The organism is Mesorhizobium sp. CA6, assembly GCF_020165035.1.
GTDB lineage: Bacteria > Pseudomonadota > Alphaproteobacteria > Rhizobiales > Rhizobiaceae > Mesorhizobium.
This window is the reverse complement of record NZ_JAIUHI010000006.1, coordinates 108,818-212,562: the sequence shown is the minus strand read 5'-3', so window position 1 is coordinate 212,562 and position 103,745 is coordinate 108,818. Positions and strand designations below refer to the sequence as shown.

Genomic DNA, 103,745 nt, shown 5'->3' with positions numbered 1-103,745 from the left:
GTAACTTCGCAAAAGTCTGGTCATCGTTGGGTCGTGGTGCCTGCTGTCGGCGCCGCCCTCGTGCTGTGGTCCGCCGCCACCTTGGCGGGGCTCCATTCGGTGAGCGCCTCGCTGACCGCCGCTTCCAACGGATTGCCGCAAGGCCTGCTTTCGCCGCGCAACATCGCGCTTGGCGACCAGCGCCGGCAGATCGCCAACGCCTGGGCGCCGCACCTTGCCGTCAATGGCGGCTACAACGCAGGCTCGCTCACCGGCGGCTGCGACTCCGGCTGCTTCAGCCTCGCGACAAGCTTCAGGCATGACGGCCAAGCTCCTGAAAAATTGAAGAAAGAAGGCCACGCCGGCAAGACGGCGCGCCTCAAGCTGCCGGCGCCGGATAGCGTCGCGCATGAAAACGTCGTGGTGGCTTCGGCCGCCGGGGCCGTCGACCGCTTCGACGGCGTTGTAAAGCGCGCCGCGCTTTCGCCGCAAAAGCTTGCCGATGCCTTTGCCCGCGCCGAGAAGGCGCCGTTCCTGCTGGCCAGCCTGCCTACGGCGAGCCGCTTCGGCGGCGCGCTGCCGGGAGCCCCGGCGGAAGCCCGCTTCGGTTCGCGGCCGGCCGAAATCGCCGGCGCTTCCGACTTGGCGCTGGCGCTTGCCAACATAGCGCCGGAGGACACGGCCGACCTTCCGACCGCCGTCGCGCTCGAAAACGCCGACGCGCCCGATGTCGCCGCCAAACCGGACAACGGCAAGGATGGCGCCTACCAGGTCGCCTCGCTGCCGCCGCAGGACGATCTGCCCGACACCATTGCCGTGCCCGGCCTTCGCCCGCGCGCCACGCTCGAACGCGCCACCGAAGCGCCCGAAGAAAACGCCGCCAGGACGCAGAAGCCCGAAGCCGCGAAGCCGCCGGTTGCCAAGGCCAAGCCGCGGCCGGCCGCTGCCGATATCGCGCAAGGCGCACCGACGGCGGTCTCGCCGAGGAACGGCGACCAGGCCCTGCCGGGCGTGACAGACTCGAAACCGCTCGTGACCGACTCCAAGCCAGGCAAGCGCAAGGCGCAGGCGTCCGAGATGCTCGCCTATGCCAAGCCGGACACGCCGGAGCGCGGAGGACTCGGCAGCGCGTTCCGCAACCTTTTCAATGGACCCACGACGGGCAATGGCGTTGCCGTCTACGATATTTCGGCGAGGACCGTTTACATGCCCGACGGCTCGAAACTGGAAGCGCATTCAGGGCTAGGCTCGATGGTCGACCAGCCGCGCTTCGTCAACCGCAAGAATGTCGGCCCGACGCCGCCCGACACCTACAATCTGTCGATGCGCGAGTCGCGCTTTCACGGGGTCGAGGCAATCAGGCTCACGCCGACCAGCGGCAACAACAAATACGGCCGCAACGGCCTGCTCGCGCACACCTATATGCTGCGCGGCGGCCGCGCGGAATCCAATGGCTGCGTCGTCTTCAAGGACTATCACCGCTTCCTTGCCGCCTACAAAAACGGCAAGATCAAGCGTCTCGTCGTCGTCCCGCGCCTCACAAGCTCCCCCACCCGGGTCGCCCAGGAAGGCCGCCAGGGTTAAACCCTATCCGGCCGGCGAGCCTGTCGCCGGCACTGGCCGATCCCCACTTGCCGATCCGAAGGGCTTCGCGCTGATCCGCGCGGATGCTTGGTATGTCGTCGCCGCTTCGAATAGCGACGCGACCGAGGACGCAGCAACGACCCTTCCCAGAAGGTAGATATGGCGCAGCCCGGGGCTTGCGGCAAGCCCCCGGCCATGGCGTATCAACGCTGCTCCGAAAAACGACACGGAGCATGGAATGCGTATCTTGTTATCGACTTACGGCTCGCGCGGCGACGTCGAGCCTTTGGCGGCGTTGGGCGCGGCTTTGCAGGCGCATGGCGTCGAGGCCAGGGTCAGCGCACCGGGCGACGAGGAGTTTGCCGCCCTTCTGGCCCGCGCCGGCGTGCCGCTGGCACCGGCCTTCGCGCCGGTGCGCGAATGGGCGAAGGAAATGGTCAATCGGTCGCGATCGGCCTCGCCCGAAGACCGGGCCCGGCTCATTTCCGGCCAGGCGGCCGAGATCGTCGCCAGGCAATATGAGGCGCTGAGCGCGGCCGCCGAAGGCTGCGATGCGGTGGTGGCGTTCGGCCTCTTCCCGTCCTGCGCCGCCGCGCGGCTGGTCGCGGAGCAGTGCGGCATGCGCTACATGTTGGGCACGTTCTGCCCTATCTGGCTGCCATCGCCGCACAACCGGCCGCATGAATATCCGGGCCATCCGCTGCCGGCCGGCGTGACCGACAACCGGCTGCTGTGGGAGCTGGACATCCGGACCAAGAACGCCCTCTTCGGCGAGGCGATCAACGGCCATCGCGCATCGCTCGGACTGCCCCCGATGGAAAATGTCCGGGACTATGTCTACGGCAATCCCGTCCTGCTCGCCTGCGACCCGACGCTGGGACCTTGGCCAGGCTCGGACCTGATCGACGCCGTGCAGACCGGCGCCTTCATCCTGCCGGACGAGCGGCCCCTCCCCGACCGGCTCAAAGCCTTCCTCGATGCCGGCCCGCGGCCGGTCTATGTCGGCTTCGGTTCCATATCGGTCGCGAGCGAAGCCGGCCCCGCCGCCATCGAGGCGATCCGCGCCAAGGGCCTCCGTACGGTGCTCGCGCATGGCTGGGCAGAGTTGGGCCCCGTCGACGATCGCGACGACTGCTTTGCCGTCGGCGAGGTCAACCAGCAGGCGCTGTTCGGCCGCGTCGCCGCCGTCATCCATCACGGCGGCGCCGGCACGACCGTCGCCGCCGCACGGGCGGGAGCGCCGCAGGTGATCGTGCCGCAGATCGGAGACCAGCCCTATTGGGCAAGACGGGCGGCCGAGCTGGGCATCGGGGCCGCGCATGACGGCCAGGTGCCGACGGCGCAGTCGCTGTCGGCGGCGCTGGAGACGGCGCTGGCGGCCGGCGCCCGCGCGAGCACTATCGCTGGCATGATCCGCACCGACGGCGCCAAGGCAGCGGCGAGACTGCTGGTCGAATTGCTCGGCCAGCCCGGCCGGTAAACTCATTGCGTCGTCAGTTCAGCCAGCGCCCGTTGCAGGGGCGCCGGCGAGACCTGGATCGGGCCTGAGAACGGGCTGTCCATGTCGACGATCAGATAGATCGCCGCGGCGGCCAGCGCCCCGGAAACGAGGCAGGTGAAGACGATGGTGCCGTTGCGCGGCGCCCGGAAGCCGAAGCTGGCGAAGATCAGCGTCAGCCAGGCGACGAGCAGAACGATCAGCGGCGCGGGTATGGCGCCCTCGGACTGTTCGGCCAGTATCCAGCGCTGCTCGATCAGCTTCTGCAGTTGCTGTGTCGCGGCCTGTTGTGCGGCGGTCTGCCTGGCATCCGCCGGCGTCAATCCCGCCAGAATGTCGCCGACCTGATTGAGCAGCAGTTCCGCCAGCCTGTTCGGGACGACGGTCGTGTCGCTGTCGGCGGCAGAGGTGTCGACGACGCGCTGGACGTATGCGGTCAGCGATTGCCGGGCGCTGTCCGCTTCCGGTCCGTAACGTCGAAGCGTACGATCAAGCAGGATGAGATCGGTGGCGAAGGTGTGGACGTTGCCGTTGATGGCCTCGAATGTGTTCTTGGCTGAATTGATCATCAGGCCGAGCATAAGCGACGACATCACCACGAACAGGTTCGCGGCAAGCCGCACCACTGCGCTGGTGTCGTCCTGAAGGTGGTGAGCAGGGAAACGCTCGTGCACCATCAGGCTGACCAGCGAGGCCCCGGCCAGACAAGCAAAGATCGCTGCGCCTACAAGCACTTCGCCCATGGCCAATATTGCGCACGGGAAGGGAAGCTTGCCAATCGGCCTCGCGAACTCATCATCCAGCGCGAAGCAAGGAGCGTGGCGGCGCAGACCACAGGATGATGACTCCGCCGGCATTCACCGCATTGCGAAAACCGCTTCCAATGCCGGGCGAAGGCGCTATCTATGGCGCGGGGCGGCTCCCAATCACTCACGAGGCAATCCATGACAATTCGCGCTGTCGTCTGGGGCGAGAACATCCATGAGCGGACCAATGAGGTGGTGGCCTCGATCTATCCGGAAGGCATGCACGCGACCATTGCCACGGCGTTGAACACCGACGCAGGCATATCAGCCTCGACCGCGACGCTGGAGCAGCCGGAGCACGGCCTGCCGGAATCCCGCCTCGCGGAAACCGACGTGCTGGTCTGGTGGGGCCACAAGGACCATGGCGCGGTGGCCGACGAAGTGGTCGAACGCGTTGCGAAGCGCGTCTTCCAAGGCATGGGGCTGATTATCCTCCATTCCGGCCATTTCTCGAAAATCTTCAAACGGCTGATGGGTACGCCCTGCACTTTGAAATGGCGCGAGGCCGGCGAGCGCGAGCGGCTCTGGGTGACGAGCCCCAGCCACCCCATCGCCGAAGGCGTCGGCGAGTTCTTCGAGCTCGAGAACGAGGAGATGTATGGCGAGCAGTTCGCCGTGCCCGAGCCGCTGGAAACCGTCTTCATCTCCTGGTTCCAGGGCGGCGAGGTGTTCCGCTCGGGCCTGACCTACCGGCGCGGCGCCGGCAATGTCTTCTACTTCCGCCCCGGACACGAAACCTATCCGTCCTATCACGACGCCACCGTGCAGAAGGTCCTGCGCAATGCGGTGAAGTGGGCGCACAACCCGCAAGGGGCGAAGCCCGCCATCCTCGACGCGCCGAACGTGCCGGTGGAAAAGGCGCTGGAGCCGATCGAGGAGCGCGGGCCCAGGCTGCATGCGCATGGCGAGGCCGGCTTCCGCTAAAAAGCGCCTCTCCGCTTCGTTTGGGATTGCGCCAAAACAGCGCCCGGGTCACATTCTCCCCCCGTTATTGAATCGAACCAAATCGCTCAAAGGGACAAAAAATGCGGCTTTTGATACTCGGCACCGGCTGGATGGCGCAGGAACATGCCCGCCGCTTCGGCGCGATCGAGGGCGTCGAGATCGTCGGCGCCGTCGATGTCGATGCGGCCCGCGTCGGCGAATATGCCGACGCCTACAAGATCCCGAAGCGCTTCACCTCGCTGGAGGCGGCGCTCGACTGGGGCGATTTCGACGCGGTCGCCAATGTCACGCCCGACCGCATCCATCATCCGACCACCATGGCGCTGGTCGCCGCCGGCAAGCCGGTACTGTGCGAGAAGCCGCTGGCGGAAAATTTCCGCAAAGCTAGCGAAATGGCCGATGCCGCAGAATCCGCCGGCATCGTCAACATGGTCAACCTCACCTATCGCAACGTCGCCGCGTTGCAGAAGGCGCGCCGGATGGTGCAGGCCGGCGAGATCGGCACGGTGCGCCATGTCGAGGCGTCCTACCTGCAGAGCTGGCTGGTGTCGAAATTCTGGGGCGACTGGCGCACCGATCCGAAATGGCTGTGGCGGCTGTCGCGCGGCCACGGCTCGAACGGCGTGCTCGGCGATGTCGGCATCCACATCCTCGATTTCGCCAGCTATGGCGCGGCGCTCGATATCGACCATGTCTTCTGCAGGCTGCGCGCCTTCGACAAGGCGCCAGGCAACCGCATCGGCGAGTACCAGCTCGACGCCAACGACAGTTTCGCCATGACGCTCGACTTCGCCAACGGCGCCTTCGGCGTGGTGCATGCCAGCCGCTGGGCCACCGGCCACATCAACGAGTTGCGCCTGCGCATCCATGGCGACAAGGGCGGGATCGAGGTGGTGCACAATCTCGACGGCTCGATGCTCAAGGCCTGCGTCGGCGACAATGTCGAGAACGCCAAATGGGAAGAGCTCGACGCCGGCACCGTCCCGACCAACTACCAGCGCTTTGTCGAGGCGGTGAAGAGCGGCGCGCAGACCGAGCCGACCTTCCGCCACGCGGCGGGTCTGCAGAAGGTGCTGGATCTTGCCGTTGTGTCGGATGAGAAGCGCGCCGAGTTGAGGGCCATCGCGGATACGCAGTAGCGCTTTCCTCGCCCCCGCCAAAGGCGGGGGAGAGGTGTCCGCGAAGCGGACGGAGAGGGGGTCTCCGTAGGGCGCTCCCCCTCTCCGTCTCGGCTTCGCCGAGCCACCTCTCCCCCACTTCGTGGAGGCGAGGAACAAGATCACCGAGCGCGGTAAATCGCCACCGCCGCAGCCACCAACGCGGCGTTGCCGTCCGCCACGCTTCCATCCGGCAATTCCTTGCCGTCCTCCAGCCCGACCCGCGTCGACAACTTCCGCGCGGCCGCCCTTTCCACGAATGGCCAAACCGTGGCGTTCTCGCCGTGCAGCAGGATGGAGCGGCGGATGTCGGCGCGTTCCAGCACAGTCTCGATGCCATCTGCCACGGCAAAGGCTTCATCCAGCGCCTGCTCGGAAATCTCGACCAACACGCGCAGCACCCGCCCGCCATGGTCGAGACCGACGAGACGCTCGGCGTCGGCAATGGAAGCGAGCCCGGCTTCGATGGCGATGCCGCGTTGGCGCAGGCTTTCCATGACGACGGGCGCCGCCGTCTCGCTGAGATTGACCGAGGCATAATCGGGCAGCTCGCGCCAGCCGGAAATGGCAACCAGCGTGCGCAAATCGTCCTTCTCGATCCAGGCGCCGGTGGAGACGCCGATCAGCGTGCCTGGACAGGCGCGGCGGAGTGCTGCGACCGTGCTGTCCATCGCCTGCGGCGCCAGGCTCTCCCGACCATCGGCGCTGCGCGCGTGCACGTGCAGCTCGGCTGCGCCCGCCGCGATCGAGGCGGCGGCGTCGCGCGCCATCGCCTCGGGATCGAGCGGCAATGCGGGGTGGAAGCCAGCGGCTCGGGCGCCGTTGATGCAGGCCTGGACGATCATCGTTGCGGCAATCCTGTTTCGGCTGGCCGGAGCCTAGCGTAGGGCCAGGATGATCGGAACGGATATGACGAAGTCTCCTGACAAGCCGGGACTGCAAAAGAAATATCTCCCTGGCCCGACCGGCCAGGGCGTAGGCGTTCCCCTTCTGGAATTTCGGAGCTTCGAAATCCGTTACGCCGGCACGCGCTTCAGCGCCTGCGCCATGCAGTGAATGCCGCCGCCGGTCTTGGAGATTTCGCTCATGTCGACAGCGGCGACCTCAAAGCCGCGCGCCTTCAGCTGGCCGATCAGCGTCTTGCTCGACGTCGGCGCGATCACCCTGTCCTTGCCGAGCGACATGAAGTTGCAGCCGAGCGCCATCGTGTCCTGGAAGGGCACGTCGATGATCTCGTGGCCCTTTCCCTTCAGCCAGTCGACAATGCCGGGCTCGGTGCAGGCGAGGCAGACGGCGGTGAGCTTCTCGGCAATCGGCACCACCATCAGGTCGATATGGACGTAATATTCGTCGATGAAGGCGAGCCGCGTCTCCCAGCCTTCCTTGTCGAACCAGGCCTGCACCTGACGCGCGCCTTCTTCCTGCGTGCGGGCGCCGCCGCAGCCGATCAGCACCACGCCCTCCTCGATTACGTTGAAATCGCCGCCCTCGAAGGTGCCGGCGGTCACCATGTCGTAGATCGGGATGCCGAGCTTCTCATACGTGCGGATGGCCGCATAGTTCTCGCCGCGCCGCCACCAATTGGCCATGGCGGTGATGAAGGCGCCGTAAGGAGTCATCACGCTGGAATCGCGCGAATAGACCTGCATCGGCAGTTCCGGCGTCGGCTCGTGCCAGTGGATGTTGACGCCGAAATGCTCATAGGCCGCGACAAGGTCCTTGTGCTGCGCCTGCGCGATCTGGATGTTGCAAGGCGCCTCGCGCAGATGCTTGCGCGACAGCGAGCTGGTCGACAGGTGACGCAGGAAGTTCGGCGAGCCGAGCAGCACGTCGGTCAGCACATCAGTCTCGTTGGCGAAGCCCCAGGCGGTCAGCGGCTTGGTGCCGCCATTGGGGTTGCGGCGCTGCAGCGAGAACGGCTCGGCGACGATGCGGTCATGGACGGTCATGGTGTTCTCCTCGGGATGGTTTGTTTCGTGTCATGAGATGGAGGCGGCCGGGATCCACCAGTCGCGCCCGCGCGGCGTGGTGACATATTCGGGCCAGCGGAAGTTGATCGGCGGTTCGTAGTCGCAGAGCGGCGCGATCCAGTTCGAGCCGCCGACGCCGCCGCCGGTTCGCTTGACGAATTCGTCCATCGCGGCGTCGCGCGCGGTCTTGTCCTCGAGCAAGCGCAGGGCGGTGAGCGCAACCGTCTTCGCGGCGCAGGTGACCATCGGGTCGATGGTCGCCGGAATGCCGCCCAGCGCGTTCATCACCCAGGCCGGATAAGCATGGCCCTTGGCCGCGCGCAGCGCCGGACGGGCGACATAGAAGCGCGATGTCGGCGCATGCCAGCTCATGTCGGTGTAATCGTCAGATGTGGAGTTCACCTGCGATGGCGGCAGGTCGCGGCGCAGGATCGCCTCGGCGTCCTGCGGCGAAATCAGCCGCTCCAATTCGTCGATGAACGGGTTCTCCGTCGCCTCGCCGCCGGCATTGACCTGGACCTCGCGGGCGATCGCCCTCGCCTCTTCGTTCCAGCGCGGCGCACCCACGGTCGAAAGCGCCTGATAGGTGATGCCGGCCATGGCGTGATTGGCCAATCCCGGGCGCGACTTCGACACCCAGCGGCGCTCATGGCGGCAGCCGCTCATATTTGCCGCGGCTTGCGCGTTGCGGTCGAGAACGGCAGTCACCTGCTCGGCCATGGCAATGGTCGGCACGCGGATCATGTACTGGATCTCGGCAAGGCCGGCCGGAAGGTTGTCAGCGGTCGCCTGCCCCGCGGTCAGGATTGCCTCGCTGATCGACCAGCCGCCCTGATGCGTCAGCATGGAATCGCGCAGCGCCTTGGACGCCATGTACATCATCATCAGCGCGTCGTTGGCGCCGGGCGCCCGGACCGCCGAATGCGCTTGCGGGATGGGTGCTGCGTCGCTGGCGCGAACCCAATTTTCCGGCTCGTCGCAGACGAAGCGGTAGATCATCGAATAGGCGGCGCCGCAATGCGTATCCCAGCGCGCGGTGTTGCAGAGCGGCAGCATGTAGAAGGGATGGAAGGAGATCATGCCGGCAAGGCCGTCATAATAGCCTTTGGCCGCATGGATCGGTTTCGACCCCCTCACCTTCTCGGCCGGCTCGCCGGTGAAGCGCAGCGTGCCCTTGATGCCGTGTTCCAGCATCGCCGCCTTGGTGGCCAAAAGCCCGCCGAGGCTGCCGATGCCGAGGCCCGAATGCGGATCGGTATGGCCACCCGCCTCCTGCCCAAGGCCCGGCCGCGCGCGTTTCACCGTCGCTGCGTCCTGGCAATTGCCGGGCACGGCGTCGTATTCGCCATACATGCCGATCACGGGGCCGTCGCCATTCGTCCAATGGGCGCAGAAGGCAGTGGGCATGCCGCCCGAGCCTTCCTCGATCGAAAAGCCTTCGCGCTTCAGCCGATCCACATACCAGGCCGCCGACTGGTACTCGCGCCAGGCGGTTTCGCCAAAGTCGAAGATGGTGCGCGTCCAGGCCGAGAGCAGCGGCTGGATGCTGTCGATGCAGGCTAAAGCGGTTTCTTGCGCCGAGGTCGTCACCGGTTTGTCCATGCCTAAAAGAAAGCAGTGAAGCCGCGCATCAAAAAGTGATATGTTTTCCCGGCTCGTGCAAATTCGGTTCACCTGAGGCCTCTTGCGAATACCATCCACGCAGGCGCTGCGCGCCCTCGACAGCTTCGCCCGTCACGGCAGCGTCTGGCGCGCCGCCGACGAACTCCACCTCACCCGCAGCGCCGTCTCGCATCAGTTGCGGCTGCTCGAGCGCGACCTCGGCTTCGATCTCCTGCAGCGCATCGGCAAGGGCGTGGCGCTGACGCCGCGCGGCCAGCGCTACGCGGCCGACGTCCGAAAGGCGCTGACCGTGCTTGGCGATGCGAGGACTCAGAACAGCGGCGCCGGCGTCGGCGGCTCCTTCGCTATCTCCTGCCCGCCGGGCTTCGCCTCAATGTTTTTGTGCACGCATATCGGCGAGTTCCAGCAGATGTACCCGGACGTGACGCTCTCGGTGCTCACGCCGCGGCGGCTCGACGATGTCAGCAATCCGGATGCCGACGCCTTCATCGCCTTCGGCGTCGGCAACTGGCCGAACCGGGCGGTGGAACTGCTGTGCGAGGTCTCCTTCACGCCGCTTTGCAGCCCGAGACTGCTCAACAAGGTCGGCGGTTTTTCCAAACCCGCCGACGTGCTGCGCGCCAACCTCCTGCATCTTTCCGACACCGAGGACTGGGCGCGCTGGCTGGCGCTGTCCAAGGTGGAAAATCCCGATACCGAAGGCGGCATCTTCTTTTCCGATATGAATCTGGTCTTTTCGGCGGCAATCGCCGGCCAGGGGATTGCGCTCGGCGACGAGCTGACCGGCCGCCAGGCGCTGAGCGAAGGCCGGCTGGTCAAGCCGTTCGAGGCGACCGTCCCGTCGCCGCGCTCCTATTTTCTGGTCTTCGAGCACGCCAAGGCGGGGCACCCGGTGCTCAATGCCTTCGGCGACTGGCTGAGGGCGAAGCTGTCGGAGAGCAGCCTGGCTAAGTATTGAGATCGGCGCTGCCGCGTCGCCGCTCCGCACCACGCGTGAATCAAATTTGCCGATCAGGCGAAAACTATTCGGTTGCGGTGAGCCGCAGCCGTGCCTACGATTTGGCTTGACGGTGAGGATAGAGGCAGGATGCAGCAACCCGGCCGGGCCGCAGAGATCAAGGCGAACGGGATCGGCAAGAGCTTCGGCTCGTTCCGGGCGCTGGATAATCTGACGCTCGATATCGGCCGCGGCGAATTCCTGACGCTGCTCGGACCATCCGGTTCCGGCAAGACCACCTTCCTGATGATCCTCGCCGGCTTCGTGCAGCCGAGCGAAGGCAAGCTTTTCAGCGACGGTGTCGACATCACCAACCGGCCGGCCGAGCAACGCGCCGCCGGCATGGTGTTCCAGGGCTATGCTTTGTTCCCGCATATGAGCGTGGAACAGAACATCGCCTTCCCGCTCAAGGTGCGCAAGAAATCCGCCGCAGAGATCAAAAGCCGTGTCGGCGAGATGATCGAACGCGTCGGACTGAAAGGCCATCAGAAGAAGCTGCCGGCGCAGCTTTCCGGCGGCCAGCAGCAGCGTGTGGCGCTGGCCCGCGCACTGGTGTTCGAGCCGGGCGTGCTCTTGCTCGACGAGCCGTTCTCGGCGCTGGACAAGAGCCTGCGCGGCCAGATGCAGGCCGAGATGAAGCGGCTGCACCAGGAGACCGGCACCACCTTCGTCTTCGTTACGCACGACCAGAGCGAGGCGCTGGCGCTGTCGTCGCGCGTCGCCATCTTCAACCACGGCAAGCTGTTGCAGGTCGGCAGGCCTGACGAGGTCTATAACCGGCCTACCAACCGCTTCGTCGCCGAGTTCCTGGGCGAGATCAACATGCTGCCGGTGAAGGGCGTGCGCCCCGCCGACAATGGCGCGACCGGGCTCTGCGAAGACCGCGCGGTCAACATGCGCTGCAAGGCCGAGGCGATCAAAGGCGACGCCATCCTCGCCATCCGCCCCGAGGACATGTCGATCGCGCCGGAAGCGTTCGCCAACCAAAACGGCATCGCGGCGACGGCCGTCGCCTCGACTTATCTCGGTGCCGCGACCAAGCTCGACCTCACCACGCGCCAGGGCGCCAAGGTCACCGTATCGGTGCCGAACGAGGTCGCAGCCGCGGCGCTGAGCAAAGGCAATTCCGTCTGGCTGACCTGGCCGGCGGAAAAGGGTTTCCTCCTTCCGGACGGAGGACAATAGAGAGCGCCGCCGCGGCCTTAATTCGCCGCCCGGCTTCCGGTTCAAAATCAACGACAACAAGGGGAACTGACATGACGAACGAAACCAAGAAACAGACGATCGAATCCCTCGCCGAGCGGACCAAGCGCGGCGAGATATCGCGCCGGCAGTTCGCGCAGCTTGCGGGCCTCGTGCTCGCCGGCACGCCGATGCTTTTGCGCTCGACCGGCGCTCAAGCCGAGACCAAAGGGCTGGTGCTGGTGAACTGGGGCGGCGACGCCATAACGGCTTACGATGCCGCTTACGGCCAGGCCTTCACCAAGGAAACAGGCATCCCGGTCAAGATGGACGGCTCCGGCCCGACCGAAGGTGCTATCGCCGCGCAGTACAAGAGCGGCGCGCCGACCTGGGACCTGGTCGACGTCGATCCGTTCTCGGCCATCACGCTCGGCGGCCAGGGCATGCTCGAGCCGATCGACTACAAGGTCGTCGACAAGAGCAAGATGCGGCCGGGCTTCGGCTGGGAATATGCCGCCTCGACCTACTTCTTCTCCTATGTGATCGCCTACGACTCACAAAAATTCGGCTCCAACGCGCCGACCGGAATGGCCGACTTCTTCGACGTCAAGAAATTCCCCGGCAAGCGCTCGCTTTACAAATGGGGCGTGTCGAGCTGGGAAGCGGCACTGCTGGCCGACGGTGTGGCACCCGCCTCGCTCTATCCGCTCGACCTGAAGCGCGCGCATGACAAGATCGCCGCCTTCAAGGAAAACGTCGTCTCCTATTGGGGCGGCGGCGCCGAAAGCCAGAGCGTGCTGCTCAACGGCGAGGCTTCGATGGCGATCGTATGGTCGACCCGCGCCTCGTTGATCGAGCAGGACTCCGGCGGCCAGATCAAGTTCATCTGGGACCAGGGCCTGATCTCGCCCGGCGCGCTGGCGGTGCTGAAGAACAATCCCGGCAGCAAGGACGCGGCGATGAAGTTCATCGCCAGCACCCAGGATCCGCAGAAGGAGCTGGTGATGTTCGACAAGCTCGGACAGGGCCCGGCCAATCCGGCGGCCGATGCGCTGATCCCGGCCGACAAGAAGCGCATCAACCCGGTCGATCCGGACAACATGAAGAAGCAGATCCCGCTCGACATGGAGTGGTACGCCAAGAATTACGGCGCCGCGCTCGACGAATACACCAAGATCATCTCGGCCTGATCAGGCCGAGATTTCTGACCGATGAGAGGCCCCCTCTCCGACAGGATGGGCGCGGCGCTGTTGATGGCGCCGCTGCTCCTGTTTTTGATCCTTGCCTATGCCTGGCCCTTCCTCGGCGTGGTGAAGTGGAGTTTTACCCTCCCAACGCCAGGCCTCGGCCAGTACCACGCTTTGCTCACCGACGACCTGGTGCAGTCGGTGTTCATCCGCACGCTGCGCATCGCGGCGATCGTCACCGTGGTCTCGGTCACCGCCGCCTATGCCATCACCGTGGTGTGGGTGCGCGGCAGTCCGGTGCAGCGTGTGCTGGCCGAGTTCTGCATCCTGGTGCCTTTCTGGATCTCGGTGCTGACGCGCGCCTTCGGCTGGGTCGCGCTGCTCTCCAACCGCGGCCTGATCAACACCTGGCTGCAATCGGTCGGCTTCATCTCGGAGCCGCTGACTTTGGTGCGCAACGAGTTCGGCGTCATCGTCGGCATGTCGCATTTTCTCATCCCTTTCGCGGTATTCCCGCTGGCATCCGCCATGCGTAGCCTGGACGAGCGCGTGCTGCTTGCGGCGCGTGGCCTTGGCTCCAGCCGCATGCGCACCTTCTGGACGGTGTTCGTGCCGATGACGCGCTCCGGCATCATCGGCTCGGCGCTGATCACCTTCGTCTTCTCGCTGGGCTTCTTCGTCACGCCGGCAATCCTCGGCGGCGGCCGCAGCGTGATGATCGCAGAGCTCATTTATCTGCGCATCTTCCAGAGCCCGGACTGGGGGCTGGGCGCGGCGATCAGCGTCGTGCTGGTGGTGTTCGTCGGCGCGCTGATGGCGCTGCTGTTCCGCTACGTCAAACCGAAGCAATTGGTGTAGCCAAGATGCCGACCTACCGCCCCGGCCCCGTCTCGCTGCTCCTCGCCGTGGTGGTGGCGCTGTTCCTGCTGATGCCGCTGCTTGCCGTCATCCCGGTGTCGCTGACGCCGAGCCGGATGCTGACCATGCCGACGGGTGAACTGTCGCTGCGCCACTACCGTTCGCTGATCGAGGATCCGCGCTGGTTGGACTCGATCCTGCTTTCGCTCAGGATCGGGATCGTCAGCAGCATCCTTTCCACCGCGCTTGCCCTCACCTTCAGCCTCGGCGTGTGGATGTTTCAGCCGCGCTTCACCGCCGCCCTTGTCGGCTTCGTGCTGTTGCCGATGGTGGTGCCGCCGGTGGTCTCGGCGGTGACGCTCTATTTCCTGCTCACCTCGGTTTCCGGCATCACCTCCTTCTTCGGGTATGATACCTGGCTGGGCGTCGCTATGGCGCATTCGGTGATGACCGTGCCTTTCGCCACGGTGCTCATCCTCGTGTCGCTCAGCCAGATCGACCGGCGCATCGACCTTGCCGCGCGCGGGCTCGGCGCCAGCGTGTGGGAGCGCGCGACGCGCGTCATCATGCCCAACGTCAAGTTCGGCATCGTCACCGCGGCGCTGCTCTCCTTCGTGCTCTCCTGGGAGGAGATCGGCGTGACGCTGTTCATCACCTCGGTCAACGCCATCACCCTGCCACGCCTGATGTGGATGGGCCTGCGCGACAACATCGACCCGGCGATCGCCGCGCTCTCGGTGATCCTGATCATTATCACCGTGCTGGTGCTCGCCCTGCGCAGCGTCATCACAAGGCAGCGCGGCGCACGCTAGAGCGCGGCGTCGGCGGGCGGCAAGGCACATCGTCGGCCCGAAACGAAAGAGGCCCGCCGGAGCGGCGAGCCTCTTACGGAGCCGAAGTGGAAGCTTGGCGCCGTCATGATCCGGGGGTGTGGATCGGCTCGAAATTTAGCCAACAGCGCCCGATCAGGCGACTTACAAATCTGTAATCTTCGGCTGAGCCAGACCCCGCTCATACACAAAATCATTTGCTGTCAGCGGCTTGCAGCGAAAATCGGACGTCCAAGCGTCGCCTCTCAAACAAACGTGATGAACCGCCCGGCGAGCGGTATGGCAGCAGCGGTTCAAGGAATGTGGGCGGGTCACGATGCGGCCGCTTGCACGCGCCATGGAAGTGCACGCCGGACGAAGGCCCCCCGGCCTCGTCCCTGCGTGCCAATCTGTTCAGGCGGCTTGCGGCCGCCGCATCCTTTCGACCAAGGCCTGCCTTGCCGGTCCGGCAAGCGGCTTGTCCGTCGTCAGCAGGCCATCGAGCAGTGTCAGAAGCTCGCGCGCTGCCGAAGACTTGCAGGAATAATAGACCATCTGACGATCGCGGCGGGTTTCGACAAGGCCAAACCTGCGCAGTTTGGCCAGGTGTTGCGACAGCGCCGACTGGCTGAGTTCGACCTTGTCGGCGAGCACGCCGACCGAGAGTTCGCCCTCAGCGAGGTAGTTCATGATGAGCAGACGCTTCTCGTTGCCCATCACCGCAAGAAAGGCTGCCGCGCTTTCTGCGTTGGCGGTAAGTTTCTTGGTGACCATCGATTTCCCCATGGTTCATGCTCTTCCGAAGGCCATGGGGGCAATGGCTTCGGAGTTCCAGAGCGTTGACGGGCCAGCCCCGATTTGGACGGGACCTGCCCTGCTTCTTTCGACCAGAACCCCTTCGTAACCCGGTTGCCACCACGTCGGGGTTGCTGGTCTCGGACAGAACGCACGGCGCTTTTCTCGACGCAAGTCAATGCAGACTCGGAAAAATTCCGTGCTGCTAATGCGTATCAGCGCAACGCTCATTCGGCAAGAATATAACGAGACCCGACAAAACAGCGGTCAGCCACAGCCGCGGAAGCAGGCCGGGCGAGGCGCCTGACCAAAGAGGCCTGCGGCTATGTACCGGCGACTCACTCCCGATCTTGAAGCATGCTAATATGTTAGCCGGGGCAGAGAGGGGCCGGGCTATTAGGAGGAAGCCATGACCGCGGTGCGCAACACATTCACCCCTGACGAGACGGCCATGCTTGGCCGTGTCTACGCGAACGGCAATGTCGAGGGCGAGACCGCCGAACAGAAGGAAGCGCGCGCTTCGCGCATCATCGCCAATTACATGGCGGGCATCACCGACGAGGCGGAATTGATGGAGCTTTCGCGGCGGCCGCTTGGCAGATGAACGGCGTGCGCCGCCTTCGTGAGACGGCTTCACGGTAAGTTGACGTTCCGGATCGGAACCACGCGGCAAAATTTCGTGTTCCGACATATTTCGGGAGAGCTTTCGCGATGATCCAGGGATGGTTTTCCAGGCCGGTCGAAGTCGCCGTCGGCGTTTCCGGCTCTATCCGGCATATATCCAACGCGGAGCAAGCCGTCGAACTGCTGACCGGCCAATGGCGCGATGCCGGCAGCGCGCTGCATGGCGCGGCGCTGCGCGCCTGCCGCCGGGCGATCCGCGGCGACATCGCGGCGGACAACGCCAGGGAGGCCTTTATCGTCGCCGCGCGCGAGGCGCATGTGCTGGTGGAATAGAGCGTTTTAAAGGCCCTTGGTCGCGCGATTTAGCGGCCCGGATCGCGCGCCATCCGGTGCCCATGAGCCGGTCCGAACGCGGCCTGTCGCCACGTTAAGATTCTTCGGAACCTAATGCGCGATGGTTGGTTAACGCGCGGGTTCCGCATCGCCTCGCGAACCTGCATCGGGCGCCCATCCGGCGCCGATTGCTTGCTCTAAAGACAATCACAAGAACGGAGGAAGTGATGAACGATGTCTGGTTTTCCGAACCAGTCGTGATCGATTTCCAGCCAAACGGCCAGCGCAAGGTATCAAGCTGTTTCGAGGCGATGGAATGCCTCGACCAGCGCTGGCCGGGGCCGGCGCGCGGCGGCGCCTGGCGCTCGGCAAGCCGTGTCTGCCGCGATGCGCTCGATGGCCTGCGCAGCCCGGTGGAAGCCCGCAAGACACTGCGCAAGGCGGCCAAGGTCGCCGGCCTGCTGGCGTAGCCCTCGATTTTCCAATGGCGTCCCATCAGAGGCGTCGCCAAGCCCGTCACGGTTTCCCATTGCCGCGGCGGGCTTTGTTTTCAATGAGGGCGAAGCGACGCCTGATCAGGCGAAATCGCCAAGCACTTCGGGAAACTGGACCGCCATTGCTCCTTCATCCGCCTGCCGGGCGTAGAGCCGATGCATCTTCGTGCCGTCATATCTGGCCCGGCGGCGCTGCACGTCCTTGCCGAAAAGACCGGCAACAGCATCGAAGCGCCGGAAGAAGCGCTTCATCACGCCGCGCTCGAAGGGTATGCGCTGCTCGAACGGCTTGCCCCAAGGCGTGTCCTTTGCCAGGTCGCGCCATATCCTGAGAGCTTCGAGTTCGACGCCGACCTGATTGCCCCACGGCTTACCGCCCGCGAAATGCCTGGCCCAGGCTTGCGAGAAACGAAAATCTCTCGTTCCGAGCGATTGCAAATTCCAGTTGGGGTGCATCGTCTGCCACTTGCCCTCGAAGACGACGTTCAGGGCATTTTGATCATTCATCTGGCCATGAATGGCGGCCTTGCGCGTCTGCTCCAGCAGGGCGCTCTCCCGGACAGCGTTCATGTCGAAGACGACGACACCGGAATTGAAATACGGCGCGCCGGGCGCCAGCTTGAGCTTTTGCCGGTATGAAGGCCTGAAATACATGTAGTCGTCATGCGCGGCGAGCAGCGGTGCGTGCAGCCGCTGGCCGGCCAAGTCATTGATATCTCTGTTGAAGAGAACATCGCAATCCGTGTATGCGATGCGATCGTACGGCTCGAAAACCGGAAACTGATCGGCGAAAAGCCGAACGTAAGCGGCAATGCTGTATGTTCCAAAGCGAAAGCCGAAATTCGTCATGAAATCCGTGACATCGACCAGCTCGACCTTGGCTTTCAGCAGATGGCGGGCGACTTCAAGGTCCGTTGCGCTTGCACCGGTGTAGAGCAGAAAGCCGTCGATGGGCGTGGAGACATCAATTATCCGGCGCGCCGCCAGGCAGGCATACGGAAAGTAGTTGGCATCGGTCGCCAGGAAGAAACACGACTTCATTTTCCGCTAACCGCTAACCGTCACCTCGTTGTGGTGACTGACACAAAATGCTTTTCGGTGAAAGTCTCGATCGGGCCGGTAAGCGTGTCCGCCTCGGCTTTTATCTTCTTGTCGTCCCAATGCCACCATTGGATGGCGAGCAGCTTTGCGATGATGTCCTGCGAGAAGCGATACCGGATCAGCGCCGCCGGAGACCCGCCGACAATGGCGTAAGGCGGCACGTTCTTCGTGACCACAGCCCCTGCCCCGACGACAGCGCCATCGCCGATCTCGACGCCCGGCAAAATAATGGCGCCGTGGCCGATCCAGACATCATTGCCGATGGTGATGCCGCCCGGTCTGCCGCCATTAGCGATCGGCTCGCGCTGCTTCAGCAATCGGCTATGGATCGGAAACGAAGTTGCCCTGTCGGTCGGATGCTGGCCAGAGCACATGAAAAGCACCTGGCCGGCGACCGAGCAGAAGGCACCGATCTCCAGCGGAGCATCCTTCGAGGGAAAAAGCACCTTCCGCCACGTCACGCCGTAAGTGTGGCGGCCGATCGTGACGTGCTCCGGCAATTTGGAGCGCACATCCCTCAGCCATTTGGAAAGCGCCGACATTCAATATCTCCCCAACGCTCCCGCGACATAGCCTCGGATCGGCCGAACCATCAACAAAGAAACGTGCGAACAGGTGCAAGGAACCGATCCATCGAGGAACTTTTGAGTGGATTGCACAAGCGCGTGTGGTAGTGGGAGGACTTCAGACACTTCTCCCATTTCAGGTCGAATGGACGACGTTTTTGGTTATATCGCGTATGGCGATAACGAGGTTTATCACTTTGGCGCACTGCTCAGCGCGCTTAAGCTTTTGCACAATTGCCCAAGCGCCAAAATAATCGTCGCAACCGACAGACCCGAACTCTTTCGTCAATACCCCGTAGGGACGATCGCTATAACCGCCGACCAGAAAGAGCTGATGTCTTTCGGCTGGCGCTATCATTTTGGTATCAAGGCGGCGTCCTTGATCGAGATTCTGAAGCACGCGGACCGCCTCATCTTCATGGACTCCGACCATTACCCTTATGTCGATCCATCCAGAGGGTTTCGCCAGATTTCTCCGACCCGTTCTTTCATGCGCAAGTGTGAGGGCGAGCATCGGCTTTACCCGGTTCTCACAGGCAAAGGCGTCAAGATCGGAGACTATACCCTGACTGGGCACGAGCCGATGTGGCAAAGCGGAATCCTTGGCATTCATAGAGCCAATGCCAGTGCATTGACGGAGGCCTATTCCGCGATGTTGGCCGTACGCGAATTGACCAACACAGACGCACCGGAGCAGTTTTGCATCGGCGTCGCGCTCTCTCGAAATGGCTTGGCTCTGAGCCGACACCGTCTTCCGGTCAGCGACTACAACACACGCGGCAAAAAGGCTTTCGCCAGTCCGCGCGTGCTGCAGTTCTTCAAGATGTACAGCGACGCTCCAATTGCCGAGCAAATAAGAAGAGCCGGCTGGTATCGCTTGTGGCGAACTCCCATGGACCTGTGGCGCCAGCGGGACAGGTGGTCGCTCTAAGTTGGCTATGAGAGCTCAGGGCAGAAGAAGAATGTCTCGCTGATCGAACACATCGCGAATATTCATTTCCTTTTCGGTTTTGCCACCGAAGACAATACATCGCCTGTAGTGGCTGGAGAGATATTCGGCCATTTCCTCAGTTTTTGCCGGTCCATACCGCCAAGGGCCGTATTCCATGAGAATGGGCACTCGAAGCCGCACCAGTTCAGCCATGGATTTCAGCGCTTCGGGCTCGGCGCCTTCGATATCCATCCATACCAGGCCAACATCCTCAAGGTTGACCTCGGCATCAGCCAGGATGCCGTCCACGCGACGAAGCTGCACCCGAATCGATCGTGAATGGCCATTTGGCTTAACTACGCTGCTCGCGCCAAAATTGTCATCGCCGAAATAGAGATCGATAGAGCCCTCTCTGTCGCCAGCGGCGCATTCAAAGACAGTCACCAGGCTCGAAAGCTCATTGAGCGATAAATTGTGCTTCAGTAGCTTGAGGTTACGTGGATCCGGCTCCACCGAGACTGCTCGATCGAACTTGCCGCTGCGCATTAAATAAACGGTGTGCGTGCCTATATTCGCGCCGAGTTCCAGCAACACCCTTCCCTTCGGAACGCCGACAAGGTCAAGAACCCGATTGGCCAAATCGCGTTGGTAGTGCCCCTTCCGGAACAGGTCCTTGCCGATGGTTTCTCGAGGCGAGAATGTTAGAATGTGATCGTCAAACTGTTTCGTAACGAGAATGACGTCGTCCTTGAGAGCCAGCAGGCTGATAGTCTGAAACCAGTCGAAAGATCTGAGTTTTGCGAACAAACTGTCGCGCAGATGACGGATCGCTTCTTCCACTGGCACGAAAATCTTCATGCAGCCGCTTATGGCTGCAATTTCCCCGTTTGCAAGCGTTCAAGCGAAGCGGCTGTGCTTCAAGCCGTCACTAAGGCCGGGGCATGAAGGGATTTGAAGGACGGACTTCCCTTCCACTTGGCGTCAAGTTATGCACGCCAAATGGGCCTGAAGATTGTCGATATCATAACCAGAGCGCCGGCAGTCATCGCGGCGAAGGAAGCCAGAAATGGCTTAGTGTACAAGGCTTTCGAGCACAGGGGCCGAGCTGCCGGACGCAGTTTTGCAGACCGCCTGAAAGCCACTGGTGCATCGCGTGTCTGTTTTACGGTGGCGTTCAATACACCCTGGGTCATAGATGCGCTGGCCAAGGCATGGGAAATGCACCCGCCGAGAATGACCCTGGCCGTTGTCGACAATTCGACCGATCAGGCGTCGAGACAGGCAATAGAAAGCATCTGCAAACTGAGAGGCGTTCCTTATTTGGCGCTTCCGATGCGGGTGGAAAAACATCTGTCCAGATCGCACGGAACCGCGATAAGCTGGACTTATCATAACATCATACGGCACTTGGAGCCTGAGTTATTCGGCTTCATTGATCATGACTGTTTTCCGGTAATGCCGTTTGACATTCCGGCCAAGATGGAAGGCAAGGCTGTCTACGGCAAGCTGTTCCTTCCAGGTCGAAATCATATCCACGAGCCGAGGCCGACCGATCGACACTGGAATCTATGGGCAGGCTTCTGCTTCTATCGCTTCTCCGCCACGGCGGGACGAAAACTGAATTTCGAACCCCGCTTGAAGATGGGGCTTGATACTGGCGGCGCAAACTGGAACGTCCTTTACTCGCATTTGGACAGGACAAGTGACGTCGCGGTAGCCATCGCTCGGGAAAATCCGATGACGATGGCGGGCGCGGTCGGACACCATGAGATCATCGAGGAAGCATTCTTCCATGTTGCCGGCGTATCCTACCCTGACCGTCCCAGTTATCACCGCAGAACAACCGAGCATCGAAAGCTGATCCGCGACTACGTCTGGAACACATATCTTGGTGGCGCGAGCGGCAGGGTAGCCGAAGACTTTTAAGCGCTGACCAGATCTTCGGGCTTGTCCGCCCGAAAACGCAAGCCAAGCGACACGTCCATGAGTCGGTCCCGCAGAAATACCCCGATCGTCGGCATGACCACAGCCGACAGCGACAAGGCATTCAAGCAAGCCGAGCATCGGCGCGAGCGGCGGGCTGTGAAGGTGCGGCTCGAGTTTGACGAGGAACCGTTGCCCACCAAGGCCTTCGGCAATCCGTGGGCCAGTGAGAAAGACGGCAAGCAATGGCTGACCGAGCCCTCTCCTAAGCTGATGCGGAAGTAAGTCCGCGCAAAACGGCGCCAAAAATGGCGATCCCGGCAGGATTCGAACCTGCGACCATCGGCTTAGAAGGCCGGTGCTCTATCCAGCTGAGCTACGGGACCGTCGGCCGGCCGGGCCGGCTGAGGCGGGTTACGCCAGGCGACGCAAGACCGGGAGTCAGTGCGTCCAGGGCGTCCTGCGGTCATAGCGGAAATTGTCCGAATAGGAAATCTGCCGGCGCTTGGCTTCCTTCGGCTCTTCCACGCGATAGGCGATCTTTTGCTTCTCGGCATAAGCCACAGCCTCTTCCTTCGTCTCGAAGGTGAGCTTCACCTGGCTCAGCATGTCGCCCGAGGTGGTGTAGCCCATCAGCGGATCGATCTTCTTGCGCTGGGCGGGGTCGAATTCCAACACCCAATGTCCTGTCTTGGCCTTGCCGGACTGCATCGCGGTTTTGGCTGGACTGAAAATACGCGCGGACATGACCACCTCTTTGCCGCCCGAAGACCGGGCACCTTTGTTCGGCGCAATATCCGAGACCCTGCAGGATGCCTGAAATCTCGCGCCAATCCGTCATTACTGTGCAATGGCCGCGGCGGCAAGGCCGCAAGCGGCCAGGGGCCCGCCATGACGTAGGGAACCTCACTGGGCTGGCGACATTATCGAAAGGTCGGGCGGCCGGCCCGAGCCGGTCCTACCCTGTGAGGCAAATCAGAACCGGACGTTTCGCCATGACCAATGCAACCGAACACGCCGTCCTGCAGCTTGCTGTCCTTGTCGGCAGCCTGCGCGCCCAGTCCTTCAGCCGCAAGATCGCCAAGGCGCTCGCCGCCCGCGCGCCGGATTCGGTGCGCTGCCGCTTCATCGAGATCGGCGACCTGCCGCTTTACAACGAAGATCTGGATGGCGACAGCCCGCCTGCGGCGTGGTCGGCTTTTCGTGCGGCGATACGCGAATGCGACGCGGTGCTGTTCGTCACCCCGGAATATAACCGCTCGATCCCGGGCTGCCTGAAAAACGCGCTCGATGTCGGCTCGCGTCCGCCGGGCAAGAGCGTGTTCAAGGACCTGCCCGCCGGAGTCGTCAGCGTCAGCCCGAGCAAGATCGGCGCCTTCGGCTCCAACCAGGCGCTTCGGCAGACCTTCGTCTTCCTCGACATGCCCGTGATGCAGCAGCCGGAGGCCTATATCGGCAATGTCGCGGAGCTGCTCGACGATAAGGGCGCCGTCACCAATGCCGACACCGCCGCCTTCCTCGAGAATTTCATGGCCGGCCTGGAAAGCTGGATCAGGAGGGTGCACCCCGGCGGCTCGTCCTTCGATGCCTTCATGAAGCAGCGCGAGAAGATCGCCGAGGACTATGTCAATGGCGATGCCACCTCGCTGAAGGCGATCGTCACCCACGCCGGACCGGCGACGTTTTTCTCGCCGCGCGGCGACCATCTCGAAGGCGCCGAAGCGGTCGCCGGCCGCTACGAACGCGACGCTGCAAGCTTCCACAAGGGCGGCAACACCGACCTTGAGGTGCTGCAGGCTTCGGCAAGCGGCGATTTGGCCTTCTGGAGCGGCTTGCAGCACGCCAAGGCGCGCATCGGCAAGAACGGCGAGGCGACCGAGATGACCCTGCGGGTGACGGAAGTGTTCCGGCTGGAGGATGGCGCGTTCAAGCTGGTGCATCGCCACGCCGACCCGGCTCATTAGCCGGCGCTTGTAAAAATCCGCGACACAATGCCGGACGTCTCGCAACATCCGCCTATTCCTTTTGGCACGTGAGCGGCATATGTCAGATACATGGCCGTGCCAGTTGAAGGCATGATGGCGACGATAAAGACACCAATGGACGCGGAAGCGAAAGTCTTGCCGTCGGGGGTCGGCGAACCAGCGATACTGGAAGGCGCGATGGTCATCGGCGCGGGCGCCGCCGGGCTTGCCGCCGCTTATGCGCTGGCCAAGGCCGATGTGACGGTGCAGGTCCTGGAACGCGAGCAACGGCTGGCCGAGCCCTGGCATCGCCGCCACGACAACCTGCACCTCAACACGCATCGCGACCTTTCCTCGCTGCCGGGCGTATCCTTTCCGGCAGGAACGCCGGCCTTCCCGCACCGCAGCGCCGTCATCGGCCATCTCAACGATTTCGCCGAGAGGCACCGGCTGCCGATAGCCTTCGGCGTCAAGGTCGATGAGATCGAATTTCGTGGCGACCGCTGGCTGCTGCGGACAAGCGCGGGCTTGAAGGCGGCGCGCTATGTGGTGATCGCCACCGGGCGCGACCGGCAACCCTTCATCCCGGCCTGGAAAGGCATGGAGGATTTTTCGGGATCGATCATCCACTCGGCCGATTTCGGCAGGGCGAGCGATTATGCCGGCAAGACGGTGCTGGTGATCGGCGCCGGCAATTCCGGCTTCGACGCGCTCAATCATCTTTCCCGCGTCGAGACGGGCCAGATGTGGCTTTCGGCGCGCAACGGACCTTCGCTGCTGCCCAAGCGTATCGGCAAGATCGCCGTGCACCGCATATCGCCGCTCATGGCGAGCCTACCGACAAGGCTCGCGGACGCGGTGATGGCGGCAACGCAGCGCCTGGTGTTCGGCGACCTTACCAAACACGGCCTGCCCCCCGCCCCGGCGGGCGGCGCAAGCCGGCTCGGCTCCGACTATACGGCGATCGCCGCCGACGACGGCGCGGTCGATGCCATCAAGGCCGGACGCATCATCGTGGTGCCGCAATTGCGCGAATTCAGGCGCGACGGCGTCGTGCTGGACAATGGCCAGACGATCGCGCCCGACATCGTCATTGCCGCCACCGGCTACCGCACGGGGCTGGAGACGATGCTGGGCCGGCTCGGCGTGCTCGACGCCAAGGGCGTGCCGTTGTTCAACGGCGCCGCGAACGACCCGAAGCTGCCCGGACTCTGGTTCACCGGCATGCGGCCGAGCATTCGCGGCTGCTTTGCCAATGCAAGGATCCAGGGCGCTGCGATCGCCAAGAAGATCGCCGGCCAGCAACGCTGAGCCGAACGGTCGCTTTTTGACCTCCGTTTTTGTGTTGCCTTCCGGGCGTGCGCCCCCTATACGCCGCGAGACGTCGGAGTGTAGCGCAGCCTGGTAGCGCACCTGATTTGGGATCAGGGGGTCGCGTGTTCGAATCACGCCACTCCGACCATCATTTCCTTCCCGGAAAGAACCAAGCCGGTCCCGCCCCGGCATCTGGCCAGAGGGGGCTCTCATTTGGCAGCCGTGGTCGTGGCGATCCTCGACAGGGACAATTGGGACGCCAACACAGACATCATCGTCGTCGTGGATGGCGCCAGGCGGCGGCTGACATGGGTGCCGCGCGACTTGTGGTCTCCCCTCATACGCGACCGCATCAACGCGGCGTTCGCCATCGGTGGCGGAAGCTTGCTGCTCGACGCGCTGGCGGAGTTGGGATTTGCGGCCGATAGCGCAATCTGCCTCAGGCGCGGCGCAAGCGAGGCCGCGCTTGCCGGAGCCAGCGTCAGAGTGCCGATCCCCGCGCCGCTCGATTTCTGGTATCCGCTGACACCGACAAGCCGCATCGAAGACGGGCGCCAACAGGTCTCCTTCCGCCCGCCCGCCGAAACGCTAAGGGGCGCCCGTCTTCATCAGTGGATCGGCGCCCGCAGCATGGTCAACGGACAGGGAAGCGACTTCCACCGCATGCGGCGCCAGATCGTGTTCCTGCGCGCGCTCATCGCCCAGGATTTCGATTTCCGCCTTTTGCTGAAGGATCCCGAACTGGTGCGGATCAGCGGCGGCGATCCGCTCCCCCTGCTTGCCCGCGTTTCGACCAGCTGGCGCATGCTGGTGCATGACTGGGTGGACGACGCCGTCATCGACGGCAAGATGGTCCTGGTCCCGCGCAAGCCGAAACCATGGTGGCGGCGGCAACTGCGCCGGCTACGGGACAGGCTCAAGGGAAAGCCGACCTAGCCCATTTCCGGTCGCTCAAATCGCGCCTTCGACATCCGTCTTGGAGAAATCCTCGCCGACATAGAGCAGCCGGCAAGCGCGGTCCTTCGCCACCTCATAAGCGAAGCAGTCGCCGAAGTTGAGCGCCGCGGGGTGGATGCCTTTGCCCCATCGTGCGTAAGCCTCGGCAACACGCCGAGCCGCGCCTTCCGTGACTGGCGCAATCTCGAAGCCGAGCCCGTCGAGCAGGGATTGCACTTCCTCGGCCACGCCGCGTCGTGCGGCAACAGTCAGGAGCTCGGCTACGGTTCCGGCCGATATCAGAAGTTCGTCTTCCGTTTCAAGCGCAGCGATACAGGCGTCCGCCGCCGGCTCGTCGAGGACGATGGCGATCAAGGCCGAGGTATCGACCGCGATCATTCCGGCAGGCCGTCATCGCCATAGAGGAAATCCTGGCTGCGCGCCGCAGGCGGGCCGGCACTGGCTTTCGCAGCGCCGGAGGCCCGGACGGTCTGCAGCAGGCTCCGGCGGTGCTTCCGGTCCGGCGCGGACCGTACCGGGACGAGACGCACGGCCGCGTGACCATGGCGGGTCAGGATAATCTCATCTCCAGCCTCGGCGCGCCTCACCAGTTCGGTCAGTTGCCCCTTGGCGTCTGTCACGGATATCTGCATGACAACCCCATATGGACCATGATTTGGTCCATTAAATAGACCATTTGATAGTCTAGCTCAAGGCCGCAGTTCGGAGGAACGGTAAACCCGCCGGGCGAGAACCCCAACACCTCGAGCCCGGCGAGCCTACAACCCGATCAGGAACGCGACCGGGACCGGGATCAACCGGCATTGTCTGCCTTGCAAGAGCGATGCCGGAAAGACTGTTCCGAAATGGGACAACTAGGCCGCGGGCTCCACGGGTTGATCACGGACACACCGGCTGTGGTTTGAATAATCCCTCGCTTCCAACTTTGTCGCCGGTCTAAGCTTTGAACAAAAGGGGGATTTCCCATGCCTGTTGTCGAGGCGGTGCTGTCGCTGATCGGCCCGGCCTATTTAGCCTATTACGGCTTTGCCTTTCCGGTCATGGTGGTCTGGGCAATTCTGTGCGCTGCGCTCTGGGTTTGGAACAACCGGCCGAGCAAGAGACCGGGTGGCGTCGCGCGGTCGCGGTCCACCAGCCTGATGTTTTTCGTCCTTGTCGCCGCCTGTTACATCGCGGCGCACACAGGCGTGTATCTTCTGGCCCAGCATCTGGCCGGGCTATGGGCGTAACCGCCGGGCGCTATCGGTGGCTAAATATCGAACTCGCCCTGCCCTTCGTCCATGGCGCTCACGGTCTCGGCGGCCAAGGCACGGGTGATCGGCGTCTTGCGTTCGAGTGCGGCGCGGTCGAGGCGTTCGACGACGCGCATGGCGGTCGCGAGCGAGCGCTCGATGCGACGCACCAGATATTGCACCACATGCGGTTCGACCTCGACCTGGCGGTCGGCGAAGAGCTTGGTGATGACGCCGGCAAGCAAAAGGTCATCGGGCTCGTGGATCTCGACCGTCGACGCCGCCTTCAGCCGCGAGATGAGATCGGGCAGCGCGACGCGCCAGGCGGAGGGGAAACGCCGCGCCGTCAAAAGCAGCGTCGAGCCCGCGCCGCGCACGGCGTTGATCAGGTGGAACAGGCCCTGCTCGTCGACCGCCGCCTTGTCGACGTCGTCGATGAGCGCCGGCCTGCTGTCGAGCCCGGCAATGTGCTCGCCGATCCGGCCGGGATCGATGGCGACGGCATGCGTCCGATCCTGCCAGATCCGGGCGAGGTGCGTCTTGCCCGAGCCGGGCGGCCCGGCGAGCACGACCACCGGCGACGGCCAGTCCGGCCAGCGGTCGATCAGCGATGCCGCTTGCGCATTGGTGCCCGAGACGATGAGCTCGTCGCGCGAATAGCCGGTGCCGTGGCCGAGATCGAGCGGCAGCTGGCGCGGCGGGTCGGCTGGCTGAGCAGTCATTTCAGCCCCGCGTCGAGCGATGGCCGCCGCCGCGGTCGGCCGGCAATTGCGGCGCGGGCTGTGTGCCGTTGCCCTTGTAAAGCGGCGATTCCAGATAACGGGCGATGGCGAAGCGCACCAGCACGGCAATCGCCGCCGAGGCCGGCACGGCAATCAAAAGGCCGACGAAGCCGAACAGCGCGCCGAAGGCAAACAGCGCGAACATTAGCCACACCGGATGCAGGCCTACGCTCTTTCCGACCAGCCGCGGCTGCAGGATGTTGCCCTCGATGAACTGGCCGACGAAGAACACGCAGGCCACGGCGACCACCATGGTCCAGTCCGGCCAGAACTGGACGAAGGCGACGCCGACGGCGAGCACCAGCCCGGTCAAAGAGCCGACATAGGGGATGAAGGAGATCAGCCCGGCGAAGAAGCCGATGAGGATGGCGAAGTTCAGGCCGGTCAGCGTCAGGCCCGTGGCATACATGGCGCCGAGCACCAGGCAAAGCGTGCCCTGCCCGCGCACGAAGCCGGCAGTGGCGGTGTTGATGTCGCGGGCAAGCGCACGCACCGTCTCGACATGATCGCGCGGCACCCAGCCGTCGACCTCGGCCACCATGCGGTCCCAGTCGAGCAGCATGTAGAAGGCGACGACCGGGGTGACGACGAACAGGCTCACCACCGAGACCAGCGCCACGCCGGAGCTCCAGATCGAGGTGAAGACGGTGGTGAGCAGGCTGAAGCCGGAGGTGAGCAGCGAATTCAGCCCGTCGCGCAGGCCGGCGGCGTTGACGCCGAAACGCTGCTCCAGCCATTTCGGGTCGAAACTGGTGATCAGCGATTGCAGGCGGGTGAGATATTCCGGCAGCTTGCGGGCGAAATCGGCCATCTGGGTGGCCAGCACCGGCACCAGGATGACCAAGGCCAGCACCACCACGACGATGAAGGCAATCAGGATCACCACGGTCGCCATCAGGCGCGAGAGGCCGAGCCGCTGCAGCCAGTCGGCGACCGGGTCGAGGAAATAGGCGAGCACCATGCCGGCGACGAAAGGCAGGAGGATGCCCGAGAAAATGTAGAGGAACAGCGCCAGCAGGACCGCCGTCGCCAGCCAGAAGAAGACCTGGCGGCGAAGCCCGCCCGAGCTGTCGTCGGCCTCAATCACCGCGGCTTCGCTGTCAGGCGCCCGTGTTGGAGCCGCCCGATTTGCCGATGCCCGACTTGATGTCGCCGGTTTGGGAGTTGCTCGTTCGGGAGCCTTCGCCATAGCCGCTCATATGCCTTAGCCAGGCCACGAGATAGGCTGCGGCCGAAGCCACGGTCAAGACCCCGGTCAGCAATATGAGCGCGGTCCGCAACGGGTCCAAGTGCGTGGAAAAGGCAAGTTCGCCCAGCACAAGCGCCGCCAGCACGATCTGCGCGGCGGTGTTGGCCTTCGACACGAAGAGCGGCTTGACCTCGACCGGATGGCTCATCACGCTGGACAAGAGCACGGCGCAGACGATGAGCCCGTCACGCGAGACCACGGTCACCACCAGCCAAAGCGGCAGTTCGCCGGCGAAACCCATGACGACGAAGACCGAGACCAGCAGAAGCTTGTCCGCGATCGGATCGAGATAGGCGCCGAGGCTGGACGACTGGTTCCAGCGACGCGCGATGAAGCCATCGACGCCGTCGGAGATGCCGGCAACGAGGAATCCGGCAAAGGCCCAGTCCCAATGCGCCTGCAGCATGGCGAGCACCACTGCGGGCACGAGCAGCAGCCGCATGATCGTGATCATGTTGGGAAGGGTCACGTGATGTCCCGTTGCGATTTTTATTGGAGAATAGATGATGGAGATAAGTAAATTGGGCAAGGGAGGAGCGGCGCTGAACCTGCCGATCTCCCCCTTGCGGTCCCCTTGCTGTCCCTCGGCATATCGGAGTTCTTCTTTCGTCGTGTCGGCAGAACCACTATCGACGCTGGTATTCCTTCACACCCCCCTCTGTCCTGCCGGACATCTTTCCCGCAAGGGGGGAGATTGGCCATCTCGGCCTTCGCCAATCGCCTATGTCGGTGCTCACTTTCCACGCTTTTGTCGGCGGAAACGACGGCCATCCTTGCTCCCCGAAACCATTCATGCGAAGAGCCGGCAATGGAAACGAGGACGAGCCGACGATGAGCAAGGGCGACAAGGCCGAGCGCAAAAACGGGCTCACCTACGCCGAGGCTGGCGTCGACATCGATGCCGGCAATTTGATGGTCGAGAAGATCAAGCCACTGGTGCGCGCCACGCGCCGGCCGGGCGCCGATGGCGAGATCGGCGGCTTCGGCGGACTGTTCGACCTGAAGGCCGCCGGCTTCACCGATCCGGTGCTGGTCGCGGCCAATGACGGCGTGGGCACCAAGCTCAAGATCGCCATCGATGCCGGCAAGCACGACACGATCGGCATCGATCTCGTCGCCATGTGCGTCAACGACATCGTCGTGCAGGGCGCCGAGCCGCTGTTCTTCCTCGACTATTTCGCCACCGGCAAGCTCGACCCGGACCAGGGCGCTTCAATCGTCGGCGGCATCGCGCAAGGTTGCCGCCAGGCCGGGTGCGCGCTGATCGGGGGCGAGACCGCCGAAATGCCGGGAATGTATCACGACAAGGATTACGACCTTGCTGGCTTCGCCGTGGGCGCCGCCGAGCGCGGCCAGCTGCTGCCGACCGACGACATCGTCGAAGGCGACGTGCTGCTCGGCCTTGCCTCGTCCGGCCTGCACTCCAACGGCTTTTCGCTGGTGCGTCGGATCGTTGCCGCGAGCGGGCTCGGCTGGAGCGATCCGGCGCCATTCAACGAAGAGCTCAGCCTCGCCGAGGCGCTGCTCGAGCCGACGCGCATCTATGTGAAGTCGATCCTCAAGGCGATCCGCAACACGCATGGCATCAAGGCGCTGGCCCACATCACCGGCGGCGGTTTCCCGGAAAACATTCCGCGCGTTTTGCCCAAGGATTTTTCCGCCGAGCTCGACCTCGAAGCGATCGACGTGCCGCCGGTGTTCTCGTGGCTGGCCAAGACCGGCGGCGTCGCGCCGGAAGAGATGATGCGCACCTTCAATTGCGGCATCGGCATGATCCTCGCGGTCGCCTCCGGCCAGGCGGCGCAGGTCGCGGCGGTGCTGCAGGAAGCCGGCGAGACGGTGACGCCGATTGGCCGCATCGTCCCGCGCCGCGACGCCGGCGTCATCTATCGGGGCTCGATCGGCCTATGAGCAGGAAACGCACGGTCGTCCTGATCTCGGGACGCGGCTCCAACATGACGGCGCTGATCGCGGCCGCCGCCGATCCAAACTATCCGGCGGAAATCGTCGGCGTCATTTCCGACCGCGCCAACGCGGCCGGCCTCGGCATCGCCCAGTCGCGCGGCATCGCCACCAAGGTCATCCAGCGCGCCGACCATCCGAGCAAGGATGCCTATGACGCCGCGCTCGACGCCGCGCTTGTCGGCTTCGGCGCCGACATCGTAGCCCTTGCCGGCTATATGCGGATCCTCGGCCGCGGCCTGGTCGACAAATGGCAGGGGCGCATGGTCAACATCCACCCTGCCCTGCTGCCGGCCTTCAAGGGGCTGGACACGCATGCGCGTGCATTGCGCGCGGGCGTGCGCATCCATGGCTGCTCGGTGCATTTCGTCACGCCCGAGATGGATGACGGCCCGATCATCGCGCAGGCCGCCGTGCCGGTGATGGTCGGCGACAATGAGGACACGCTTGCCGCGCGCGTGCTGAAGGTGGAGCACCGGCTCTATCCGCTGGCGCTGGGTCTGGTCGCCGAAGGCAAGGCGCGCATGGAAAAGGGCCACACCGTGCTTGCCCATTTCGCCGACGACGCCGACAACGCCACCTCGGTGGTGATGGCGCCCGACCCGCTGCGCGAGGAGACCGACCTCGAGCAGCTGGCGCGGATCACGCCGTAACCTTGTGGATGGTAGCAATAATTGCTACCATCCTATGAGGAGATAGTTTCCATGGCAGCGGTCGAAAAAGTCAGCGTGGCGCTTTCACCAGAATTGCTTGAGATGGTCAAAGATGCCGTCGAGAGCGGGCGGTACGGCTCGGCGAGCGAGGTGATCCGCGAGGCGCTGCGTGAGTGGCGCTTGCGGCAACCTCTCCGGGAAGCCGAGGTGGAGCGACTGCGCAAAGCCTGGACCGAGGGGCTGGAAAGCGGTCCATTCGTTCCTTTCGATATAGACGATATCAAACGGAAGGCTCGGGATCGTCTTATCGATGCCGCCAAGAAGTAATCCGTGGCAGGTCTGCCGATCGTCCGCAGCCCGGCGGTTGAAAATGACTTGACCGATATCTGGCTTTCCATTGCCAAGGATAGCCCGCGCGCCGCCGATCATTTTCTCGATGCAATCGCAGAACGCATTCTACAGCTCGCGGCCTTCCCCGAATCCGGACCGCGAAGACCCGATATCGGGGCCGACACGCGTGCGCTAACCATCGGCAACTATGTCATTCTCTACAGGCTCGCAGCGGAACGGATCGATATCGTGCGTGTCGTGCATGGGCGGGATATCTCAACGCTGCTCTAGGAACTGGGCTTTGGACGTTTTCGACAGCGCGGTCCGCACCAAAGGCGATCTTGCAGGCGTCTTCGAGTACAAAGAAGAGGACGGACCGCAAAGCGACACGGCCTATTTCTACCTGTATGAACCTGATGGCTCAATTATCAGCGCGATCCACGTTCGATCCGGAGTCTGGTCGATCACCGAGGCCGACATTGCCGTCAAATGGGACAGGGATGAGCGGCACGTGGGCCTCTTCGTTTTTGGCGTGCTGACGGCTGCTTTCGATACCGAGACGGGAGCGAGATACGGTGGTAGGCATGGGCAGGATTTCAACGTCGAGGTTCCCTGGTCCTGATCGATGCCCCTGAAACAACTGCTCATATTGCGCCACGCCAAGTCGAGCCGGGACGATCCCGAGCTCGAGGATTTCGACCGGCCGCTAGCCGCGCGCGGGTTGAAGACGGCGCCGCTGATGGGGCGGGAGCTTGCGCGACGCGGCTGGCTGCCGGATCTGGCGCTGGTGTCGCCGGCGCTGCGCACGCGCGACACCTGGCGGCTGGTCGCGGCCGAACTGCCGAAGAACGTGCCGGCGCAATTCGCCGACGAACTCTACGAGGCGGCTGCCGGTGCGATCCTGGCGCGCGTGCGGCAGGCCAAGGCGGCTAGCCTGATGGTGATCGGCCACAATCCCGGCCTGCAGCATTTTGTGTTGCGGCTGGCCGGCCCCGGAACGGATGAGAGCGTTTTCAAGAAGATCGAAGCGAAGTTTCCGACGGCAGCTCTTGCCCGGTTCACGCTGGACGAGGATTGGGCCGATCTCGACTTCCGTGGCGCCCGGCTGACGCATTTTGTTCGGCCGAAGGATTTGACGTAGCCCGAAAGCCTGGCGGCCCATAAGCAAGGCGGCGGGCAAGCCCGCCGCATTCAATATTTCAAGACGAGCTCAATTGCCCCAGTTGTCCGATGGCGGACCTGGCCAATCCGCAGCGCCGGTCGCGCCAGTCTTCATCTCGGTATCGACCTTCGGGGCCGGCTTGACTGTGTTGTGCTTCGGGATCGAAGCCGTGACGCTGGTGTCGGAGCCAACGGTGGCTGCCTGGTTGACGCCATCGGCGCCGTAGTGGTCGCTGCCGGCGAAGGCGGAGCCCATCGCGAGAAGCATTGCGACAGTGGTGAGAGCGATCCTGGTCATTTCGGTTTTCCTTGTCCGTTTGGTTTCGTCGGGCGATGGCCTTGGGAGGATGGCCCCGCTGCCGAAAAGACCCGCGGCGGCCTGGGTTTATTCCCGGCGCGTTCGCTTTTCAGCGGCCATGGCAGTGTCGGATCGGACTTCGCTCAGAAAAAAACGATTACAAATGCTTGCAATGACAAATACTTGTGATGCGACTCAAACCGGCGTTAGCCGGCTGCAGAAAAACAGAGCGGCGGGACAAGCCCGCCGCCTGCTTTTTTCCGGGCGCGGATCAGTGGTTGCCGAACAGGTTGTGATCGGTGCCCTGCACCACCGGCCGTTGGACATCCGCGTCCGACTTCGCGATCGAGGTCGTCACAGTCCGGTCGATGGTTACAGCCGGCTGTTTGGCATTGGCCGCGCCGTAGTTGTCCGAGCTGGCGAAAGCGGCGCCCGTGGCGACAAGCAGGGCGACGGCGGTAAGAGCGATCTTGGTCATTTCAAATACTCCTGGTTTCGGGTTGCGCTGTTTGGTCGGGCGCGATTGACGATCCGATGACCTGGTGGATCGGCACAGGACAGCCTCGGACATCGCCCGGGTGCCGCCCGCTCGCTCCACTCACTTGAATTTCCTGGCATCGGCCCCGTTTATCGGCCCTTGCTCCCACTTCGGAGACGCCCAAGACGTCGTTACAGGCATCACCGCTTCGTGATGAATGCTTGATCAATCACCATGAAAGCCGGCCCACCGGCCAGCCGGAGGCATAAAAGCAAAGCGGCGGGACAAGCCCGCCGCTTTGAGGTCTGTCGAGGACAGAACCGTTTAGTGGTTGCCGAACAGGTCGTGATTGGCACTCTGGACGACCGGCTTCCGGGCATCCGCATCCGACTTCTTGACCGAAGCGGTGAGCGAGGTGTCGACCGAAGCGGCCGGCTGGTTGGCATTGGCCGAACCGTAGTTGTCAGAGCCGGCGAAGGCGGCACCAGTGGCAACGAGAAGGGCAGCGGCGGTAAGAGCGATCTTGGTCATTTGAGTTACTCCAAATTCAAGTTTGTTGGTTCGAAGGTTCGCCACGCGAACCAATTAGCGGTTGCCGAACAAGTTATGGTTAGCGCCCGTGACGACCGGCTTCTGTGCGCCCGCGTCCGAGTTGTTCGTGGAAGCGGTGATCGAGGTGTCGACCGAAGCGGCCGACTGGTTGGCTTCGTTGGGGTTATAGTGGTCGGACCCAGCGAAAGCGGCGCCAGTGGCAACAAGCAGGGCGGCGGCGGTAAGAGCGATCTTGGTCATTTGAGTTACTCCAGATTTGAAGGTTGTTGGTTCAAGCGGGTTAGGAGGCGCGCCGGTTAGCGGCCCCAGATGCCTTGGCCCGACTGCGGCTGGTTCTGATCAGGCGTGATGTGGAACTCGCGCTGCTCGAACTTGTCGAGCTTGCGGATCGAACCGGTGACGGTATTGTCGACGTTGCCCGCAGGGGCCGTTACGGCCGGCTGGTTGACGTTGTCGGAACCGTAGTGGTCGCTGCCAGCGAAAGCGCTGCCCGTGGCAATGAGGAAAGCAGCGGCGGCAAAAGCAATCTTGTTCATTTCAGATACTCCAGATTTCAAAAGTCGTGTCCGTCTAGTGGCGTGCCGTAATGGAAATTCGCGTCGCTCGGACCACCCCGAAATGGGTCGGCCCTGTTGCCATTTCCAATCACGAAAAGTTGTGAACCGAACCGTTCGGTTCGATCTTGAAATTGAGTGAACGACTGAGCGGCCACATTCTTGTTATTTAATATCAATCGGTTACGGGGATCATCGCGCGATGCGGCACCTGGATAACGGGAGCCAGTGTTCACCCCGGCTATACGAACCGTCAACATTAATTGAACCGAACGGTTCGGTTTTATCACGTGCACGACCGAACAGGCGGCTCGGCAGGCACCATGACCGGGGTGGCGGTCGCCGAGAAACCGCGTTTGCCTTGCGCGCGGATCGATACTATCGGTTGCCTCGGGACCAATTTGGACGCCGCCTGCCGCCCCTTTGGCTAAGGTCGACGCCGTTGGGAGGAACAGCGACGAACGATGCGGCTACTGCTTGTCGAGGACAATCGCGAACTGGCCGATTGGCTGAGCAAGACGCTGCGCCAGGCGAGCTATGTCGTCGACGTCGTGCATGACGGCGAGGATGTCGAGCATGCTTTAGCCGCCGGGGATCACGCTTTGATCATCCTCGACCTTGCCCTGCCCCGCATGGGCGGCATGGAGGTGCTGAAAAGGCTGCGCGCACGCGGCAACCCGGTGCCGGTTATCGTGCTTACCGCCAATGCCAGCCTCGACGGCCGGGTCAAGGGCCTCAACGAAGGTGCCGACGATTATCTGGCGAAACCATTTCAGATCGAGGAGCTGGAAGCGCGCATCCGCGTGCAGCTGCGCCGTGCCAACGACCGCACCGCGCCGGTCGTTTCCTGCGGCGATCTCACCTTCGACACCAACACCAGGCTGTTCTCGCTTGCCGGCGCAACGCTGTCGCTGACGCCGCGCGAGCACGCGGTGTTGGAACAGCTCGTCGTCAAGGCCGGTCGCACGGTGAGCAAGGCGGCGCTCTCGACCGCGATCTACGACTTCGACACCGACGCCGACCCCAGCGCCATCGAGATCTATGTGCACAGGCTGCGCAAGAAGCTCGAGGGATCGCGCGTCCAGATCGCCACCTTGCGCGGCCTGGGCTATCTGTTGCGCCACGACGATCCGGCGCCATGAAAATCGACAGGCTCCGGTTCGGCAGCCTTCGCCTGCAGTTGCTGGCCTGGGTGGTGCTGCCGCTGGCTGGGCTCGCCGCTATCAATCTGTGGACCAGCCAGCGCAACGCGCTGGCGACGGCGGACCTCGTCACCGATCGCATGCTGGTCGGCTCGGCACGCGCCATCGCCGAGCAGGTGGCGATGGCCGACGGCGCGCTCGACGCCACCGTGCCGCCGGCGGCGATCGAGATGTTCGACACCGGCGACCGCGACAGCGTCTATTATCGCGTCGAGACCGCCGGCGGGCGGCTGCTGAGCGGCTATCCGGACCTGCCCGAGGCGCCGGATCGCGGCAGCGTCGAGGCTGCCTACCGCGATCACCCGCTGCGCCTGGCAACGCTCAGCCATGCCGTGATCGGCGCCGGCAACGATTCGCCGATCAAGGTCACGGTCGGCGTCACGCTCGCCGGACATGACGCCATGGTCAAGCGCCTGTGGCTCAGCGCCTTCGCCCAGCAGCTTGCCTTGGTGGCCATTGCCGGCGTGTTCGTGCTGCTTGGCCTGCGCCGCGGCCTGGCGCCGCTGATCCGGCTGCGCGATGCCGTGCGCTCGCGAAGCCGCAGCGATCTCGATCCGGTCGAGGTCCCGGGCGCGCAGAGCGAGATCCGGCCGCTGATCGAGGCGCTCAATGCCTATATGGAGCGCGTGCGGGCGCAAATGGCGGCGCAGCGACGCTTCATCGCCAATGCCGCGCACCAGTTGCGCACGCCGCTGGCACTGTTGTCGACGCAGGCAAGCTATGCCTTGCGGGAAACCATGTCCGATCGGCGCCAGGAGGCGCTGGTCGCGTTGCAAGCGAGTTCCGGCAGGCTGGCGCGGCTCGCTGAACAATTGCTCACGCTCTCGCGCGCCGAGCCCGGCAGCCGGCGGCCACGCGCCGACCGCATCGACCTCACCGAAGCCGCCCGCCATGTGCTGGAATCGCAGGCGCCGGTGGCGATCAAGCGCGACATCGACCTCGGCCTCGAGGAGAACGGACCGGTGGCGGTGATCGGCGACGGCACGATGCTGCGCGAGATGATCGTCAACCTGGTCGACAACGCGCTGCGCTACACGCCGGCTGGCGGCGCGGTGACTGTCAGGCTGGCGATGGTCGATCGCGAGGGCGTGCTGACGGTGGCCGATACCGGCCCCGGCATTCCGGCCGAGGAACGGGAGCATGTCTTCGAACGTTTCTACCGCCTCGCCGGCTCGGCAGAGGAAGGCAGCGGGCTCGGCCTGGCGATCGTGCGCGAGGTGGTCGAGAATGCCGGCGGCAGCGTCACTCTGGGCGACGCCGCCGCGGGCGGGCTCAAAGTCGAGGTCCGGCTGCCGCTGGCCTAAGGCCTACCTCAATGTTCGGACTCTTCGTCCGGCAATTCGAGCGTACGACCCGAATAAAGAATCCGGAGGATGACCACTTTGTCATCCACGATTTCGAACGCGATCGTTGCGCGTCGGCGCCATCCTACCGTGCGCAAACCCGGTGCGATTTCGTCATGACGCGTGCCCCGCTCCGGAAAAGTTTCAAAGTCGAGACAATAGTCGACAATGCGCCCGACGAAACGCAAAGCGGTTGCCACGCCAGCCTTTGGCGCGAGCTCGCTCAGCAACTCGGCAATGTCCCGCTCGGCGGCAGCATGGAACCTGACCTGATATTTCATGCACCGGAGCGCGGTTTGGCGGCGATCGCGTTGATGTGCTCAGAGAGATTGCGGCGCAGCTGTTCGGCCGTCAAAAGCTTCTCAGGATGGGCGCGCGCATCCTGCATCGTCGGCACGACTGCCTCGCGCAGCCAGCGTTCAATCGCCGCGTCACGGGCAGCCAACGTACGCAGGCCATCACGGATGACTTCGCTCTCGGTGGCGTATTCGCCTGAGGCAACTTTATTTTTCACCATCTGCGCCATCTCGAGCGGCAGTGTGATCGTCAGGGGCTGGGAGTTTCGCATGGCTCGTCTCCTCGATACCCCTCAGTATAGCACAAGGCGCGTGACTTTGTCATACACTAGGTGAAGCCGCACACCAGACATGATGATGTGCGGCGATTGCTCAGGTCCCCTGCTCGTTGAACGGCGCCGGGCGCCACTTCACCACATAGTTCTCGAAGCGGGTGATGATGAACTCCACCACCAGCGCCATCACCGCCAGGATGATCATGGCGGCGAAGACGCCATTGGCGTTGAAGGCGCCCTGCGCGGTGGAGATCAAAAGGCCCATGCCCTGCTTGGCGCCGAGGAACTCGCCGACGACGGCGCCGACAAGGGCGAAGCCGAAGCTGACATGCAGACTGGCGAGGATCCAGCTCATCGCCGAAGGGATGATGACCGAGCGGGTGATCTGGAACGGCGAGGCGCCGAGGATCTGGGCGTTGGCAATCATCGCCCTGTCAGCCTCGCGCACGCCCTGGAAGGCGTTGGCGAAGACGACGAAGAACACCATGACGACGGCCAGCGCCACTTTGGAAGCCATGCCCAACCCGAGCGCGATGATGAACACCGAGCCGAGCACCACGCGCGGCACGGAGTTCGCGATCTTGATGTAGATCGAGAACACATCGGCCAGCAGCTTGTTGCGACCAAGGATGATGCCCGCCACGATGCCGCCGACGGCGCCGATAGCGAAGCCGAGGAAGGTTTCCTCCAGCGTCACATAGATCTGCAGCCAGAGCGGCCCCTGCGAGGTGCCCTCGGTGATCCAGGACCAGATCTGTTCCCAGATGCCCGACGGGCTGGAGAAGAAGAACGGGTCGATGATATTGTAGTCGGCGCAGAGTTCCCAAAGGCCGAGGAAGACGACGAGGATCGCGAGGCGCAGGCCGATGACCAGAGCATGGCGTTTGCGCAACCGTGCCCTCGCCTGCGCTTCCGCGGCGACGATCGAGGTGGCGCGGGCGGCGGCCTGATCGGTTGGAGAGATGGCGGTCATGGCAAGTCTCCTTTCAATGGCTCGCCTGCAAGCCACGGCTTTGGCCGAGCTGCACTTCCTCGCGCAGATCGTTCCAGATCACTTTGGCAATCTCGATGAATTTCGGGTCGTAACGAATGTCGGACATGACGCGCGGGCGCGGCAGGTCGATGCGGTAGACGCTCTTCACCGTGCCCGGGCCTGCGGTGAGCACATAGACCTTGTCGGCCAACGCCACCGCTTCCTCAAGATCATGCGTGACGAAAACGACGGATGATTTCAGCCCCGACCAGAGGTCCAGCAATTCGTCCTGCATTGCCGTGCGGGTTTGCATGTCGAGCGCGCTGAAGGGCTCGTCCATCAACAGGATCTTGGGCTGGTTGATGAAGGTCTGGGCAAGCGCCGCGCGCTTGCGCATGCCGCCCGAAAGCTGGTGCGGATAGTGCTTCTCGAACCGCGAAAGGCCGACCCGGCCGATCCAGTCGCGCGCCTTCTCATAGGCTTCTTTCTTCGGCGTGCCGCGGAAGAGCGGACCGGCGGCGACATTGTCGAGGACGCTGCGCCACGGAAACAGCGCGTCGGCCTGGAAGACGAATCCGATGTCCCGGCTGATGTCGGTGACCGGATTGCCCATGACCCGGACATTGCCGGTGGTCGGACGCAACAGGCCGGTGACGAGGTTGAGCGTCGTCGACTTGCCGCAGCCGGTCGGGCCGACGACGCAGGCGAACTCGCCGCGCGCCACCGTCATGGTGAAATCGCGGATCGCCGTCATCATGTGGCCGTCGGGCGTGACGAAGCGCAGCGTCACATCGTCGATGGCTATCGCGGCGTCAACCGGCGGCGCGGCGGGAGACAGTTTCTCCGCCGCCATGGTCTGCGATTGCATGGCACACTCCTGTTGTGGTGGTGCGGGATGGCGCGATCCGGGCCCGCGGGCCTGCTCGCCGGAATCCGGAAACATGGCCGCCGAATTGATTCAGGCGGCCGACGCAAGCTCTTGCTTTTCAAGGGCGGACGGGGTCCGTCCGCCCTCGCCTGCCGGCGCTTACTTCGCCGCGTCGACGAACTCGGTCGTGTAGGTCTTCGATAGGTCGATCTGCTTGCCCTGCAGGCTCTTCGAGAAGGTCGACAGAACCTTCAGCACGGTCTGCGGTCCGTCGGCCGGCATGCGGCCATCCGGCGTGAACATCGCCTTGCCGCCTGCCAGGCCCTGAACATAGAGGTCCTTGTTGCCGGCGTAATAGTCCTTCGGCATCTTGTCGGCGATCTCCTCGGCCGAATGGCCGGCGATGAACTTCATCGTCTTGACGAAGGCGTTGGCGAGCTTCTGCGCCTCGTCCTTGTGACCTTCGAGCCAGCTCGACTGGACGTAGAACGAGGCAGCCGGGTAGTCGCCGCCGAGCGCCGCCTTGGTCTTTTCGGGCGTGCGCATGTCGACCAGGACCTTGGCCTCGCCGGTCTGGAGCAGCTTAGCGATGGTCGGCTCGGTGGTCATGCCGGCCTGGATCTGGTCCTGCTTGACGGCGGCGATGAAAGTGTTGCCGGCGCCGACGGGAAGCAGCGTGTAGTCGCCCGGCTTCAGGCCGCTGCGAACCGCGAGATACTGCGTCAGGAAATCGGTCGAGGAGCCGAGGCCGGTGACACCGAGCGTCGCGCCCTTGAAGTCGGCCGGCGACTTGATTTCCGGGTGCTTGGCCGAGACCAACTCGACCTCGCCCGGCGCCTGGCTGAACTGCACGATCGACTGGATGTACTTGCCCTTCGACTGCAGATCGACGGTGTGGTCGTAGAAGCCGACGACGCCCTGCACGGCGCCGGCCAGCAACTCATTCTCGGCCTCGACGCCCGCGCGGGAGTTCACCAACTCCACGTCCAGCCCCTCGTCCTTGAAGTAGCCGAGCTGCTGGGTGAGCACGGCCGGCAGATAGATCTGTTTTTCCATGCCGCCGACGATGATGGTGATCTTGTCGGCAGCCGATGCCGTCGATGTGCCAGCGCCAATCATGGCAAGCGTCAGCGCCACTGAACGCAGGGCGCGTTTAGAGATGAAACGGGTCACTAATCTTCCTCCACTGGGCGGCGCGCCGCGCCGCATTCCTCCTGTCGGCCGCTCCCAGGCCGTTCATGTGGCGACCGCCACAAAACTGTCATGGCATGGCCAAGCTTTCAGCTGGCTTTCAGCCGTTTTAGAGGCCGCGGAATGGAGTCCGGCGGGGTTACCGGTCACGAGGCAGTGAAGCCCAGCACATCGCGCATGTCGTATTCGCCGGGCGGCCGTCCGGCGACCCAGAGCGCAGCCGCGATGGCGCCGCGGGCGAACATCGAGCGGTCGCCGGCGGCATGCGAAAGCGTGAGCCTCTCGCCGTCGCTCAGGAAGCTGACGCTGTGCTCGCCGACGATGCTGCCGCCGCGCATAACGGCAAAGCCGATCTCACCGGCATTGCGCGGACCAACGAGGCCATCGCGGGCGCGTCTCGCCACATCGTCCAGCACGACGCCACGTCCTCGCGCGGCCGCCTCGCCCAGCATCAGCGCCGTGCCCGACGGCGCATCGACCTTCATGCGATGATGCGCTTCAAAAATTTCGATGTCGCAGTCGTCGGCGGCAAGCGCCCTTGCCGCCTGCTCGGCCAGGCCGGTCAGCATGTTGAGCCCGAGCGAGTAGCTGCCGGAGCGCATGATGGCGACTTTCTTCGCGGCGTCGGCAATCGCCGCCAGTTCCGAGGCGCTGAAGCCGGTCGAACCGATGACCAGCGCCGGACCGCCGCGCGCCGCGCAGGCCTTGGCCAGTTCGGCGGAAGCTGCGGGCGTGGTGAAGTCGACGACCACATCGGCAAGCGCCAGCGCTTCATCGCGCTCGACCAGCCCCTCGCCCATGCTGCCCGGTCGATGGAAGCGCGCGACGAGCTGCAGCCGCGGATCGGCCGCGACGGCTTCCGCCATCTGCCGGCCCATGCGGCCGAGCGCGCCGGCGATGGCTATCCTGAGCGGCTGCGGCATGGCGATCCTGTCGAAAACTGAGTCGGAACAATCCTCTAGCACGCCGCCTTGGCAAATTGATTCAAACGACTGCAGGCCACGGCAAACGGGGCGAGACGAGAGCGAACTGTACACGAATGTGAAGGCGGCCGCGGACGAGATCAAGACGCTGGACGCGCAGGCGGCGAAGTAGCAAGGCTACGGGCCGCGACGGCGCTATTGCGCCTTGTCAACATGATCGAGGATCGCGCGATAGCGCCCGCATATGGCGGCATCCTGGTAGAAATCCACTTCGGTATCGATGATCTGGTCGAGGCTTAGTCCGCGATAATGCGCCTTTACCTTTGCCAGGACGTCTTGCGCTTGCCTGATTTCGCCGAGTTCGGAATGGCAGATGACAAGACGAATGAGCGACCACGGTGTTACAGTCGCTATTTTCGCGTAGCAGGCGACTGCCTCGCGATATCGTCCGGCCGTCGTCAGAAGGACGCCACGGAAGTCGTCATACCATCCCACGGCGTATGGGTCGCGGCGCTGGGCTTCGGCTATCTCATCAAGCCCCTCCTCCGGCCTGCCCGTGTGATTGAGGAAAATAGCGCGGATACTAAGAATGAATGGATCGTTCGGATTGAGCGCGACGGCCCGGTCAAGGCTGAATTCAGCCTGTTTGAACTGGCGCAGGTACAAGTGAGCGAAGCCGGTGGCGAGATGCCCATAGGCCTCGTCGGGATCAAGGTCCAACGCCGTTCTTGCGATCGCCAGTCCGGAATGCAAATGGCCGGGATTGTTGTAGTCCCAATAGTACTTGATCGACTCCACAAAGCTGAGCATGGCGTGGGCGGCAGCAAACTGCGGATCGAGCTTTGCCGCCTGGCGCAGAAATGGTTCCGCTTCGAGCACAGTGTCATAGACCGCGGCCAGTTGCAGCGCCCGCAGATAAAACTCATAGGCCGACATGTTGTTGGTCGGGCGGCCTCTGGCGCGCGACGAAATCGCGGTTCTGGCCTGCCGAGCCAGACGCGCCGCGATCATCCGGGTGATTTCATCCTGGATGGCGAAAATGTCGTCGAGTTCCCGGTCGTAGTGTTCGCCCCAGATATGAGCCATCGACGACGCATCGGTTAGCTGCACGGCGATCCGCACCCTGTTGCCGATCTTCCGCACGCTGCCTTCGACGACGTATTGGACGCCAAGCTTGCTCGCCACCTCCGCCGGATCATGCGCCTTGCCGCGGAACTGGAAGGAGGAGTTCCGCGCGATGACCAGAAACTCCTTATACTTGCCAAGCTCGGCGATGATGTCCTCGGTGATGCCGTCGCTGAAATAATCCTGCTCCGGATCGCCGCTCATATTGTCGAAAGGAAGTATGGCGATGGACGGTCTGAACGACCGCGTAACATCCGCCTTAACCGCGAAGGGCCTGGGGCCTGCATATTTATAGCCGCGACCGTGCACGGTTGCGATAATCTCGGCAGACAGCAATTTTCGCAGCGCCGAAATGTGGACCTGCAGCGTATTCTCCTCCACCACCACGCCGGACCAGACCGCATCTAGAAGTTCGGTCTTGCCGATCACCTCGTCGGGTCTGTCGAGCAACATGGCGAGGATGTCGAAGGAACGCGCCGAAAGCTCCACCGGCCCTTTCGGGCCTAGCAACTGCCGTTCGGCTCGTCTCAAACGATAGTTCCCAAACTCCAAGTCCATTGGCCACCACCCTCGCGGGGAGGATAGTCCAAGATAACCCTGAAGGCGAACTTCAGGGCCGTTCGGGATTCTTCGCTTCAGGCAAATTCAGAGCCGTTCAGGTCTCTTCAGGTTCAAGCCAAGGACCTGCGTGGGAGGCAGCGCCATTGTCGCCGTTACAGGAGGACATCATGGCTGACATCCTCACCACAAGCCCGATCATAGTCCGACGCCTTAAACTGCTGCGGCGAGGCTTTCCGAGGCTCGGCGCATCGCTCAATGCCATGTCCGGTTTGGTAGGCGACGCACTCAAGATGGCTTACGTGGATCCCTACGCCAGCCTTGGGCGCCAATCGCAGGTCGTCCCGGACGATGATCTCGAAGGCCGAGATCCCACTTGGTGAGCCGCCAAGCGATGGCAGACCGCGAAGTGGGTCAAAGTGCCCTGAGCCACACCTTGTTGTCATGGACGGCGGCGCCGCCATAGGGCGCGGGCGCATCGGCGCCGGTCAGCACGTTGATGCCTTCGCCGCGCTCGTGCGCGCTGTTCGGCCAGATGCCTTCGGCGATCACCACACCGCGCTTCACGCCGTCGAAAAATTTTGCGTGCAGCACCACGTCGCCGCGCCGGTTGCCCACCTCGACGCGGCCGCCATCCTCGATGCCGAGCGCCGCGGCATCTTCGGGATGAAGCAACAATTCGGGCCGGCCTTCCCTGGCCTTCGACACTGGCGTCTCGGCAAAAGTCGAGTTCAAAAAATTGCGCGCCGGCGAGGTCGCCAGCCGGAACGGATGCTCCTCGTCCGCGACCTCGATCAGCTCGACATGATCGGGGAATTCCGGCAGCCGTCCCACCGGGCCGAACAGACCCATGCTTTTCGGCGGCCGGTTGGGCGCCGACTGCCCGGTCCAGTTGGGCCGGAAGTGGAATTTCTTGTCGGCATGGCCAAAGCCGTTGATGAAATGCGCGTCGTCGAAGCCGGGCTGCAGGTCGATCCACTTCTCAGCCTTCAGGCTGTCGAAGCTGCCGAGCCCGCGCTTGCCGAGGATGATGTCGATATGCTCGCGCTCGGTCAGGCCGAAGCCCGGGCGGTCGCCGACGCCGAGCCGCTTGGCGAGCTCCTCATTGACATAGTGGTCGGTTCGCGGCCCCTCCGGCGGCTCGATCAGCTTGGGGCCCAGCGTGATGTGCTGATTGCCGCCGCCCTTGTAGATGTCGTCATGCTCCAGAAACATCGTCGCCGGCAGCACGACGTCGGCGAGCTTGGCCGTGTCGGTCATGAACTGCTCATGCACGCAGGTGAACAGATCCTCGCGCAGAAAACCCTTTCTCACCAGCCGCTGCTCCGGGGCGACATTGGCCGGATTGGTGTTCTGGATCAGCATCGCCGTCACCGGGGGACCGCCATAGAGCGCGTCGGCCGCGCCCGTCAGCACCGGGCCGATGCGCGAATGGTCGAGATAGCGCACCTTCGGGTCGCGCATCGCGGTGCCTTCCAGCACGTCCTGGTTCAGCTGGAAGATGCCGGAGTTGGAGTGGAAGGCGCCGCCGCCCTCATACTGCCAGGCGCCAGTGACGGCGGCGATGCAGGAGACGGCATGCATGTTGACGGAGCCGTTGCGCTGGCGGGCAAAGCCGTAGCCGAGCCGGAAGTAGGTCTTCTTGGTGTTGCCGACGAGATGGGCGAATGCCTCGATCTCGGCGACGGATAGCCCGGTTATGGCGGCCGCCCATTCGGGTGTGCGCGTCCGCAAATGTTCTTCCAGCCCACGCGGATCATCGGTGTATTTCTCGAGATAGGCGCGGTCGGCCAGCCCATCGCGGAACAGCACATGCATGACCGCGCAGGCGAGCGCGCCGTCGGTGCCGGGCTTCAGCATCAGGCCGAGATCGGCCTGCTTCATCGTGGCGTTGTCGTAGATGTCGATGACGACGATCTTGGCCCCACGCTCCTTGCGCGCCCTGGTCGCATGGGTCATCACGTTGACTTGGGTGACCACGGCATTGGTGCCCCAGATCACCACGCAGTCGGATTTTGCCATCTCGCGCGGATCGGGACCGCGCAGCGCGCCCGCCCCCATCATCCAGCCGGTCCAGGCGAGATTGGTGCAGATCGAGCCGAAAAAGCCCGAGTATTTCTTGGCGTGGCGCAGCCGCTGGATGCCGTCACGCTGCACCAGCCCCATCGTGCCGGCGTAGAAATAAGGCCAGACCGTCTCCGAGCCGTATTTTTCTTCGGCTTCGATGAATTTTTCCGCCACGAGATCGAGGGCTGCTTCCCAGCTGGCTTCCTTCCAGGCGCCCTCGCCCTTGGCCCCGGCGCGCACCAGCGGCTTCAGCAGCCGGTCGGGATGGTGGACGCGGTCGGCATAGCGCGCGACCTTGGCGCAGACGACACCCGCCGTGTAGCTGTTCGCCTTGGCGCCGTGGACGCGGCCGATGCGGTTGTCTTCGAGCAACTCGACTTCGAGGGCGCAGGTGGAGGGGCAATCATGCGGGCAGGCCGAATGGCCGATCCGGAGCTTGGCGTGCTGGTTCATGCGGGGTGTGTAGCGGGTTTTAGGGACGAGTTGTAGGGCCAGATGGGCTCCCCCTTCTCCCCCTGCGGGAGAAGGTGGATCGGCGCATAGCGCCGAGACGGAAGAGGGGTGTTCCAGCGGAGTGAGGCGTCGGCTTTCCCTGGAGCACCCCTCATCCGGCCGCTTCGCGGCCACCTTCTCCCACAAGGGGAGAAGGGAAATCGCGCTAGTCCGCGATCCCTTCCTCATACTCCGCCGACATCGTCAGCCACTTGTCCTCGTTTTGCGCCAGCGTCTGCGCCAGTTGCGAGCGCTCCTTGGCGAGCTGCGTCGCGGTCGAGGGGTCCTTTTCGTAGACCGCCGGATTGGCAAGCTCGTCCTCGATCAGGTCGATGCGCTTGCGGATGCGGTCCATGAGGGCCTCGGTGGCGCGGATTTCCTTGGCTAAAGGCTCCAGTGCCGCGCGGCGCTGGGCCGCCTCGCGGCGGCGATCGGCCTTGGACGCCTTGTCCGCCTCCTTCTGCTCACGGCGGTTGGCGGAAACGCCGGTGACCAGCGTCTTATAATCCTCCAGGTCGCCGTCATAGGGATTGACCGCGCCGTCCTTGACCAGCCACAGGCGGTCGGCCGTCGCCTCAAGCAGATGCCGATCGTGCGAGATCAGGATCACGGCGCCCGGAAAATCGTTCAGCGCATGGATCAGCGATTCACGGCTGTCGATGTCGAGGTGATTGGTGGGCTCGTCGAGGATGAACAGGTTCGGCCCCTCGAAGGCCGACAGCCCCATCAACAGCCGCGCCTTCTCGCCGCCGGACAGATCCTTGGCGGCGGTGTTCATCTTCTCGGTGGTAAGCCCAAACTGGGCGACACGGCCGCGCACCTTCGATTCCGGCGCCTCCGGCATCAGCCTGCGAACATGCTCGTAGGCGTTTTCCTCAGGCCTGAGATCGTCGAGCTGGTGCTGGGCAAAGATCGCCACCTTCAGCCCAGGCGCTACCGTCATCGTGCCGGCCTCCTGCTTCAGCCGGCCGGACAAAAGCTTGGCGAAGGTCGACTTGCCGTTGCCGTTGGCGCCGAGCAACGCGATGCGGTCATCGGCATCGATGCGCAAGGTCATCTTCTTCAGGATCGGCTCACCAGGCGTATAACCGACACTCACGTTGTTGAGTGCAACGATCGGCGAAGCGACCGTCTTCACCGGCTCGGGAAAGGAAAACGGCCGCACCGTGTCGTTCACGATCGCCGCGATCGGCTTCATCTTTTCCAGCGCCTTGATGCGCGACTGCGCCTGCCTGGCCTTGGAGGCCTTGGCGCGGAAGCGCTCGACGAAGGATTCCATATGCTTGCGGGCGGCTTCCTGCTTGATGCGGCCCTTCTCCTGCTGTTCCTTTTGCTCGGTGTACTGGCGCTCGAACTGGTCGTAGCCGCCGCGCCACAAGGTCAGCTTCTTCTGATCGAGGTGGACGATGGAATTGACGGCGCGATTGAGCAGGTCACGGTCGTGGGAGATCAGCAGAACCGTGTGCGGATATTTCGAGACGTAATTCTCGAGCCAGAGCGTGCCTTCGAGGTCGAGATAGTTGGTCGGCTCGTCGAGCAGCAGAAGGTCAGGCTCGGAAAACAGCACTGCGGCCAAAGCCACGCGCATGCGCCAGCCGCCCGAGAAGGAGGAGGCCGGGCGGCGCTGCGCCGCGTCGTCGAAGCCGAGGCCGGCAAGGATGGTGGCCGCGCGGGACTCGGCCGAGTGGGCGTCGATGTCGGCCAGCCGCATGTGGATGTCGGCAATGCGGTGCGCGTCGGTCGCCGTCTTTTCCTCTTCGAGCAGCGCGGTGCGCTCAATATCGGCCTTGAGCACGATGTCGATCAGCGGCTCCTCGGTGCCGGGCGCTTCCTGCGCCACCTGGCCGATGCGGGTGCTTTTCGGCAGGCTGATCGAACCGGTCTCAGAAGGGAAATCGCCGGTGATCGCCTTGAACAGCGTCGTCTTGCCGGTGCCGTTGCGGCCGACAAGGCCGGCCTTGGTGCCGGCCGGCAAGGTCAATGAAGCATGATCGAGAAGCAGCCGCCCCGCCATGCGCAGCGTAAGGTCGTTGATGATAAGCATGGCCGGCTTTTGCACGGGAGATCGGCGCTTCGCAAGAGCCAGGCCCGGGATGAGACCCCCGCTCGCTGTCTTTGGCCGTTCAGCAAAAAACTCGAAGGACTGGAACCAGTTGCCGGCCGAAGCGTTTGGACGCCCGTGATCCGCTATCTCGCCCTGGCTTTCATCTTCTTCCAGGTCGCCACGACAACCGCGCTGGCGACGCAGGTGGTTCTGTTCGAAGACGAGACCGCTCACATTGCTCTCGCCGCTGAACCCGCGAGCGGGCTGCAGGGCCAACCAATCTCGCCCCAAGCGGCCAAGATTGCGAACCGGCTGGAGACGCGGGAGCCGAAACACCTGTTGATCCAAATCGACTCCGGAAAAGCATCCTAAGGCTTCGCCTTATGATTGACGAAGAGGCTGGCGGACACGCCCTTCTATCCTGCCGGAATGTCTCCCCTCAAGGAAGGATTGTTCGTTCCTCTGCTTTCGCCCGGTCACACTTTGCTTGCCACGTCACAGGTTTGGCGTTGATCGCCGCGGTTGTCTCAACCTATGCTGGCGCGAGCGGCGGGTTCGGCTCAAGCAGAGGACAGATCAGATGTCAGCCAAGACCTCGCTCCTTTCGGCCTCGCTGGCGGTCGCGATTTTCGCAGTCGTCGCCGGCCTGACCATGCTTCCCACCACTCCCGCCGCCCGTGCGGCAACCATCGACTGCGCGGCAGCGAAGACGCAGGCCGACCTTGCGACCTGCACGGCCGCGAATGCCGCTTCGGCGGACGCGGGGCTCAATGCAGTCTACAAGGAGCTGGCGGGACGTCTGGCTCCCACCGACCTGAAGCGCCTGCGCGAGGCGCAGCGCGCCTGGATCCCCTTCCGCGACAAGGAATGCGCCTTCCGCACCCAGCCCTATGCCGGTGGCTCGGTATATGCGACCCTCGTCGAGACCTGCAAGCAGGACTTGACCAAGGCGCGGCTGGCGCAGTTACAGCACCAGTTGCAATGCCCCGAAGGCGACCTCTCCTGCGTGCCGCAAAGCGGCGGCAGCGCCGCGCCCGCGACGGCTGGCACGGCGTCTGCGAAACCCGCCCCTGCACAGGTAAGCCGGAACGACACGCGGCCATGCGTGCAATCCGCGGGAAAGGCGAAGTCGGACGAGTATGTCTCGCAATGCGTCCAGGTTTCGCCGGCGACCAATCCGCCCTGCAACGGGCAGAACGCGTGCAACGTGATGATCGATGAGATCAAGCGCGGCTGCGCCATGATCGGCAATGACAACCCGCCCGGCTTTTGTTCCGCCTACAAGAACTAAGCCGCACCCGACGTCGCTCCTGACTGCCACGGCGATCAACATTCCCGGAGAAAGATCAACCCGTCGCAAGCAGACAACCGCAAGTTTGCCTCGTGCTCAATATTGATGCAGCAAGAGACGATACCACCAAAAAGGCAGCGAAATCTTCTGACCCAAGCATGATGCTTATCAAAAATTGATTTCAGTTTTTATCGCAAACCTGCGATCTTGCCGATGCGCCGTGAGTCGTGAGTTGGCGCCAACGATAACTTGATCCAAGAAAACTTGGCTCTGGCATTCAGGAGCTCACGATGGGCGCGGCGATCAACGATCCACGCACGTTGCGATATGTCGCGGAAATCACGCGCAAGCTGGCGAAGATGCTCTCGCGCACGCGCTACAACATGCTCGTCTACCTTCTTGAGATGACGGCTGTCGAGGCGGAGAGCCTGGCCAACGAGCAGGCCCCCAAGCAGGTCCGGCCGGCGGAGCCGCCTCAGGTCCTCGGCTGAGCGCTCGCCATAAGGCGGTCCAGAGCGTTTCACCGTTTCGAGGAAACGGTAAATCGCTCTATCCCCCTGTTTTGACGCAGTTCCGGGCGGAAAGGCTACGCCGAAGTCGCCGAGCCTAACCGCTCACACTTTTCCTGGAATTGCTCAAGGACGGCGAGACATTGCAGCCTGTGCGCCTCGATTACCGGCGGAGCGTCGCATTCGATGATGGCGCGCTCGAACCGGTCGAGCGCGTCCAGCGCCGCAAGCAGGTCGCCGGACGGACTGCCCAGCGAAAACAGGATGCGCCGCGCCTTGACGCCGTGAGCCGCACTCACTGAGCACTGCGCGGCGACCCCGCGGCGCAACGCGGCAAGGTCGGCCAGATGGTCGCGCAATGGCCATGGCGCGACATCATCCGCTGCGGGCAACATGCCTCAGGCCTTGGCCTTACGCTTGCCCTTGCTCCTGGCCGCGTCGCCGCCGGCCGGCTTGCGGCCGAGGCCGGAGGATTTGGCCAACGCCGAGCGGGTGGCCGAGTAGCTCGGCGCCACCATCGGATAATCGGCGGGCAGGCCCCATTTCGCACGATATTCGTCCGGCGTCAGGTTATGATCGGTCGCGAGGTGACGCTTCAACGACTTGAACTTCTTTCCGTCCTCCAGGCACACGATGTGGTCGGGGAAAACCGAGCGCTTCGGGTTGACCGCAGGCGTCTGCGCCACCGCCTCCTTGACAACGCTGCCGGTGGCGAGTCTGCGCACCGACGCGCTGACGCTGGCGATCAGATCGGGCAGGCCGGAGGCAGGGAGCGGATTGTTGCCGACATAGGCCGAGACAATGTCGGCGGTCAGTTCGATTGCAGTCTTGTCGTCGATGTTGGACAATTTTTTCACCTTCTGCTGGCCCTCAAATCGCCAGCTCTTTTTTTAAGACTTTCGTCGGTGTATCGAATTGGACCTGTCCCCCAACGGACCGTCCAGAGTCAGTAAAGCTACCAGACTCAATACCGGGCGATGTTTCTACACGGACTGGAAACGCGCAAGTTAGGAATTCTAATAGCTATAGCGCACGCTTTATAGCACCGGCCGCCTGCCTGGATAGGTAAAAGGGGCTACAGCACTTCAACCTACGGTAGGAGTTGCTGAAAAATCGAAGTTCAGGCCAAGTTCCAGCACGGCAACGGCAATCCGCCAGCCGAATGCTCGACCATGCGCGATTCGGCGGCCCAATGGCAAATCGCTCATCCGGCGGCGACACCGCGCCTGAGCTCGGCAGGCGGCCTCTCCGCGAGGATCTCCAGCACGCGCTTCCAGCGCGCGCAGCGACTAAAGTCCTTCTGCTCGATGGCCTTTTCGGCCTTCATGGCCGCATAGAGCGGCGCCTCCGCGCCAAACTCTCTGACCAGCCAGTGCGCCTCCTGCCTGGCGCGGCGTTCGTCCTCGTCAACGGCCATTTTGGACATTGTGCCTGCTCTCCGTACCTTCGATGCCGACCGCAAGGCAGCTGCCAATAACGAGGACGGCGCCGGCAACAGCCGTCATCGACAAGCTTTCGCCCGAGAGCGTCAGCAGAAACGTGGAAGCTATCGGCGTCAGATAGGCGACGACCGCTATCCTGCCGCCGTGGTCGAGCTTTGCCGCGCGCGACCAGAAATAATAGCCGAGCCCCATCGGGCCGGCGCCGAGATAGAGGCCGAGCAGAAGATGCGCGCCGCTCGGGCGCACGACGCCATCATGCAGGCACCAGGCAAAGGTGAGCGCGACACCGATCAGCGCCGAAGGCAGGAGCAGCCGCTCGGGCGACACGGCGAGGCGGCCGACAGCGAACGAGTAGAAGGCCATGCAGAGCGCGGAGCCGAAAGCGGCGAGATAGCCGACAAGGCTGCCGCCTTGGAACCATGCCCTGTTGGACCAAAAATGCGCGCGGCCGCCGGAGATCACCAGCGCCACGCCGACGAAACCAATCGCCGCCGCCAGCCCGAGCAACAGCGGACGCCGCGGCCTGCCAAGCAGGATGACCGCCGCGGCAGTCATCAGCGGCCAAGTATAGGCGACAAGATTCGCCTCGATGACCGGCGCCGAGGCGAAGCCGATATATTGCAGGACCATGGTGCCGACCAGGCCGAGGAAGCCAACGAGATAGGCGAGCGCGGCATTTCCCTTCTCCCCTTGTGGGGTCCGAAGGACGGGGCGAGACCCGTGGCTCGCCCCCGGGCGGTGGCCTCGCGTAGCGAGGACGGATGAGGGGTGTTCCAGGGAATGCCAGCGTCTCACTCCGCTGGAACACCCCTCATCCGTCTCGGCGCTGCGCGCCGATCCACCTTCCCCCACAAGGGGGGAAGGAAAGAGCCGGATCAGCGCGAAAACCAGGGTCGCGCCGCAAAATTGCAGGAACTGCACCTGCGACACCGGATAGACGGCAAGCAACGTCTTGCCGACCAGGGCGTTGGTCGCCCACAGCGCTACGGCACCGAGGGCGAAGGCAAGCGCCGCGCCGCGGGCGCCGGAACGGCTTTGGCTTTCCGGCCCGACCGGCCCGAGGCTCAGCGACACTGAAGGCGGCTGACACTCGACCGGATCGTCGGTCATTACCAAGACTCCCTCGCCCCGCCGGAAACCGCTTCCGCCGTCGGCTGCGGCACAGGATGTTCCTCGGCATGGCGGCGGTAGGCGGGCAGCTGGTTGGTCCAGACATCCTCGGCCAGCTCGTTCACCCAGGCACGGTCATGGTCGTTGTCGGCGGCGAGGTAGAACATGCGGTTGTCGTCGACATAGGGTTTTGCCGCCGAGCGCTGGTTGAGCACCAGCGTGACGCGCTCGCCGAGCTGGATCGGCGCGGTGCGGTGGAGCACACCGAGGAACTGGCCGAGCGTGGCGTAGTTCATCTTGTGGTCGATGCGCATGATCTTGTTGCGCGGCAGCTCGCGGCCGGATTCCAGAATCGAGCGGCCGGTCTCGGAATCGTCGCAGTAGATTTCCAGATGACCGCCGATGAGAGGATCGCTGATCGACAGCGGAATGAGCTCCGTCACCGGAACGCCGTCGCAATGCCATTCGACCGCGCCATCCCTTGGATTCATGAAGGTGACGGTCGAGCCGACGATCGACAGCGGATAGGGCTCGAGCTTGGTTCCCATCATGTCGGACAATCTTTCCAGGCGCAGCTTGTCGTGCAAGAGCTCCTTGATCTCGGGAATATAGCGGTCGGCACCAGTGATGAAGGTGAGGTCGAGGTGCTTGTGCACGGCATGGCTGGCCTTCAATTTGAGCGCCGCTTCTTCGATGGCGGCAAGCAGAGCCGGGTCGTAACCGTGACGATACTGGGCGACGCCGAAACCCGACACTTTCCAGGAGGTCTCATGACCAATGATGGCCTCGCGGCTCATTGCACAGCGCAGTTCGGGAATTGTATGGGCGTTCATTCTATTTTCTCCAAGATGGGGGCAACACTTGGTTAACAGTCATTTAAACGCCTACCCCTGTAAATTTAGGAATGCTGGTGGTAGCGTAAGCCCAGCTTAAGGTCGAAAACCCCGTGCGACTGCTCAGTCAGGTCAACCTCAACTCACTGAAAATCGTGGAGAGCGCCGCGAGGCACAGGAATTTCACGCGCGCCGGCGAAGAGCAATTCATCACCGCTTCCGCCGTCAGCCAGCGCGTGAAGAGCCTGGAGGATCAGCTGCGCTTCAAGATCTTCGAGCGTGGCGGCAACGCGGTGTCGCTGACGCCGGAGGGCGAGACCTATGTGGCGCGCGTGCGCGAGGCGCTGGAGCGGATAGTGGCGGCCAGCATGGAGGCAACCGGCCAGTCGCAGGCGCATGTGTTGCGGATCTGCGTGCTGCCGACCTTTGCGGCGCGCTGGCTGTTTCCGCGGCTTTCGGCCTTCCAGCATCAATATTCCGATATTGAGATGCGGGTGTCGACCTCTTACGCCACGCATGAATTCTCGACTTCCGAATACGACCTCGAAATCCGTTATGGCGACGGCAATTTCCCCGGTCTCACGTCGGAGCTGCTGTTCAAGGAAGATCTGACGCCGGTGTGCAGCCGCAAACTCTTCCATGAGGTGCTGGGCGACAAACCGCTGTCGAAGGTGGTGCCGGAGGATCTGCGCTACTTCACGCTGCTACACTCTGACACGTGCACGCAGAACTGGCAGTCGTGGCTGGGCTTTGCCGGCGCAAGCTTCGTGCTTGGCGAAACGAGGAGCGTCTATTTCGATAGCTGCATGATGTCCTACGAAGCGGCCAATGCCGGCATGGGCTTTGCCGTCGCCAACCGCGCCTATATGGCAAGCGACATCCGCGCCGAACGGCTGGTGGCCCCCTTCGCGGTCCACCATCCCAACACGGCGGGTTGGTATTTCGTCAGCCCCATCAAGGCGGTCGGCGCCCGCAAGGTCGAGCTGTTCAAGCGGTGGATCATGGCCGAAGCGGCGCTGACGCAGCGCCAGTTGGACATCGAGATCGCCAACGTGCCGGTACGGCGCGTGGCGATGGCGTGAAGGCCAGTCTTCCACGGATGCTCATTTGAGCGAATGCCGCACCATCGGAGGCCTCGCAATGACGGGCTCTGCAGAATTTCGTAATTTTCCGGTGGCTCCATAGCCGGCTACCGCGATCGCACCATGACGCGAAGCGGAGACTCAGCTATCTTGTGTTGTGCGGCGGGCCTGATTTTCCCGCTTGGCCGGCGCTACCGAGCTTCCTCCCAAGCAGCGCCGGCCTTCTTCGTTTCGGCCCGACGATAATCTGGGCAAGCCCGGCCTTGGCGCTATTGCTTCGGCGGCGTGCCCGGCTGGTCTCCGCCGGTGGTCGATTTCGGCACAGGGTTCTTGTCGACCTGAGGGTTCTGGTTGACTTCATCGCCCGGCGCCTTGGTGGGCGGCACGCTGTTGTCGCAGGCGGCGAGCACGAGCCCTGCCGCAAGAGCCAGCAGCACAGGAAGCTTCTTCATGACGACCTCCTCTCGTTCGCTCCTTGGGGCAAACGGGGCGGTGGCGGTTTGGTTGCGTTGACCGGCGGGAACCAACCGATCCGAGTCCGGTTGGAATCCCGAGCCAATCGAACGCAACGAGGAAACTGATCATGGTCCGCCTTCTGCTTGCCGGGCTTTTTGCCTACACCGCCTATCGCGTTGCCGTGAGGATCATCGACGAAGTGCCTGGAGACGTCGCGCCGCTGGATATGCCGGGCGACGAAAGGCGCAATTTGCGGCGCCAGTCGGCGGCGATGGGGGTCGAGCCGAAGCGGTAGCGGCTCTTTCGATTGGGAATAGCCCCTTCCGGTGAAGCGTGGATGCCGGCGCAGCCCCTCTCCGGCCGCTTCGCGGCCACCTCTTCCCGCTCGCGGGGCGAGGAAATTATTGCGAACAAAGCGGAAACGATGCTTGATGGGCGATGAACATCGCCGCTCGTGATTCGTCCTTCGAGGCGCCCGCCTATCTTGGCCGGCTGAACGACGCGCAGCGGCTGGCGGTGATGCATGGCGACGGCAAGGTGGCGGCGCCGCTGCTGGTGATCGCCGGCGCCGGCTCCGGCAAGACCAACACGCTGGCGCATCGCGTCGCCCATCTGATCGTCAAGGGCGCCGATCCGCGCCGCATTCTGTTGATGACCTTCTCGCGCCGCGCGGCGGCCGAGATGGCCAAGCGCGTCGAGCGCATTGCCGGCGAGGTGCTGGGGCGCGACGCGGCAATCATCGCCGACGCGCTGGCCTGGGCCGGCACTTTCCACGGCATCGGCGCGCGACTGCTGCGCGACTATGCCGAACAGATCGGCCTCGACCCGGCCTTCACCATCCATGACCGCGAGGATTCCGCTGACCTGATGAACCTTGCGCGGCACGAGCTGGGATTCTCGAAGACCGAAAGCCGCTTTCCTACCAAAGGCACCTGTCTGCAGATCTATTCGCGGGCGGTGAATGCGCAGGCGCCGCTGGGAGAAGTGCTTGGGTCGGCCTTCCCTTGGTGCTCAGGATGGGCCGAACAGCTGAAAGAGCTGTTCGCGGCCTATGTCGAGGCCAAGCAGGCGCAGAATGTTCTCGATTACGACGACCTGCTGCTCTACTGGGCGCAGATGGCGGCCGAGCCGGAGATCGCGGCGCATCTCGGCGGTCGCTTCGATCATGTGCTGGTCGACGAATACCAGGACACCAACCGGCTGCAGGCCTCGATCCTTCTGGCGCTGAAGCCGGACGGCGCCGGGCTGACCGTGGTGGGCGACGACGCGCAGTCGATCTATTCCTTCCGCGCTGCCGAAGTGCGCAACATCCTCGATTTCCCAAAGCAGTTCGTGCAAGCAGCCGCGGTGATCATGCTGGAGCGCAATTACCGCTCGACCGAGACGATCCTGGCCGCCGCCAACAAGGTGATCGGCGAGGCCAGCGAGCGCTTCACCAAGAATCTGTGGACAGAGCGCCGGTCCTCGCACAAGCCGCAACTGGTCAGCGTGCGCGACGAGGCCGAGCAGGCCAACTATGTATGCCAGGCGATCCTGGCCGAGCGCGAGACGGGCACGGCGCTGAAGGCACAGGCGGTGCTGTTCCGCACCTCGAGCCATAGCGGGCCGCTGGAGGTGGAGCTGACGCGCCGCAACATTCCCTTCGTCAAGTTCGGCGGGCTGAAATTCCTCGATGCCGCGCATGTCAAGGACATGCTGGCGATGCTGCGTTTTGCCGAGAACCCGCGCGACCGCGTCGCCGGTTTTCGCGTGCTGCAGCTCATGCCGGGCATCGGCCCGTCCGCCGCCTCGCAGATCGTCGACGCCATGGCGACGTCGCTGGACGAGACGCTAGGCCTCGCACGGTTCCGGCCGCCGCAGCGCGCAGCGCAGGACTGGCCGGTCTTCCTCGACATCTATGGCGGCTTACGCGCCGGCGCGAAATGGCCGGCCGACCTCGAGCGGATCAGGCTGTGGTACGAGCCGCATCTGGAGCGCATCCATGAGGATGCGATCACGCGCCGGGCCGATCTCCTCCAGCTTGAGCAGATCGCATCGACCTATCCGTCGCGCGAGCGCTTCCTGACCGAGCTCACCCTCGACCCGCCCGACGCCACAAGCGACCAGGCCGGGCCGCCGCATCGCGACGAGGATTATCTCATCCTGTCGACCATCCATTCGGCCAAGGGCCAGGAATGGAAGAACGTTTTCGTGCTCAACACCGTTGACGGCTGCATCCCGGCCGATCTCGGCGTCGGCACCAAGGAGGACATCGAGGAGGAGCGGCGCCTGCTCTATGTGGCGATGACCCGTGCCAAGGACAGCCTGCATCTCGTCGTGCCGCAGCGCTTTTATCCGCACAACCAGGCGGCGCGCGGCGACCGCCACGTCTATGCCTCGCGCACGCGCTTCATCCCGGCCTCGATGCTTTCGGCCTTCGAGCAGTCGTCCTGGGCGAGCGGCGCGCTCAAGGACGACCCGCGCCAGCGGCCGGGCGTCAAGGTCGACCTCGGCGCCCGCATGCGCGGCATGTGGAAATAGGCTGCCTGGCCGTTCCAGCGACTGCAAGGCAAAGAGCCCGATTTGTCTCCGCGCCAGCGGGGGGCACGCCATCCTTGAGAAAACAGCGGCATGCGTGGAACCTCCCGCCGCAAGCCGCGTTGTGTGGCGTCCTTCCCCAGCCAGGGAGGCTCGCCGCCTCCGCAGCCAACTGACGAGGTCCGAATGCACGACAGGACGTTCTTCACACCGGTCGCCCTCAGCGTCGGCGCCGGCCACAAGCGCATGATCGCCTCGCTGTTCGACATGCATGATTTCCTGACCGAGTTCCCGCCGTCGCGCCGCCGCCTCAGCTATGGCGCCGCGGTGAAGGCCTGCGAGGCCGCGCGGAATGGAGAAATCCCGGTCGAGGCCGCGCGCGATGCGCTGATCACCTTCGCGGTGACGGCAGGCGTCTTGTGGCCTTCGGAGCAGCCGGTCGTCTCGGTCAAGCCGGTGGCGCGCGGCTATGGCGGCTTCGCTGCCTGAATTTTACACCAGAGGACCACTCTGTCGGAAGCCCGCCCTCAGTGGCGGGTTTTTCCGTGACGTCATTCCGGCTTGGCGGCCGCCGGTAACGTTTCTGCGATCGGCGCGACCGGCTCGGCCGTGGTCACGAAGGGATAGACGAGCTGCTGGTGATAGAGCTGCGGCACCGGCTCGTCGATGCCGTATTTTTCCGGCATATGTTGCGGCATGAACAAGGTGCCGCCGATCAGATCGAGGACGGGCAACTGTCCGGCGAAGTTCTTGTCATAGGCCTGGCGTTCGTTGGCATGGTGCCAGTGATGAAACTGCGGCAAGGCAATCAGCCATCTCAGCGGCCCGAACTTGATGCGGGTGTTGGAGTGGATGAACACCGACTGCCAATGATAGATCAGCACATAGATGAGAACCGCTTCCCCGGAAAAACCCAGGGCGAAGAGCGGCAGGAACGAAGCCGACTTGGTCAGGATCTGATCCACCGGGTGCACGCGGTGGCCGGCCAGCCAGTCCATCTCCTCGATCGAGTGATGAATGGCGTGAAAACGCCACAGGAACGGCACCGCGTGAAAGGCGCGATGGGCAAAGTAGAAGCCTATATCGGCGATGAGCAGGGCCTCGATCGTCTGCAGCCATAAAGGCTGCGACCGGACGGCGGCCGAAAGCGCCTCGGGAACGACGCGCGGAACCACCAGCATCGCAGCGCCGATCACCAGCAACAGGCCGAACTTGATGACGATGCCGTTGAAGAGCAGATAGAAGACGTCGTTCAGCCAATGCCGGCGCGCGGCCGATTGCTCGGCATGCAGCGGCAGGAGCTGCTCGAGCGGAATAAAGATGAGGGCGATGACCAGCACCGCCTTGTAGTCGATGAGATCGAACACGGTCGCTCGCGGATCGGCTGAGGCCAGTCTCCGACACTAGCCGCCAAAGAATGAACGGACCGTTGCTGGCATACGCGGCGCTGCGAAATCGCGTGAAAACTTTCGACGGCTGCGTGAAACACCACACGGACGGTTGCCGTTCACCATGTCAGTTGCGGACGCGCTTTAAGTCTTTGTTTTGATGCATGTCGTTGTCCCGGAACCGTTGCACACCTCCGGGCGACATGCATCGGGAGGGCGGATGTTTCTCGATCGCGAGCGTTTCAAGCCGGCGGCCGAAATGCGGCTTGGCCCGGACAAGTCGTCGATCCGAGCGACGATAACCGATCCGAAGGCCTGCGAACTCGGCGAAGCCGTCTATGCCTGGGTCACCGCCGACGGCAAGGCGGTCAGGATCGGCACCTGCGGCGCCTCGGCGGGCAAGCGCCTGCTTTCCTATCCCGGCTACATCAATCGCAGCCTCACGGGCCGCGGCGGCGCGACGCCTAAATGGGAAGCGCTGAAGTGGCTGAACCTGCTCGCCGAACACGGCATGCTGATGGCGGTGGTGCATCAGCCGGGGTCGACCCCGACCGCGGCGGGCCCGATCAGGCCTATCTCGATGTCGAGCGCCAGTTGATCCGCCAGCAGAGGCCGCTGCTCAACCGCAGGCACCGTTGTCCTCGGATTCAGTGGACCGTGCCGGCGGCATCACCCGCCGGCACGCCGCGCGGAATCTCGAAGCTCACCTGGTCGCGGCCATTGGACTTGGCCTTGTAGAGATGGCGGTCGGCGACCTGGAACATGTCATGGTAGGTGGTCGGGCCGCTGAAGGCGGTGCCGCCGATGCTCACGGAAAGCGGCCAAGGCCGCCCGCCGGGCGCAAACTCGGCCTCGCGGATGCGGCGCCTGATGGATTCGGCGACCAGAAACGAGCGTGCGGCGTCGGCGCCGGGCAGGAAGACCGCGAATTCCTCGCCGCCGATGCGTCCGACAATGTCGGCGCCGTGCAGTTGCCCCTTGATCGTCGCGGCGATCAACCTCAGCGCCTGGTCGCCGCAATCGTGACCGAGGCGGTCGTTGATCGATTTGAAGTGATCCGCATCGACGATCAGCAGCGCGCCGGTGTCGGCGACCGTTTGGTCGCGCGCCCGCTCGAGATAGGCTTCGACCAGCATCGAGAAGGCACCGCGATTGAAGACCGCCGTCAGGCTGTCGGTCGCGGCAATGACGCCGAGTTCCTTCTGCGTGATGGCCAGCTGGCGCATCTTCCACATCAGGAAGAACAGGAAGGAGCCGCCAAGGATAAGCGGCAGGAAAAGGTCCGTGAATTGCGCCCAAAGCAGCGCCTGCGGCGACAGCGAGGGGAAATTGAAGGAATCGACGAAGAAAGCGGCGGCAATGAAAAAGGCGGTACCGGCGGCGGTGACCACCACGACCCTGCCCCAACTTGTCGGGGACAAATCGATGCGCATGCCCTTTGCTCCCACTGCAACACGCTTATTGTGGAGCGCGAGCGCAAAAGAAGTCCTAACATATTAGCTTCAATGCAAGTGTGGTTAATACGCCGTCGGCACCGCCTGCCGTGGTAGGCAATCAGAAAGCCCACCACGGATGCGGAAGGCTCTCCGACTGGTCGGAGGCCTCGTCAGGCACCGCCGGCCGCAGCCGGCAATGCGGCAGGCGTGCCGCGGAGCCTCACGGCCGGTCCGATGCTCCCGGTTGGCCGTTGGCTGCATGGTATTGCCCCGCTGCAACCGGTCGATTGTCCAGCGGGAGAACAATATCGGCTTCAATGCAAGCTCGGTGCGCGCAGCAATAACGCGAAGTAACCGGCAGGCCCGTCTCCACGGCGGCGGGCTCTGCCTTTCCTTTTAGTGGGCTGTCGAGCGGCCCGAACCACCCACGGTGCCACCGATGCCACCGGTCGAGATATTGCCGGAACCTATGGTGGAGCCGGCGGCCGAGCCGCCGATACCGGCGTTGAAGCCGCCGGAGCCGCCCACCGTGCCGGTGCCGCCGACGCCGCCCGTCGCGCCAAACGAGGTACCAGTATTGGGGATGATTGTGCCTGTGGCACCACCAATCGAGCCGCTTGTGCCGGCGTTCAAGCCGCTAGCGCCGCCACGCACGGAGCCGGTACCGACGACGCCACCGGTCGCACCGAACGAGGTGCCGGTGGTTGTATCCGCGGCACCGCCAATCGAGCCGCTGGTGCCGGCGTTCAAACCACCGCCGCCTACTGTGCCGACGCCGCCGATGCTGCCCGTCGCACCGAATGGGATGCCGGTGGTCGTGCCCATGGCACCGCCAATCGAGCCGCTGGTGCCTGCGTTTAAGCCGCCGCCCGCCATGCCCGTGCCGATGCCGCCGGTCGCACCGAACGAGGTGCCTGTCCCGGTAGTCGTGCCCGCGACGCCGCCGATCGAGCCAGTAGTGCCGGCGTTGAAGCCGCCGGTGCCGCCCACGCCGACGCCGCCGATGCTGCTGCCAAAGCCAGTGCCGAGACCGGTTGATCCGCCCATCGAGGAGCCCGTGCCGGTGCCCGCGCCGCCCGGGTTACCCGCCGCGACGCCAGTGTTGCCGATACCAAAGCCGATGTCGAGACCAGCGGCATTCGCCGGCACGGCGAGAATGGCGATGCCGCCGATCAATGTGCCGGCGATTTTTTCTACGATACCATTCATGGCATTCTCCTTCGTTGCCACTTTTTTCGCACTGCATCGCCGGACTGCCGAGTCCGTGCGCATGCCTGTGCGAGAGGGAATGAAGGGAATACGAACGGGCTCGGTCAGGGTTCCATTTTTTCAAGGTAAAATTCGCTGAGTACGCGTCTTCCTTGATGGTTGAGTTTGATCGACAATCGACTCGCGGAAAAGCCTGGACCATGCAGCGCTCAGGCGTAGGCGCGACCTTCCTCGGAGCGCTGGAACAGTGCCAGGTCGAGCGACACCGAAGGCCGGCCGAGCACCGTGAGCACCATATGCGCCTGGCCGCGATGGTGGGTCTGGTGGTTGAAGAAATGGCCGAGCGCCGGCGAAAGGCGCTGCGAGACGGTGCGCATGTCGACGGTCATGTAGGAGAAACGGCCGGCGAGCGCCTTGTCGCCGATCCCGCCCATCCAGTCGACGATCCTTCTGTCCTCGGCCTCGCGCGCCAGCCTCAGGGCCGGCAAAGCGTCGTAGAGCATGGCGGCGGTGTTCGAAGGCGCGTCGCCCTCGCCGGTGAAGCGCTTCATCCAGACGCGGTCGACGGCGAGCAGATGGTTGAGCGTGCCGAGCATCGAGCCGAAGACGGCGCCGACGTCGCGACCGAGCTCGTCTTCGGCAAGATCGGCGGCGGCATCGTAGAGACGGCCATTGGCCCATTGATTGTAGGCCGCAAACATCATGAAATGCTGCTTCATTCTTCCCACCCGGCTTGACCCGAATCCGGGCCCTTCGTAACCCGCAGCAACGGACCCGCCAATGACCATTCTGCTCTATGACCTCGTCGGCCATGACGTCGCCCGCCCGTTCAGCCCGCATTGCTGGAAGACCAAGATGGCACTGGCGCATAAGGGACTTGCCGCCACCGACGTGCCGACGCGCTTCCTGGAGGTGCCGAAAGTCGAAGGCGGCGTGTCGAAGACGGTGCCGGTGATCCGCGACGGCGAGCGGGTTGTCGCCGATTCCTTCGCCATCGCGCTCTATCTCGACGAAGCCTATCCGGAACGGCCGACGCTGTTTTCCGGCGAAGGCGGCAAGGCGATGGCACGCTTCATCGAGCGCTGGTCGCAGCTCACCATACACCCCTACATCGCGACGGTGGCGCTGACCGATCTGCATGCGATGCAGGACGAACCGAACGCTGCCTATTTCCGCGAGAATCGCGAGCAGCGCTATGGCAAGCGCCTGGAAGACGTCGTGGCCAACCGCGATGCCGGGCTCCCGGCCTTCCGCGCCGCGCTGGAGCCGCTGCGCTCGACACTCGCCTACCAGCCTTTCATCGGCGGCGAGGCGCCGCTGTTTGCCGATTACATCGTGTTCGGGGCGCTGCAATGGGGCCGCATCGCCTCGCCTTTCCGGTTGCTCGACGACGGCGACAGCATCGCCCGCTGGTTCGAGCGCTGTCTCGACCTGCATGGCGGGATCGGCCGGCAGGTCGCGGCGGCGGCGTGAAGACCGCGAGTGTTGGGGGCTGGCATGTTGCGCTATGAGATGCGGGCCGAGATTTGGGTCTACCCCGGCAAGGGCGGCTGGCATTTCGTGACACTACCGTTGGAGTTCGCGGCACGGATCAAGGCGGCGATGACGGGGCTGGCGCGCCCTTGGGGCTCGCTCGGCATCACGGCGGCGATCGGCAAGACCAGGTGGCAAACATCACTCTTTCCCGACAAGGCGTCCGGCAGCCTTCTGTTGCCGGTCAAGGCCTCGGTGCGCCAGCGCGAAGGTCTCAAGGCAGGGGATTCGCCGAAGCTGACCATCGAGGTCGAGCTTTAGACTGAAGCCGACCGGTCAAAATCCCTGTGCAGTGCCATTCGCGTCTATTTTGACGCGTCCTTGTCGCGCGCGTCCCCGTTCGGCGCATTGCCGTCGGCCAGCCTCACGCAGATCGGATCGCCCTGTTCCATGCGCACGCACTGCCATTCCGGGCCGAAGCCGAAATTCTGCTCTGCGCGCTGCGGGAAGAACAGCAGGGCGAAGACAGCCAAGGCAAGAACCACGGCCACTAAGACAATGCCCGCCATGTCGCCGCGACTGAGATAGGGCCAGTTCATCGCCTCGGCTCCAAGCTGCGTCCAGCGCGTTCGCAGCCGTCCAATTATCCCGCAAAGCGCTCGCCTTGACCAGAAGCCGCCTCCCCTTGGCAAGCCGCCGGGCGGCTTGTATAGAGCCCGCCACTCCAATTTCCATTCCCACAACAAGGACGACCCTATGGCGATCGAACGCACCTTCTCCATGATCAAGCCGGACGCGACCAGGCGCAACCTGACGGGCGCCATCACCAAAATGCTGGAAGACGCCGGCCTGCGCGTCATCGCATCGCGCCGCGTGTGGATGAGCCGCCGCGAGGCGGAAGGGTTCTACGCCGTCCACAAGGATCGCCCGTTCTTCGGCGAGCTGGTGGAATTCATGTCGTCGGCGCCGACCATCGTGCAGGTGCTGGAGGGCGAGAACGCCATCGCCAAGAACCGCGAAGTGATGGGCGCCACCAATCCGGCGAACGCCGCCGAGGGCACCATCCGCAAGGTCCATGCACTGTCGATCGGCGAGAATTCGGTGCATGGCTCGGACGCGCCCGAAACCGCCGCGCAGGAGATCAAGTACTGGTTCTCGGACACTGAGATCGTCGGCTGAGGCGCAAGCTCGAGTTTCACGGAACGGCCCGCTCCAGCGGGCCGTTTTTGTTTGCAACGGGTGGTCACATCCGCCGCCTGCCCTAGGTTCAGCGAAATTGGCAAAAGTAGCGCTGGGCGTCGACGGCTGTGAGCCGCGCTTCCGCCGAACCGAGGGAGGGAGGCATGATCAAGCCTCATGTTTCTGAAAGTGGCCTTGCCTATCCGGATGACCTCGCCCTGTTGAAGCGTATTTATGACGAGGTCTGCGAGGAGCGCGGCATCGTCTTAGGCAGTCCCGAGGCGTCGGACTTGGCGATAGAGGCGATGAGACTGTTTTCCGCCGGTGTCTTCGATGAAGCGGCCATCGGCCGCCATCTCCGAGGCGGTGACGGGGAGATCGGGGGAGTTCAGTCCCCGTCGCCGTAGCGGATGACTTCCACCTTCTCCCGGGTGATCAGGCAGCTCTTCGTCCTGGTCAGTGCCTTGATCTCGGGGATCAGCGCCTCGATCTTCTCCGGCGCGTCGACGATCTCGACGACGATGGGCAAATCCTGCGACAGGCGCAGAATCTTGGCGGTGTGGAGCACGCTGGAGCGGCCGAAGCCGAGTGGCCCCCTCAGCACCGTGGCGCCGGCCATGCCGGTCTCGCGCGCCTTGATGACGATCGCTTCATGCAGCGGCTTGCCGTCGGCCGCCCTGTCGTCCTCGCCGAAGAATATCCTGAGCAGCGCGCATTGCGCGGGAAGTTCCATGTTCTCTTCTCCCTGATCACCTGTGTGGTCCATCACCTATTGGCCGACTGCCTGTCGACCGGCAGGCGATTGAGCCTGGACGCCATGAGATAGCCCAACCACGCGGCGGCGAGCGACAGGCCGACCACACTGATGAGATAGGTCGCGGCCAGCGGCAAGTCGCCCTCGAACAGCAGAGTGAAGGTGTCGAGGCTCATCGCTGAAAAGGTGGTGAGGCCGCCGCAGAAGCCCACCATGACGAAATTGCGACTGGCGGGACCGACCATCATGCGGCCGTCCGGCCCGGTCAGCGTGGCGAAGACCATGATGACCCAGGAGCCGACGACATTGACGAAAGCGGTCGACCACAGCGCATTCAGGCCGAGCAGCGAGACGATGACATAGCCCGACAGGAAGCGAGCCAGCGAACCGGTCGCCGCGCCGCAGCCGACCGCCAGATAAAGCCGCATTGCCATCTGTCTGTCCACCATCGCTCAGCCCGCAGCCCCGATGGATGAACCAAACACCCACACCACCGCCCAGAAGCCAAGGGCGACGAACAGCACGCACAGAGCCGACGACGCGACGACATTGAAGGCGGCCAGCCGCCCCTCGCCTTCGAGCGCCAGGTTGAGCGTCTGCAGGCAGAAGGACGACACCGTGGTGTAGCCGCCGAACAGGCCGACGACGATCAGGTCGCGCACGAGATCGCTGGCGAAGACGCCGCCGACCGAGCGTGCCGCGCCGGCGAAGGCGCCGATGGCCAGGGCGCCGGAAACATTGACCAACAACGTGCCCCAGGGAAAGGTCTCGCCGATGGAACGGCCGACCACGCCGGAGAGGAAAAAGCGGGAAATGCCGCCGAAGAAACCGCCGATCAGGACCAGGGCGCAAGCCGCAAGGGTCATCGCTTCAATGCCTTTCCAAACGCGATCCCAAACCGGAATCACCTCACAAGAACAGGCACGAAGCGGAGCGGAAAAACAAATCCTGCCGCGCGAGAGCACGCCTGGCAGGAGTCATCAGCCCATAAGGGCGGTTTCGGGGGAACCCCATCCCCATTTTCGACGGAAGCTAGGCGGTTGCAACAGCGTGGTCAATTGCGGCGTGCTTAAATGATGGACAGAGCCGTTGAGACGGTCAGGCCAGCCGGAGCATGATGCCGAAAAGCGGAGCGGTTTTCGGACGACATCATGCTCTGTTGTTTTCGATGCAATTCCGGACGGAAAACGCGCCCCGTTTTTCCCGGAATTGCTCATAAAACCCGCCGGCCCCCGGCGGGCAGACGTCATTTGGCTTGACGGTCTTTCACATTCGCATGGGCGTTCGCTGCCTCGGTATCGGTAGACGGCGTCTTCGTCTCCTCACCGGTGAACGGACTGCCCTGTCCAGGCGCAAGGTCGCCGCTGTGGCCGGCCTTGTTGGTCTGGAACGGCTGGCTGTCAGGGCTGAGGCCATGCTGCTCGGCATTGAACAGATGGTCGTCCGCCCGGGCAACGCCGGCAAAGGCAATCAGCGATACACCCGCGGCTGCGAGGATGAGCGTGCGCTTTTTCATGTCTGGTCTCCTTTGAGTGGCCAGATCGAGCCCGCGCATTCGGTCTGGCGGCTTAAGTGAAGGGACATTGTCCCTTTGCCTGCCCGCCATCTGCATAGGTGAACGCCCGGCGTTGCCGGTTTATTCCGCAGAAAACGGTGTCCAGGCACAAAAGTTGCGCGGTCGGGCTCGGCGCGCGACGTCAGCGCGCCATTTTCAGCAGAACCGTCTGAGGCTTGCCCGCCAGCGGATCGACCTGATGACTTGCACCGGTAACGAACATCAGCCGTTCGCCAACGGTGATGCGCGCCTGCAGCGTATAGGTCCGGCCGTTCTGGATCGCCTTGGGATCGAAACCGATGTCGAACCTGATCGGCACCTGGCCGGTGGGCGCTATCCTGCGCCTAGCGACCACGGTTGCCGGTGCATCGGCCAGCGAGACATCGGCAAGCTCGACCACGAGCACGGCGTCGGGCGGCAGCGCGATGCGCTCGCGGTAGGTCACCTCGCCCGCGATCGTCCTTTCGCCGGCGTTGGTCGCTTCCGGCACGGCAAGCACGCCGACCACCAGCGGCACCAGCCCGAAGATGAAGAATTCCGCGATGCGGTCCAGCATGAGATTGCTCCCGCCAAGCAAATCAAACCACCCGGCAGGCTTGGGAAGGATTGCGGTCGTTCGATGGCCGAACGGGAGTTTTTTCTGATGCATGTCGTTGCCCAGAACCGCTGCACAGTTCTGGGCGACATGCATTATTCGCCCTGTTTCTTCCAACGGTCCGCAGCTTGATCGTCAGCCTCCTTGGCCTCGACCCAGCCGCCCTCGGAGCCGTCGGCGCGGTGTTCCTTCTTCCAGAAGGGCGCACGCGATTTCAGGTAGTCCATCAGGAAATTCGCCGCCTCGAAGGCGGCCTGGCGGTGCGACGAGGCCGCGACCACCAGCACGATATTCTCGCCCGGCGCTATCTTGCCGTGGCGGTGGATGACGGTGAGCCCCTGCAGGGGCCAGCGCCCGGCGGCCTCGGCGGCGATGCGGCCGATCTCGGCCTCCGCCATGCCGGGATAGTGCTCGAGCTCGAGCGCCGAGAGCGCGCCCTGTTCGTCACGGCAAAGGCCGGAAAAAGTGACCACGGCGCCGATATCGGTCCGGCCTTTGGCCAGGCCGGCGATCTCGGCGGCGACGTCGAAGTCCTCGCGCTGGATGCGGATGGCAGGCACGACCGCGCCGGCCATATCAGCCCCCGGTCATCGGCGGGAACAGGGCGATCTCGCGCGCGCCTTCGATCTTCTCGCGATGGCCGACATGCTCCTGGTTGATGGCGACGCGGATGACGTCAGGGTATTGCAGCGCGTTCTCATACTCCTCGCCGCGCGACTTCAGCCAGCGCAGCAGATCGGCGACCGTCTCGATGCCGGCAGGCAAGTCGACGTCCTCTTCCGGCTTGCCGATCCGCTCGCGCACCCAGGCGAAATAGATGAGTTTCGTCGACATCCGCGCTTCCTACTCGTCCATGATGTGCTTGAGGCCGGCGCGGAAATAGTCGTAGCCGGTGTAGAGCGTGACAAGTGCCGCGACCCACAGCAGCACGAGGCCGATCTGCGTGGTCAGCGGAAAGATCTTGTCGCCGGCCGGGCCGACCAGCAGGAAGGCGATGGCGACCATCTGTATGGTGGTCTTCCATTTGGCGAGCTGGGTCACCGGCACCGACACTTTCAAGGCGGCCAGATATTCGCGCAGGCCCGAAACCAGGATCTCGCGGCACAGGATGATGATTGCCGCCCATAGCGACCAGCCGGCGATGCCGCCATGGCGGTCGGTGTCGGCGGCAAGCAGGAGCAGGCAGGTGGCGACCAGCAATTTGTCGGCTATCGGGTCAAGCATCTTGCCGATGTTGGAAGTCTGCTGCCAGGCGCGCGCGAAATAGCCGTCAAAGTAATCGGTGATCGAGGCAAGCAGGAAAATGACCAGCGCCGACCAGCGGGCGAAGTCGGACGACTTCAGGTGGCCTTCAAGAAAAAAGCACAGCACGACCAGCGGCACCGCGATGATGCGGGCATAGGTTAGGATGTTCGGCAGGTTGAACGCGCGCTGTGCCATGTCGTCTCGGGAAATCTCCACCGCCAGACGTACTCAAATCAGAAGCCAATGTAGGGGGTCAACAGCCGAGATTCGATTGACCAGGGAAAAATGGCGTGAAGGTCGGCGTGAAGCACCCGCTCTGGTCTGGGCATTCCACGTCAGAGGCAGAGATTGGCAACTTCGATGTATACTATTCTTGCAACGTTGGGATTGGCGAAGCCTAAGCAACTTCGTCATCCACGGGCGGAGCGGGAGCGAAGCGGACGCGCAGACCCGAGGATCCATTCCGTGACCTCGCGCGGACTGCAACGGAGCAGAACGGAGGTTTTCTGAACCGCTGCAACGCGTAGAGGTAACGGAATGGATTCCAGGGTCTGCGCCGCGTCGCTGCGCTCCCGCTCCGCCCGTGGATGACGACGTGGTGGGGGTATGAGCTAATCGCTAAGGTGCAACATCCCTCACCACCCCGACGCCTTGGTCAACCTTCCATGCTCGCGACCAGCCCTCAGCTCTCGTGGAAGTGATTGTAGACCAGCTTCGCCACGTGCTCCGAAATGCCGTCGACCTTGACAAGGTCCTCGACCGCGGCGCGGCTGACCGCTTTGGCGGTGCCGAAGGCGTGGAGCAGCGCGCGCTTGCGGCCGGGGCCGATGCCGGCGATCTCGTCGAGCGGGCTTTTGACCATCTCCTTCTTGCGGCGGGCGCGGTGGGAGCCGATGGCGAAACGGTGCACCTCGTCGCGCAGGCGTTGGACGAAATAGAGCACCGGATCGCGCACCGGCAGCATGAAAGAGTCCCTGCCCTTGACGAAGAAGCGCTCGCGGCCGGCGTCGCGGTCCGGACCCTTGGCGATACCGATGGCCACCACCCTGTCCTCGACGCCGAGATCGGCAAGAATCTGGCGCACGGCCGTCATCTGGCCCTGGCCGCCGTCGATCAGGATAACATCCGGCCAGGCCGGGAAGCCGCCATTGCCGGCGACCAGATCCTCCTCGCCGGCTTCGTCCTCGACGGCCGAGCCGGGCTGGACGTCCCCATGCTCCTTGAGCAGCCGCGAAAAGCGCCGCTGCATCACTTCGCGCATCATGCCGAAATCGTCGCCCGGCGTGATCTCGGTGGAGCGGATGTTGAATTTCCGGTACTGGTTCTTCACGAAACCTTCCGGTCCGGCGACGACCATGGCGCCGACCGCGTTGGTACCCATAATGTGCGAGTTGTCGTAGACCTCGATGCGCACCGGCGGCTTTGCCAGGCCGAAGGTCTCGGCGAAGCCGGCGAGCAGCCGCGCCTGCGTCGAGGTCTCGGCCAACCTGCGGCCAAGCGCCTCGCGCGCGTTCTGCAGCGCGTGGTCTGTCAGTTCCTTCTTCTCGCCGCGCTGCGGCACCGAAATCGTAATCTTGCGGCCGGCATGTGTGGAGAGCGCCTCGGCGAGCAGTTCCTGTTCCTGCGCGGCCTGGGAAAGCAGCAGCGTGCGCGCCGGCAGCTTGTCGTCATAGAATTGCGCCAGGAACGAGCCCAGCACCTCCGCCGGCTCCAGCGCCGGATCGGCCTTGGGGAAATAGGCGCGGTTGCCCCAGTTCTGACCGGTGCGGAAGAAGAATACCTGGATACAGGTCTGGCCGCCCTCCTGGTGGATGGCGAAGACGTCGGCCTCCTCGACCGTCTGCGGGTTGATGCCCTGATGTGCCTGGACATGCGAGAGCGCCGCAAGACGGTCGCGGTAAATGGCGGCGCGCTCGAAATCGAGCTCTTCGGAGGCCTGCTGCATGGCGGCCGAGATTTCGGTCTTTACCTTCTGGCTGCGGCCGGAGAGGAAGTCCTTGGCCTCGGCGACCAGCTCGGCATAGCCCTGATGCGAGATCTCGCCGGTGCAAGGCCCGGCGCAGCGCTTGATCTGATAGAGCAGGCACGGCCTTGTGCGGTTCTCGTAGAAAGAGTTGGTGCAGCTTCGAAGCAGGAAGGCGCGCTGCAGCGAATTGATGGTGCGCCCGACGGCGCCGGCGGAAGCGAAGGGGCCGAAATAGTCGCCTTTTCGCGAGCGCGCGCCGCGATGCTTGTAGATGCCCGGCGAGACATGGTCGCCGGTGAGCAGGATGTAGGGGAAGGACTTGTCGTCCCGCATCAGCACGTTGAAACGGGGCCGCAGCCGCTTGATGAGGTTGGCCTCGAGCAGCAGCGCCTCGATCTCGGTGCGGGTGACGACGAATTCCATCGTCGCCGTCTCGCGCACCATGCGGCCGATGCGGGCGGTGTGGAAGCGCCCCTGCGCGTAATTGGTGACGCGCTTCTTCAGGCTGCGCGCCTTGCCGACATAGAGAACGTCGCCGGCGGCGTTCATCATGCGATAGACGCCGGGCTGGTTGGGCAACCGCTTGACCAGGGTCTGGATCACCTCGGCGCCGACCATCCCGTCGGCGTCGCCGGCATGCGGCGTCCAGTCGATGGCCGTGAAAGCGACCTCGGGACCGGACGGCAAAGGCTCAGCCTCGACGATCTCCTCCGCCGCCTCGTCCTCAACGTCCATATCGGGGTCGATATCGGGCGGCAGATCGTCGGCGGCGCCGTTTCGTTTGTCTCTTTGGGCTACGGGACTCATTCCACCATGCCTGTCACATCGGGCGTCTGCCACGCAAGATGCTGGCCGCCATCGAGCGCGATCATCTGGCCGGTCACCGAGCGTGCCTGCCACAGATAGCGGATCGTGGCGCCGAATTCGGGCAATTGCGGGCCGCGCTTCAGGATCAGGCCCTCGATCTGGCTCTCGAAATCATCGTCATCCTGGCGCTTGTTCTTCAGTGTCGGGCCGGGGCCTATGGCGTTGACGCGGATGCGCGGTCCGAGCGCCTGTGCAAGCATTTGCGTTTGCGTCCACAGAGCCGATTTCGACAGCGCATAGGAGAAATAACGCGGCGTCGGCCGCCAGACGCGCTGGTCGATGATGTTGACGATCAGCCCCTCCTCGCCTTGCGGCAGCGCGCGTGCAAAGGTCTGCGCCAAAAGCGCCGGCGCCTTCACATGGATGGCGAAGTGGCGATCCCAGGCCTGCCAGTCGAAATCCTCGACGCGATCGTCGACGAACAAGGAAGCGTTGTTGACCAGCAGCGTGACGGGTCCGAGCGCCGCCTGCGCGCGACCGACAAGATCACCCACGGCATCCATGTCGGTGAGATCGGCGGCGACAACGGCGGCGCGGCCGCCACCGGCCACGATCGTCTTCGCCAGCGCCTCGGCCTCGTCGCCGGAGCGATTGGCGTGGATGGCGACCGCAAAGCCATTGGCGGCCAGATCCTCGACGATCGCCTTGCCGATCCGCCTTGCTCCACCCGTCACCAGCGCGACGGTCGTGGCTTGTCTCATGGTGTCAATCCTCAATCGGCTTCACGATTCCGGGAAGCCGGCACAATGTGACGGGCCAAGCGTTAAATGCCATTTCCACCTGGGGCAGGAATGTGGCGAAGCGGCCCGGACGCGCCTCCGCCCCATCGGATTCGGGGCGCCGTTCCCGGCAATATATGTCGCCGGACCCCTTGAACCAAGCGGTCTGCGGCGCAACATGATTAGCCTGCTGACATTCGCTGTTGCGAAGATGCAACGTCAACTTTCGGCCTTATTCGCGCCGGGGAATGACCCAAGTTCAGGTTCGCTTCAGCCGCATTTCAGCACGACATTCGGAACCGTTGAGCGCCAAGCCCGTTTATCCCCCCGGACGGGCCGGGGCGTTTCATGAACAAAAAAGCCTAAGTGTCTTGTGGCTTAAGGAGAGTATAACAATGAAGACCAATCTCAAATTCGCGCCGCTTGCCGCTGCGCTCGGGCTGTTCGCCTTTGCTGGCACCGCCTTTGCGGCCGACGTCGTTTCCGAAGAGCCGCCGGCTCCCGCCCCGGTTGCGGAGCTTCCGGTCGCTTCCTGGGCCGGTCCCTATGCCGGTATCAGCCTGGGCTACGGCTTCGGCGGGCATGCCGACTTCCGCTCCGGCGGTCCGGATGTCAAGACCAAGGGCTTCGTCGGCGGCGTGTTCGGCGGCTACAACTGGCAGCAGGATAACTTCGTCTACGGTGCTGAAGCCGATCTCGGCTACAACGGCGTCAAGGGCGACAGCGCCGGCATCCGCGCCAAGGGCGGTGTCGACGGTTCGCTGCGCGCCCGCCTCGGCTATGCAGTGACCCCGGAAATCCTGCTCTATGGCACTGGCGGTCTCGCTGCCAAGAACCAGAAGGTGGAAGCTCCCGGAGTTAGCGACAGCAAGGCCATGCTCGGCTGGACGGCCGGCGTCGGCACCGACATCAAGATCACGGACAACGTGTTCGGCCGCGTCGAGTACCGCTACACCGATTACGGCGACAAGGACTTTGACGGCTTCGGCAATGTCAAGTCGAAGGACAACCGCGTCACCTTCGGCGTCGGTATGAAGTTCTAAGTCGTAGAAGCCACGACACGAAAAAGCCGGGCCTTGAGCCCGGCTTTTTTTGTGTTTGTAATCCTGTCCTTCTGCCCTTGCCGGTTTCGAGAACCTTGTACGAGCAGGCAACAAACTGCACGCGAGCCGTATCGCCCTGACTTCAGGGAGTCGGCGTCGACGGCGCCTGCTGGAAATCCTCATGGACTGGAATCGACTGCAGCCGGTCGAGCCATTTTGCTCTTGAGCGCATCATGACTTGCGCATCCGCACGGTACTCGCCCGGGTCGTCCAGCGTGGCGGCGTGGACATGGATCTCGGCAGGCCATCGGTCGGAGCGGAAGTAGAGCCTCGCGCCGCAGGACGGGCAGAAACCGCGAAAAGTATTCGGGCTGCTTTCATAGTGCCTGATGTCGCCACTCCAGCTCAGCTTGTCCGGCCTCATTCCCAGAAAGGCCGTGAAGGGGGCGGATGTCGCCCGCTGACAATCGGTACAGTGACAGACCAGGTTGCGCGTGATCTCGCCTGAATAGGTCCAGGCCACAGCACCGCACATGCAATGCCCATTGAGTGCCATTGCTTCCTCCCCTGGCCGTTCGTTCCTCGAGGCCAGCTTAACAACACTGACCCATCGCGGTCCGCAAGGCCGATGCGACGAGCGGCTTACGCGCGTTTCTTTGCGACCTTGGCGGGTTTCGGCGGCAAAGTTTCGACGAATGCCAGCGCAAGGCCGAGCCAGCCACGGAGATCCGCCTCCGTGGCTGTGCCTTCCGGCGCGACATGGACATACCCTTCCATCGAGCGCCCGCCCATTTCCATCGGGCTTGCATGGGGCCGCGCGACTGCGGCCGCATGCGCGGCCTTGCCGACACGCACTAGCAAGCCGCGCTTCGACGTGCCAATCAGCATGTTGCCGTCGATCATGAAGCAGGTGCCGCCGAACATTTTCTGCTCGGTGAAGGCGCGCCGGTCGAGCGCCGCACGCAGACGCTCGACCATAGGGTCGGGCGCGAGGCTGGTTGAGGGCTTTGCCATGTCACCACTCCGACTTGGGCGGTGTCAGGCAAGCATGGAAACGGACGGGGTTCAAGGCGGTCTTCCCCTTCTCCCCTTGTGGGAGAAGGTGGCCGAGCGAAGCTCGGACGGATGAGGGGTGCTCCAGCTTGACGCATTCATCAGCGATGGACGGCACCGGGTTCGCCAGAGTCCCACTCCGTCCAACACCCCTCATCCGTCTCGGCGCTGCGCGCCGATCCACCTTCTCCCACAAGGGGAGAAGGAGGCGCCGCCGTCACCCCGGCACGCTGCCCTTCAGCTCCGGAAACTTCTCATCAAACCTCGCGGCCCAGCGCACGAGCCGGCTGCGGCCCTTCTCCCATTGGCCGGGAAAGCGCAGCGCCAGATAGCCGAGGCAGGCTCGCAGCGCCATATGGCCGGCGGTGATCTTCTTCGGCAGCTTCGGCGGGTTGGCGTTGATGAGGTCGAGCGCGGCGGTGATCTTCGCCCACTGGCGATCGAGCCAGGGCTGGTGGACCATCGCTTCCGGACGCGTGCGTCGTTCATAGACCATCGACAGCGCGCAGTCGCAGATGCCGTCGGCCAGTGCCTCGAGAACTTCCGCTTCGAGCCGCTTGTCGGGATTGCGAGGGAACAGCGCATTCTTCGACAGCCGGTTGAGATGTTGCGTGATGGCGCGGCTGTCATGGACCGACCGGCCGTCCTCCAGCACCAGCACCGGGATCTTGCCGAGCGGATTGGCCGAGATCAGCTCGGCCGGCCTGTCCTCCGTCTTGACCGGCACGAGATCGATGGCGATCCCGGCATGGAGGGCCGCCATGCGGACCTTCGAACTATAAGGAGACGTGGGCGCGTAAAGCAGCTTCGGCATGATCGGCTTTCCAGTTTATCTGCGGCACTGTTGACCGAATGGGTCTCCAGGGCAACGGCCCAGCAAGGCCGATCCAGCTTGGCCAATACATTTTTGACGCCCGGGCGCGGCAACAAAAAAAGCTCCCGGAAGTTTTGCCTGGCAGCAAAATTACCGAGAGCTTTAGGAGGAGCGTGCGCTCCGACTCCGCTCGCCGTGACACCGAATTGGCGAGAGGGGTGCCTGAGTGGCACCCGCCCTCACCTGTTGCGGTTCGCGAGCGAAGCTACGCGATTACTTCTTGGCGGCCGGCTTCTTGGCCGGAGCTGCCTTCTTCACGGCTGCCGGTGCCTTGGCGGCGGCGGCCTTCATCGGAGCCTTGGCGGCGGGCTTGGCCGCGGCCTTCGCTGCCGGCTTCTTGGCGGCGGGCTTGGCCGCCGGCTTTGCCGCTGCCTTGACGGCGGGCTTGGCCGCGGCCTTCGCTGCCGGCTTCTTGGCGGCGGGCTTAGCCGCAGCCTTCGCTGCCGGCTTCGCTGCTGCCTTGGCCGGGGCCTTGGCGGCTGCCTTCGGTGCGGCTGCCTTCTTCACTGCTGCAGGTTTCGCGGCAGCCTTAGCTGCCGGCTTCTTTGCCGGCGCTTTCGCCGCCGGCGCCTTGGTTGTCGTCTTTGCCATGCGATGCCCCTTGCGTTTTGCCAATGGTCGTGAGTGACCCGGCGTGTCTATGCATATCTGACTCGCGACTGTCTAGCCAGCGAAGCAACACAATGATTTTCAGTTATTGAATTTTGGTTACACGAAACGCTTTAAGATGCATCTCATGGAAAAATTGTGAGCGAATCTATCACTTTCGAAGTGACGGCCTGGCGCACAGATTTTCGCGCGGCTTCTATCGCCCGATCCTCCATCGACCAGCGGCATAACCTTGCATCACAATGTGAGCAGAGTGCTCATAATAGACAAGAGGCCGTCGAGCGTCGACTTCATCTTGTCCAGCAGAAACATCTACAGACGAACCGGCCAGATGCGACGACCAAAGCTTGAGCGCTTTAAAGTGAGCTTAAAGCTCATATTCACGCGCCGCATTCAAACGCCCGCCGGGTGGCGTCCGCGCCGCAGGCGGCGCGCCGGCTCGGCCTGGTGCAGATGGACGGCGTAGGTGTCCCAGGGCGGCGAGAGCGCGATGGCGGCCAGCATGCGGCCGATTTCGCCGCGATGGTAGCTGCCGTGCAATACGATATGGATCAGCATCTCCTGCCTCGTCATGCAGCCCCTGTCGCCGTCAGTGAAGGTGAAAGCGACAGGATCGGCAAGCCTTTGCTCCGAAACGGCTTCGAGATAGTCGAGATACCAGCCGTCGATCTCGGCCAAGGCGGCGCGCAACGCGCGCGGCTCGGGCGTGTCCGGCGTATTGTCGCTCGCATAGCCATGGGCGACGCCCTTCAGATGCGCGGCAAAAATCCGCGCCACGACATGGATATGGTTCATCAGGCGGATCGCGGCGTGGCGTTCCCCGGCGTCGCGAGACGGATCCATCCCGGCAAGCTTCTCCACCAGCTCGTCGTTCGCCCGCGCCTGGTAGGCGAGCATGCCCTTCAGCAAGGTCTTGGCACTCATCTTTACCGCCCCATTTGCGTTGGTGAATTGAATGTGAGTATCCTGTCTATATTCTCGGGAGACGGGCCAGCATGTCTACTCGCGTTGCAAAGCCGGCCGCACGCATGCGCAAGCAGCCGCGCCAGGCGCGTTCGATCGCCACCGTCGAGGCGATCATCGAAGCCGGTGCTCACGTTTTGAGCGAGCTCGGCTGGGCAGGCTTTTCCACCAACAAGGTGGCAGAGGCCGCGGGCGTCAGCATCGGCTCGCTCTATCAATATTTCCCCGACAAGCTCGCCCTGGTCGAAGCGATCCGGCGCCGCCACTTCGATCATGTGCTGTCGGTGATTCGCGAAGCGGCGGCCGACGAGAAGCCGCTCAGGCAATTCGCGCGCGAGCTGGTGCGCGGCATGATCGGCGCGCACTCGATCCATCCGACGCTGCACCAGGTGCTGCTGGACGAGGCGCCCGGCGACCGCGGCTCACGCGCCGCGCATGCCTCGTTCCAGGCGCGCTATCTCGAACATTATGCGGCTGCCGTCGCGCAGTATCGCAAGCGCCGCAAGGATACCGAGACGATGGCGCGCGTGCTCTCATCGGCTGTCGAAGGCGTGATCCACAACGCGGCACGGCGCAACATGCTCGACGCGCCGGAGCTGCAGAAGCAGCTCGTCGAGCTGATCCAGGTTTACATATCGGGCGGCAGGGCCGCGTGAGATTGTCGGCTTGGCGTCGGTTCAGCGGGCAGCGACGATGGCGACACCAGCACCGACCATCACGCCACCTGCCGCACGGTTCACCCGGCGCACGACCTTCGGCGTGCGCAGCAGCTTTCGGGCGCGATCTGCGAGGACGACATGGCCGCCGATTACGACAGTCTCGACAGCCAGGATCACCAGCATCAGCGCGCCGAGACGCTCAGCGTCCAGCGATGCGCCGACGACGTTCGGCAGCAGCGCCAGATAGAACAAAGGCATCTTCGGATTGCCGAGATTGAGCGCGACGCCAGTGGCGAAAGTCGCAAGCAGCCCGCGCCGCCCGGATACGGGCTGCAGGTCCGGCACGATGGGCGCTGCTGTCCATAGCCTGACGCCCATCCAGATCAGATAAGCCGCGCCGCCATAGCGAAGCACGGCCATGACGACCGCCATCTTGGCGGCTACGACCGACAGACCGAAGGCGGCGAGGACCAGGAAGATGAGGATACCGGCCACCGTTCCGGCGCCATAGGCGATGCCCGATGCGGCGCCGCCGGAGATTGTGCGGGCGACGATGGTCATGTTGTCGGGGCCTGGGCTGGCTGCGAACACGAAGAAGGCCGCCGCAAATGCAAGGAGGGTAGCAGTATCCATGAAGGTCCCCGAGGAAGTCGTTGCTCTCGGGAGTTCAGACTAACTGATTTGCATTCCGGCGAAAGCCGGAAGGCACAACATTCGCGGCGAGACCTATTCAGCGCGCAAAAGGATGCGGTCCCTCTGACCGCAGGCGCGCGGCGGAAGCGACAAACCTAGCGCAGCACGCGGCAGCGGCCGTTGTAGACCAGCCAGCGGTCGAAGCCCAAGACGCAGAATTCGACATTGTCGCCGATCGAGGCAAAGCCCTGGCCTTCCTCGATCAGGTAGAAGATCGAACGGTCGCGGCCGTCCGTCAGGTTGACGGTGGCGCGGCAATAATGGCGGCCGATCGGCCATTCATCGCTCGCCGGCTCATAACGATGCTGGCGGATGTTGCGGAAATCAGTGATCGCGACGTCCGGCAGATGCGGCACGTGATGCACCTGATAAGAGAAGCGGTCGGTGATCTTGTTCAGCACCCAGGCCTCGCCGCAGACGCTGCCGTCATCCTCGGTGTAGATGGACAGGTCGGCGGCATGCGCTGCCTGGCTGAAGCCAAGCGGAGCGGCAAAGGGAGTGGACAGGGCAACCAGCGCGGCAAGGGCGGAATGGGCGAAGCGAGTCATGACAGCCTCTCAAGGTCGGTTCCGCGCACTGTGCGGGAGCACTTGGCGGCGGTCAAGCGGTTGCGAAAACAATGGTTTCCGTAAAACTTCGTTCCAGACTTCACCGGCTAATCGGGTTGCATGAGGATTCAGGTCAGCCGGCCTGACCTGAAACCCCATCCAAACTAAAGCGCTCCGGAAAGCAGCAGCCCGCCGATGACGGCGATGTTGATCAGGAACGCGTTGCGCAGCACCTGCCTCTCCGGCTCCTCCAGAGCCCAGAAGCGCAGCAGCATGACGTTCGTCGCCAGCGTGAAGACGACCAGCGCGCCGGCGGCGAAGGGTCGGGCCATGCCAATGGCAAGCAGGAACCCCGCAATGATCTCGACCGCCGAACCGGCGGCCACCATCAAGGCCGGGGCCGGAAATTTCTGGGCGGCCAGATAGTCGCTCATCGCTCCGAATTTCAGGAAATGTTCGATGCCAGCGAAGACGAACACGCCGCCGATGAGGAGAGCGCCAAGCGCTTGAATGGATTGAACGGGCATGGCGGCCTCCTCTCTCGACGACGCGCTTCGCTTTGCTCAATCCAGCGGAATGAAGGCCGGGTTGTAGACGACCTCCCACAGATGATCGTCGGGATCCTGGAAATAGCCGGCATAGCCGCCCCAGAAAGTCTTTTGCGCCGGCTTGACCACGCGTGCGCCGGCCTTGACGGCCTCGGCCATCACGGCATCGACCTCGGCCTCGCTGCCGACATTGTGGCCGATGGTGAGCTCGGTCGGGCTGCGGCCGCTCTGCGGCACCGTCGCGTCATGGGCGATGCTGGACCGTTCGAAGATGGCGAACTTCAAGCCGCCGGCGAGTTCGAAGAAAGCGACGGCGCCATGCTCGAATTCCCGGCCGACGATGCCTTCCGTCGGCAGCCCAAGGCCGTCGCGATAGAATTTGAGCGACGCTTCCAGATCGTCGACGCCGAGCGTCAATACGGTGATGCGAGCTTTCATTTCTCTCACTCCTTTCTATATTCGTGACCACAGCCGCAAACGGATGCGGTCTGATGCGAGCGCGTGAAGCGCGGTGAAGTTGCGTCCGTTTTGCCATGGATGACGTGGCCGGCCTTGAAGATTTCGGCCAAAATGACCGTCACACGATCCGGCAACTCCCGCTGGAGCAGATCGGAGAGAGAATGGAACCGGTCCTGGCGCAGACCACCGGCTTCTTTCGCGAGCGGCCCGTCGCTGGCGGCTTGGCAGATGCCTTCTGCGCGGTCTGGGTCCACCGCATGGACGACCGCGCCGTTCCGCCCATCGTCATCACGCCGGACGCGACGATCGACCTGCAATGGATCGACGGCCGCTTCCGCGTGGCCGGACCCGACAAGGAGCCGCAGATCGAGACGCCGCCGGCCGGCGCGGTGATCGTCGGCTTCCGTTTCCGGCCCGGCGCGGCCGCCCGTTGGCTGGGCGTGCCGGCCAGCGAAATCGTCGGCGGGCGGCTCGATCTCCAGGAATTATGGGGTACGCGTGCCCGCGAACTATCGGATCGCATCAAGGCTGCGACCGATCTGCCGGCCATGCTGCGGCAGTTGGAAGAGACGGTCGGCATGCGCACCGAAGGCCGCGATGCGCTCGACCCGCAGATGGGCCGGGCCTTCGACGTCATCCACAAAGGTTTGCCGCCGGAAACGCCGCTGGTTCCCTTCCTGCAGCGCCAGCTGCATATGAGCGAACGGACGCTGCGACGCCGCTTCGAGGACGCCTTCGGTTATGGCCCGAAGACGCTCGACCGCATCCTGCGCCTCCATCGGTACCGGCGCTTGCAACGACAGCAAGGCGACGCCTCGACCGCGCTGCTCGCAATCGAGGCCGGCTATGCCGACCAGGCGCATCTGATCCGCGAAAGCCGGCGGCTGACCGGTGTTACGCCCACGGCGCTGGTTTAGGCGATGCGGTCGCCTTACTCGCCCACCAGCCACTCGAGCGACCAGCGCGACGGTTGCCGGAGGGCGAGCGCTTTGTGCAGGGCCGGCAACAGGACCTTCAATTCGCTCTCCAGCGTGTAGGGCGGATTGACCACCACCAGCCCGCTGCCGTCGAGGCTGGGCTCGTTCGAGGCGGGCCGGATCTCGAAGGCGATGTCGAGCAGCTTCGGAATGCCGGTCTCCGTCAACGCCGTGCGGAAAGCGGTGACCGCCTTGCGGTCCTTGATCGGGTACCAGAGCGCGTAGATGCCGCCCGGCCAGCGCCGATGCGCCTTCTGCAGGCCTTCGACGAGCCTGGAGAACTCGCCCTCCTCCTCGAAGGGCGGATCGATGAGGACGAGGCCGCGCTTTTCCTTCGGCGGCAGTTGCGCGCCGAGCGCCAGCCAGCCGTCGAGCTCGATGACCCTTGTCTGGAAATCGCCGGCAAAGACCGATTTCAGCCGCGCGGCATCCTCGGGATGCAGCTCGATCGCCGTCAGCCGGTCCTGGCTGCGCAGGAGATGGCGCACGATCAGCGGCGAGCCGGGATAATGCTTGAGGCCGCCGTCGGGATTTCGCGCGCGTACCGCTTCCAGATAGGGCTGAAGCAGCGCCGCCGCTTGCGGCTCGAGCGCGGACTCGACCAGCCGGCCGATGCCGGTCTGCCATTCGCCGGTCTTGCCGGCCTCGACCGAGGCAAGATTGTAGCGGCCGATCCCGGCATGGGTGTCGATGACGCGAAAAGCCTTGTCCTTCTGCTTGAGATATTCGACGAGGCGCGCGAGCACGGCATGCTTGACGACATCGGCGAAATTGCCGGCGTGGTAGGCGTGGCGATAGTTCATGCGCGCTTACCTTCAGAGAGCATGATGTCGAGCGAGAACCGCTTCACACTTTTCGGCATCATGCTCGTGGCGAACCGTTGCGGCCCCAGCGCGGCGGTGGCGGCTGCGAATTGGGATTTTGCGGGCCGCCGCCGCGGCGCCCGAAGACCAGCGAAACCGCCAGTCCGGCAAGGCCAACGCCCATCAGCGTATAGCCGGCCGGCCGCGCGCGTTCGTCGATCGAGCCGGTGTCCGCGCGCAGGATGAGATCGACCGCGCGCATGGCGATGCCGTCGGCATCGCCGGATCCGACGGTGAAGAGGTAAGGACCGGGCGCGACCTTATCGATGACGCCGGCCTCGTCGCGAAAGATCTTGTCGGGCAGTTGCGGGCTGGCCTGGCGCGGATTGTCCGTGTGGTTGAAGGAGAGCGCCGAGGCCAGCACCGTGCGGCCGCCATGCGCTGCGGTCAGCGTCAGCACCGTTCGCTGCTGGCCCGCGACGCGCTCGGCCCGCGCGGTCAGGTCGACCAGCACCCTTACCGGAGCGTCGCCTGCGGCAAGTTGCACGGTGGCGGGCCGGAAGCGGCCGCCCTCATAGACGCGATACGTGCCGATGGGGTGGCCGGAAAAATTGCTCATCGCCCAGGGATAGAAGATGCCGATGGCGGCACCGGCGATGAGGAGAAGGACACACAGGAAGCGCATTCAGAGCCTTGGTTTCTGAGCGAGATCGCTGCTATTTTTGGCGGGTTCGTTTCGCGCAGCTTCGCGGACCCGCTCCATCTCGTCCAGAAACATCTCCAGGCCAAGCTCGAAAGTCTTGTCGAAGCCGGCGGCGCCGAAATAGGCGCCGGCCTTCACGACGCTCGGATAGTCGCGCGCCAGCTCCTCGTCGCTGACGGTGGTGACCGCCGAAGGCCCCTTGGCATAGCCGGCCGTCTCGTCGAGGATCGCGCCCATCAGATAGTAGCCGGCGGCGCGGAACAGGCGGGCGCTGAGCTCGGGGCCGAAGCCGCCATCCTCGAACAGGCCGATGATGGCGTTGAGCTTGGCGAGGCACGGCGGCGAGTTCATGCGGTAGACGACGATGAACGGCGCAAAGGCCGGGTGCTCGGTGGCGACGCGCCGGAATTCCTGCATCCCGATGCGGGCCCGCTCGCGCCAGGGCAGCCTGTCGTCGGGGATTACAAGCCCGCTCATCTGGCGGTCAACCAGCGCCTCGTAGAGATGCGCCTGCGAGGGGAAGTGGTGATAGATGCTCATCGCTTCGCAGCCGAGCCTGGCGGCGAGCTTGCGCATCGAAAAGCCGGAAAGCCCTTCCCGCTCGATCACCTCGAAGGCGGCGTCCTCGATCATCTCGCGGGAGAGTTTTCCGCGGGGTCGCTTTTTTCTGCTCGGTGCATCCATGGCGCTTGACAACTTACACTGTAAGGTTCATCTTCCACACACCTTACATCGTAAGGCTAACAAAAACCAGAGGAGAATATCATGTCAGTCATTCGCACCATCTCAACCGCGCATTCCTGCCTTCGCTTCGCCTCGCTGATCGCCGCGGCGGGCGTATCTGCCGCATTGCTCGCCTCCGCGCCGGCCCGCGCCGATGACTATGACGCGGCGCTGAAGGACATCCAGTCGACCATGGGCGGTGTGCCGAGCTTCATCAAACAGTTCCCCAAGGCCGGTCTGCCCGGCGCCTGGGCCGAGGTCAAGGCCATCGAGCTCAGCGACAAGACGGCGCTGACGCCGAAGGAGAAGTCGCTGATCTCGCTGGCGGTCGCGGCGCAGATCCCCTGCAGCTACTGCATCTGGTCGGACACCCAGAACGCCAAGCACGCCGGCGCTACCGACGAGGAGATCCAGGAGGCCGTCACCATGGCGGCGCTGACGCGCCATTGGAGCACCATCTTCAACGGCATGCAGGTCGATTTCGATCAGTTCAAGAAAGAGATGGGCGGAGAGTAAGGCTTATCACGGCAAAGCGGGCGGGCGCGACGTTCGCCCGCTCTTCGCCGTGCCGATTCGAGGCTCCAACCAAGCTTGTGGATTCGCCGCCGCCGCTGCGCCAGAGCGTTTCACCGTTTCACGGAAACGGCGAACCGCTCTACCTCTTTGTTTTGACGCAATTCCGGACGGAAAACCGCTCACACTTTTCCTGGAATTGCTCTATAGGAACAGCGCCTTGAAAAAGCCGGCACGGATCCGATATCGGACCGGCGCCGGCCGGGCCGACACTCGAGAGCGCCCCTTTGCAGGCCCTCGAATGACGCTTCCGCCCCGACCGGGCGGCCCCGTTGGAGACCTGTTTGAAGCGAGCGATATCGATAATCGTCACTCTGGCGCTGCTGGCATGGCTTGCCAGCGACCAGCGCTGGAAGATGGTCGGCGATGCCTTCGCCTCCATCACGCCGGGCGCCTTTGCAGCGGTCGCGGCGGCGCTGTTCGTCACCTATGTGCTCAGGGCGCTGCGTGTCTGCGACGAGTTCCGCGGCGACGTGAACGGCCGCTTCGGCGCCGTGCTTCGCGTCATCCTGATCCACAATGCGATGATCAACATCGTGCCGTTCCGCGGCGGCGAGACGGCGTTTCCGATCCTTTTGCGCCAGGTGTTCGGCGTGCCGATCGTGCGCGCCAGCGCTTCGCTACTGTGGTTCAGACTGCAGGACGCCTTCGTCGTCGGCGTGCTGGCATGCCTGGTTTGGCCAGGCCTGCATCCGGCGCTGCGGGCCGCCGGCATCGCGGCGCTGATCGCCGCCGCATGGTACCTGCCGCGCTGGGCGCGCTCGCCGCACAACTGGACGGCGGGCGGCAGGATCGTCTCGACACTCGGCAAATTGCGCGACATCTTCACCGAAGCGACGGGACGCTCGCGCTACGGCTGGTGGTGGACGATGGCCAACTGGGCGCTGAAGCTCGGCGTGCAGGGCTGGCTGCTCGCCATGCTGCTTGACACCTCGTTCCAGACCGCCTTTCCCGGCGCGGTCGGGGCCGAGGCGGCCGCCATCCTGCCGGTGCAGGGTGTCGCCGGCTTCGGCACCTATGAAGCGGGCGCGGCCGCCGCACTGCTCTATTCCGGCATTGCCATGAAGGACGGCCTGCAGGCCGCGCTCGCGCTGCATCTCTTCATCCTGTGCTCGGCGGTCGCAACCGGTGCGATCGCCTGGCTGTTCCCCTCGAAATCGACGCTGCCGGAAACCCCGGCGGCGGGGCCGGCAAGGAAATGAGCGCCATGAACGTACTTCCCATTCCGGCTTCCGGATTGCCCGAGGGCGCCGTCATGCCCGAGCACAAGCTCTCCATCGTCGTCCCGATGTACAACGAAGCCGACAATGTCGAGCCGCTGCTGGTCCGCATCCACCAGGCGATGGAGAGCTACAGCCAGCCCTGGGAAGTGGTGCTGGTCGACGACGGCAGCACCGACGCCACGCCCGCCGAGATCCGCCGGCTGGCGGCCCAATACGGGCCGCATGTGCATGGCGTGGAACTGGTGCGCAACTACAAGCAGACCGCCGCCATGCAGGCCGGCCTCGACGCCGCGCGCGGCGACGTCATCGCGACACTCGACGGCGACCTGCAGAACGACCCGTTCGACATTCCACGCATGGTCTACCGCCTGCTGACCGAGGATCTCGACCTCGTCGCCGGCTGGCGCAAGGACCGCAAGGAAGGTTTCTGGATGCGCCGCTTGCCCTCGCGCATCGCCAACAGGCTGATCGCCCGCGTCACCGGCGTGCGGCTCAAGGACTATGGCTGCAGCCTGAAAGTGTTCCGCGGCAGCGTCATCCGCAGCGTGCGGCTCTATGGCGAGATGCATCGCTTCATCCCGGCCTGGCTCGCGACGGTGACGACGCCGCGCCGCATCGCCGAGGAGGTGGTGACGCATCACGCCCGCATCCACGGCCAGTCGAAATACGGCATCTCGCGCACCTTCCGCGTGGTGCTGGACCTCGTCTTCATGTTCTTCTTCCTGCGCTACCGCACGCGGCCCGGCCATTTCTTCGGCGGCATCGGCATCGTGTTCGGCGTGCTCGGCTCGCTGATCCTTGCCTATCTCCTCGCGATCAAGGTTTTCTGGGGGCAGGATATCGGCACGCGACCGATGCTGATCACCGGCTTCTTCCTGGTGATCGCCGGGCTGCAGGCGGTGACGTCGGGCGTGCTCGCCGAGATGCTGTCGCGCGTCTATCTCGAGGCCAATGGCGCGCTGGCCTATGTGGCGCGGCCGCAGGCCGCGCATGGCGAGGGCGAAGGCTGGCATTGGCCGAGCAAGCCGGCGATCGAGAAGGCGAAGCCGCGTAAGAAATGATCTTGCCGCTCCGGCATCGATCGCTGCCCGCGTTGCCAACCAGGCCGATTTCGCGCAACGATTTTTCGCGACGTGAACGACCGCGAATGAGCGATGCCGGGGGCTGACGGATCCATCCTGATTACCGGGGCGCGGGCGCCGGTTGCGCTGCATCTGGCGCGCCTTTTCCATGACGCGGGCCATAGGGTGATCCTGGCCGACACGCCGGCACGGCCGATCGCGGCGGCGAGCAAAGCCTGCGCGCGTTATCATCGATTGCCGCCGCCGCGCTTCGAGCCGCGGGCCTATGCCGATGCGGTTGAGGAGCTGATCCGGGCCGAGGGCATCGGCCTCGTCGTCCCGACCTGCGAGGAGGTCTTTCACCTTGCGCTTGCCTGGCGCGGCAGGAGCATGCCGGCGCTTCTGTTCGCACCCGATATCGAGCTGCTGGCGGAGGTCCACAACAAGCACAGCTTCATCCGGCTCGCCGAACGGCTCGGGCTGGAGGTGCCGGAAACGACGCTGCTCAGCTCGCGTAGCGATATGGAGGTCGTGCGCGGCCGCTCTCGCGAGCTGGCGTTCAAGCCGGTCTGGTCGCGCTTTGCCAGCCATGTGCTGCTGCGTCCGCCGCCTGAAGCGCTCGATGCGATCGCGCCCTCGGCCGCCATGCCCTGGGTGGCGCAGCGTTTTGTCGAGGGCGAGGAGATCAGCGCCTATGCGGTGGCGCGCCAGGGCAGGCTCAAGGCGCTCGCGCTCTACCGCTCGCTCTATCGTGCCGGAAAGGGAGCAGGCATCTTCTTCGAGCGGGTCGGGGACGAGGCCGCGCGCGAGCTGGTCGAGCGGATCGTGGCCGGCACCACGTGGACCGGACAGATTTCCTTCGACCTGATGCGGGAGCCGGGCGGCCGTCTGCTGCCGCTCGAATGCAATCCGCGCGCGGTGAGCGGCCTGCATTTCTTTCGCGGCTCCGCGCGCTTCGTGGATGCCGTGCTCGGCGACGGTCAGGAAGTCGCGCCCGACGTCACCGCCCCGCAAACGGTGCGGCTTGCGATGTGGATTTACGGATTGCCGGCGGCGCTGCGTTCGGGAGGGTTTGGCGGATTCCGAAAGGCGATGCGCGAGGGCAAGGAATTGCTCAATTGGACGGAAGATTCAGCGCCGGTTAAGGCGCAATGGCCGGCGCTGGCGGAGATTGCTGGGGTGGCATTGCGCGAACGCATCAGCCTGCAGGCGGCATCAACGCGCGATATCGAATGGAATGGGCCTGCTGGAAGCGCTTCAAGCCCCGAGTGAGCCCGGGCCGACAGGCTTGACCTCAAGTTGCAAACCCAGCGCCCTAGTGACGCCCAGCAGAGTGCTGAGGCGCGGGTCGCCCTTCTCGCTCAGTGCTTTGTAAAGCGCCTCGCGCGTAACGCCAGCCTCTCTCGCCACGGCCGTCATGCCTATGGAGCGCGCTACGTCGCCAAGCGCGTGCGTAATGAGCGCGGGATCACCATCCTCGAAGGCAGCTTCGATGTAGGCCAAGCGATCCTCCGGAGTTTTCAGGTGGTCGAGAATGTCGAAGCGGGTGGTTTCGAGAGGCATAGTCATATCTCCTTTGCCATCTGTTTCGCCTTGGCGATGTCGCGCCTTTGGCTGGACTTGTCGCCGCCACAGAGCAGTATGATCACGGCGTTTCCAATCTTCACAAAGTAGAGCCGGTAGCCCGGGCCATGGTCGATCCGAAGCTCGCCGATGCCATCGAAGTATTTGACATCACCGATGTTGCCGATCTCGACCCGACGGATGCGGGCGACGACGCGCTGTCGAGCCGCGGTGTCGCGAAGCGCGTCCAGCCAGTTGGTGAAATCGGCGGTCTGCCGGACCTCGATCATGCGTGAACTATAATTCACGAAAGCATTCAAATCAAGGTATGTGCACTATAATTCACAGTTCGATATAATGCACCCTTGTCTCACTCGCAGCCGCTGGCATCTTCCCATCCATGATCGCGGCGATGTCGCGGCGCAGGAAATCGAGCGGGCCGATCACCGGCAGAGCTTGGGGCGGTAGCCGGGCATTGTCGCTGGCCGATTTCAGCACCCGGCGATCTTGGTGCAGCGCGATGTTGAAAAGCGGCTTGAAGGCCAGTGCCTTCAGCTCGCCGAGCAGGCCTTGGCGCCGGCCGATCAGCCAGCCGACGCCCTCGACAGTGCGCTCGTCGGCCTGGCGCAGATGGAAGGTGGTGGCTAAGACCAGCCCGTCCCTGCCCCAATATTCGAGCTCGGCGATGCCGGGATGGCGGAAGCGGCCGATGGTCTTCGCACGCTCGCCTTCCAAGAGCCGACTGATCAGGCCCTGCTGACGGTCCTCGCCGGTGTAGCAGGCCTCGACCCAGCCGTCGCCGCCGGTCACCTCGACCCGAACCAAATGGCGCTTCGAGGTCAGGCCGCGCAGCAGGCCTTTATGGGTGAAATGGGTATGGGTGGCATCGAGGATGTTTTCCGCCGCATCGATGACCGTCGACTGCGTCGACGAGCGCACCCGCCGCACGATGACATCCTTGCCCTGCATGCAGTGCAGGTAAGGCTCGCTCGTCGGCGAGCCGGAAGAAATGAAGACGACGCCGTCGCGCTCGATCGCGGCGTAGCGGCGGACCCGGTAATGCGGCATGGCGCCGACATGGCCGGGGATCGCGATGCAGCGTCCCTCGCCGTCATAGCGCCAGCCATGATAGGGGCATTCGATCTCCCCGCCGACGATCCTGCCGGTCGACAGCTCGACCAACCGGTGCGGGCAACGATCAAAGTGCCGCAATGCCTTGCGCCGAGCGGAACAGCACCACGGGCGCGCCGTCGAACAGGACGCGCTTCGGCCGCCTGCCGATGTCGGTCGACAACGCCACCGCCTGCCAATGGGCTTCCCCGCCGCGCTCGCTCACAGTTCGAACCTCCTGAGCAGGGGAATGCCTACCGATCCCAGCACGGCCTCCATGACGCGGATCGCCATGCGTCGGCGAAGCGCAAGATGCCCGGCATAGACAGCGTTGTATTCGATCGCCGCGACCGCGCCGCGCCGGCGTTTGAAATCGGCGGCGCCCGCGCTCATGTTGAAGAACAGGCCGCGCGAAGTCGCGTGGTCCTGCGCCACCGCCATCATCATGCGATAAAGCCCGTCGGCGACCGGCAGGCTGGTATCATAGCCGACGATGGGCTGGGTCAGCGTGCCGCCGTTCTCGAACAGGCCGGTGACGGCGACCAGCTCGCCGCGCGGCCGGCGCAACCCCGCCAGGCTCATGATGCCGCGCCGGTGCATTTCGGCGATGTAGCGGGCGGTGTAGTGCGGATTGAGCGGCGTGTATTTGTCGAGATAGAGCATGGTGTAGAGCTGCTCGGCGCGCGCATAATCGGCCTCGGTGAAATCGCCATTGCCCACTCGCTCGAACGGCGTTGTGCGCAGGCAGGCGCGATCGCGTTTCATGTCGCGCGTCATTGCGGGCGCGGCGCTGCGATCGGCGAAGATGTATATCTGGCGCGCCGCCAGCATGCGGAACCCCTCGGCCTTCAAGGCAGCAATGGTCGCTGGATCGGCAATATCGTTCAACGAGCGGATGACGATGGCGCGATCGGGGAAACGCGCGATCAAGGCCGCGCGCAGCGACGCGATCGCCGGCCGGTCGAGCAGCGGCACCGGATTGGTCGAATAGAGCCAATTGTTGACCTGCGCCTGACGGTCGAGGCCGCTTGCCCTGACCAGCGGCGCGCAGGCGCCGATCAGTGCGTTGAGCGCGCGCCGCAGCAGCGGGCGACCGGCGAAGTTGCGCGTCTCATCCATCGCGTAGTCGATATAGGCGCTGGTCGGGCAGCAGATATAGCAATTGTGCGCCTCACTCCCGTCGTTCAACGTCAGCGGAAAAATGCCTCCGGCGATTTCGAGCGTCTCGACTTTCGTGTCCAGATTGGCGATGAGATGGCGCACCGGCATCTCGTTGAAAAGCCTTACAAAAGCCTCGACCTTTGCCGGCTTGTTCTCGACCCGGTCGGCCTGCTGCACAAGCCTTTGCGCCATCGCCGCGCCGCTCATTGCGCCCGCTCCAGGCGGGCTTCGACGCGACGCAGCTTGCGGCCTGTCTCCAGCGGCAGCGGCGCGCGGACAAGCGTGACGGTGGCGACCGCCTTTCGCGCATCCAGCAACGCTTGCACCGCCTGATGCGCGGCCGCCGCCGCATCATCCGCGAACGTTGGCGGAAGGCTGAGCTCGACCCTGTCCGACCCGGTCTGGACAAGACGAAAATCGTCGATGCGGCGATCGGCCTTGAGCACGGCGTTGCGCAGCACATCCGGCGTGACGAGCACCGGGCCGTCCGGCGACATGAGCCGGAACACATCATCCATGCGGCCGACGATCTCGTCGACGCAGCGCAGCGGCGAACCACATCGGCAAGGTGCTTTGGACAAGCGCAACAGGTCGTTCATCCTGTAGCGCGCCATGATCTGTGTCCGGCGGCGAAAGGTTGTCACTAACGGCATCACCAGCCCCTCGCCCGCCGGCTCGAATTCGAAGAATACGGAGTCTTCTGCGAGATGCAGTCCGCCCCGGCGGCAGGTGACCGCGAACAAGCCTTCGGTCGCCATGTAGATCTGATCGAGCGGCAGCCAGAAGAAATCCTCTATAACCGGACGGTCAACCGGATCCAGCGTTTCAGCCGCCGAGAAGACACGCTTCGGACGCAGACGGAAACCCTCGCTTGCGAAATGCCGCAGCATCTTCGGCGGCGCGATAATGATCGTCGGGTCGAAGGCTTCGAGCGCGCCGCGCCAGCTTTCCGGCCCCAAGGTCAGGTCGAAGAAGGCGAGCCTTATCAGCCGCGATTTGCGGGCGCTGTCGTAAAGCCCGGTGTTCTGCGGCAGGATGACGGCGACGCGCATGCCGCGCCAGAGAAGATCGGGCGCCGCCTTGGCCAGGATCGCGCCCAGCCAGCGGTATTTTTCGGCCTCGGAAATCACGAACAGGCCGCGATTGCCCGATGTTCCGGTGCTGGCGCCGATAGTGAGCGGTCCAGCGCGGCCCTCGCCCGCCAGGGCCGCCCAGGCTTGCGCGGCGGTGAGACGGTGGATATTGAATTCGTCGAAGCGCGCCATCAGCAGCGCCTTTTCGGTGACCGGCAGATCGATGAGGCGCGCCGGCGCCTTGCCGTAAAACGGCGCGCGCGGCAGGTCGCGATCGAGGAAGCGCCGCAAGGCGGCCGCCTGCCAGCGCTCGAAATCCGCGCGGCTCTTCCGCGAGACCCAGCGCGTCAGCGCGAAAGAGCCAGCCGCTTCCGCCAGCCCGTTCATGCGGCCTCCGGCGCGAGGTCGTATGACGTCGGAGCGGGATCATGGCAGAGCATCACTTCGCCGCCGGAAGCGATGAAGCGGCGCAGCATGGCGCTGGTCGGCTCGATCGCCGCGGCATCCTCGGCGATCAACGTGGCCGGGAAACCTGGCGTGCGGCTCTCGGTCAATGCAGCGAGCAGCCATTGCGCATCGACGGCGTAGAGCAGCGGCCGGGCCGGCCCCGTAAACAGCAGGCCGAACTGGCCGTCGGCATGTCCAGGAAGATCGACCGCGATGACGCTGCCGTCGCCGAAGAGATCGGCGCCGCCTGGCGCGCCTTCGCGCGCCTCGACTCGCCGCTTCGCGGACAACGCCTCCAGCCGCGCCTCGAAATCCGGAGGGAAGAGTTCGGTGAAGACGCCGTGGCGCAGATTCTGCCCCGGGCCTCGCGCCTTGACCCGCGCCCAAGCGGCATCGCTGGCGATGAAGCGAGCGTTGCGGAACAGCGACAGGCCCGAAATGTGGTCAGCATGAAAGTGGGTGACGATGATTGTGCGGATGTCGTCAGGCGACAGACCGAAACGCCGCAGCACCGGCAGGACCTGCTCGTCGGCGTTGAGCTCGGGTTTCAGCAGCGCACCGTAGAGCCGAAGCGTGCGGCTACGCTGCTCACCGCTCAGCGCCTCAGATGTGTAGCCGGTGTCGATGAGCACAGGCCCGGCAGTTGGGTGAAAGGACAGCCCATAGCGGACTCGCAGCCTGACGCTTTGCCAGTTGCCGCCGCGCAGGATCAGCCGTTCGGCGGCGCTCACCCAGGCGCTGTTGGCGAAGACGATCCTCATGCCTGCGCCCCACCGGAAAACGTGCGGTCAAGCCCTTGCTCGAACGAGATTTTCGGTGCCCAGCCAAGCATCCGCTTGGCCTTGGAAATATCGAGGCTTTGCGCATAAGCGAAGAGGCCGAGCCCATAGCGGGTGACCGGCGGCTCGAGGCGGCCAGGCAACCGGAGCGCCACCGCTTCCATCAGGCCCGCGGCCAGCATCGCCGGCATGAGCGGCGTCGGCCGCCAGCGCGCCTCGAGACCGGCGCGGGCGCAGGCCTCGTCGGCAATGCGGCGGACCGGCAGCACCTCGCCGCCGGAGATGTTGAAGATTTGGCACTCCGCCTCCCCGGGCGCGGTAAGCGCCGCCATCACCGCGTCGACGACATCGTCGACATAAGTGAGGTCGATGGCCGCCCGGCCATTGCGAAACAGCGGCAGCGGCCGGCTTTTGGCCGCCTTGATCAGGCGCGGCAGCAGCGCGTGGTCGCCTTTGCCGTAGATGCCGCGCGGCCGCAGCGCCAACGGATGGATGGCCGGCTGGCCGAGCACGATCTTTTCGGCCTCGCGCTTGGTGCGGGCATAGTGATTGACGGGCTCCGGCAAGGCCACGTCCTCGCTGAGCCCAAGCTGGTCGCGGAAGGCAAAGCAGACGGACGGGGTGGAGATGTGGACGAAGCGGCTGACGCCTTGCCGCTGCGCGAAATCGACAAGGTTGCGCGTTGCCGTGACGTTGGCCGCCTCGAAATCAGCGAGGCGTCCGAAAGGCGAAGAGAGCGCCGCGCAATGGATGATCCGTTCGACCCTGCCAAGCCTCGGATCGAGCGCGGCGTCGAGCGGCTGCGCGAGATCGTGGCGGACGATGCGATGGCCGGCGGCCTCCAGCGCGGCGCAGCACGCTTCATCGCGGCCGAGCCCGAGCGCCAGCGTGCCGGAGGCAGCCAGCCGCTCTAGCACATGCGAGCCCAAGAAACCGCTGGCCCCGGTGACGAGCACGGCCATTCCTCAGACCTCCAGCGCCATGCCGCCGAAGGAGACGCCGGCCGACGTGCCGAGGATGAGCAGCTTCATGCCCGGCGCTACGCGGCCCTCGCGGCGCGCGACGTCCAGCGCGAAGGGAATGGACGCCGCGATCTGGTTGCCGAAGCGGGCGGAAATGTCGACGAGCTTTTCCGGCGCAAAGCCGGTCTGGCGCGCCATATGGGCAAGCGCGAACGGGCTTGCCTGGTGCGGCACGATGAGATCGACATCGCCATGCCGCCAGCCGGCGCGCTCAAGCAGAGCGGCGACGAAGCCGTTGAAATGGCGCGCGGTGAGCCTGAACAATTCCTTGCCGTCCATGTGGAACAGGCTGTGCGCGGCGAACGCTTCCTGCTCCTTGCGGAAATCGAAGCGCGTGCCGCCCGAACCGATGCCGCAGGCTTCCCAGCCCGACGGATAAGTGCGCATCAGGCTGGCCGCCACCCTGCCCTCGCCTTGGCCGCCTTTGCGCAGCACGGCGGCCGCGGCGCCGTCGCCGAAGAGCGCGGCGATCTCGGGCGCATCCTGCCACGGCAAGGCGCGCGAGGCGATCTCGGAGGAAAACACCAGCGCCGTCTCGCATTGCCCGGCCTCGATCATGCGGCCCGCGGTCTCGAAGGCGGTGAGGAAGCCCAGGCATGTGCTGTTGACGTCGAAGGCGGCAGCCGAGCCGTCGGCCAGCCCAAGGCGCTGCATGACCAAGGGCGCGGTCGCCGGCAGCGGCTGATAAGGCACGCCGCAGCCGCCGATAATCAGGTCGACGGCGCCGGGAACGAGGCCGGCATCCTCAAGCGCCAGCGTCGCCGCGGCGCAAGCTAGATCGATTTGCGATTCGCCCTCGCAGACATAGCGCTCGACGACGCCGGTCGCGGTTTCTAGCGCGCCCTCGCCGAGGCCAAGCCTGTCCTCCAGCACACGCGTGGTAACTCGCTCAGCCGGTACCGCCCTGCCGGTTCCGACGATCCTGATCCGCATTATCCCCCCGCCGCATGAGCTTGGCCCTTATCTAGCGCAAAAAGCGATCGATAGCGACGTTTCCAAGCTCATGCGGCACTGCCAGATCATCGCTTCCGAAGGAAGCCCGTCACCGCTTCCATGAACTCCGCCGGACGCTCGACATTGAGCAGGTGGACGCCGGGCAAAAGCAGGAGTTCCGCGCCGGGGATCGCCGCCGCGATCGCCTCGCTGTGGCTTGCCAGCGTCACCTTGTCGCCCTCGCCGCCGATGACCAGCGTCGGCGCAGCGATGAGGGAAATCGGGCGGCGCAGATCGGCGTCGCGGACCGCGGCGAAGCATCCCGCCAGGCCTTGCGGCGACATGGCGAGGATCGCGGCATGGAATTTGTCGACGGTCTCGTTTTGACCGGCAAGCATGGCGGCCGGGAACCAGTTGCGCATGAACATGTCCGCCGTCGCCGACAGGCCGTCGGCCGCAAGCACGTTGCGTATCTGCTCGTCGAAATAGGATGCCGGCCCGAGATGCGGCGAGGTGTTGGAGAGGATCAGGCGCTCGATGCGCTCCGGCGCATGGATGCCCAGCCACTGGCCCACGAAACCGCCCAGCGACAGGCCGAGGAAATGCACGCGGGCAAGCCCGAGGAAATCGAGCAGTTCCAGCACGTCGCGGCCGAGACGGTCGAGCGAATAGGCGCCGGCCGGCGCGTCGGAGCCGCCATGGCCGCGAAAATCATAGCGCAGCACGCGGAAGGATTTGGCGAGTTCCGGAACCTGGCCGTCCCACATGTGGAACGTCGTGGCGATGGAGTTGGAGAGCATCAGCACCGGACGGTCTTCCGGACCGTCCAGCCTATAGCCGATGCGGGCGCCATCGCCCGCAGTGAAGTGCAGCGTGTCGGTCATTTTGGATCCTCATCCTTTCGGCGCTTTTGGAAGGCTTTCGATGAGGCAAAGTAGGCATCGCAACTATCGAAGAAAATTACTATGATGCGACAATCTTTGTAGGATATGTGGACCATGGATGGCGTGAAACTTCACGATCTCAGATGTTTCGACGCGGTCGCCCGCCGAGGCAGCTTCCAGGCCGCGGCCCAGGCCTTGCACCGGACTCATCCCTCGGTATTCGCGGCCGTCGCCCGGCTCGAAGAGCAACTTGGACTGACGCTGCTGGACCGCAGCGGTTACCGGGTGAGCTTGACCGACGAGGGCCGCCTGTTCCATGCGCGGGCGCAACTGACGATCCGCGAGTTCGAGCATCTTCGGACCTATGCCGGCCAGCTGGCGAGCGGCGAGGAAACCATGCTGCGCGTCATCATGGGCGACGTCTGCCCTCGGCCCAGAATACTCGGCCTGCTCAGCCGCTTCTTCGCCGAGCGGCCGCGCACGCGCCTGCATCTCGACTACGAAGCAATCGGCGGGCCGTTCGAGCGATTGATGGACGGCGAAGCGGACCTCGTCTTCCACCGCGCCAACCCGTCCGATCCGCATCTCGAGAGAATCAACCTGTGCGAAGTCGCCTTCGTGCCGGTGGTGGCGCCTGGCTTCCTGCCGTTCGACCCGAGGAATGACGTCACGCCAGAAGCGATGCGGCCCTTCACCCAATGCGTGATCCGAGACACGGCGCGGCGCCCCTCATCCGAAAACTTCTTCGTCATCGACGGCGCGCATTCCTGCTCGGTGCCCGACCATATGATGAAGAAGGAGCTGATCCTGCACGGGCTTGCCTGGGGCCACCTGCCCGACTGGTTGATCGAGGACGACTTGCGCGAGGGACGGCTGATCTCGATTGCCGGCCGGCACATCCCCGGCCGCAGCGAAACCGTCGCCGCGGTGCGGCGACGCGACAAGCCGCACGGACCTGTGGCCGAGGCGCTGTGGCGACATCTTCAGGATAGTGCCGGACTTGCGAGCTAAGCCTTGCGTTCCCAGCGTCGGTCCTGGGTCTGCTGCCAGTAGGTCACGGCGTGGCCGGCTTCCTTCATCGTCTTCCAATGGCCGCGGGCGGCTTCCAGCTGCGCCGCGTCATGGCCGTCGAACAGGAAGACGGCGCGCTCGTAGCCGGACAAGTCGGGAGGCGTCGCGCCGTCGACCAGAAAACGGATCTGCGCGGCATTCTGGTTGCCCTCGCCCGTGGTGAGCAGGATCGGCTGCTCGGCCGGATAGGCTTCGCGGTCGGTGGCATGCGCCAGGAAGGAATCGTCGCGAAAAATCCACAGATGCTGGTCGAGCGCGTCGCGGCGATCTTCCGTGCCGGTCTGCACCACCGCGCGCCATCCGCGCTCGACGCTGCGTTCGAGCAGGCCCGGCAGCGCCTCCTCGAGCGTCGATTCGGTCAAATGGTAGAACAGGATGTCGGTCATCCCGGAAACCTAACCCTCATAGTGATCGCGGACCAGGCGGTCGAGCAAGCGCACGCCAAAGCCCGAGCCCCAGGACTGGTTTATCTCGCTCGACGGCGCGCCCATCGCGGTGCCGGCGATGTCGAGATGCGCCCAGGGCGTGTCCTTGACAAAGCGCTGCAGGAACTGCGCGGCGATGATGGCGCCGCCATAGCGGCCGCCGATGTTCTTCATGTCGGCGTTCTTGGAATCGATCAGCTTGTCGTATTCAGGCCCGAGCGGCATGCGCCACAGCCGCTCCTGCGATGCCTGCCCGGCGCCGAAAAGCCGGCCGGCAAGCTCGTCATTGTTGGAGAAAAGGCCGGCATAGTGCTGGCCTAGCGCCACCATGACGGCGCCGGTAAGCGTCGCCAGGTTGATCATGAATTTCGGCTTGAAACGGTCGTTGGCATACCAGAGCGCATCGGCCAGAACGAGGCGGCCTTCCGCATCGGTGTTGAGCACCTCGATCGTCTGGCCCGACATCGAGGTGACGATGTCGCCGGGACGCTGGGCATGGCCGTCGACGGCGTTCTCGACAAGGCCGATGACGCCGACCACATTGGCCTTCGCCTTGCGCGCAGCGAGCGCACGCATAAGGCCGGTGACGGCGGCGGCGCCACCCATGTCGCCCTTCATGTCCTCCATGCCCGAGGCCGGCTTCATCGAATTGCCGCCGGTGTCGAAGGTGACACCCTTGCCGATGAAGGCGAGCGGCGCGTCCTTGGCCTTGCCGCCGTTCCAGCGCATCACCGCCAGGCGCGCGCCGCGCGGCGAGCCTTGCGCGACGCCGAGCAGCGAGCCCATGCCGAGCTTCTTCATCTCCTTTTCGGCAAGGATCTCGACCTCGACGCCGAGCTGTTCCAGCGCCTTGACGCGCTCGGCGAATTCGACGGGCCCAAGCGCATTGGCCGGCTCGTTGACCAGATCGCGCGCAAGCAGCACGCCGTCGACCACCGCTTCCTCGCCGGCGAAAGCCTTTTTCGCGGCAGCGGGATCGGCGCAGTGAACGGTTACCCTGGCGGGCTTGCCCGACTTCGTGTCGGATTGGCCGTCTTCCTTGTCTTTCCTGGTCTTGTATTTGTCGAAGGAATAGCTGCGCAGCAGGATGCCGGCGGCAAGGCTCGCCGCCTGGCGACCGTCGGGCTGATACTCCGGCAGATCGAGGATGACGGCCACCTCGGTCGCTTTGCGCAGCGAAGCGGCAACGGCGCCACCGAGCTTCAGCCAGGCATAGTCGTCGAGGCTCGAGACCTTGCCGGCGCCGACCGCCACCAGCCGGTCGACCGGCGTTCCTTCCGGGGCCAGCACCTCGGCCGAGCTTGCGAATTTGCCGGAGAAATCGGCGACCGGAAAGGCGCGAGCCAATGCACCAGCCGGATCGCAGGCCTTCGCCGCCTCGCCGAGCCCGCCATCATCGGCCGCGAAGACGAAGACGCTGCCCTTTTTGGGCGCGGCGAATTTGGCGAAGGAAATGGATGGTCTCGACGTCATCAGGTCCTGCTTTCGGGGATGGCCGTAGGGTGCCGGCAAAGGTAATTTTCAACGGGCGAGAGGTTTGGCAAGAGTGCGCGACATTTGGTCGTTTTCCGCCATTTGGCAAGACTTTGGCCGAAATCGCGGTCTATATCGGCGCCACCATAGACAAAGGATTCGCCTCGGCACGGCCTTAGCTTGCTGCCGCAACCTGCTGTTAACCATCGATGTTTTGCATTTCTTATTCATTGGCGCGGAGACTCCGCCACGCCGGGGCACGTGGCGTGGGGCGACAAACCGGAGCGAGCCGCCCATGACGCAGTTGTGCGGGCGCCGCCGGATCACTACCTTGTCGGCGGGCATGATGCCGTTCGGCAAAATCGAGAAAAGCCTTCATGAAGGTCGTTGAACGCTACATCATGCGCCGCGCGCTGACGATGTTCCTCGCGGCGCTGGTCTGGACGCTGGCGATCGTGTGGACCACGCAGGTGCTGGCCAAGATCGACCTTGTCACCGACAATGGCCAGTCGGCGCTGACTTTCTTCGAAGTCGCGGCACTCATCATCCCCTCGATCATCCCGATCGTGGTGCCGTTCGCCCTGGTGGTGGCGGTGGCGCAGACGCTGAGCGCCATGAACACCGATTCGGAACTCGCCGTGCTCGGCGCCGCCGGCGCCTCACGCTGGACGATCGCGCGGCCGATCCTGCTGCTCGCGATAGCGGCTTGCGCGTTTTCCTTCATCGTCGACAACGCCATCGATCCCTATGCCAGGCAGAAGAACCGCCAGCTGGTGGCAGCATCGCGCGCCGACCTTCTGTCGCTGATCATCCAGGAAGGCACGTTCCGCAAGATCGACGAAGGCCTGTTCCTGCAGGTTGGCGAGCGGCTTCCCGGCAACCGGCTCGGCGGCATCTTCGTGGCCGATTCACGCGAGGAAGGCGCCAGCCTGACCTACTACGCCAAGACCGGCAGCATCGTCGAAAAGGGCGACGAGAAGGTGCTGATGATGAATGACGGCGTCATCAACCGCAAATCGGTGACCGGCGACCTCTCCGTCATCCGCTTCACCTCCTATGCCTTCGACATGTCGGCGTTCATGTCGGCGGCGAACGACATCACGCTTTTGCCCAAGGACCGCACGACGCAATATCTGCTCAGCCCGGATCCCAACGACAAGATGTTCCAGCGAGAACCGGGCAGCTACCGGGCGGAGCTCAATCAGCGTCTCGCCGAATGGTCCTATTCGCTGGTGTTCGCGCTGATCGCGCTTGCCGTTGCGGGCGACGCGCGCTCGCACCGGGAGGCGCGCATCAATCCGCTGATCACGGCAATCGCGATCGCGCTTTTCGTGCGATGGCTGGGCTTCTTCGCCGCAGGCAAGGCCGACAGGGTCTGGTACTATGTCTACCTGCTCTACGCTATACCGCTCATCGCCTCCGCGGTTTCGATCTGGTTCATCGTATCGTCGCGCACCATGGAATTGCCGGTCAGTTGGGCAGACTGGCTGACGGGCCTCGCCAAGCGAGCCGGCGACAACTGGACAACATTCAAGCTCTGGCTCGTCCGGCGCACTTCCGGCCAGGGAGCCTGACCATGGGCTGGACGCTGGGCCGCTATTTCTTTTTCCGTTACGTCTCGATCACCTTCTGGTTCTTCCTCGGCCTGCTGGCGCTGGTGTTCCTGATCGACTTTACCGAGCTTTCCGGCCGCACGACCGGGCTGCCCGGCTTCACCTACGGCACAGCCTTCGCCATTTCGGCGCTCAGGATGCCGATGATCATGCTGCAGACGGTGCCGTTCGTCGGACTGTTCTCGGCAATGGCAACGCTGGTGTCGCTCAACCGCCGTTACGAGCTGGTGATCGCCCGCTCGGCCGGCGTCTCGGCCTGGCAGTTCCTGTTTCCGTGCTGCGTCGGCGCGCTGATGTTCGGCGTGCTGTCGGTCGCGGTGATCAATCCGATCGCCGCGCATGGCTTTTCCTGGTCCGAGCAGATGGAGAACGACCTCAGGGCCGGCAAGTCGAACGCCGTCACGACCAACGTCACGCCGTGGCTCAGGCAAAAGACCGAATCGGGCGACACCATCATCGGCGCCCGCGCCATCCTCAATCAGGGGCTGGAGATGGCGGACGCGGTGTTTTTCATCCTCGACCCGCAGGGCAACATCGCCGAACGCAAGGATGCAGCCAAGGCCTTCCTGCGCGACGGCTATTGGGACTTGCAGGACGTAAAGGTCTTCAAGGGGGGCAATATCCAGGCGCTGGCGTCCGACAGGGTGCCGACCAATCTCAAGCCGGAATTCGTGCAGGAGCGCCTGGCGCGCCCGGAAACCATCCCCTTCTACGAGCTGCCGCGCAAGATCGAGGTTGCCCGGTCCTTCGGACTCAAGGCGAATGCCTTCGCCATGCAGTTTGATTCGCTGGTTGCCTTGCCGTTCCTTCTCGTCGCCATGACGCTGATTGCTGCAACGGTTTCAATGCGATTTGCGCGAATGGGACAGTCGGCAACGATGATTCTGGGTGGCGTCGTGGCCGGCTTTCTGCTTTATGTCGTTTCGGTACTGGTCAAGGCATTCGGTGTAGCCGGATTCGTGCCTACTGTGGTGGCTGCATGGGTTCCGGTTGTCGTGGCTATGTTCTTTGGGGTGACGTTTCTGCTATACAAGGAAGACGGCTAGTGAGGGAGGCGGTTTTGCGCAGCCATAGGCAGGCCGGTTTGGCACGCCTCTATGGGGCGACTGCCTTGGCGTGTCTGTTCGCTTGCGCGGTGCCGACGGCAGCCGCGCTGGCGCAGCAGATCACTGCCAAGTCCGTCCCTTCCGGCACCCAGATGCTGCTGGCCGCCGACACGCTTGTCTATGACAACGACACGCACACGGTGACGGCCGTCGGCGGCGTGCAGATCGACTATGGCGGCAACAAGCTGGTCGCCCAGCGCGTGGTGTATAACCGCGACACCAAGCGCCTCGTCGCCAGCGGCGCCGTCGAGTTGATCAACAGCGACGGCACCAAGGTCAATTCCGACCATATCGACATCACCGACGACTTCGCCGACGGCTTTCTCAACGCGCTGCGCGTCGAGACGGTGGACAAGGCCTATTTCGCCGCCGAGAGCGCGGAGCGCATGGGCGGCGTGCTCACCACCTTCCACAACGGCGTCTACACCGCCTGCGAGCCTTGCGAAGACAAGCCGGACAAAGCGCCGACCTGGCGCATCAAGGCGCGAAAGATCATCTGGAACGGCGAGAAGAAGACGGTCCGCTTCGAAAACTCGAATTTCGAGTTCTTCGGCTTCCCGCTCGCCTATCTGCCGGCCTTCGAGATCGCCGACCCGACGGTGAAGCGCAAGAGCGGCTTCCTTATCCCCGGCATCGTCTACAACAACCATCTCGGCGTCGGCATCAAAGTCCCTTATTATTTCGCTCTGTCTCCGACCTATGACCTGACCGTCACCGGCAGCGGCTATACCAAGCAGGGTTTCCTCGGCGAGGCCGAGTGGCGCCAGCGCTTCAACAACGGCCAGTACACGCTGAAGATTGCCGGCATCAATCAGCAGGATCCCGGCGCATTTGTCGATTCCGCCGGCCATAATGTGAATTCGGGGCCTGCCAACGACCCGAACAAGTTCCGCGGCATGATGGGCACCAAGGGCCAATTCGCCATCAACGAGCGCTGGGACTTCGGCTGGGACGTGCTGCTGCAGACCGACAAGAATTTCTCGCGCACCTACAACATCGAAGGCTACAACGACCTCGTCCACCAGTCGTCGATCTACCTGACGGGCTTGAGCGACCGCAATTATTTCGACGTTCGCGCGATGCGCTTCGAGGTGCAGGAAGACACGCTCTCCAGCGACCTGACGGCGCGCTCGGCCAAGCAGCCCTGGGTGCTGCCGTCGCTCGACTACGCCTATATTCCCGACACGTCGGTGGCCGGCGGCCAGTTGTCATTCAACGTCAATACACGCGTGATCAGCCGCAACCGGCTGGATGCTGTGCTGGCCAATCCGATCGACAGCACTTCCATCAACAATGTGCGCGGCATCGAAGGCGAGTCGAGCCGGTTGACGGCGGAAGCCGAGTGGAAGCGCACCTTCACCACGGATGGCGGTCTGCAACTGACGCCGCTGCTCGCCTTCCGCGGCGATGCCGGTTACGTCAACGCCAATTCGGCTTCGCTCGCCGCCGTCAACCAGATGGGGACGAATCTCGGCGAGGACGATGACATGCGTTCCTCGCTTGCCCGCTACATGGCCACTCTCGGCCTCGAGGCGCGTTGGCCGCTCCTGTTCTCTATGGCGAACTCCAGCCATGTCCTGGAGCCGACGGCGCAGGTCTTCGTGCGCCCGAACGAGCAATATGTCGGCGGGCTGGCCGTCCCGAACGAAGACGCGCAGAGCTTCGTCTTCGACGCCACCACGCTGTTCGAACGTGACAAATTCTCGGGCTATGACCGCATAGAAGGCGGCACGCGCGCCAATGTCGGCTTCCGGTATTCAGGCGCCTATGACAATGGCTGGGCCACGAACGCAATTTTCGGCCAGTCATACCAGCTCGCGGGCGAAAACTCCTTTGCCGCGCCCGACCTCGTCAATGTCGGGGCCGAGTCCGGCCTGGACAAGCAGACCTCGGATTATGTCGGCCTTGTCGGCTTCAACAGCCCGAGCGGCTTCTCCGGTTCGCTGAGCGGGCGTTTCGACGAGCAGACATTCGAGGTGAGGCGCGCCGAAGTGAAGGCCGCCTATTCCAGCCTGCCGATATCGCTCAGCGCCAAATATGCCTTCATCGAGGCGCAGCCGCTCTACGGCTTCACCACCGACCGCCACGAGCTCACGCTCGGCGCTTCGACCCATCTGGCGCAGAACTGGCGGCTGTTCGGCACCGGCACCTACGACATCGAGACAAATGTGCTGGTCAAGGACGGCGTCGGCTTCGCCTACAACGATAGCTGCTTCACTTACATCATGACGTATTCGCAGACGCGCGACACCGTCACCAAGGAAGTGTCGCAGAACATCGGTTTCAACCTGTCGTTCCGCACGCTCGGCGATTTCGGTTCGTCAACAAGCGCGGTCGATACCATCCAGTGATCAAGCGGCGGGCGCGCGGTCTCCGAGCCGTGCGCCGGCTGGGGCGCTGATGGGCTTTGGTCTTGATTTGGAGCGTGTTCCTTCGAAAATGGGCGCGTTTCCCAGGGCCATGCGCCGGCGACATCGTTTCGCCGCATAAGATGGGCATGGGGTCGACTGCATCCGGCAGGCGTTCGGAGGACGCGCGGCGCCGCGATGGCGGGAAACTCGAGATGGGGAAAAATTAGGAAGGTAAGATGAGGAAATACCTGTTTTCAGCGGGATTCGCGCTTCTGGTGGCGGCCTCCATTTCGGTCACGGCTGTCGTACGGCCTGCTTTCGCCGCTGAGATCAAGTATGTCGTCAACAACATGCCGATCACCACCGGCGACATCGCGCACCGCGCCGCCTTCTTCAAGCTGCAGCACAAGAAGGGCGATGCCGCGCAGGAGATGATCGACCAGACGCTGCGCCTGGCCGAGGCCAAGCGGCTCGGCATCCACATCACCGACCAGCAGGTCGACGCCGCCTACCAGCGCTTTGCCTCGGGCAACAAGATGCCACTGGCGAAACTCGACGCGATCATGGCGCAGTCGGGCGTCACCAAGGAACATTTCAAGGAATTCATCCGTGCCCAGATGGCCTGGAACCAGGCGCTCAGCTCGCGCTACCGCTCCGGCGAAGGCGGCTCGGTGACCGAGCAGGACGCCGTGCGGCGCATGCTGGACAAGGGCGGCGCCAAGCCGACCGCGACGGAATACATGCTGCAGCAGGTGATCTTCGTGGTTCCGGCATCGGAGCGCGCCGGCACGCTCGCCAAGCGCAAGCGCGAGGCCGACGCCATGCGCGCCCGCTTCAGCGGCTGCAACACTACGCGGGAATTCGCCAAGGGCCTGATCGACGTCACCGTGCGCGACCTCGGCCGCGTGCTGGCGCCGCAATTGCCGTCCGACTGGGCCGAGCAGATCAAGGCGACCAAGGTCGGCGCCGCGACGCCGACGCGCGAGACCGAGCGTGGCGTCGAGTTCATCGGCATCTGCTCCTCGCGCGAGGTTTCCGACGACAAGGCCGCGCAGATGGTGTTCCAGGCCGAAGGCAGCAACGACAAGGACGCCGACGAGCTCAGCAAGAAATATGTCGCCGAGCTGCGCCAGAAGGCCAAGATCGTCGAACGCTAGAGCCGGATGATTTCAGGTCGAGTCGACCTGAAATCTGAATCCGCCTCTAAATCAAAGAGATAGAGCATGATGTCGTCCGAAAGCCGCTGCACACTTTTCGGCATCATGCTCTGAGCGACAAGCGTGCGATGCCGCAGCCAGCCGACCGCATGAGCACGCAGAAGACCCACGCGCCGCTGGCGCTCAGTGTCGGCGATCCCTCGGGCATCGGGCCCGAGATCGCCATCGCCGCCT

The 103,745-nt window shown here is 64.0% G+C and carries 126 protein-coding genes, 2 tRNA genes, 1 pseudogene and 1 riboswitch (1 of these 130 cut by a window edge); of the genes and pseudogenes, 55 read left to right on the top strand and 74 right to left on the bottom strand.

Annotated elements, in window-relative coordinates; all coding sequences use genetic code 11:
- The first annotated feature begins 36 nt into the window (after positions 1-36).
- Both LB526_RS11445 and LB526_RS11440 read left to right on the top strand, forming a co-directional pair.
- Complete coding sequence (locus LB526_RS11445) at positions 37-1,563, top strand: tlde1 domain-containing protein (RefSeq protein WP_224627680.1); 1,527 nt, start codon at positions 37-39, stop codon at positions 1,561-1,563.
- 238 nt (positions 1,564-1,801) lie between these two features.
- Complete coding sequence (locus LB526_RS11440) at positions 1,802-3,043, top strand: glycosyltransferase (protein WP_224543997.1); 1,242 nt, start codon at positions 1,802-1,804, stop codon at positions 3,041-3,043.
- A 2-nt stretch (positions 3,044-3,045) separates the two neighbouring features.
- On the opposite strand, the gene LB526_RS11435 is transcribed toward LB526_RS11440, so the two are convergent.
- Positions 3,046-3,804 (bottom strand): DUF4239 domain-containing protein, encoded by a 759-nt coding sequence (locus LB526_RS11435; RefSeq protein WP_224543998.1) that lies wholly within the window; start codon positions 3,802-3,804, stop codon positions 3,046-3,048.
- A gap of 201 nt (positions 3,805-4,005) precedes the next feature.
- On the opposite strand from LB526_RS11435, the gene LB526_RS11430 reads away from it, so the two are divergent.
- Positions 4,006-4,791: a ThuA domain-containing protein gene (locus LB526_RS11430; protein WP_224607304.1), complete on the top strand. Its 786-nt coding sequence runs from the start codon at positions 4,006-4,008 to the stop codon at positions 4,789-4,791.
- Positions 4,792-4,892: 101 nt separating this feature from the next.
- A complete protein-coding gene (locus LB526_RS11425) occupies positions 4,893-5,951 on the top strand; it encodes a Gfo/Idh/MocA family protein (RefSeq protein ID WP_224544000.1) in 1,059 nt (352 codons plus the stop codon).
- 140 nt (positions 5,952-6,091) lie between these two features.
- On the opposite strand, the gene LB526_RS11420 is transcribed toward LB526_RS11425, so the two are convergent.
- From LB526_RS11420 to LB526_RS11410, 3 genes are all read right to left on the bottom strand, one after another.
- Entirely contained in the window at positions 6,092-6,814 is a 723-nt protein-coding gene (locus tag LB526_RS11420; RefSeq protein ID WP_224544001.1) for a 3-keto-5-aminohexanoate cleavage protein, read from the bottom strand.
- A gap of 171 nt (positions 6,815-6,985) precedes the next feature.
- Positions 6,986-7,918, bottom strand: coding sequence for a dimethylarginine dimethylaminohydrolase family protein (locus tag LB526_RS11415; protein ID WP_224544002.1), 933 nt, complete (start codon positions 7,916-7,918; stop codon positions 6,986-6,988).
- A 30-nt stretch (positions 7,919-7,948) separates the two neighbouring features.
- The gene (locus tag LB526_RS11410) at positions 7,949-9,541 is read right to left on the bottom strand and encodes an amidohydrolase (protein ID WP_224544003.1); all 1,593 of its coding nucleotides are present in this window, start codon (positions 9,539-9,541) and stop codon (positions 7,949-7,951) included.
- An 82-nt stretch (positions 9,542-9,623) separates the two neighbouring features.
- Between LB526_RS11410 and LB526_RS11405 the strand changes: the two genes are divergently transcribed.
- The 5 genes from LB526_RS11405 (at position 9,624) to LB526_RS11385 (ending at position 14,598) form a co-directional block, all read left to right on the top strand.
- Positions 9,624-10,520, top strand: a complete 897-nt coding sequence (locus tag LB526_RS11405; RefSeq protein ID WP_095767109.1) for a LysR substrate-binding domain-containing protein — start codon at positions 9,624-9,626, stop codon at positions 10,518-10,520.
- A 129-nt stretch (positions 10,521-10,649) separates the two neighbouring features.
- The gene (locus tag LB526_RS11400; protein WP_224524848.1) at positions 10,650-11,744 is read left to right on the top strand and encodes an ABC transporter ATP-binding protein; all 1,095 of its coding nucleotides are present in this window, start codon (positions 10,650-10,652) and stop codon (positions 11,742-11,744) included.
- A gap of 71 nt (positions 11,745-11,815) precedes the next feature.
- The gene (locus tag LB526_RS11395) at positions 11,816-12,931 is read left to right on the top strand and encodes an ABC transporter substrate-binding protein (RefSeq protein ID WP_224627679.1); all 1,116 of its coding nucleotides are present in this window, start codon (positions 11,816-11,818) and stop codon (positions 12,929-12,931) included.
- A 21-nt stretch (positions 12,932-12,952) separates the two neighbouring features.
- Entirely contained in the window at positions 12,953-13,786 is an 834-nt protein-coding gene (locus LB526_RS11390) for an ABC transporter permease (protein ID WP_095767106.1), read from the top strand.
- Between the two features lie 5 nt (positions 13,787-13,791).
- Positions 13,792-14,598, top strand: coding sequence for an ABC transporter permease (locus LB526_RS11385; protein WP_140846101.1), 807 nt, complete (start codon positions 13,792-13,794; stop codon positions 14,596-14,598).
- A 411-nt stretch (positions 14,599-15,009) separates the two neighbouring features.
- Here the strand turns inward: LB526_RS11385 and LB526_RS11380 are convergent, their stop codons facing one another.
- Positions 15,010-15,369: an ArsR/SmtB family transcription factor gene (locus LB526_RS11380; protein ID WP_095767198.1), complete on the bottom strand. Its 360-nt coding sequence runs from the start codon at positions 15,367-15,369 to the stop codon at positions 15,010-15,012.
- A gap of 430 nt (positions 15,370-15,799) precedes the next feature.
- Between LB526_RS11380 and LB526_RS11375 the strand changes: the two genes are divergently transcribed.
- The 3 genes from LB526_RS11375 to LB526_RS11365 all read left to right on the top strand — a co-directional run bounded on the left by LB526_RS11375 (position 15,800) and on the right by LB526_RS11365 (position 16,817).
- Positions 15,800-15,994, top strand: a complete 195-nt coding sequence (locus LB526_RS11375; protein ID WP_095767104.1) for a hypothetical protein — start codon at positions 15,800-15,802, stop codon at positions 15,992-15,994.
- Between the two features lie 107 nt (positions 15,995-16,101).
- Entirely contained in the window at positions 16,102-16,347 is a 246-nt protein-coding gene (locus LB526_RS11370; RefSeq protein WP_095767103.1) for a DUF982 domain-containing protein, read from the top strand.
- Positions 16,348-16,574: 227 nt separating this feature from the next.
- Positions 16,575-16,817, top strand: a complete 243-nt coding sequence (locus LB526_RS11365; RefSeq protein WP_095767102.1) for a DUF982 domain-containing protein — start codon at positions 16,575-16,577, stop codon at positions 16,815-16,817.
- Between the two features lie 105 nt (positions 16,818-16,922).
- Here the strand turns inward: LB526_RS11365 and LB526_RS11360 are convergent, their stop codons facing one another.
- Both LB526_RS11360 and LB526_RS29705 read right to left on the bottom strand, forming a co-directional pair.
- Complete coding sequence (locus tag LB526_RS11360; protein ID WP_224524858.1) at positions 16,923-17,882, bottom strand: glycosyltransferase family 8 protein; 960 nt, start codon at positions 17,880-17,882, stop codon at positions 16,923-16,925.
- A gap of 20 nt (positions 17,883-17,902) precedes the next feature.
- Positions 17,903-18,484: a CatB-related O-acetyltransferase gene (locus tag LB526_RS29705; RefSeq protein ID WP_318011872.1), complete on the bottom strand. Its 582-nt coding sequence runs from the start codon at positions 18,482-18,484 to the stop codon at positions 17,903-17,905.
- Positions 18,485-18,653: 169 nt separating this feature from the next.
- Between LB526_RS29705 and LB526_RS11350 the strand changes: the two genes are divergently transcribed.
- Positions 18,654-19,439 (top strand): hypothetical protein, encoded by a 786-nt coding sequence (locus LB526_RS11350; RefSeq protein ID WP_224524863.1) that lies wholly within the window; start codon positions 18,654-18,656, stop codon positions 19,437-19,439.
- Between the two features lie 15 nt (positions 19,440-19,454).
- On the opposite strand, the gene LB526_RS11345 is transcribed toward LB526_RS11350, so the two are convergent.
- Entirely contained in the window at positions 19,455-20,297 is an 843-nt protein-coding gene (locus LB526_RS11345) for an FkbM family methyltransferase (RefSeq protein WP_224524866.1), read from the bottom strand.
- 141 nt (positions 20,298-20,438) lie between these two features.
- On the opposite strand from LB526_RS11345, the gene LB526_RS11340 reads away from it, so the two are divergent.
- Together LB526_RS11340 and LB526_RS11335 are read left to right on the top strand one after the other, a co-directional pair.
- On the top strand, positions 20,439-21,365 hold the full coding sequence (locus LB526_RS11340; RefSeq protein ID WP_224524869.1) for a hypothetical protein: 927 nt from the start codon (positions 20,439-20,441) through the stop codon (positions 21,363-21,365).
- 93 nt (positions 21,366-21,458) lie between these two features.
- Positions 21,459-21,647: a hypothetical protein gene (locus LB526_RS11335; protein ID WP_095816414.1), complete on the top strand. Its 189-nt coding sequence runs from the start codon at positions 21,459-21,461 to the stop codon at positions 21,645-21,647.
- 24 nt (positions 21,648-21,671) lie between these two features.
- Here LB526_RS11335 and LB526_RS11330 read toward each other — a convergent pair.
- Both LB526_RS11330 and LB526_RS11325 read right to left on the bottom strand, forming a co-directional pair.
- Positions 21,672-21,748, bottom strand: a tRNA-Arg gene (locus LB526_RS11330).
- Positions 21,749-21,803: 55 nt separating this feature from the next.
- On the bottom strand, positions 21,804-22,109 hold the full coding sequence (locus LB526_RS11325; RefSeq protein WP_095767098.1) for an ETC complex I subunit: 306 nt from the start codon (positions 22,107-22,109) through the stop codon (positions 21,804-21,806).
- A gap of 248 nt (positions 22,110-22,357) precedes the next feature.
- Between LB526_RS11325 and LB526_RS29775 the strand changes: the two are divergent.
- The 5 genes and pseudogenes from LB526_RS29775 to LB526_RS11300 all read left to right on the top strand — a co-directional run.
- Positions 22,358-22,918: pseudogene (locus tag LB526_RS29775) on the top strand (NADPH-dependent FMN reductase); the annotation flags it as partial.
- Positions 22,892-23,326: a nuclear transport factor 2 family protein gene (locus tag LB526_RS29770; protein ID WP_176477007.1), complete on the top strand. Its 435-nt coding sequence runs from the start codon at positions 22,892-22,894 to the stop codon at positions 23,324-23,326. The pseudogene LB526_RS29775 and the gene LB526_RS29770, both read left to right, overlap by 27 nt.
- A gap of 135 nt (positions 23,327-23,461) precedes the next feature.
- Positions 23,462-24,637 (top strand): flavin-containing monooxygenase, encoded by a 1,176-nt coding sequence (locus tag LB526_RS11310; protein ID WP_224627782.1) that lies wholly within the window; start codon positions 23,462-23,464, stop codon positions 24,635-24,637.
- A gap of 74 nt (positions 24,638-24,711) precedes the next feature.
- Positions 24,712-24,788 (top strand) — tRNA-Pro (locus LB526_RS11305).
- A gap of 65 nt (positions 24,789-24,853) precedes the next feature.
- Entirely contained in the window at positions 24,854-25,576 is a 723-nt protein-coding gene (locus tag LB526_RS11300; RefSeq protein ID WP_224627678.1) for an LCP family protein, read from the top strand.
- 15 nt (positions 25,577-25,591) lie between these two features.
- Here the strand turns inward: LB526_RS11300 and LB526_RS11295 are convergent, their stop codons facing one another.
- Entirely contained in the window at positions 25,592-25,975 is a 384-nt protein-coding gene (locus LB526_RS11295; protein WP_224627677.1) for a type II toxin-antitoxin system VapC family toxin, read from the bottom strand.
- Positions 25,972-26,229 (bottom strand): type II toxin-antitoxin system Phd/YefM family antitoxin, encoded by a 258-nt coding sequence (locus LB526_RS11290; RefSeq protein ID WP_224627676.1) that lies wholly within the window; start codon positions 26,227-26,229, stop codon positions 25,972-25,974. Before LB526_RS11290 ends, LB526_RS11295 begins: the two co-directional genes overlap by 4 nt.
- Before the next feature lie 333 nt (positions 26,230-26,562).
- Here LB526_RS11290 and LB526_RS11285 point away from each other — a divergent pair, with 333 nt between their 5' ends.
- On the top strand, positions 26,563-26,826 hold the full coding sequence (locus LB526_RS11285) for a hypothetical protein (RefSeq protein ID WP_224627675.1): 264 nt from the start codon (positions 26,563-26,565) through the stop codon (positions 26,824-26,826).
- A 20-nt stretch (positions 26,827-26,846) separates the two neighbouring features.
- Here LB526_RS11285 and hdaA read toward each other — a convergent pair whose 3' ends face one another.
- From hdaA to LB526_RS11270, 3 genes are read right to left on the bottom strand one after another with little or no spacing between them, the layout of a single operon-like run.
- Positions 26,847-27,551 (bottom strand): DnaA regulatory inactivator HdaA, encoded by a 705-nt coding sequence (gene hdaA / locus LB526_RS11280; protein ID WP_224627673.1) that lies wholly within the window; start codon positions 27,549-27,551, stop codon positions 26,847-26,849.
- A 1-nt stretch (position 27,552) separates the two neighbouring features.
- A complete protein-coding gene (locus LB526_RS11275; protein WP_411967436.1) occupies positions 27,553-28,800 on the bottom strand; it encodes an AI-2E family transporter in 1,248 nt (415 codons plus the stop codon).
- Positions 28,712-29,329: a CDP-alcohol phosphatidyltransferase family protein gene (locus LB526_RS11270; RefSeq protein ID WP_224627670.1), complete on the bottom strand. Its 618-nt coding sequence runs from the start codon at positions 29,327-29,329 to the stop codon at positions 28,712-28,714. Before LB526_RS11270 ends, LB526_RS11275 begins: the two co-directional genes overlap by 89 nt.
- Positions 29,330-29,691: 362 nt before the next feature.
- Between LB526_RS11270 and purM the strand changes: the two genes are divergently transcribed.
- Genes purM through LB526_RS11240 form a run of 6 tightly spaced genes read left to right on the top strand, consistent with a single transcriptional unit; the run spans position 29,692 to position 32,946 of the window.
- Complete coding sequence (gene purM, locus LB526_RS11265) at positions 29,692-30,771, top strand: phosphoribosylformylglycinamidine cyclo-ligase (protein ID WP_224627669.1); 1,080 nt, start codon at positions 29,692-29,694, stop codon at positions 30,769-30,771.
- Positions 30,768-31,475 carry a phosphoribosylglycinamide formyltransferase gene (purN, locus tag LB526_RS11260; protein ID WP_224627667.1) on the top strand — a complete coding sequence of 236 codons (708 nt, stop codon included), beginning with the start codon at positions 30,768-30,770 and terminating at the stop codon, positions 31,473-31,475. Before purM ends, purN begins: the two co-directional genes overlap by 4 nt.
- A 51-nt stretch (positions 31,476-31,526) precedes the next feature.
- A complete protein-coding gene (locus LB526_RS11255) occupies positions 31,527-31,802 on the top strand; it encodes a type II toxin-antitoxin system ParD family antitoxin (protein WP_140540986.1) in 276 nt (91 codons plus the stop codon).
- Positions 31,803-31,805: 3 nt separating this feature from the next.
- Positions 31,806-32,096: a type II toxin-antitoxin system RelE/ParE family toxin gene (locus tag LB526_RS11250; RefSeq protein ID WP_224627665.1), complete on the top strand. Its 291-nt coding sequence runs from the start codon at positions 31,806-31,808 to the stop codon at positions 32,094-32,096.
- Positions 32,097-32,106: 10 nt separating this feature from the next.
- Positions 32,107-32,427 (top strand): hypothetical protein, encoded by a 321-nt coding sequence (locus LB526_RS11245; RefSeq protein ID WP_224627663.1) that lies wholly within the window; start codon positions 32,107-32,109, stop codon positions 32,425-32,427.
- A gap of 3 nt (positions 32,428-32,430) precedes the next feature.
- A complete protein-coding gene (locus tag LB526_RS11240) occupies positions 32,431-32,946 on the top strand; it encodes a SixA phosphatase family protein (RefSeq protein ID WP_224627661.1) in 516 nt (171 codons plus the stop codon).
- Between the two features lie 69 nt (positions 32,947-33,015).
- Here LB526_RS11240 and LB526_RS11235 read toward each other — a convergent pair whose 3' ends face one another.
- From LB526_RS11235 to LB526_RS11215, 5 genes are all read right to left on the bottom strand, one after another.
- Complete coding sequence (locus LB526_RS11235; RefSeq protein WP_140846085.1) at positions 33,016-33,264, bottom strand: DUF680 domain-containing protein; 249 nt, start codon at positions 33,262-33,264, stop codon at positions 33,016-33,018.
- Between the two features lie 271 nt (positions 33,265-33,535).
- Positions 33,536-33,742: a DUF680 domain-containing protein gene (locus LB526_RS11230; protein ID WP_224627659.1), complete on the bottom strand. Its 207-nt coding sequence runs from the start codon at positions 33,740-33,742 to the stop codon at positions 33,536-33,538.
- Between the two features lie 324 nt (positions 33,743-34,066).
- Positions 34,067-34,273: a DUF680 domain-containing protein gene (locus LB526_RS11225; protein WP_224627657.1), complete on the bottom strand. Its 207-nt coding sequence runs from the start codon at positions 34,271-34,273 to the stop codon at positions 34,067-34,069.
- 54 nt (positions 34,274-34,327) lie between these two features.
- A complete protein-coding gene (locus tag LB526_RS11220) occupies positions 34,328-34,534 on the bottom strand; it encodes a DUF680 domain-containing protein (RefSeq protein ID WP_224627655.1) in 207 nt (68 codons plus the stop codon).
- Positions 34,535-34,590: 56 nt separating this feature from the next.
- Positions 34,591-34,830: a DUF680 domain-containing protein gene (locus LB526_RS11215; RefSeq protein ID WP_095767085.1), complete on the bottom strand. Its 240-nt coding sequence runs from the start codon at positions 34,828-34,830 to the stop codon at positions 34,591-34,593.
- A gap of 482 nt (positions 34,831-35,312) precedes the next feature.
- Here LB526_RS11215 and LB526_RS11210 point away from each other — a divergent pair, with 482 nt between their 5' ends.
- Together LB526_RS11210 and LB526_RS11205 are read left to right on the top strand one after the other, a co-directional pair.
- On the top strand, positions 35,313-35,990 hold the full coding sequence (locus tag LB526_RS11210) for a response regulator (protein ID WP_140635760.1): 678 nt from the start codon (positions 35,313-35,315) through the stop codon (positions 35,988-35,990).
- Positions 35,987-37,354, top strand: a complete 1,368-nt coding sequence (locus tag LB526_RS11205) for a sensor histidine kinase (RefSeq protein WP_224627654.1) — start codon at positions 35,987-35,989, stop codon at positions 37,352-37,354. The genes LB526_RS11210 and LB526_RS11205 overlap by 4 nt, the downstream gene beginning before the upstream one ends.
- A gap of 8 nt (positions 37,355-37,362) precedes the next feature.
- Here the strand turns inward: LB526_RS11205 and LB526_RS11200 are convergent, their stop codons facing one another.
- From LB526_RS11200 to LB526_RS11170, 7 genes are all read right to left on the bottom strand, one after another.
- Complete coding sequence (locus tag LB526_RS11200) at positions 37,363-37,674, bottom strand: type II toxin-antitoxin system RelE/ParE family toxin (RefSeq protein WP_224610530.1); 312 nt, start codon at positions 37,672-37,674, stop codon at positions 37,363-37,365.
- Positions 37,671-37,961 (bottom strand): type II toxin-antitoxin system ParD family antitoxin, encoded by a 291-nt coding sequence (locus LB526_RS11195; protein WP_140846080.1) that lies wholly within the window; start codon positions 37,959-37,961, stop codon positions 37,671-37,673. The genes LB526_RS11200 and LB526_RS11195 overlap by 4 nt, the downstream gene beginning before the upstream one ends.
- 100 nt (positions 37,962-38,061) lie before the next feature.
- Positions 38,062-38,937, bottom strand: a complete 876-nt coding sequence (locus LB526_RS11190; RefSeq protein ID WP_095767080.1) for an ABC transporter permease — start codon at positions 38,935-38,937, stop codon at positions 38,062-38,064.
- A 13-nt stretch (positions 38,938-38,950) separates the two neighbouring features.
- Entirely contained in the window at positions 38,951-39,805 is an 855-nt protein-coding gene (locus LB526_RS11185) for an ABC transporter ATP-binding protein (protein ID WP_224524886.1), read from the bottom strand.
- A gap of 159 nt (positions 39,806-39,964) precedes the next feature.
- Positions 39,965-40,924, bottom strand: a complete 960-nt coding sequence (locus tag LB526_RS11180) for an ABC transporter substrate-binding protein (RefSeq protein ID WP_224627781.1) — start codon at positions 40,922-40,924, stop codon at positions 39,965-39,967.
- A 218-nt stretch (positions 40,925-41,142) separates the two neighbouring features.
- Positions 41,143-41,919, bottom strand: a complete 777-nt coding sequence (gene dapB / locus LB526_RS11175; RefSeq protein ID WP_224627653.1) for a 4-hydroxy-tetrahydrodipicolinate reductase — start codon at positions 41,917-41,919, stop codon at positions 41,143-41,145.
- Positions 41,920-42,114: 195 nt separating this feature from the next.
- Positions 42,115-43,602 carry a winged helix-turn-helix domain-containing tetratricopeptide repeat protein gene (locus tag LB526_RS11170; RefSeq protein WP_224627652.1) on the bottom strand — a complete coding sequence of 496 codons (1,488 nt, stop codon included), beginning with the start codon at positions 43,600-43,602 and terminating at the stop codon, positions 42,115-42,117.
- 170 nt (positions 43,603-43,772) lie between these two features.
- On the opposite strand from LB526_RS11170, the gene LB526_RS11165 reads away from it, so the two are divergent.
- Complete coding sequence (locus LB526_RS11165) at positions 43,773-43,985, top strand: hypothetical protein (protein WP_224627651.1); 213 nt, start codon at positions 43,773-43,775, stop codon at positions 43,983-43,985.
- Positions 43,986-44,016: 31 nt separating this feature from the next.
- On the opposite strand, the gene LB526_RS11160 is transcribed toward LB526_RS11165, so the two are convergent.
- On the bottom strand, positions 44,017-46,122 hold the full coding sequence (locus LB526_RS11160) for a molybdopterin-dependent oxidoreductase (RefSeq protein ID WP_224627650.1): 2,106 nt from the start codon (positions 46,120-46,122) through the stop codon (positions 44,017-44,019).
- 205 nt (positions 46,123-46,327) lie between these two features.
- The gene (locus LB526_RS11155; protein ID WP_224627649.1) at positions 46,328-48,205 is read right to left on the bottom strand and encodes an ABC-F family ATP-binding cassette domain-containing protein; all 1,878 of its coding nucleotides are present in this window, start codon (positions 48,203-48,205) and stop codon (positions 46,328-46,330) included.
- Between the two features lie 135 nt (positions 48,206-48,340).
- On the opposite strand from LB526_RS11155, the gene LB526_RS11150 reads away from it, so the two are divergent.
- From LB526_RS11150 to LB526_RS11140, 3 genes are all read left to right on the top strand, one after another.
- The gene (locus LB526_RS11150) at positions 48,341-48,577 is read left to right on the top strand and encodes a hypothetical protein (RefSeq protein ID WP_140846071.1); all 237 of its coding nucleotides are present in this window, start codon (positions 48,341-48,343) and stop codon (positions 48,575-48,577) included.
- A 208-nt stretch (positions 48,578-48,785) separates the two neighbouring features.
- Positions 48,786-49,496, top strand: coding sequence for a lysozyme inhibitor LprI family protein (locus tag LB526_RS11145; protein WP_224627648.1), 711 nt, complete (start codon positions 48,786-48,788; stop codon positions 49,494-49,496).
- A 290-nt stretch (positions 49,497-49,786) separates the two neighbouring features.
- Entirely contained in the window at positions 49,787-49,987 is a 201-nt protein-coding gene (locus LB526_RS11140) for a hypothetical protein (RefSeq protein ID WP_224627647.1), read from the top strand.
- Between the two features lie 95 nt (positions 49,988-50,082).
- Here LB526_RS11140 and LB526_RS11135 read toward each other — a convergent pair whose 3' ends face one another.
- The 5 genes from LB526_RS11135 to LB526_RS11115 all read right to left on the bottom strand — a co-directional run bounded on the left by LB526_RS11135 (position 50,083) and on the right by LB526_RS11115 (position 53,390).
- Positions 50,083-50,400 carry a hypothetical protein gene (locus LB526_RS11135; RefSeq protein WP_224524905.1) on the bottom strand — a complete coding sequence of 106 codons (318 nt, stop codon included), beginning with the start codon at positions 50,398-50,400 and terminating at the stop codon, positions 50,083-50,085.
- Between the two features lie 3 nt (positions 50,401-50,403).
- Positions 50,404-50,853, bottom strand: a complete 450-nt coding sequence (locus LB526_RS11130; protein WP_095767194.1) for a MucR family transcriptional regulator — start codon at positions 50,851-50,853, stop codon at positions 50,404-50,406.
- A 356-nt stretch (positions 50,854-51,209) separates the two neighbouring features.
- Complete coding sequence (locus LB526_RS11125; protein WP_224544029.1) at positions 51,210-51,431, bottom strand: hypothetical protein; 222 nt, start codon at positions 51,429-51,431, stop codon at positions 51,210-51,212.
- The gene (locus tag LB526_RS11120) at positions 51,412-52,557 is read right to left on the bottom strand and encodes a DMT family transporter (RefSeq protein WP_224627645.1); all 1,146 of its coding nucleotides are present in this window, start codon (positions 52,555-52,557) and stop codon (positions 51,412-51,414) included. The genes LB526_RS11125 and LB526_RS11120 overlap by 20 nt, the downstream gene beginning before the upstream one ends.
- Positions 52,557-53,390, bottom strand: coding sequence for a hypothetical protein (locus tag LB526_RS11115; RefSeq protein ID WP_224627644.1), 834 nt, complete (start codon positions 53,388-53,390; stop codon positions 52,557-52,559). Before LB526_RS11115 ends, LB526_RS11120 begins: the two co-directional genes overlap by 1 nt.
- A gap of 113 nt (positions 53,391-53,503) precedes the next feature.
- Between LB526_RS11115 and LB526_RS11110 the strand changes: the two genes are divergently transcribed.
- Positions 53,504-54,472 (top strand): LysR substrate-binding domain-containing protein, encoded by a 969-nt coding sequence (locus LB526_RS11110; protein WP_224524912.1) that lies wholly within the window; start codon positions 53,504-53,506, stop codon positions 54,470-54,472.
- Positions 54,473-54,741: 269 nt separating this feature from the next.
- Here LB526_RS11110 and LB526_RS11105 read toward each other — a convergent pair whose 3' ends face one another.
- A complete protein-coding gene (locus tag LB526_RS11105) occupies positions 54,742-54,924 on the bottom strand; it encodes a hypothetical protein (protein ID WP_140846066.1) in 183 nt (60 codons plus the stop codon).
- A gap of 131 nt (positions 54,925-55,055) precedes the next feature.
- Between LB526_RS11105 and LB526_RS11100 the strand changes: the two genes are divergently transcribed.
- From LB526_RS11100 to LB526_RS11090, 3 genes are all read left to right on the top strand, one after another.
- Positions 55,056-55,223, top strand: coding sequence for a hypothetical protein (locus LB526_RS11100; RefSeq protein ID WP_181165039.1), 168 nt, complete (start codon positions 55,056-55,058; stop codon positions 55,221-55,223).
- Positions 55,224-55,366: 143 nt separating this feature from the next.
- Positions 55,367-57,448: an ATP-dependent helicase gene (locus LB526_RS11095; RefSeq protein ID WP_224627643.1), complete on the top strand. Its 2,082-nt coding sequence runs from the start codon at positions 55,367-55,369 to the stop codon at positions 57,446-57,448.
- Between the two features lie 183 nt (positions 57,449-57,631).
- Complete coding sequence (locus tag LB526_RS11090) at positions 57,632-57,934, top strand: DUF982 domain-containing protein (RefSeq protein ID WP_224627640.1); 303 nt, start codon at positions 57,632-57,634, stop codon at positions 57,932-57,934.
- A 62-nt stretch (positions 57,935-57,996) separates the two neighbouring features.
- Here LB526_RS11090 and LB526_RS11085 read toward each other — a convergent pair whose 3' ends face one another.
- Positions 57,997-58,812: a sterol desaturase family protein gene (locus LB526_RS11085; protein ID WP_224627638.1), complete on the bottom strand. Its 816-nt coding sequence runs from the start codon at positions 58,810-58,812 to the stop codon at positions 57,997-57,999.
- A 241-nt stretch (positions 58,813-59,053) separates the two neighbouring features.
- Between LB526_RS11085 and LB526_RS11080 the strand changes: the two genes are divergently transcribed.
- Positions 59,054-59,431: a hypothetical protein gene (locus tag LB526_RS11080; protein WP_224627636.1), complete on the top strand. Its 378-nt coding sequence runs from the start codon at positions 59,054-59,056 to the stop codon at positions 59,429-59,431.
- Positions 59,432-59,480: 49 nt separating this feature from the next.
- On the opposite strand, the gene LB526_RS11075 is transcribed toward LB526_RS11080, so the two are convergent.
- The 3 genes from LB526_RS11075 to LB526_RS11065 form a co-directional block, all read right to left on the bottom strand.
- Positions 59,481-60,266: a GGDEF domain-containing protein gene (locus LB526_RS11075; RefSeq protein ID WP_224627634.1), complete on the bottom strand. Its 786-nt coding sequence runs from the start codon at positions 60,264-60,266 to the stop codon at positions 59,481-59,483.
- A gap of 399 nt (positions 60,267-60,665) precedes the next feature.
- A complete protein-coding gene (locus LB526_RS11070; RefSeq protein WP_224627631.1) occupies positions 60,666-61,478 on the bottom strand; it encodes a hypothetical protein in 813 nt (270 codons plus the stop codon).
- A 209-nt stretch (positions 61,479-61,687) separates the two neighbouring features.
- Positions 61,688-62,197 (bottom strand): DinB family protein, encoded by a 510-nt coding sequence (locus tag LB526_RS11065; protein ID WP_224544034.1) that lies wholly within the window; start codon positions 62,195-62,197, stop codon positions 61,688-61,690.
- 61 nt (positions 62,198-62,258) lie between these two features.
- Here LB526_RS11065 and LB526_RS11060 point away from each other — a divergent pair, with 61 nt between their 5' ends.
- Together LB526_RS11060 and LB526_RS11055 are read left to right on the top strand one after the other, a co-directional pair.
- Complete coding sequence (locus LB526_RS11060; RefSeq protein WP_224544035.1) at positions 62,259-62,951, top strand: glutathione S-transferase family protein; 693 nt, start codon at positions 62,259-62,261, stop codon at positions 62,949-62,951.
- Positions 62,952-62,975: 24 nt separating this feature from the next.
- Positions 62,976-63,272 (top strand): DUF1905 domain-containing protein, encoded by a 297-nt coding sequence (locus tag LB526_RS11055; protein ID WP_224544036.1) that lies wholly within the window; start codon positions 62,976-62,978, stop codon positions 63,270-63,272.
- Between the two features lie 44 nt (positions 63,273-63,316).
- On the opposite strand, the gene LB526_RS11050 is transcribed toward LB526_RS11055, so the two are convergent.
- A complete protein-coding gene (locus LB526_RS11050) occupies positions 63,317-63,550 on the bottom strand; it encodes a hypothetical protein (RefSeq protein WP_224524927.1) in 234 nt (77 codons plus the stop codon).
- A 157-nt stretch (positions 63,551-63,707) separates the two neighbouring features.
- Between LB526_RS11050 and ndk the strand changes: the two genes are divergently transcribed.
- Positions 63,708-64,130, top strand: coding sequence for a nucleoside-diphosphate kinase (gene ndk / locus LB526_RS11045; protein WP_027165590.1), 423 nt, complete (start codon positions 63,708-63,710; stop codon positions 64,128-64,130).
- Positions 64,131-64,294: 164 nt separating this feature from the next.
- Positions 64,295-64,537: a hypothetical protein gene (locus tag LB526_RS11040; RefSeq protein WP_224544037.1), complete on the top strand. Its 243-nt coding sequence runs from the start codon at positions 64,295-64,297 to the stop codon at positions 64,535-64,537.
- On the opposite strand, the gene LB526_RS11035 is transcribed toward LB526_RS11040, so the two are convergent.
- From LB526_RS11035 to LB526_RS10990, 10 genes are all read right to left on the bottom strand, one after another.
- Positions 64,519-64,863: a DUF190 domain-containing protein gene (locus tag LB526_RS11035; RefSeq protein WP_224606988.1), complete on the bottom strand. Its 345-nt coding sequence runs from the start codon at positions 64,861-64,863 to the stop codon at positions 64,519-64,521. The genes LB526_RS11040 and LB526_RS11035 overlap by 19 nt on opposite strands.
- A gap of 32 nt (positions 64,864-64,895) precedes the next feature.
- Positions 64,896-65,318, bottom strand: a complete 423-nt coding sequence (crcB, locus tag LB526_RS11030) for a fluoride efflux transporter CrcB (RefSeq protein WP_411967424.1) — start codon at positions 65,316-65,318, stop codon at positions 64,896-64,898.
- An 18-nt stretch (positions 65,319-65,336) separates the two neighbouring features.
- Positions 65,337-65,750: a fluoride efflux transporter CrcB gene (gene crcB / locus LB526_RS11025; protein WP_224524930.1), complete on the bottom strand. Its 414-nt coding sequence runs from the start codon at positions 65,748-65,750 to the stop codon at positions 65,337-65,339.
- A 98-nt stretch (positions 65,751-65,848) separates the two neighbouring features.
- Positions 65,849-65,911, bottom strand: a riboswitch (Fluoride riboswitch).
- A gap of 219 nt (positions 65,912-66,130) precedes the next feature.
- The gene (locus LB526_RS11020) at positions 66,131-66,400 is read right to left on the bottom strand and encodes a hypothetical protein (RefSeq protein WP_095767050.1); all 270 of its coding nucleotides are present in this window, start codon (positions 66,398-66,400) and stop codon (positions 66,131-66,133) included.
- Positions 66,401-66,581: 181 nt separating this feature from the next.
- Entirely contained in the window at positions 66,582-66,995 is a 414-nt protein-coding gene (locus LB526_RS11015) for a YbaY family lipoprotein (RefSeq protein WP_224627628.1), read from the bottom strand.
- A 134-nt stretch (positions 66,996-67,129) separates the two neighbouring features.
- Positions 67,130-67,609, bottom strand: a complete 480-nt coding sequence (locus LB526_RS11010; RefSeq protein WP_224627626.1) for a molybdenum cofactor biosynthesis protein MoaE — start codon at positions 67,607-67,609, stop codon at positions 67,130-67,132.
- A gap of 1 nt (position 67,610) precedes the next feature.
- Positions 67,611-67,868 (bottom strand): molybdopterin converting factor subunit 1, encoded by a 258-nt coding sequence (gene moaD / locus LB526_RS11005; protein WP_095767047.1) that lies wholly within the window; start codon positions 67,866-67,868, stop codon positions 67,611-67,613.
- A gap of 9 nt (positions 67,869-67,877) precedes the next feature.
- Positions 67,878-68,474, bottom strand: coding sequence for a CDP-diacylglycerol--glycerol-3-phosphate 3-phosphatidyltransferase (gene pgsA / locus LB526_RS11000; RefSeq protein WP_095767046.1), 597 nt, complete (start codon positions 68,472-68,474; stop codon positions 67,878-67,880).
- A 487-nt stretch (positions 68,475-68,961) separates the two neighbouring features.
- Positions 68,962-71,052 (bottom strand): excinuclease ABC subunit UvrC, encoded by a 2,091-nt coding sequence (uvrC, locus tag LB526_RS10995; RefSeq protein ID WP_224627624.1) that lies wholly within the window; start codon positions 71,050-71,052, stop codon positions 68,962-68,964.
- Complete coding sequence (locus LB526_RS10990; RefSeq protein ID WP_224627623.1) at positions 71,049-71,813, bottom strand: SDR family oxidoreductase; 765 nt, start codon at positions 71,811-71,813, stop codon at positions 71,049-71,051. The genes uvrC and LB526_RS10990 overlap by 4 nt, the downstream gene beginning before the upstream one ends.
- Before the next feature lie 413 nt (positions 71,814-72,226).
- Here LB526_RS10990 and LB526_RS10985 point away from each other — a divergent pair, with 413 nt between their 5' ends.
- Positions 72,227-72,874, top strand: a complete 648-nt coding sequence (locus LB526_RS10985; protein WP_224524939.1) for an outer membrane protein — start codon at positions 72,227-72,229, stop codon at positions 72,872-72,874.
- Between the two features lie 142 nt (positions 72,875-73,016).
- Here LB526_RS10985 and LB526_RS10980 read toward each other — a convergent pair whose 3' ends face one another.
- The 5 genes from LB526_RS10980 to LB526_RS10960 all read right to left on the bottom strand — a co-directional run bounded on the left by LB526_RS10980 (position 73,017) and on the right by LB526_RS10960 (position 76,334).
- Positions 73,017-73,430 carry a GFA family protein gene (locus tag LB526_RS10980; RefSeq protein WP_095767042.1) on the bottom strand — a complete coding sequence of 138 codons (414 nt, stop codon included), beginning with the start codon at positions 73,428-73,430 and terminating at the stop codon, positions 73,017-73,019.
- Between the two features lie 86 nt (positions 73,431-73,516).
- Positions 73,517-73,888, bottom strand: coding sequence for a TfoX/Sxy family protein (locus LB526_RS10975; RefSeq protein ID WP_224524943.1), 372 nt, complete (start codon positions 73,886-73,888; stop codon positions 73,517-73,519).
- A gap of 256 nt (positions 73,889-74,144) precedes the next feature.
- Complete coding sequence (locus LB526_RS10970; RefSeq protein ID WP_224627621.1) at positions 74,145-74,741, bottom strand: glutathione S-transferase; 597 nt, start codon at positions 74,739-74,741, stop codon at positions 74,145-74,147.
- Positions 74,742-75,014: 273 nt separating this feature from the next.
- Positions 75,015-75,392: a hypothetical protein gene (locus tag LB526_RS10965; protein WP_181174787.1), complete on the bottom strand. Its 378-nt coding sequence runs from the start codon at positions 75,390-75,392 to the stop codon at positions 75,015-75,017.
- A 411-nt stretch (positions 75,393-75,803) separates the two neighbouring features.
- Positions 75,804-76,334, bottom strand: coding sequence for a DinB family protein (locus tag LB526_RS10960; RefSeq protein ID WP_140842305.1), 531 nt, complete (start codon positions 76,332-76,334; stop codon positions 75,804-75,806).
- A gap of 104 nt (positions 76,335-76,438) precedes the next feature.
- Between LB526_RS10960 and LB526_RS10955 the strand changes: the two genes are divergently transcribed.
- Complete coding sequence (locus LB526_RS10955) at positions 76,439-77,029, top strand: TetR/AcrR family transcriptional regulator (protein ID WP_224627780.1); 591 nt, start codon at positions 76,439-76,441, stop codon at positions 77,027-77,029.
- A 21-nt stretch (positions 77,030-77,050) separates the two neighbouring features.
- Here the strand turns inward: LB526_RS10955 and LB526_RS10950 are convergent, their stop codons facing one another.
- The 4 genes from LB526_RS10950 to LB526_RS10935 all read right to left on the bottom strand — a co-directional run bounded on the left by LB526_RS10950 (position 77,051) and on the right by LB526_RS10935 (position 79,259).
- The gene (locus tag LB526_RS10950) at positions 77,051-77,665 is read right to left on the bottom strand and encodes a LysE family translocator (protein ID WP_224627619.1); all 615 of its coding nucleotides are present in this window, start codon (positions 77,663-77,665) and stop codon (positions 77,051-77,053) included.
- A gap of 155 nt (positions 77,666-77,820) precedes the next feature.
- Positions 77,821-78,273: a hypothetical protein gene (locus LB526_RS10945; RefSeq protein ID WP_224627617.1), complete on the bottom strand. Its 453-nt coding sequence runs from the start codon at positions 78,271-78,273 to the stop codon at positions 77,821-77,823.
- A gap of 164 nt (positions 78,274-78,437) precedes the next feature.
- On the bottom strand, positions 78,438-78,800 hold the full coding sequence (locus tag LB526_RS10940; protein WP_224627615.1) for a DoxX family protein: 363 nt from the start codon (positions 78,798-78,800) through the stop codon (positions 78,438-78,440).
- A 36-nt stretch (positions 78,801-78,836) separates the two neighbouring features.
- Positions 78,837-79,259 carry a VOC family protein gene (locus LB526_RS10935; RefSeq protein ID WP_224627614.1) on the bottom strand — a complete coding sequence of 141 codons (423 nt, stop codon included), beginning with the start codon at positions 79,257-79,259 and terminating at the stop codon, positions 78,837-78,839.
- Between the two features lie 182 nt (positions 79,260-79,441).
- Between LB526_RS10935 and LB526_RS10930 the strand changes: the two genes are divergently transcribed.
- Positions 79,442-80,197 carry a helix-turn-helix domain-containing protein gene (locus tag LB526_RS10930; protein ID WP_224627613.1) on the top strand — a complete coding sequence of 252 codons (756 nt, stop codon included), beginning with the start codon at positions 79,442-79,444 and terminating at the stop codon, positions 80,195-80,197.
- A gap of 14 nt (positions 80,198-80,211) precedes the next feature.
- Here the strand turns inward: LB526_RS10930 and LB526_RS10925 are convergent, their stop codons facing one another.
- The 3 genes from LB526_RS10925 to LB526_RS10915 are packed head-to-tail and all read right to left on the bottom strand — an operon-like array spanning position 80,212 to position 82,396.
- A complete protein-coding gene (locus LB526_RS10925) occupies positions 80,212-81,060 on the bottom strand; it encodes a 23S rRNA (adenine(2030)-N(6))-methyltransferase RlmJ (RefSeq protein WP_224627612.1) in 849 nt (282 codons plus the stop codon).
- A gap of 58 nt (positions 81,061-81,118) precedes the next feature.
- Positions 81,119-81,745, bottom strand: coding sequence for a hypothetical protein (locus LB526_RS10920; protein ID WP_224627611.1), 627 nt, complete (start codon positions 81,743-81,745; stop codon positions 81,119-81,121).
- Positions 81,746-82,396, bottom strand: a complete 651-nt coding sequence (locus tag LB526_RS10915) for a TetR/AcrR family transcriptional regulator (RefSeq protein ID WP_224627610.1) — start codon at positions 82,394-82,396, stop codon at positions 81,746-81,748.
- A gap of 132 nt (positions 82,397-82,528) precedes the next feature.
- Between LB526_RS10915 and LB526_RS10910 the strand changes: the two genes are divergently transcribed.
- From LB526_RS10910 to LB526_RS10895, 4 genes are all read left to right on the top strand, one after another.
- The gene (locus tag LB526_RS10910; protein WP_224627609.1) at positions 82,529-83,002 is read left to right on the top strand and encodes a carboxymuconolactone decarboxylase family protein; all 474 of its coding nucleotides are present in this window, start codon (positions 82,529-82,531) and stop codon (positions 83,000-83,002) included.
- Positions 83,003-83,343: 341 nt separating this feature from the next.
- On the top strand, positions 83,344-84,261 hold the full coding sequence (locus LB526_RS10905; protein WP_224627608.1) for a lysylphosphatidylglycerol synthase domain-containing protein: 918 nt from the start codon (positions 83,344-83,346) through the stop codon (positions 84,259-84,261).
- Positions 84,262-84,266: 5 nt separating this feature from the next.
- Complete coding sequence (locus tag LB526_RS10900) at positions 84,267-85,343, top strand: glycosyltransferase family 2 protein (RefSeq protein WP_224627607.1); 1,077 nt, start codon at positions 84,267-84,269, stop codon at positions 85,341-85,343.
- A 93-nt stretch (positions 85,344-85,436) separates the two neighbouring features.
- Positions 85,437-86,615, top strand: coding sequence for a hypothetical protein (locus LB526_RS10895; protein ID WP_224627606.1), 1,179 nt, complete (start codon positions 85,437-85,439; stop codon positions 86,613-86,615).
- On the opposite strand, the gene LB526_RS10890 is transcribed toward LB526_RS10895, so the two are convergent.
- The 10 genes from LB526_RS10890 to LB526_RS10845 all read right to left on the bottom strand — a co-directional run bounded on the left by LB526_RS10890 (position 86,601) and on the right by LB526_RS10845 (position 94,315).
- Entirely contained in the window at positions 86,601-86,906 is a 306-nt protein-coding gene (locus tag LB526_RS10890) for an addiction module antidote protein (protein WP_095767030.1), read from the bottom strand. The genes LB526_RS10895 and LB526_RS10890 overlap by 15 nt on opposite strands.
- Positions 86,907-86,908: 2 nt before the next feature.
- Positions 86,909-87,196: a type II toxin-antitoxin system RelE/ParE family toxin gene (locus LB526_RS10885; protein ID WP_095767029.1), complete on the bottom strand. Its 288-nt coding sequence runs from the start codon at positions 87,194-87,196 to the stop codon at positions 86,909-86,911.
- Between the two features lie 52 nt (positions 87,197-87,248).
- Entirely contained in the window at positions 87,249-88,118 is an 870-nt protein-coding gene (locus LB526_RS10880; protein WP_224627604.1) for a Rieske 2Fe-2S domain-containing protein, read from the bottom strand.
- Entirely contained in the window at positions 88,105-88,242 is a 138-nt protein-coding gene (locus tag LB526_RS10875; protein WP_224627602.1) for a hypothetical protein, read from the bottom strand. The genes LB526_RS10880 and LB526_RS10875 overlap by 14 nt, the downstream gene beginning before the upstream one ends.
- Positions 88,239-89,384: a GNAT family N-acetyltransferase gene (locus LB526_RS10870; protein WP_224627600.1), complete on the bottom strand. Its 1,146-nt coding sequence runs from the start codon at positions 89,382-89,384 to the stop codon at positions 88,239-88,241. Before LB526_RS10870 ends, LB526_RS10875 begins: the two co-directional genes overlap by 4 nt.
- Positions 89,381-90,637: a F390 synthetase-related protein gene (locus LB526_RS10865; protein ID WP_224627598.1), complete on the bottom strand. Its 1,257-nt coding sequence runs from the start codon at positions 90,635-90,637 to the stop codon at positions 89,381-89,383. Before LB526_RS10865 ends, LB526_RS10870 begins: the two co-directional genes overlap by 4 nt.
- Positions 90,634-91,458, bottom strand: coding sequence for an MBL fold metallo-hydrolase (locus LB526_RS10860; RefSeq protein WP_224627596.1), 825 nt, complete (start codon positions 91,456-91,458; stop codon positions 90,634-90,636). Before LB526_RS10860 ends, LB526_RS10865 begins: the two co-directional genes overlap by 4 nt.
- Positions 91,455-92,438, bottom strand: a complete 984-nt coding sequence (locus tag LB526_RS10855; protein WP_224627594.1) for an NAD-dependent epimerase/dehydratase family protein — start codon at positions 92,436-92,438, stop codon at positions 91,455-91,457. Before LB526_RS10855 ends, LB526_RS10860 begins: the two co-directional genes overlap by 4 nt.
- Positions 92,439-92,441: 3 nt before the next feature.
- Positions 92,442-93,431 (bottom strand): 3-oxoacyl-ACP synthase III family protein, encoded by a 990-nt coding sequence (locus tag LB526_RS10850; protein WP_224627592.1) that lies wholly within the window; start codon positions 93,429-93,431, stop codon positions 92,442-92,444.
- An 86-nt stretch (positions 93,432-93,517) separates the two neighbouring features.
- A complete protein-coding gene (locus tag LB526_RS10845) occupies positions 93,518-94,315 on the bottom strand; it encodes an alpha/beta fold hydrolase (RefSeq protein WP_224627591.1) in 798 nt (265 codons plus the stop codon).
- Positions 94,316-94,429: 114 nt separating this feature from the next.
- Between LB526_RS10845 and LB526_RS10840 the strand changes: the two genes are divergently transcribed.
- A complete protein-coding gene (locus LB526_RS10840) occupies positions 94,430-95,326 on the top strand; it encodes a LysR family transcriptional regulator (RefSeq protein ID WP_224627590.1) in 897 nt (298 codons plus the stop codon).
- Here LB526_RS10840 and LB526_RS10835 read toward each other — a convergent pair.
- Complete coding sequence (locus tag LB526_RS10835) at positions 95,323-95,772, bottom strand: DNA polymerase III subunit chi (RefSeq protein ID WP_095767020.1); 450 nt, start codon at positions 95,770-95,772, stop codon at positions 95,323-95,325. The genes LB526_RS10840 and LB526_RS10835 overlap by 4 nt on opposite strands.
- 9 nt (positions 95,773-95,781) lie before the next feature.
- Positions 95,782-97,284, bottom strand: a complete 1,503-nt coding sequence (locus tag LB526_RS10830) for a leucyl aminopeptidase (protein WP_140842345.1) — start codon at positions 97,282-97,284, stop codon at positions 95,782-95,784.
- Positions 97,285-97,661: 377 nt separating this feature from the next.
- Here LB526_RS10830 and lptF point away from each other — a divergent pair, with 377 nt between their 5' ends.
- From lptF to pdxA, 5 genes are all read left to right on the top strand, one after another.
- Positions 97,662-98,858, top strand: a complete 1,197-nt coding sequence (gene lptF, locus LB526_RS10825) for an LPS export ABC transporter permease LptF (protein ID WP_095767018.1) — start codon at positions 97,662-97,664, stop codon at positions 98,856-98,858.
- A gap of 2 nt (positions 98,859-98,860) precedes the next feature.
- Entirely contained in the window at positions 98,861-99,943 is a 1,083-nt protein-coding gene (lptG, locus tag LB526_RS10820; protein WP_224544067.1) for an LPS export ABC transporter permease LptG, read from the top strand.
- Positions 99,943-102,354 carry an LPS-assembly protein LptD gene (locus LB526_RS10815; protein ID WP_224544068.1) on the top strand — a complete coding sequence of 804 codons (2,412 nt, stop codon included), beginning with the start codon at positions 99,943-99,945 and terminating at the stop codon, positions 102,352-102,354. Before lptG ends, LB526_RS10815 begins: the two co-directional genes overlap by 1 nt.
- A 236-nt stretch (positions 102,355-102,590) precedes the next feature.
- Complete coding sequence (locus LB526_RS10810) at positions 102,591-103,511, top strand: SurA N-terminal domain-containing protein (protein ID WP_095767016.1); 921 nt, start codon at positions 102,591-102,593, stop codon at positions 103,509-103,511.
- Positions 103,512-103,639: 128 nt separating this feature from the next.
- Positions 103,640-103,745, top strand: the start of a protein-coding gene (gene pdxA / locus LB526_RS10805; protein ID WP_224544069.1) for a 4-hydroxythreonine-4-phosphate dehydrogenase PdxA. 950 nt of this gene lie beyond the right edge of the window; the window shows 106 of its 1,056 coding nt (coding positions 1-106); it begins with the start codon at positions 103,640-103,642; the stop codon falls past the right edge of the window.

What these genes read in the sequence shown, in the direction of transcription:
- LB526_RS11095 (WP_224627643.1), top strand. Translation starts at nt 55,367, where the DNA reads ATGAACATCGCCGCTCGTGATTCGTCCTTCGAGGCGCCCGCCTATCTT.
- LB526_RS10935 (WP_224627614.1), bottom strand. Translation starts at nt 79,259, where the DNA reads ATGAAAGCTCGCATCACCGTATTGACGCTCGGCGTCGACGATCTGGAA.
- LB526_RS11015 (WP_224627628.1), bottom strand. Translation starts at nt 66,995, where the DNA reads ATGCTGGACCGCATCGCGGAATTCTTCATCTTCGGGCTGGTGCCGCTG.
- LB526_RS10870 (WP_224627600.1), bottom strand. Translation starts at nt 89,384, where the DNA reads ATGAGCGGCGCGGCGATGGCGCAAAGGCTTGTGCAGCAGGCCGACCGG.
- LB526_RS10830 (WP_140842345.1), bottom strand. Translation starts at nt 97,284, where the DNA reads ATGACGTCGAGACCATCCATTTCCTTCGCCAAATTCGCCGCGCCCAAA.
- LB526_RS11190 (WP_095767080.1), bottom strand. Translation starts at nt 38,937, where the DNA reads ATGACCGCCATCTCTCCAACCGATCAGGCCGCCGCCCGCGCCACCTCG.
- LB526_RS10810 (WP_095767016.1), top strand. Translation starts at nt 102,591, where the DNA reads ATGAGGAAATACCTGTTTTCAGCGGGATTCGCGCTTCTGGTGGCGGCC.
- LB526_RS10865 (WP_224627598.1), bottom strand. Translation starts at nt 90,637, where the DNA reads ATGAACGGGCTGGCGGAAGCGGCTGGCTCTTTCGCGCTGACGCGCTGG.
- LB526_RS10970 (WP_224627621.1), bottom strand. Translation starts at nt 74,741, where the DNA reads ATGCCGAAGCTGCTTTACGCGCCCACGTCTCCTTATAGTTCGAAGGTC.
- LB526_RS10930 (WP_224627613.1), top strand. Translation starts at nt 79,442, where the DNA reads ATGGAACCGGTCCTGGCGCAGACCACCGGCTTCTTTCGCGAGCGGCCC.
- LB526_RS10980 (WP_095767042.1), bottom strand. Translation starts at nt 73,430, where the DNA reads ATGGCACTCAATGGGCATTGCATGTGCGGTGCTGTGGCCTGGACCTAT.
- LB526_RS11420 (WP_224544001.1), bottom strand. Translation starts at nt 6,814, where the DNA reads ATGATCGTCCAGGCCTGCATCAACGGCGCCCGAGCCGCTGGCTTCCAC.
- LB526_RS11180 (WP_224627781.1), bottom strand. Translation starts at nt 40,924, where the DNA reads ATGATTGGCGCTGGCACATCGACGGCATCGGCTGCCGACAAGATCACC.
- LB526_RS11050 (WP_224524927.1), bottom strand. Translation starts at nt 63,550, where the DNA reads ATGAACTGGCCCTATCTCAGTCGCGGCGACATGGCGGGCATTGTCTTA.
- LB526_RS10915 (WP_224627610.1), bottom strand. Translation starts at nt 82,396, where the DNA reads ATGATCGAGGACGCCGCCTTCGAGGTGATCGAGCGGGAAGGGCTTTCC.
- LB526_RS11055 (WP_224544036.1), top strand. Translation starts at nt 62,976, where the DNA reads ATGTTGCGCTATGAGATGCGGGCCGAGATTTGGGTCTACCCCGGCAAG.
- LB526_RS11020 (WP_095767050.1), bottom strand. Translation starts at nt 66,400, where the DNA reads ATGAAAAAGCGCACGCTCATCCTCGCAGCCGCGGGTGTATCGCTGATT.
- LB526_RS10895 (WP_224627606.1), top strand. Translation starts at nt 85,437, where the DNA reads ATGCCGGGGGCTGACGGATCCATCCTGATTACCGGGGCGCGGGCGCCG.
- LB526_RS11425 (WP_224544000.1), top strand. Translation starts at nt 4,893, where the DNA reads ATGCGGCTTTTGATACTCGGCACCGGCTGGATGGCGCAGGAACATGCC.
- LB526_RS11205 (WP_224627654.1), top strand. Translation starts at nt 35,987, where the DNA reads ATGAAAATCGACAGGCTCCGGTTCGGCAGCCTTCGCCTGCAGTTGCTG.
- LB526_RS11230 (WP_224627659.1), bottom strand. Translation starts at nt 33,742, where the DNA reads ATGACCAAGATCGCTCTTACCGCCGTCGCCCTGCTTGTCGCCACGGGC.
- LB526_RS11145 (WP_224627648.1), top strand. Translation starts at nt 48,786, where the DNA reads ATGTCAGCCAAGACCTCGCTCCTTTCGGCCTCGCTGGCGGTCGCGATT.
- LB526_RS11060 (WP_224544035.1), top strand. Translation starts at nt 62,259, where the DNA reads ATGACCATTCTGCTCTATGACCTCGTCGGCCATGACGTCGCCCGCCCG.
- hdaA (WP_224627673.1), bottom strand. Translation starts at nt 27,551, where the DNA reads ATGACTGCTCAGCCAGCCGACCCGCCGCGCCAGCTGCCGCTCGATCTC.
- LB526_RS11335 (WP_095816414.1), top strand. Translation starts at nt 21,459, where the DNA reads ATGACCACAGCCGACAGCGACAAGGCATTCAAGCAAGCCGAGCATCGG.
- LB526_RS10955 (WP_224627780.1), top strand. Translation starts at nt 76,439, where the DNA reads ATGCGCAAGCAGCCGCGCCAGGCGCGTTCGATCGCCACCGTCGAGGCG.
- LB526_RS11215 (WP_095767085.1), bottom strand. Translation starts at nt 34,830, where the DNA reads ATGAACAAGATTGCTTTTGCCGCCGCTGCTTTCCTCATTGCCACGGGC.
- LB526_RS10860 (WP_224627596.1), bottom strand. Translation starts at nt 91,458, where the DNA reads ATGAGGATCGTCTTCGCCAACAGCGCCTGGGTGAGCGCCGCCGAACGG.
- LB526_RS11080 (WP_224627636.1), top strand. Translation starts at nt 59,054, where the DNA reads ATGTTTCTCGATCGCGAGCGTTTCAAGCCGGCGGCCGAAATGCGGCTT.
- LB526_RS10885 (WP_095767029.1), bottom strand. Translation starts at nt 87,196, where the DNA reads ATGATCGAGGTCCGGCAGACCGCCGATTTCACCAACTGGCTGGACGCG.
- crcB (WP_411967424.1), bottom strand. Translation starts at nt 65,318, where the DNA reads ATGGCAATGCGGCTTTATCTGGCGGTCGGCTGCGGCGCGGCGACCGGT.
- LB526_RS11345 (WP_224524866.1), bottom strand. Translation starts at nt 20,297, where the DNA reads ATGAAGATTTTCGTGCCAGTGGAAGAAGCGATCCGTCATCTGCGCGAC.
- LB526_RS10985 (WP_224524939.1), top strand. Translation starts at nt 72,227, where the DNA reads ATGAAGACCAATCTCAAATTCGCGCCGCTTGCCGCTGCGCTCGGGCTG.
- LB526_RS11220 (WP_224627655.1), bottom strand. Translation starts at nt 34,534, where the DNA reads ATGACCAAGATCGCTCTTACCGCCGCCGCCCTGCTTGTTGCCACTGGC.
- uvrC (WP_224627624.1), bottom strand. Translation starts at nt 71,052, where the DNA reads ATGAGTCCCGTAGCCCAAAGAGACAAACGAAACGGCGCCGCCGACGAT.
- LB526_RS11135 (WP_224524905.1), bottom strand. Translation starts at nt 50,400, where the DNA reads ATGTTGCCCGCAGCGGATGATGTCGCGCCATGGCCATTGCGCGACCAT.
- moaD (WP_095767047.1), bottom strand. Translation starts at nt 67,868, where the DNA reads ATGTCGACGAAACTCATCTATTTCGCCTGGGTGCGCGAGCGGATCGGC.
- LB526_RS11410 (WP_224544003.1), bottom strand. Translation starts at nt 9,541, where the DNA reads ATGGACAAACCGGTGACGACCTCGGCGCAAGAAACCGCTTTAGCCTGC.
- LB526_RS10975 (WP_224524943.1), bottom strand. Translation starts at nt 73,888, where the DNA reads ATGGCAAAGCCCTCAACCAGCCTCGCGCCCGACCCTATGGTCGAGCGT.
- LB526_RS11075 (WP_224627634.1), bottom strand. Translation starts at nt 60,266, where the DNA reads ATGCGCATCGATTTGTCCCCGACAAGTTGGGGCAGGGTCGTGGTGGTC.
- LB526_RS11385 (WP_140846101.1), top strand. Translation starts at nt 13,792, where the DNA reads ATGCCGACCTACCGCCCCGGCCCCGTCTCGCTGCTCCTCGCCGTGGTG.
- LB526_RS10845 (WP_224627591.1), bottom strand. Translation starts at nt 94,315, where the DNA reads ATGACCGACACGCTGCACTTCACTGCGGGCGATGGCGCCCGCATCGGC.
- LB526_RS11325 (WP_095767098.1), bottom strand. Translation starts at nt 22,109, where the DNA reads ATGTCCGCGCGTATTTTCAGTCCAGCCAAAACCGCGATGCAGTCCGGC.
- LB526_RS11185 (WP_224524886.1), bottom strand. Translation starts at nt 39,805, where the DNA reads ATGCAATCGCAGACCATGGCGGCGGAGAAACTGTCTCCCGCCGCGCCG.
- LB526_RS11380 (WP_095767198.1), bottom strand. Translation starts at nt 15,369, where the DNA reads ATGGTCACCAAGAAACTTACCGCCAACGCAGAAAGCGCGGCAGCCTTT.
- LB526_RS11255 (WP_140540986.1), top strand. Translation starts at nt 31,527, where the DNA reads ATGGCAGCGGTCGAAAAAGTCAGCGTGGCGCTTTCACCAGAATTGCTT.
- LB526_RS11010 (WP_224627626.1), bottom strand. Translation starts at nt 67,609, where the DNA reads ATGGCCGGCGCGGTCGTGCCTGCCATCCGCATCCAGCGCGAGGACTTC.
- LB526_RS11390 (WP_095767106.1), top strand. Translation starts at nt 12,953, where the DNA reads ATGAGAGGCCCCCTCTCCGACAGGATGGGCGCGGCGCTGTTGATGGCG.
- LB526_RS29705 (WP_318011872.1), bottom strand. Translation starts at nt 18,484, where the DNA reads ATGTCGGCGCTTTCCAAATGGCTGAGGGATGTGCGCTCCAAATTGCCG.
- LB526_RS11240 (WP_224627661.1), top strand. Translation starts at nt 32,431, where the DNA reads ATGCCCCTGAAACAACTGCTCATATTGCGCCACGCCAAGTCGAGCCGG.
- LB526_RS11105 (WP_140846066.1), bottom strand. Translation starts at nt 54,924, where the DNA reads ATGAAGAAGCTTCCTGTGCTGCTGGCTCTTGCGGCAGGGCTCGTGCTC.
- LB526_RS11170 (WP_224627652.1), bottom strand. Translation starts at nt 43,602, where the DNA reads ATGGACTTGGAGTTTGGGAACTATCGTTTGAGACGAGCCGAACGGCAG.
- LB526_RS11375 (WP_095767104.1), top strand. Translation starts at nt 15,800, where the DNA reads ATGACCGCGGTGCGCAACACATTCACCCCTGACGAGACGGCCATGCTT.
- LB526_RS11090 (WP_224627640.1), top strand. Translation starts at nt 57,632, where the DNA reads ATGCACGACAGGACGTTCTTCACACCGGTCGCCCTCAGCGTCGGCGCC.
- dapB (WP_224627653.1), bottom strand. Translation starts at nt 41,919, where the DNA reads ATGCCGCAGCCGCTCAGGATAGCCATCGCCGGCGCGCTCGGCCGCATG.
- lptG (WP_224544067.1), top strand. Translation starts at nt 98,861, where the DNA reads ATGGGCTGGACGCTGGGCCGCTATTTCTTTTTCCGTTACGTCTCGATC.
- LB526_RS11225 (WP_224627657.1), bottom strand. Translation starts at nt 34,273, where the DNA reads ATGACCAAGATCGCTCTTACCGCCGCTGCCCTTCTCGTTGCCACTGGT.
- LB526_RS11100 (WP_181165039.1), top strand. Translation starts at nt 55,056, where the DNA reads ATGGTCCGCCTTCTGCTTGCCGGGCTTTTTGCCTACACCGCCTATCGC.
- LB526_RS11415 (WP_224544002.1), bottom strand. Translation starts at nt 7,918, where the DNA reads ATGACCGTCCATGACCGCATCGTCGCCGAGCCGTTCTCGCTGCAGCGC.
- LB526_RS11285 (WP_224627675.1), top strand. Translation starts at nt 26,563, where the DNA reads ATGCCTGTTGTCGAGGCGGTGCTGTCGCTGATCGGCCCGGCCTATTTA.
- LB526_RS10950 (WP_224627619.1), bottom strand. Translation starts at nt 77,665, where the DNA reads ATGGATACTGCTACCCTCCTTGCATTTGCGGCGGCCTTCTTCGTGTTC.
- LB526_RS11195 (WP_140846080.1), bottom strand. Translation starts at nt 37,961, where the DNA reads ATGCGAAACTCCCAGCCCCTGACGATCACACTGCCGCTCGAGATGGCG.
- LB526_RS10840 (WP_224627590.1), top strand. Translation starts at nt 94,430, where the DNA reads ATGGATGGCGTGAAACTTCACGATCTCAGATGTTTCGACGCGGTCGCC.
- LB526_RS11040 (WP_224544037.1), top strand. Translation starts at nt 64,295, where the DNA reads ATGATCAAGCCTCATGTTTCTGAAAGTGGCCTTGCCTATCCGGATGAC.
- LB526_RS11155 (WP_224627649.1), bottom strand. Translation starts at nt 48,205, where the DNA reads ATGCTTATCATCAACGACCTTACGCTGCGCATGGCGGGGCGGCTGCTT.
- lptF (WP_095767018.1), top strand. Translation starts at nt 97,662, where the DNA reads ATGAAGGTCGTTGAACGCTACATCATGCGCCGCGCGCTGACGATGTTC.
- LB526_RS11070 (WP_224627631.1), bottom strand. Translation starts at nt 61,478, where the DNA reads ATGAATGGTATCGTAGAAAAAATCGCCGGCACATTGATCGGCGGCATC.
- LB526_RS10965 (WP_181174787.1), bottom strand. Translation starts at nt 75,392, where the DNA reads ATGGCAAAGACGACAACCAAGGCGCCGGCGGCGAAAGCGCCGGCAAAG.
- LB526_RS11395 (WP_224627679.1), top strand. Translation starts at nt 11,816, where the DNA reads ATGACGAACGAAACCAAGAAACAGACGATCGAATCCCTCGCCGAGCGG.
- LB526_RS11235 (WP_140846085.1), bottom strand. Translation starts at nt 33,264, where the DNA reads ATGACCAGGATCGCTCTCACCACTGTCGCAATGCTTCTCGCGATGGGC.
- pgsA (WP_095767046.1), bottom strand. Translation starts at nt 68,474, where the DNA reads ATGGCACAGCGCGCGTTCAACCTGCCGAACATCCTAACCTATGCCCGC.
- LB526_RS11065 (WP_224544034.1), bottom strand. Translation starts at nt 62,197, where the DNA reads ATGAAGCAGCATTTCATGATGTTTGCGGCCTACAATCAATGGGCCAAT.
- LB526_RS10910 (WP_224627609.1), top strand. Translation starts at nt 82,529, where the DNA reads ATGTCAGTCATTCGCACCATCTCAACCGCGCATTCCTGCCTTCGCTTC.
- LB526_RS29770 (WP_176477007.1), top strand. Translation starts at nt 22,892, where the DNA reads ATGGCCGGCCTGGAAAGCTGGATCAGGAGGGTGCACCCCGGCGGCTCG.
- LB526_RS10900 (WP_224627607.1), top strand. Translation starts at nt 84,267, where the DNA reads ATGAACGTACTTCCCATTCCGGCTTCCGGATTGCCCGAGGGCGCCGTC.
- LB526_RS11360 (WP_224524858.1), bottom strand. Translation starts at nt 17,882, where the DNA reads ATGAAGTCGTGTTTCTTCCTGGCGACCGATGCCAACTACTTTCCGTAT.
- LB526_RS11115 (WP_224627644.1), bottom strand. Translation starts at nt 53,390, where the DNA reads ATGAACGCCCATACAATTCCCGAACTGCGCTGTGCAATGAGCCGCGAG.
- LB526_RS11310 (WP_224627782.1), top strand. Translation starts at nt 23,462, where the DNA reads ATGGACGCGGAAGCGAAAGTCTTGCCGTCGGGGGTCGGCGAACCAGCG.
- LB526_RS11120 (WP_224627645.1), bottom strand. Translation starts at nt 52,557, where the DNA reads ATGACCGACGATCCGGTCGAGTGTCAGCCGCCTTCAGTGTCGCTGAGC.
- purM (WP_224627669.1), top strand. Translation starts at nt 29,692, where the DNA reads ATGAGCAAGGGCGACAAGGCCGAGCGCAAAAACGGGCTCACCTACGCC.
- LB526_RS10890 (WP_095767030.1), bottom strand. Translation starts at nt 86,906, where the DNA reads ATGCCTCTCGAAACCACCCGCTTCGACATTCTCGACCACCTGAAAACT.
- LB526_RS11350 (WP_224524863.1), top strand. Translation starts at nt 18,654, where the DNA reads ATGGACGACGTTTTTGGTTATATCGCGTATGGCGATAACGAGGTTTAT.
- LB526_RS11035 (WP_224606988.1), bottom strand. Translation starts at nt 64,863, where the DNA reads ATGGAACTTCCCGCGCAATGCGCGCTGCTCAGGATATTCTTCGGCGAG.
- LB526_RS11140 (WP_224627647.1), top strand. Translation starts at nt 49,787, where the DNA reads ATGGGCGCGGCGATCAACGATCCACGCACGTTGCGATATGTCGCGGAA.
- crcB (WP_224524930.1), bottom strand. Translation starts at nt 65,750, where the DNA reads ATGACCCTTGCGGCTTGCGCCCTGGTCCTGATCGGCGGTTTCTTCGGC.
- LB526_RS11440 (WP_224543997.1), top strand. Translation starts at nt 1,802, where the DNA reads ATGCGTATCTTGTTATCGACTTACGGCTCGCGCGGCGACGTCGAGCCT.
- LB526_RS11295 (WP_224627677.1), bottom strand. Translation starts at nt 25,975, where the DNA reads ATGATCGCGGTCGATACCTCGGCCTTGATCGCCATCGTCCTCGACGAG.
- LB526_RS11165 (WP_224627651.1), top strand. Translation starts at nt 43,773, where the DNA reads ATGGCTGACATCCTCACCACAAGCCCGATCATAGTCCGACGCCTTAAA.
- LB526_RS11210 (WP_140635760.1), top strand. Translation starts at nt 35,313, where the DNA reads ATGCGGCTACTGCTTGTCGAGGACAATCGCGAACTGGCCGATTGGCTG.
- LB526_RS11400 (WP_224524848.1), top strand. Translation starts at nt 10,650, where the DNA reads ATGCAGCAACCCGGCCGGGCCGCAGAGATCAAGGCGAACGGGATCGGC.
- LB526_RS10835 (WP_095767020.1), bottom strand. Translation starts at nt 95,772, where the DNA reads ATGACCGACATCCTGTTCTACCATTTGACCGAATCGACGCTCGAGGAG.
- LB526_RS10855 (WP_224627594.1), bottom strand. Translation starts at nt 92,438, where the DNA reads ATGGCCGTGCTCGTCACCGGGGCCAGCGGTTTCTTGGGCTCGCATGTG.
- LB526_RS10925 (WP_224627612.1), bottom strand. Translation starts at nt 81,060, where the DNA reads ATGAACTATCGCCACGCCTACCACGCCGGCAATTTCGCCGATGTCGTC.
- ndk (WP_027165590.1), top strand. Translation starts at nt 63,708, where the DNA reads ATGGCGATCGAACGCACCTTCTCCATGATCAAGCCGGACGCGACCAGG.
- LB526_RS10945 (WP_224627617.1), bottom strand. Translation starts at nt 78,273, where the DNA reads ATGACTCGCTTCGCCCATTCCGCCCTTGCCGCGCTGGTTGCCCTGTCC.
- LB526_RS11160 (WP_224627650.1), bottom strand. Translation starts at nt 46,122, where the DNA reads ATGAACCAGCACGCCAAGCTCCGGATCGGCCATTCGGCCTGCCCGCAT.
- LB526_RS11365 (WP_095767102.1), top strand. Translation starts at nt 16,575, where the DNA reads ATGAACGATGTCTGGTTTTCCGAACCAGTCGTGATCGATTTCCAGCCA.
- LB526_RS11340 (WP_224524869.1), top strand. Translation starts at nt 20,439, where the DNA reads ATGGGCCTGAAGATTGTCGATATCATAACCAGAGCGCCGGCAGTCATC.
- LB526_RS11430 (WP_224607304.1), top strand. Translation starts at nt 4,006, where the DNA reads ATGACAATTCGCGCTGTCGTCTGGGGCGAGAACATCCATGAGCGGACC.
- purN (WP_224627667.1), top strand. Translation starts at nt 30,768, where the DNA reads ATGAGCAGGAAACGCACGGTCGTCCTGATCTCGGGACGCGGCTCCAAC.
- LB526_RS11290 (WP_224627676.1), bottom strand. Translation starts at nt 26,229, where the DNA reads ATGCAGATATCCGTGACAGACGCCAAGGGGCAACTGACCGAACTGGTG.
- LB526_RS11370 (WP_095767103.1), top strand. Translation starts at nt 16,102, where the DNA reads ATGATCCAGGGATGGTTTTCCAGGCCGGTCGAAGTCGCCGTCGGCGTT.
- LB526_RS10960 (WP_140842305.1), bottom strand. Translation starts at nt 76,334, where the DNA reads ATGAGTGCCAAGACCTTGCTGAAGGGCATGCTCGCCTACCAGGCGCGG.
- LB526_RS10940 (WP_224627615.1), bottom strand. Translation starts at nt 78,800, where the DNA reads ATGCCCGTTCAATCCATTCAAGCGCTTGGCGCTCTCCTCATCGGCGGC.
- LB526_RS10920 (WP_224627611.1), bottom strand. Translation starts at nt 81,745, where the DNA reads ATGCGCTTCCTGTGTGTCCTTCTCCTCATCGCCGGTGCCGCCATCGGC.
- LB526_RS10990 (WP_224627623.1), bottom strand. Translation starts at nt 71,813, where the DNA reads ATGAGACAAGCCACGACCGTCGCGCTGGTGACGGGTGGAGCAAGGCGG.
- LB526_RS10850 (WP_224627592.1), bottom strand. Translation starts at nt 93,431, where the DNA reads ATGCGGATCAGGATCGTCGGAACCGGCAGGGCGGTACCGGCTGAGCGA.
- LB526_RS11275 (WP_411967436.1), bottom strand. Translation starts at nt 28,800, where the DNA reads ATGGCGAAGGCTCCCGAACGAGCAACTCCCAAACCGGCGACATCAAGT.
- LB526_RS11125 (WP_224544029.1), bottom strand. Translation starts at nt 51,431, where the DNA reads ATGTCCAAAATGGCCGTTGACGAGGACGAACGCCGCGCCAGGCAGGAG.
- LB526_RS11200 (WP_224610530.1), bottom strand. Translation starts at nt 37,674, where the DNA reads ATGAAATATCAGGTCAGGTTCCATGCTGCCGCCGAGCGGGACATTGCC.
- LB526_RS11435 (WP_224543998.1), bottom strand. Translation starts at nt 3,804, where the DNA reads ATGGGCGAAGTGCTTGTAGGCGCAGCGATCTTTGCTTGTCTGGCCGGG.